Source organism: Pantoea sp. B65 (assembly GCF_047308185.1).
Lineage (GTDB): Bacteria > Pseudomonadota > Gammaproteobacteria > Enterobacterales > Enterobacteriaceae > Erwinia.
This window is the reverse complement of the sequence record NZ_JAHXPU010000015.1, coordinates 173,014-288,356: the sequence shown is the minus strand read 5'-3', so window position 1 is coordinate 288,356 and position 115,343 is coordinate 173,014. Positions and strand designations below refer to the sequence as shown.

Annotated in this window: 105 protein-coding genes, 1 pseudogene and 1 riboswitch (2 of these 107 only partly in view); of the genes and pseudogenes, 34 read left to right on the top strand and 72 right to left on the bottom strand. The window is 53.7% G+C overall.

Annotated features, from left to right (window positions below; translation table 11 throughout):
* The 32 genes from btsR to JWF83_RS04025 form a co-directional block, all read right to left on the bottom strand.
* A protein-coding gene (gene btsR / locus JWF83_RS04180; RefSeq protein WP_413648892.1) for a two-component system response regulator BtsR crosses the window boundary here: on the bottom strand, positions 1–432 show its 5' portion. 288 nt of this gene lie to the left of the window's left edge; the window shows 432 of its 720 coding nt (coding positions 1–432); its start codon is at positions 430–432; its stop codon lies off the left edge, out of view.
* Entirely contained in the window at positions 426–2,114 is a 1,689-nt protein-coding gene (locus JWF83_RS04175) for a LytS/YhcK type 5TM receptor domain-containing protein (protein WP_413648891.1), read from the bottom strand. Before JWF83_RS04175 ends, btsR begins: the two co-directional genes overlap by 7 nt.
* A 285-nt stretch (positions 2,115–2,399) precedes the next feature.
* Positions 2,400–3,995, bottom strand: coding sequence for a hypothetical protein (locus JWF83_RS04170; protein WP_413648889.1), 1,596 nt, complete (start codon positions 3,993–3,995; stop codon positions 2,400–2,402).
* A 322-nt stretch (positions 3,996–4,317) separates the two neighbouring features.
* The gene (locus JWF83_RS04165) at positions 4,318–5,847 is read right to left on the bottom strand and encodes a winged helix-turn-helix domain-containing protein (protein ID WP_413648887.1); all 1,530 of its coding nucleotides are present in this window, start codon (positions 5,845–5,847) and stop codon (positions 4,318–4,320) included.
* A gap of 290 nt (positions 5,848–6,137) precedes the next feature.
* Positions 6,138–6,641: a hypothetical protein gene (locus JWF83_RS04160; RefSeq protein ID WP_413648885.1), complete on the bottom strand. Its 504-nt coding sequence runs from the start codon at positions 6,639–6,641 to the stop codon at positions 6,138–6,140.
* Positions 6,635–6,826 carry a hypothetical protein gene (locus JWF83_RS04155; protein WP_413648883.1) on the bottom strand — a complete coding sequence of 64 codons (192 nt, stop codon included), beginning with the start codon at positions 6,824–6,826 and terminating at the stop codon, positions 6,635–6,637. Before JWF83_RS04155 ends, JWF83_RS04160 begins: the two co-directional genes overlap by 7 nt.
* A 28-nt stretch (positions 6,827–6,854) precedes the next feature.
* Positions 6,855–7,508 (bottom strand): hypothetical protein, encoded by a 654-nt coding sequence (locus tag JWF83_RS04150; RefSeq protein ID WP_413648881.1) that lies wholly within the window; start codon positions 7,506–7,508, stop codon positions 6,855–6,857.
* Positions 7,480–8,034 (bottom strand): hypothetical protein, encoded by a 555-nt coding sequence (locus JWF83_RS04145; protein WP_413648880.1) that lies wholly within the window; start codon positions 8,032–8,034, stop codon positions 7,480–7,482. Before JWF83_RS04145 ends, JWF83_RS04150 begins: the two co-directional genes overlap by 29 nt.
* A 9-nt stretch (positions 8,035–8,043) precedes the next feature.
* Positions 8,044–8,772, bottom strand: a complete 729-nt coding sequence (gene sctJ / locus JWF83_RS04140; RefSeq protein WP_413648879.1) for a type III secretion system inner membrane ring lipoprotein SctJ — start codon at positions 8,770–8,772, stop codon at positions 8,044–8,046.
* An 8-nt stretch (positions 8,773–8,780) separates the two neighbouring features.
* Positions 8,781–9,071: a type III secretion system inner rod subunit SctI gene (sctI, locus tag JWF83_RS04135; protein WP_413648877.1), complete on the bottom strand. Its 291-nt coding sequence runs from the start codon at positions 9,069–9,071 to the stop codon at positions 8,781–8,783.
* A 26-nt stretch (positions 9,072–9,097) separates the two neighbouring features.
* Positions 9,098–9,358, bottom strand: a complete 261-nt coding sequence (gene sctF, locus JWF83_RS04130; RefSeq protein ID WP_413648875.1) for a type III secretion system needle filament subunit SctF — start codon at positions 9,356–9,358, stop codon at positions 9,098–9,100.
* Positions 9,359–9,368: 10 nt separating this feature from the next.
* Entirely contained in the window at positions 9,369–10,559 is a 1,191-nt protein-coding gene (locus JWF83_RS04125; protein WP_413648874.1) for a PrgH/EprH family type III secretion apparatus protein, read from the bottom strand.
* Positions 10,560–10,811: 252 nt separating this feature from the next.
* Positions 10,812–11,090 (bottom strand): acyl carrier protein, encoded by a 279-nt coding sequence (locus JWF83_RS04120; protein ID WP_413648873.1) that lies wholly within the window; start codon positions 11,088–11,090, stop codon positions 10,812–10,814.
* Positions 11,091–11,105: 15 nt separating this feature from the next.
* Positions 11,106–12,173: an IpaD/SipD/SspD family type III secretion system needle tip protein gene (locus JWF83_RS04115; RefSeq protein ID WP_413648872.1), complete on the bottom strand. Its 1,068-nt coding sequence runs from the start codon at positions 12,171–12,173 to the stop codon at positions 11,106–11,108.
* A 46-nt stretch (positions 12,174–12,219) separates the two neighbouring features.
* Positions 12,220–13,518 carry a hypothetical protein gene (locus tag JWF83_RS04110; RefSeq protein ID WP_413648871.1) on the bottom strand — a complete coding sequence of 433 codons (1,299 nt, stop codon included), beginning with the start codon at positions 13,516–13,518 and terminating at the stop codon, positions 12,220–12,222.
* Positions 13,519–13,527: 9 nt separating this feature from the next.
* Complete coding sequence (sctE, locus tag JWF83_RS04105) at positions 13,528–15,417, bottom strand: type III secretion system translocon subunit SctE (protein ID WP_413648870.1); 1,890 nt, start codon at positions 15,415–15,417, stop codon at positions 13,528–13,530.
* Between the two features lie 20 nt (positions 15,418–15,437).
* Entirely contained in the window at positions 15,438–15,938 is a 501-nt protein-coding gene (gene sicA, locus JWF83_RS04100) for a type III secretion system translocator chaperone SicA (RefSeq protein WP_413648868.1), read from the bottom strand.
* Positions 15,939–16,004: 66 nt separating this feature from the next.
* Positions 16,005–17,123, bottom strand: a complete 1,119-nt coding sequence (locus tag JWF83_RS04095; protein ID WP_413648867.1) for an EscU/YscU/HrcU family type III secretion system export apparatus switch protein — start codon at positions 17,121–17,123, stop codon at positions 16,005–16,007.
* Between the two features lie 24 nt (positions 17,124–17,147).
* Complete coding sequence (gene sctT, locus JWF83_RS04090; protein WP_413648866.1) at positions 17,148–17,900, bottom strand: type III secretion system export apparatus subunit SctT; 753 nt, start codon at positions 17,898–17,900, stop codon at positions 17,148–17,150.
* A gap of 9 nt (positions 17,901–17,909) precedes the next feature.
* Complete coding sequence (locus JWF83_RS04085; RefSeq protein WP_413648865.1) at positions 17,910–18,167, bottom strand: EscS/YscS/HrcS family type III secretion system export apparatus protein; 258 nt, start codon at positions 18,165–18,167, stop codon at positions 17,910–17,912.
* Entirely contained in the window at positions 18,167–18,838 is a 672-nt protein-coding gene (locus JWF83_RS04080) for an EscR/YscR/HrcR family type III secretion system export apparatus protein (RefSeq protein ID WP_413648864.1), read from the bottom strand. The genes JWF83_RS04085 and JWF83_RS04080 overlap by 1 nt, the downstream gene beginning before the upstream one ends.
* Positions 18,828–19,772, bottom strand: a complete 945-nt coding sequence (locus tag JWF83_RS04075) for a FliM/FliN family flagellar motor switch protein (protein ID WP_413648863.1) — start codon at positions 19,770–19,772, stop codon at positions 18,828–18,830. Before JWF83_RS04075 ends, JWF83_RS04080 begins: the two co-directional genes overlap by 11 nt.
* A complete protein-coding gene (locus JWF83_RS04070) occupies positions 19,769–20,719 on the bottom strand; it encodes a hypothetical protein (RefSeq protein ID WP_413648862.1) in 951 nt (316 codons plus the stop codon). The genes JWF83_RS04075 and JWF83_RS04070 overlap by 4 nt, the downstream gene beginning before the upstream one ends.
* Positions 20,695–21,153: a hypothetical protein gene (locus JWF83_RS04065; protein WP_413648861.1), complete on the bottom strand. Its 459-nt coding sequence runs from the start codon at positions 21,151–21,153 to the stop codon at positions 20,695–20,697. Before JWF83_RS04065 ends, JWF83_RS04070 begins: the two co-directional genes overlap by 25 nt.
* Positions 21,143–22,423: a type III secretion system ATPase SctN gene (sctN, locus tag JWF83_RS04060; RefSeq protein ID WP_413648859.1), complete on the bottom strand. Its 1,281-nt coding sequence runs from the start codon at positions 22,421–22,423 to the stop codon at positions 21,143–21,145. The genes JWF83_RS04065 and sctN overlap by 11 nt, the downstream gene beginning before the upstream one ends.
* A complete protein-coding gene (spaK, locus tag JWF83_RS04055) occupies positions 22,423–22,821 on the bottom strand; it encodes an SPI-1 type III secretion system chaperone SpaK (protein ID WP_413648857.1) in 399 nt (132 codons plus the stop codon). Before spaK ends, sctN begins: the two co-directional genes overlap by 1 nt.
* A gap of 14 nt (positions 22,822–22,835) precedes the next feature.
* Complete coding sequence (locus JWF83_RS04050; protein ID WP_413648856.1) at positions 22,836–24,905, bottom strand: EscV/YscV/HrcV family type III secretion system export apparatus protein; 2,070 nt, start codon at positions 24,903–24,905, stop codon at positions 22,836–22,838.
* A 32-nt stretch (positions 24,906–24,937) separates the two neighbouring features.
* Complete coding sequence (sctW, locus tag JWF83_RS04045) at positions 24,938–26,089, bottom strand: type III secretion system gatekeeper subunit SctW (protein WP_413648855.1); 1,152 nt, start codon at positions 26,087–26,089, stop codon at positions 24,938–24,940.
* Positions 26,086–27,756: a type III secretion system outer membrane ring subunit SctC gene (gene sctC / locus JWF83_RS04040; RefSeq protein WP_413648853.1), complete on the bottom strand. Its 1,671-nt coding sequence runs from the start codon at positions 27,754–27,756 to the stop codon at positions 26,086–26,088. Before sctC ends, sctW begins: the two co-directional genes overlap by 4 nt.
* On the bottom strand, positions 27,753–28,523 hold the full coding sequence (locus JWF83_RS04035; RefSeq protein WP_413648852.1) for a helix-turn-helix domain-containing protein: 771 nt from the start codon (positions 28,521–28,523) through the stop codon (positions 27,753–27,755). Before JWF83_RS04035 ends, sctC begins: the two co-directional genes overlap by 4 nt.
* A gap of 402 nt (positions 28,524–28,925) precedes the next feature.
* On the bottom strand, positions 28,926–29,846 hold the full coding sequence (locus JWF83_RS04030; protein WP_413648850.1) for an alpha/beta hydrolase: 921 nt from the start codon (positions 29,844–29,846) through the stop codon (positions 28,926–28,928).
* Between the two features lie 316 nt (positions 29,847–30,162).
* On the bottom strand, positions 30,163–30,825 hold the full coding sequence (locus JWF83_RS04025) for an HAD-IA family hydrolase (protein WP_413648849.1): 663 nt from the start codon (positions 30,823–30,825) through the stop codon (positions 30,163–30,165).
* 349 nt (positions 30,826–31,174) lie between these two features.
* On the opposite strand from JWF83_RS04025, the gene ptsP reads away from it, so the two are divergent.
* From ptsP to JWF83_RS03990, 7 genes are all read left to right on the top strand, one after another.
* Positions 31,175–33,697 carry a phosphoenolpyruvate--protein phosphotransferase gene (ptsP, locus tag JWF83_RS04020; protein ID WP_413648847.1) on the top strand — a complete coding sequence of 841 codons (2,523 nt, stop codon included), beginning with the start codon at positions 31,175–31,177 and terminating at the stop codon, positions 33,695–33,697.
* 44 nt (positions 33,698–33,741) lie between these two features.
* Positions 33,742–34,797 carry a PTS fructose transporter subunit EIIC gene (locus JWF83_RS04015; protein WP_413648846.1) on the top strand — a complete coding sequence of 352 codons (1,056 nt, stop codon included), beginning with the start codon at positions 33,742–33,744 and terminating at the stop codon, positions 34,795–34,797.
* Between the two features lie 22 nt (positions 34,798–34,819).
* Positions 34,820–36,076 (top strand): class II D-tagatose-bisphosphate aldolase non-catalytic subunit, encoded by a 1,257-nt coding sequence (locus tag JWF83_RS04010; RefSeq protein WP_413648844.1) that lies wholly within the window; start codon positions 34,820–34,822, stop codon positions 36,074–36,076.
* A 55-nt stretch (positions 36,077–36,131) separates the two neighbouring features.
* Positions 36,132–36,449: a PTS fructose-like transporter subunit IIB gene (locus tag JWF83_RS04005; RefSeq protein WP_413648843.1), complete on the top strand. Its 318-nt coding sequence runs from the start codon at positions 36,132–36,134 to the stop codon at positions 36,447–36,449.
* 43 nt (positions 36,450–36,492) lie between these two features.
* Complete coding sequence (tal, locus tag JWF83_RS04000) at positions 36,493–37,437, top strand: transaldolase (RefSeq protein WP_413648842.1); 945 nt, start codon at positions 36,493–36,495, stop codon at positions 37,435–37,437.
* A gap of 87 nt (positions 37,438–37,524) precedes the next feature.
* Positions 37,525–38,373 carry a helix-turn-helix transcriptional regulator gene (locus JWF83_RS03995; RefSeq protein WP_413648841.1) on the top strand — a complete coding sequence of 283 codons (849 nt, stop codon included), beginning with the start codon at positions 37,525–37,527 and terminating at the stop codon, positions 38,371–38,373.
* A 27-nt stretch (positions 38,374–38,400) separates the two neighbouring features.
* Entirely contained in the window at positions 38,401–38,763 is a 363-nt protein-coding gene (locus JWF83_RS03990) for a PTS fructose transporter subunit IIB (protein WP_413648840.1), read from the top strand.
* Between the two features lie 27 nt (positions 38,764–38,790).
* Here JWF83_RS03990 and JWF83_RS03985 read toward each other — a convergent pair whose 3' ends face one another.
* From JWF83_RS03985 to JWF83_RS03935, 11 genes are all read right to left on the bottom strand, one after another.
* Positions 38,791–39,102 carry a helix-turn-helix domain-containing protein gene (locus JWF83_RS03985; RefSeq protein WP_413648838.1) on the bottom strand — a complete coding sequence of 104 codons (312 nt, stop codon included), beginning with the start codon at positions 39,100–39,102 and terminating at the stop codon, positions 38,791–38,793.
* Positions 39,103–39,162: 60 nt separating this feature from the next.
* Positions 39,163–39,711, bottom strand: a complete 549-nt coding sequence (locus JWF83_RS03980; protein ID WP_413648837.1) for a TetR/AcrR family transcriptional regulator — start codon at positions 39,709–39,711, stop codon at positions 39,163–39,165.
* A gap of 119 nt (positions 39,712–39,830) precedes the next feature.
* Positions 39,831–40,844 carry a substrate-binding domain-containing protein gene (locus tag JWF83_RS03975; RefSeq protein WP_413648835.1) on the bottom strand — a complete coding sequence of 338 codons (1,014 nt, stop codon included), beginning with the start codon at positions 40,842–40,844 and terminating at the stop codon, positions 39,831–39,833.
* A 30-nt stretch (positions 40,845–40,874) separates the two neighbouring features.
* Entirely contained in the window at positions 40,875–42,281 is a 1,407-nt protein-coding gene (locus tag JWF83_RS03970; protein ID WP_413648834.1) for a sucrose-6-phosphate hydrolase, read from the bottom strand.
* Positions 42,278–43,651: a sucrose-specific PTS transporter subunit IIBC gene (locus tag JWF83_RS03965; protein ID WP_413648832.1), complete on the bottom strand. Its 1,374-nt coding sequence runs from the start codon at positions 43,649–43,651 to the stop codon at positions 42,278–42,280. Before JWF83_RS03965 ends, JWF83_RS03970 begins: the two co-directional genes overlap by 4 nt.
* A 39-nt stretch (positions 43,652–43,690) precedes the next feature.
* Positions 43,691–45,244 carry a carbohydrate porin gene (locus JWF83_RS03960; RefSeq protein ID WP_413648831.1) on the bottom strand — a complete coding sequence of 518 codons (1,554 nt, stop codon included), beginning with the start codon at positions 45,242–45,244 and terminating at the stop codon, positions 43,691–43,693.
* A gap of 140 nt (positions 45,245–45,384) precedes the next feature.
* Positions 45,385–46,308, bottom strand: a complete 924-nt coding sequence (locus JWF83_RS03955; protein WP_413648829.1) for an aminoimidazole riboside kinase — start codon at positions 46,306–46,308, stop codon at positions 45,385–45,387.
* 590 nt (positions 46,309–46,898) lie between these two features.
* Positions 46,899–47,660: a MerR family transcriptional regulator gene (locus JWF83_RS03950; protein ID WP_413648827.1), complete on the bottom strand. Its 762-nt coding sequence runs from the start codon at positions 47,658–47,660 to the stop codon at positions 46,899–46,901.
* 249 nt (positions 47,661–47,909) lie between these two features.
* Entirely contained in the window at positions 47,910–48,182 is a 273-nt protein-coding gene (locus JWF83_RS03945) for a hypothetical protein (RefSeq protein ID WP_413648825.1), read from the bottom strand.
* A gap of 38 nt (positions 48,183–48,220) precedes the next feature.
* Positions 48,221–49,132, bottom strand: a complete 912-nt coding sequence (locus JWF83_RS03940) for an SDR family oxidoreductase (RefSeq protein WP_413648823.1) — start codon at positions 49,130–49,132, stop codon at positions 48,221–48,223.
* Positions 49,133–49,279: 147 nt separating this feature from the next.
* A complete protein-coding gene (locus tag JWF83_RS03935; RefSeq protein ID WP_413648822.1) occupies positions 49,280–49,786 on the bottom strand; it encodes a TIGR00645 family protein in 507 nt (168 codons plus the stop codon).
* 232 nt (positions 49,787–50,018) lie between these two features.
* Here JWF83_RS03935 and JWF83_RS03930 point away from each other — a divergent pair, with 232 nt between their 5' ends.
* Positions 50,019–51,374: a cation:proton antiporter gene (locus JWF83_RS03930; protein WP_413648821.1), complete on the top strand. Its 1,356-nt coding sequence runs from the start codon at positions 50,019–50,021 to the stop codon at positions 51,372–51,374.
* Positions 51,375–51,416: 42 nt separating this feature from the next.
* On the opposite strand, the gene JWF83_RS03925 is transcribed toward JWF83_RS03930, so the two are convergent.
* Complete coding sequence (locus tag JWF83_RS03925) at positions 51,417–52,247, bottom strand: alpha/beta fold hydrolase (protein ID WP_413648820.1); 831 nt, start codon at positions 52,245–52,247, stop codon at positions 51,417–51,419.
* Between the two features lie 224 nt (positions 52,248–52,471).
* Here JWF83_RS03925 and JWF83_RS03920 point away from each other — a divergent pair, with 224 nt between their 5' ends.
* The 4 genes from JWF83_RS03920 (at position 52,472) to JWF83_RS03905 (ending at position 56,792) form a co-directional block, all read left to right on the top strand.
* Positions 52,472–53,569, top strand: a complete 1,098-nt coding sequence (locus tag JWF83_RS03920) for an ABC transporter substrate-binding protein (RefSeq protein ID WP_413648819.1) — start codon at positions 52,472–52,474, stop codon at positions 53,567–53,569.
* A gap of 68 nt (positions 53,570–53,637) precedes the next feature.
* Positions 53,638–55,665, top strand: a complete 2,028-nt coding sequence (locus tag JWF83_RS03915) for a TonB-dependent siderophore receptor (protein ID WP_413649166.1) — start codon at positions 53,638–53,640, stop codon at positions 55,663–55,665.
* 127 nt (positions 55,666–55,792) lie between these two features.
* Entirely contained in the window at positions 55,793–55,990 is a 198-nt protein-coding gene (locus tag JWF83_RS03910) for a hypothetical protein (RefSeq protein ID WP_413648818.1), read from the top strand.
* 1 nt (position 55,991) lies between these two features.
* Positions 55,992–56,792 (top strand): hypothetical protein, encoded by an 801-nt coding sequence (locus JWF83_RS03905; protein ID WP_413648817.1) that lies wholly within the window; start codon positions 55,992–55,994, stop codon positions 56,790–56,792.
* On the opposite strand, the gene JWF83_RS03900 is transcribed toward JWF83_RS03905, so the two are convergent.
* Positions 56,767–57,948, bottom strand: coding sequence for an HD-GYP domain-containing protein (locus JWF83_RS03900; protein ID WP_413648816.1), 1,182 nt, complete (start codon positions 57,946–57,948; stop codon positions 56,767–56,769). The two genes, JWF83_RS03905 and JWF83_RS03900, sit on opposite strands and share 26 nt — an antisense overlap.
* Before the next feature lie 161 nt (positions 57,949–58,109).
* On the opposite strand from JWF83_RS03900, the gene JWF83_RS03895 reads away from it, so the two are divergent.
* Positions 58,110–59,234, top strand: a complete 1,125-nt coding sequence (locus JWF83_RS03895; RefSeq protein WP_413648815.1) for a GNAT family N-acetyltransferase — start codon at positions 58,110–58,112, stop codon at positions 59,232–59,234.
* Between the two features lie 21 nt (positions 59,235–59,255).
* Here JWF83_RS03895 and JWF83_RS03890 read toward each other — a convergent pair whose 3' ends face one another.
* The 3 genes from JWF83_RS03890 to JWF83_RS03880 form a co-directional block, all read right to left on the bottom strand.
* Positions 59,256–59,876 carry a hypothetical protein gene (locus JWF83_RS03890; protein WP_413648814.1) on the bottom strand — a complete coding sequence of 207 codons (621 nt, stop codon included), beginning with the start codon at positions 59,874–59,876 and terminating at the stop codon, positions 59,256–59,258.
* A 55-nt stretch (positions 59,877–59,931) separates the two neighbouring features.
* Positions 59,932–60,153 (bottom strand): hypothetical protein, encoded by a 222-nt coding sequence (locus JWF83_RS03885; RefSeq protein ID WP_413648813.1) that lies wholly within the window; start codon positions 60,151–60,153, stop codon positions 59,932–59,934.
* A 94-nt stretch (positions 60,154–60,247) separates the two neighbouring features.
* Entirely contained in the window at positions 60,248–62,080 is a 1,833-nt protein-coding gene (locus tag JWF83_RS03880; RefSeq protein ID WP_413649165.1) for an ABC transporter ATP-binding protein, read from the bottom strand.
* A gap of 213 nt (positions 62,081–62,293) precedes the next feature.
* Here JWF83_RS03880 and JWF83_RS03875 point away from each other — a divergent pair, with 213 nt between their 5' ends.
* Positions 62,294–62,899: an alpha/beta hydrolase gene (locus JWF83_RS03875; protein ID WP_413648811.1), complete on the top strand. Its 606-nt coding sequence runs from the start codon at positions 62,294–62,296 to the stop codon at positions 62,897–62,899.
* 32 nt (positions 62,900–62,931) lie between these two features.
* Here the strand turns inward: JWF83_RS03875 and crcB are convergent, their stop codons facing one another.
* The gene (gene crcB, locus JWF83_RS03870) at positions 62,932–63,306 is read right to left on the bottom strand and encodes a fluoride efflux transporter CrcB (protein ID WP_413648810.1); all 375 of its coding nucleotides are present in this window, start codon (positions 63,304–63,306) and stop codon (positions 62,932–62,934) included.
* 113 nt (positions 63,307–63,419) lie between these two features.
* A riboswitch (Fluoride riboswitch) is annotated at positions 63,420–63,496 on the bottom strand.
* An 81-nt stretch (positions 63,497–63,577) separates the two neighbouring features.
* Positions 63,578–64,129: a helix-turn-helix domain-containing protein gene (locus JWF83_RS03865; RefSeq protein ID WP_413648808.1), complete on the bottom strand. Its 552-nt coding sequence runs from the start codon at positions 64,127–64,129 to the stop codon at positions 63,578–63,580.
* Positions 64,130–64,196: 67 nt separating this feature from the next.
* On the opposite strand from JWF83_RS03865, the gene JWF83_RS03860 reads away from it, so the two are divergent.
* Entirely contained in the window at positions 64,197–64,724 is a 528-nt protein-coding gene (locus tag JWF83_RS03860; protein WP_413648807.1) for an N-acetyltransferase family protein, read from the top strand.
* Positions 64,725–64,777: 53 nt separating this feature from the next.
* On the opposite strand, the gene JWF83_RS03855 is transcribed toward JWF83_RS03860, so the two are convergent.
* Positions 64,778–65,800: a zinc-binding alcohol dehydrogenase family protein gene (locus tag JWF83_RS03855; RefSeq protein ID WP_413648806.1), complete on the bottom strand. Its 1,023-nt coding sequence runs from the start codon at positions 65,798–65,800 to the stop codon at positions 64,778–64,780.
* Between the two features lie 139 nt (positions 65,801–65,939).
* Here JWF83_RS03855 and JWF83_RS03850 point away from each other — a divergent pair, with 139 nt between their 5' ends.
* Both JWF83_RS03850 and JWF83_RS03845 read left to right on the top strand, forming a co-directional pair.
* Positions 65,940–66,842, top strand: a complete 903-nt coding sequence (locus JWF83_RS03850; RefSeq protein ID WP_413648805.1) for an FCD domain-containing protein — start codon at positions 65,940–65,942, stop codon at positions 66,840–66,842.
* A 264-nt stretch (positions 66,843–67,106) separates the two neighbouring features.
* Positions 67,107–68,465, top strand: a complete 1,359-nt coding sequence (locus JWF83_RS03845) for an MFS transporter (RefSeq protein WP_413648804.1) — start codon at positions 67,107–67,109, stop codon at positions 68,463–68,465.
* Between the two features lie 53 nt (positions 68,466–68,518).
* On the opposite strand, the gene JWF83_RS03840 is transcribed toward JWF83_RS03845, so the two are convergent.
* From JWF83_RS03840 to mntP, 3 genes are all read right to left on the bottom strand, one after another.
* Entirely contained in the window at positions 68,519–69,049 is a 531-nt protein-coding gene (locus JWF83_RS03840; protein ID WP_413648803.1) for a cysteine hydrolase family protein, read from the bottom strand.
* A 307-nt stretch (positions 69,050–69,356) separates the two neighbouring features.
* Complete coding sequence (gene azuC / locus JWF83_RS03835) at positions 69,357–69,434, bottom strand: stress response protein AzuC (protein WP_413649164.1); 78 nt, start codon at positions 69,432–69,434, stop codon at positions 69,357–69,359.
* Positions 69,435–69,686: 252 nt separating this feature from the next.
* Positions 69,687–70,259 (bottom strand): manganese efflux pump MntP, encoded by a 573-nt coding sequence (gene mntP, locus JWF83_RS03830; RefSeq protein ID WP_413648802.1) that lies wholly within the window; start codon positions 70,257–70,259, stop codon positions 69,687–69,689.
* 349 nt (positions 70,260–70,608) lie between these two features.
* Here mntP and JWF83_RS03825 point away from each other — a divergent pair, with 349 nt between their 5' ends.
* Positions 70,609–70,851 carry a DUF1158 domain-containing protein gene (locus JWF83_RS03825; RefSeq protein ID WP_413648801.1) on the top strand — a complete coding sequence of 81 codons (243 nt, stop codon included), beginning with the start codon at positions 70,609–70,611 and terminating at the stop codon, positions 70,849–70,851.
* On the opposite strand, the gene JWF83_RS03820 is transcribed toward JWF83_RS03825, so the two are convergent.
* The gene (locus JWF83_RS03820) at positions 70,841–72,295 is read right to left on the bottom strand and encodes a PLP-dependent aminotransferase family protein (RefSeq protein WP_413648800.1); all 1,455 of its coding nucleotides are present in this window, start codon (positions 72,293–72,295) and stop codon (positions 70,841–70,843) included. The two genes, JWF83_RS03825 and JWF83_RS03820, sit on opposite strands and share 11 nt — an antisense overlap.
* Before the next feature lie 82 nt (positions 72,296–72,377).
* On the opposite strand from JWF83_RS03820, the gene JWF83_RS03815 reads away from it, so the two are divergent.
* Positions 72,378–72,833 (top strand): carboxymuconolactone decarboxylase family protein, encoded by a 456-nt coding sequence (locus JWF83_RS03815; RefSeq protein WP_413648799.1) that lies wholly within the window; start codon positions 72,378–72,380, stop codon positions 72,831–72,833.
* 377 nt (positions 72,834–73,210) lie between these two features.
* Complete coding sequence (locus JWF83_RS03810) at positions 73,211–74,812, top strand: malate:quinone oxidoreductase (RefSeq protein WP_413648798.1); 1,602 nt, start codon at positions 73,211–73,213, stop codon at positions 74,810–74,812.
* A gap of 104 nt (positions 74,813–74,916) precedes the next feature.
* Here JWF83_RS03810 and JWF83_RS03805 read toward each other — a convergent pair whose 3' ends face one another.
* Together JWF83_RS03805 and JWF83_RS03800 are read right to left on the bottom strand one after the other, a co-directional pair.
* The gene (locus JWF83_RS03805) at positions 74,917–76,218 is read right to left on the bottom strand and encodes an SLC13 family permease (RefSeq protein WP_413648797.1); all 1,302 of its coding nucleotides are present in this window, start codon (positions 76,216–76,218) and stop codon (positions 74,917–74,919) included.
* Positions 76,219–76,322: 104 nt separating this feature from the next.
* A complete protein-coding gene (locus JWF83_RS03800) occupies positions 76,323–76,910 on the bottom strand; it encodes a LysE family translocator (protein WP_413648796.1) in 588 nt (195 codons plus the stop codon).
* A gap of 138 nt (positions 76,911–77,048) precedes the next feature.
* Between JWF83_RS03800 and JWF83_RS03795 the strand changes: the two are divergent.
* A pseudogene (locus tag JWF83_RS03795) lies at positions 77,049–78,527 on the top strand (PLP-dependent aminotransferase family protein).
* On the opposite strand, the gene JWF83_RS03790 reads toward JWF83_RS03795, so the two are convergent.
* Positions 78,494–79,117 (bottom strand): glutathione S-transferase family protein, encoded by a 624-nt coding sequence (locus tag JWF83_RS03790; protein WP_413648795.1) that lies wholly within the window; start codon positions 79,115–79,117, stop codon positions 78,494–78,496. The pseudogene JWF83_RS03795 and the gene JWF83_RS03790 sit on opposite strands and share 34 nt — an antisense overlap.
* A gap of 113 nt (positions 79,118–79,230) precedes the next feature.
* On the opposite strand from JWF83_RS03790, the gene JWF83_RS03785 reads away from it, so the two are divergent.
* Complete coding sequence (locus tag JWF83_RS03785; protein ID WP_413648794.1) at positions 79,231–80,082, top strand: PhzF family phenazine biosynthesis protein; 852 nt, start codon at positions 79,231–79,233, stop codon at positions 80,080–80,082.
* 165 nt (positions 80,083–80,247) lie between these two features.
* Here JWF83_RS03785 and JWF83_RS03780 read toward each other — a convergent pair whose 3' ends face one another.
* Complete coding sequence (locus JWF83_RS03780) at positions 80,248–81,006, bottom strand: SDR family NAD(P)-dependent oxidoreductase (RefSeq protein ID WP_413648793.1); 759 nt, start codon at positions 81,004–81,006, stop codon at positions 80,248–80,250.
* Positions 81,007–81,121: 115 nt separating this feature from the next.
* Here JWF83_RS03780 and JWF83_RS03775 point away from each other — a divergent pair, with 115 nt between their 5' ends.
* From JWF83_RS03775 to JWF83_RS03765, 3 genes are all read left to right on the top strand, one after another.
* The gene (locus tag JWF83_RS03775) at positions 81,122–82,021 is read left to right on the top strand and encodes a LysR family transcriptional regulator (RefSeq protein ID WP_413648792.1); all 900 of its coding nucleotides are present in this window, start codon (positions 81,122–81,124) and stop codon (positions 82,019–82,021) included.
* Between the two features lie 56 nt (positions 82,022–82,077).
* Positions 82,078–83,097 (top strand): inner membrane protein YhjD, encoded by a 1,020-nt coding sequence (yhjD, locus tag JWF83_RS03770; RefSeq protein ID WP_413648791.1) that lies wholly within the window; start codon positions 82,078–82,080, stop codon positions 83,095–83,097.
* A 328-nt stretch (positions 83,098–83,425) separates the two neighbouring features.
* Complete coding sequence (locus JWF83_RS03765; protein WP_413648789.1) at positions 83,426–84,748, top strand: MFS transporter; 1,323 nt, start codon at positions 83,426–83,428, stop codon at positions 84,746–84,748.
* Positions 84,749–84,871: 123 nt separating this feature from the next.
* Here the strand turns inward: JWF83_RS03765 and JWF83_RS03760 are convergent, their stop codons facing one another.
* Both JWF83_RS03760 and pdeH read right to left on the bottom strand, forming a co-directional pair.
* Positions 84,872–86,932, bottom strand: coding sequence for an AsmA family protein (locus tag JWF83_RS03760; protein ID WP_413648788.1), 2,061 nt, complete (start codon positions 86,930–86,932; stop codon positions 84,872–84,874).
* Positions 86,933–86,993: 61 nt separating this feature from the next.
* On the bottom strand, positions 86,994–87,767 hold the full coding sequence (pdeH, locus tag JWF83_RS03755; protein WP_413648787.1) for a cyclic-guanylate-specific phosphodiesterase: 774 nt from the start codon (positions 87,765–87,767) through the stop codon (positions 86,994–86,996).
* Positions 87,768–88,051: 284 nt separating this feature from the next.
* Between pdeH and JWF83_RS03750 the strand changes: the two genes are divergently transcribed.
* From JWF83_RS03750 to JWF83_RS03735, 4 genes are all read left to right on the top strand, one after another.
* Positions 88,052–88,984 carry a sugar kinase gene (locus tag JWF83_RS03750; RefSeq protein WP_413648786.1) on the top strand — a complete coding sequence of 311 codons (933 nt, stop codon included), beginning with the start codon at positions 88,052–88,054 and terminating at the stop codon, positions 88,982–88,984.
* 204 nt (positions 88,985–89,188) lie between these two features.
* On the top strand, positions 89,189–89,965 hold the full coding sequence (locus JWF83_RS03745) for an SDR family NAD(P)-dependent oxidoreductase (protein WP_413648785.1): 777 nt from the start codon (positions 89,189–89,191) through the stop codon (positions 89,963–89,965).
* 106 nt (positions 89,966–90,071) lie between these two features.
* The gene (locus JWF83_RS03740; protein ID WP_413648783.1) at positions 90,072–90,770 is read left to right on the top strand and encodes a FadR/GntR family transcriptional regulator; all 699 of its coding nucleotides are present in this window, start codon (positions 90,072–90,074) and stop codon (positions 90,768–90,770) included.
* A gap of 73 nt (positions 90,771–90,843) precedes the next feature.
* Positions 90,844–91,485, top strand: a complete 642-nt coding sequence (locus JWF83_RS03735; RefSeq protein ID WP_413648781.1) for a glutathione S-transferase family protein — start codon at positions 90,844–90,846, stop codon at positions 91,483–91,485.
* A 39-nt stretch (positions 91,486–91,524) separates the two neighbouring features.
* Here JWF83_RS03735 and JWF83_RS03730 read toward each other — a convergent pair whose 3' ends face one another.
* Complete coding sequence (locus tag JWF83_RS03730) at positions 91,525–91,830, bottom strand: hypothetical protein (RefSeq protein WP_413648780.1); 306 nt, start codon at positions 91,828–91,830, stop codon at positions 91,525–91,527.
* 144 nt (positions 91,831–91,974) lie between these two features.
* On the bottom strand, positions 91,975–93,270 hold the full coding sequence (locus JWF83_RS03725) for an alginate lyase family protein (RefSeq protein ID WP_413648779.1): 1,296 nt from the start codon (positions 93,268–93,270) through the stop codon (positions 91,975–91,977).
* A gap of 254 nt (positions 93,271–93,524) precedes the next feature.
* Between JWF83_RS03725 and JWF83_RS03720 the strand changes: the two genes are divergently transcribed.
* Together JWF83_RS03720 and JWF83_RS03715 are read left to right on the top strand one after the other, a co-directional pair.
* Positions 93,525–94,478, top strand: a complete 954-nt coding sequence (locus tag JWF83_RS03720; protein WP_413648777.1) for a sodium:solute symporter family transporter — start codon at positions 93,525–93,527, stop codon at positions 94,476–94,478.
* Between the two features lie 710 nt (positions 94,479–95,188).
* Entirely contained in the window at positions 95,189–96,067 is an 879-nt protein-coding gene (locus tag JWF83_RS03715) for an alpha/beta hydrolase (protein ID WP_413648776.1), read from the top strand.
* Between the two features lie 40 nt (positions 96,068–96,107).
* Here the strand turns inward: JWF83_RS03715 and JWF83_RS03710 are convergent, their stop codons facing one another.
* From JWF83_RS03710 to bcsR, 8 genes are all read right to left on the bottom strand, one after another.
* Positions 96,108–97,601 (bottom strand): M16 family metallopeptidase, encoded by a 1,494-nt coding sequence (locus tag JWF83_RS03710; RefSeq protein WP_413648775.1) that lies wholly within the window; start codon positions 97,599–97,601, stop codon positions 96,108–96,110.
* A gap of 379 nt (positions 97,602–97,980) precedes the next feature.
* Positions 97,981–99,255, bottom strand: a complete 1,275-nt coding sequence (locus tag JWF83_RS03705; protein ID WP_413648773.1) for a dicarboxylate/amino acid:cation symporter — start codon at positions 99,253–99,255, stop codon at positions 97,981–97,983.
* A 205-nt stretch (positions 99,256–99,460) separates the two neighbouring features.
* On the bottom strand, positions 99,461–101,470 hold the full coding sequence (hmsP, locus tag JWF83_RS03700; RefSeq protein ID WP_413648771.1) for a biofilm formation regulator HmsP: 2,010 nt from the start codon (positions 101,468–101,470) through the stop codon (positions 99,461–99,463).
* Between the two features lie 171 nt (positions 101,471–101,641).
* Positions 101,642–105,103: a cellulose synthase complex outer membrane protein BcsC gene (gene bcsC, locus JWF83_RS03695; RefSeq protein WP_413649163.1), complete on the bottom strand. Its 3,462-nt coding sequence runs from the start codon at positions 105,101–105,103 to the stop codon at positions 101,642–101,644.
* A gap of 32 nt (positions 105,104–105,135) precedes the next feature.
* Complete coding sequence (gene bcsB / locus JWF83_RS03690) at positions 105,136–107,424, bottom strand: cellulose biosynthesis cyclic di-GMP-binding regulatory protein BcsB (protein ID WP_413648769.1); 2,289 nt, start codon at positions 107,422–107,424, stop codon at positions 105,136–105,138.
* Between the two features lie 14 nt (positions 107,425–107,438).
* On the bottom strand, positions 107,439–110,042 hold the full coding sequence (gene bcsA, locus JWF83_RS03685) for a UDP-forming cellulose synthase catalytic subunit (RefSeq protein ID WP_413648767.1): 2,604 nt from the start codon (positions 110,040–110,042) through the stop codon (positions 107,439–107,441).
* A complete protein-coding gene (bcsQ, locus tag JWF83_RS03680) occupies positions 110,039–110,770 on the bottom strand; it encodes a cellulose biosynthesis protein BcsQ (protein ID WP_413648765.1) in 732 nt (243 codons plus the stop codon). The genes bcsA and bcsQ overlap by 4 nt, the downstream gene beginning before the upstream one ends.
* Complete coding sequence (gene bcsR / locus JWF83_RS03675; RefSeq protein WP_413648764.1) at positions 110,770–110,970, bottom strand: cellulose biosynthesis protein BcsR; 201 nt, start codon at positions 110,968–110,970, stop codon at positions 110,770–110,772. The genes bcsQ and bcsR overlap by 1 nt, the downstream gene beginning before the upstream one ends.
* A gap of 186 nt (positions 110,971–111,156) precedes the next feature.
* Between bcsR and bcsE the strand changes: the two genes are divergently transcribed.
* Genes bcsE through bcsG form a run of 3 tightly spaced genes read left to right on the top strand, consistent with a single transcriptional unit; the run spans position 111,157 to position 114,556 of the window.
* Complete coding sequence (gene bcsE, locus JWF83_RS03670; RefSeq protein WP_413648763.1) at positions 111,157–112,713, top strand: cellulose biosynthesis protein BcsE; 1,557 nt, start codon at positions 111,157–111,159, stop codon at positions 112,711–112,713.
* Positions 112,710–112,898 carry a cellulose biosynthesis protein BcsF gene (bcsF, locus tag JWF83_RS03665; protein WP_413648761.1) on the top strand — a complete coding sequence of 63 codons (189 nt, stop codon included), beginning with the start codon at positions 112,710–112,712 and terminating at the stop codon, positions 112,896–112,898. Before bcsE ends, bcsF begins: the two co-directional genes overlap by 4 nt.
* Positions 112,898–114,556: a cellulose biosynthesis protein BcsG gene (gene bcsG, locus JWF83_RS03660; protein ID WP_413648760.1), complete on the top strand. Its 1,659-nt coding sequence runs from the start codon at positions 112,898–112,900 to the stop codon at positions 114,554–114,556. Before bcsF ends, bcsG begins: the two co-directional genes overlap by 1 nt.
* 47 nt (positions 114,557–114,603) lie before the next feature.
* Here the strand turns inward: bcsG and JWF83_RS03655 are convergent, their stop codons facing one another.
* Positions 114,604–115,343, bottom strand: partial view of a glycosyl hydrolase family 8 gene (locus JWF83_RS03655; RefSeq protein ID WP_413648758.1) — the 3' portion only. 271 nt of this gene lie beyond the right edge of the window; the window shows 740 of its 1,011 coding nt (coding positions 272–1,011); the start codon falls outside the window, past its right edge; it ends in the stop codon at positions 114,604–114,606.

The window sequence follows — 115,343 nt, the reverse complement described above, 5'->3', positions numbered from 1 at the left end:
ACGGCTGTGCCCGGCACAGGGAATAAATCGTAGTGGCTGCTGACTTTCCGGCAGCAACGAAATATCCTGAGTGCGCCGCTGCTGGCGCAGCCGCGTCAGCGTTTTCCTGAAGCGATCCGGCGCAATCGGTTTCAGCAGATAGTCGAAAGCGTGCTCTTCAAACGCTTTTACCGCGTATTCATCAAAAGCGGTCAGAAAAACGATATAAGGGCGATGTTCGCTGTCGAGCATGCCCACCATCTCCAGCCCGCTAATCCGCGGCATCTGGATATCGAGAAACAGCACATCCGGCTGCAGTTTATGCACTGCGCCAATCGCCTCAATCGCATTGGCGCACTCGCCGACAATGGCAAAATCAGCTTCATCCTGTAACAGGATCCGCAGATTTTCCCGCGCCAGCGGTTCATCATCAACAAGCAAAACTCTTAACATAGCGGCTCCTCCAGCGGCAGACGCAAACTGATGCAGGTAAACCGATCCGCTTCGCAACTGACGCTAATACCGTAGCTGTCACCAAACTGCGCGCGTAAACGCTTGTCCACTAAACTCATCCCTAAACCGTTGCCTTTCGGCTGTGGCTGATACAGGCCGGCGTTATCTTCAATCGACAGTACCAGGTATTGCCCTTCGCGACGCGCCTGAATCAGAATTTCCCCCTTGCCGAGCAACTGGGAAGTTCCGTGTTTAATCGCATTTTCCACAATCGGTTGCAGACTGAAGGCAGGCAGTTGCTGATGGGCCAACTCGTCCGGGATCTGCAACCTGACATTCAGCAGATCCTGAAAGCGTGCCTTTTCAATCTGGAGGTAGGCATTAACATGTTCAATTTCATCGGCCAGCGTAACCACTTCCGAAGGCCGCTTGAGATTTTTACGAAAGAAAGTCGACAGGTACTGTACCAACAGCCCGGCCTGATCTTTATCACGGCGGATCACCGCCATCAGCGTATTAAGGGCATTAAACAGAAAGTGAGGATTCACCTGGGCATGCAGCAGCTTAATCTCCGATTGCGCCAGCAGCGCCTTCTGCCGCTCATACTTCCCGGCCAGAATCTGTGCTGACAGCAGCTGGGCAATCCCTTCGCCCAGCGTTCGATTAATCGAACTGAACAGGCGATTCTTCGCCTCATACAGTTTAATCGTGCCAATAACGCGCTGATTTTCGCCGCGCAGCGGGATCACCAGCGTTGAGCCAAGTTTGCAGTGAGGATGTATCGAACAACGATAGGGCACCTCATTCCCGTCAGCATAAACCACCTCACCGGTTTCAATCGCCCGGAAGGTATATGCCGATGAAATCACTTTGCCGGGCAGATGGTGATCATCGCCAATCCCGGTAAACGCCAGCAATTTTTCGCGATCGGTGATGGCAACCGCGCCGATCTCCAGCTCCTGGTAGAGAACCTGCGCCACTTTCAGGCTATTCTCTTCGTTAAACCCCTGGCGCAGGATACCTTCGGTAGAGGCCGCCACCTTCAGCGCGATGGCTGAAAAAGCGGAAGTATACTTCTCAAACATCGCGCGCTTATCCAGCAGAATGCGCATAAACATCGCCGCGCCGACGGTATTGGTCACCATCATCGGCGCGGCAATACTTTCTACCAGCTGCAACGCTTCCTGGAACGGACGGGCAATCAACAAAATGATCAGCATCTGCGTCAGTTCAGCGACAAAGGTGATTATTCCGGCAGTCAGCGGGCTGAAAATTTTATCGGTACGCCCGCGCCTGATCAGAATGCTGTGGATCAGGCCGCCAAGCAGCCCTTCAGTAATGGTGGAGATCATACAGCTGAGCGCCGTCATCCCCCCCAGAGAGTAGCGATGTAACCCGCCGGTCAGGCCAACCAGCCCGCCGACCAGCGGTCCGCCGAGTAAGCCACCGATCACAGCGCCGATCGCGCGCGTATTGGCAATCGAGTCCTCAATATGCAGACCGAAGTAGGTTCCCAGAATGCAAAAGATAGAGAAGGTGATGTAGCACAGCAATTTATGCGGCAGGCGTACCGTAACTTGCATTAGCGGGATAAACAGGCGGGTTTTACTCATCAGCCAGGCAATGACCAGGAATACACACATCTGCTGTAATAGCAGTAAAACCAGATTCAACTCGTACATAGCCAGATACCACAAATGCGGAAAACACGAAACATACGCTGAAAAGGGTCTGATTTGTTTGAATCGCGGCAGAAAAATAGCAAAGCGTGACCCGGATCGGATGATAGCCGTTCAATATGACCATGGCGGCGCGAGCATCCGCCGTAAAAACTCTGTCGCTCAGCCCGGCGATGACCGCCGGGGCGGCTCTCCTGATATCACATTATCAGACTTGCCACAACGCCCCGAGGTTGAAGGGTGTTCTTCGCCCTCAATATTCGTCCACTACGGCCGCAAAATAATGGCTCAGTGCAAGGTATCCCGCTCCGCAAGCAACTGCTCCGGAGATAATTGCATCGCTGCCAGAATGTCGCAGTGATTATGGCCGGCCGGCAGTGGGTAACTGATTAAGTCGAATTCAGCGGTGAATTCATCAATGCGGCTCGGGCAAATAATCACCACGTTTTTATCCACCGCAATTTTGCCGATATTGGCGAACTCCCCAAGTAACCCCTGATGATTAAAAATCCTGATCGGATTCTGGTTATCCCAGCCGTTGCCTTCATCATCAAGGATCACATAACACTGTTTCTGACAGGCAATTTTATGCGCGAGCACCTCGACAGGCATCGCATTGATGTCACTGGCATTTTCCACCCGCTCCGAGTCCGTGGTAGAGATATAGTCACTAAAATCAAAGTTATTATTGATGATATCCATTACCACATTCAGACTTTCAGAGTCATTTCTCAGCGAGACACTTAAAGAACTGACAATATCATCAACGATATTAAGTACTTGTTCCTGCTGCTGCGCAGTAATATCGCCATTATTTTTCTTTTCACGAAGTTCCTGACTGATAATATTGCGCGCCTTTAAGGCGTCATTCAGGAAAGCGGAAACCGTAGTATAGTAACGGCCAAACAGCCAGCGGGTGGCGGGCGGCAGGGTCACCTTTTGCGTCTGATAATCATAACTCAGCGCTTCCCCACGACGCAGATAAGCATTGGTTTGAATATTAACCCCGGGAAAACTGGGGTCGCCAAATTGATTCAAATCGGGATATAAAGTGCCATTATAATCCAGGTAGCCGAAGGAAAAGCCAAACCACAGGCTGCTCTCACGCTCACTGCCGCCAGGGAGTGCGCGTTCAATCAGACTGTCCATTACCGCTGGCGTAGCCAGCAGGCCGATAACCGGGCCGATAATACCGGCCTGATGATAAGCCTGATTCAGTAACAGTCCCTTAGCCGGCAATATCGTGCTCATATCCTGCAACGCGTGCTGCAGCGAACGCAGCAGGCTGCGGGTTTTATCGGTAATCCCCAATTCAATGGCCATGGTAAATTGCATATCAGACGAACCATAGGGGATATCCAGTTCAAGCCTTCCCAGTTGCTGACGGTTGTAGCTAAATCCGCCGCATGACCAGCTAAACTGCGCGCCAAACTGCTTTACCAGCAACCCATAACCGTTGATATAAGGGGAGCCGGTACGCACACCAATGCCAATTTCAGTATGAATCGGGTAAATTTCAATCCCGGCAGCAGACAGTACCAGGGTAGTGGTGAATTTAAAATCTGTACCGGTTAAGGGTAATTTGACCTGTGGTCCTATCTGTAATATCAGATGATTAGGGGCCCAGTATTGAATAAAATTCCTCACTGCCACCAACTTGTTGCCCAGCCGGCTACAGAAAGAGTCGGGTAATTCAGCGGCGACGGCAGGATCAAGGATTATCCGCAACTCCGGTACCGCGGAAGAAAAAGGCTGTAAACCGGCAGACGCATTCCTCGAACCGGAAACGCTACTGGCAATTTCGGTTTGGTCCTTACCGCTAATTTTACGTTCCATCCCGGCGGGGTAATCGCGCACTGCGCTCAAGGTTTCTATATATGGCATACATACTCCTATTGGTACTGTCAGCAGCTGCTGGCGGCCGGGATTTTAATTCCCCGACCAGCAAAGGCTGCAATTAAAAATCATTAAGTGCAAGAAAAAATAACGCATCAACCTCCTTATTAAATTATTAGTTAATATATAATTTATATATTATTTATAATATCAACTATCATATTTCGCTCAAAGATGAAGATATTCTGATGGGGCGGGAATATGGCGCAGCAAGCCCCGGCTAGTCGCTATCAACAAGGATAGCAAATAAACCGGGGTTGCGTGATACCGGGAAATCCGTCAGATATCGACGGCAAGATGACTGGCAGGTTTAGTCAAAAAGCGGCATCCAATAGACCGACTTTTTGGGTAACGATATTTGCGGCATATTTTGTAAACGTTTCAGTTTCTTTAGGGTCTCACCACCCTGCTGGCTGGTCACCGCTTCATAGCAGCAGCTGACAAAGGCACAGGTATCACGATAATGTTTCACTTCATGTAAACAGGCTGTGGCTTTATCCATTTTGCCGGTTCTGGCAAACAGAATAGCCAGTAAACAGTTAATGATAATGTCGCAGGAGCTGTCCCGTCCCTTCATTTCCGTGGCATAAGCAATCGCCGCCGCCGCATCGCCGACCAGCGTCAGGATCACCGCATGCAGGATCTTTGCCGCAAAGAAATCAGAATTAAGCGACAGAGCGACCCCGGTCATAATCTGCGCCTTTTCGTACTGCTGATTCTGCACCAGGTAGCAGGCGTAGTAGTAGTAGACTTCAGCGCTCAGCGGCGAGAGGATAATTGCCAGTTGAAAATCCGACTCTTTTTGTCTGGCATAAATATCGCGACACATCAGGGTCTTCATCGAGATAGCCAGCGCGTTGCAAGGTTCATCAATCAGCACTTTATCGGTGATCAGCGTGATAATTTCTTCCGCCTTCTCATATTTCATCAAGCCGAGGCTGGCCAGAGAAAAATAGCAACCGGCCAGATGGCATAGGGTGACCGAATCATAATTATCCAGCAGTAACGAGTGGGAATCGATGTTTTTATAGGATTCAAACAGAAAGAATGAGTAGTTATTATAGTTATTTTTAATCTGGCAAAGATTGTTGTTAGCAGAAACCAGCGCCTTAGCAAACTCTTTGGTTTCCCGATGGGATATTTTATGCAACAATAGCGATATAATATTATTAAATCTTACCAGATTAATCGAGTTATCAGCCGAAAGCACCACCGAGTCACGAAACACCACCGTCAGCAGCGTGCTGTCGATCAGCTCGACTTTAATCACCGTATCCAGCCCGGTTTTCAGTTCAATACCGGTCAGAAAATAGCGCACCCCCGTGGCTCTCAGGCTGTTAAAACTTTCCGTTAAATTATGACTATTCACAGTTAATACTGACGGCAGAAAACGAAAACCTTTTGCTTCAAAAATCGCACTGTGGTTGATAATAAAATCGAATATCATCATCGACAACGTTTTGTCTTGCATTACAAAAGGAAATATCGCAAGGGTATCTTTTTGCTCAGGTTTTTCCTCTGCTGTCAACCGCGCCACCCGGGTCACATTCATCACAAAAAGGTAGCCTTTGCCATATACAGTATTGATATAACGATATGAGGAACTCTCACCCAGCAGTTTACGCAACACATATATACAACGGGAGAGCGACTCGTCAGAAACTTCACCACCTTTCCACACTTCCCGGATGATATGATCTTTGGTAATCACTTCTCCCGCATGTTTAACCAATAGGAGCAATACCGCCATTTCCTTAGGTGGAACAGTAACAATCCTGTCTTTGTGATACAGGACTTGATCACCACAAAGGGTAAAGTCACTGAAACGATAATTTTCCATGTCAATTTATCCATTTACTGTTAAACAAATATTTCTAACAAATGCTATCAACTGCCATTTCGTCTCTCGACCTGAGCATGGCAGGATAATCAGATGTGTGACTATAAAAAAGATAACATAACGGGATCAATTAAAATGTGAAATCCTACAATAATTATCGATTTATAAGCGCCTTACCAAGGGTATTTCAAAATAGTATTAACGGAGAGTAAAAAGAAGTAATTTTATGGAAAGTTAAGTACGCGACTGAGTAAAATCTCCCTGCTCTGCGCGCATTATTATGGCTAATTTTAGAACACCCTTTGATTTTCACAATGCAGATAACCGTTCTTCGCCTCGTCCCAAAGCATTTTCGCGCGTTTATTACTTTCCGGCAGCGTAATCATGGCACAGAGCCCGGCTAAGCGTTTTTCATCACGCAAAACAATATTAAGTTCATCCCAGAAATGGCGCTTCTCTTTGTCGCTGAGTCTGGCCAGCTGCTTGCGCAACTCGGCCTGATGCCGCTCTTTACTAACTGAGCCGGGGCTGGTCAGATAATCATGCCAGGTTTGTACGCCGGCAATCGCATAATGCGAAGATGCCTGACTGAATTGCTGGTTTTTAATACAGCTCACCATATATTCATAATGCCTCTCGGCGGTTATCGAGCCAACGGATGCCGGAGAGATATCAGCACAACCGACCAATGGCTCTCCTGCCGCCGTGGGGTGTTCTGTCAGCGTACATCCTGCCAGCAACAGGAGTGACAGCAGGCAACAGGTGACAAAACCGGCTGGATTAGCGGTTACCACTCGATTTTGCTCTCATCTGGCCAGCCGCCTTCTGACAGCATAATCTCCAGCCGCCAGCTATTAATCATCCCTTCCAGCATAATCTCCATGTTACTTTTGTCCGCAGGCTTTTCATCCTCCCCGCCATCCTCCTCTTCCTCTGGCAGAAAAAGCGACTGCAAATAATTAACCGGTAAAATATCCATGCGTTCTTCTCCTGAACAGAATGTATGATTAAAAAAGGGCGCGTAGCTTCTCAAGTGATTCACTACTTATTTTCCGGATTCGCTGTTCGATATCTTCATTATTATCAACCAGACGACGCACTAATCCGGCGGTAAACTCGTCGGCATTAAACTCCATCAGTTGATCGCCAAACTTTACCTGGTAAAAATCATATTGATGAAACACGATTTGTGGTTCAGTGAGCAGCCAGCTACGCAGTTTGCTGCAAAGTTGCGCCGCAAGATGTTTCTGATGCTGAGGCAATGAAATAATCAGATTATCGCCGCTATTCACGCTATTTATTTTAACCCACTCAATAACCAGATTTAAAAACAGCGTATTGTCGCGCAACGTGGCCTGCATTGCCGCTTCGATTTCATGCTGTAAAACTGCCTGCAACCTTGCATGCTCTCTGGCGACATCTTTGAAATGACCCGCAATATGTTCAATACAATAGATGAGCCCCATTTCAAAACCATCATGAAAGGCGTTGTCTTTAATCTCCTCACTTTCACGCCAGGCATCACTGATTATTTTTCGCGCCCGATATCTGGCTTCCTCATCAAGGTTATTGACTCTTTTTTTCGCCGCCAGATAATCGCGGGTCAATAACGTATCTTCAATTGCATTCAGTTCAAACCGTGGTCGGGTATTTTCTTGCATGCTGAATCGCCATCAGAAATAACATCGAGTCAAAATCGCGGACCATGCCGCGACAAGACGCGTCCATCTGTTGCGGGAACAACAACCGGATGCGTTTCACTACCCCATCGGGTAAGGATGAGAACAGCGGGCAGAGCTCTGCCCAGGCCAGTTGCCACAGTAGCGGCGTATCAATGGCCTCACTGTCACAGAACAGTGGCGGAACGATCTCAATCCGCATAAAGCTACGCGCCCTGGCGCACAGTAACAGTCGCGCTTCACTTTGCCGCAGCTGCTGTCGATAGCGCTGACAGGCCATATACCATACTGCCTCGCGCAGCATATACCAGTGGTCGATAATCATCGGCGTTGAACCGCAATCGGTCACCAGCGTGGCAGCGTCATCAAGGGAAAATTGCCGCACCACAATTTTATTAATAATCCCGCGCGCGATACCCGTAGTACAGCTCGCCGGCGCCTGCGCCCAGGAGGAGTGAATCCATGAAATAGGATCGGCGACAATTCTTTCCACATCAGTTAAATACACGGCTGAACTCTACATTTTCTTTTTCAGGTTGATCTTATTTATCCATCGTCGTTTATCGGCCAGACCCAGCAGGGTGATAACCAGCAAGATGAGGGCAATAATCACCCACAACATGTTGTATTTATTGCCATATTGCTTTACCTGGGTCGGCGGCAGTTGCCAGACTTCTGGCGCTGGCGTCATCACCACGGAAATATTGTCATAATCGACATTAGCAAAGCTGTTTTTTACCAGTCGCGTAGCATCGGCAATTAAATTACCCGACGAGATATTTGCCGTATCGTAGCGCAGCAATACCGCCACATGCATCGGCCTACCCTTTTTCTCCGCATCGGTATTACTGATATCATAGCTGACATGTACCCGTGATGAGACTACGCCGCTGATCTGATTCAGTGTCTGCTCAAGACGTTGCTCAATGGCGGAATAAATCCTTGCCGCCTCAGCGCGGGGCGAAGAGATCAGCGCATCAGCCGGAAACATCTCGGCAATTTCAATCCGCGGTTTGGACGGCAGATTATACACCGTGATCAGATCAACCGCCGCTGAGAAATCACTGATACCGACATACACGCTGTAACCCGATTTCGCTACGCTTCTTTTACTGGCGTCAATATTGTGCTTCTGTAGCAGTGCGACAACTTCATTGGCCTGGTTCTGATCAAGACCATTCAGTAATGCCTCATCTTTACAACCGCTAATAAACAACACCATTGTCAGTAAAATACCCTTTATCATTCTCATTATTAAGCACGTATTAAGGTATCAACCGCAGTCACCGCCTTTCTGGTCAGCGTTGAATAAAGTGAAAGTTTTATATTATATTCAGAGGCTTTCAACTGATATTGATAAATAGTTTCTATATCAGTGGCATTAACCGGATCGCTGACGCTTTTCAGCACCGCAACTTTATCTTTATATTCTGCTGCGACATGATGGGTATAAGCCTGACGGATCAGACCCTCCAGCGAATTAATACCCATATCATTGTCAGCAGATGCGCTACTGGCGCTATTTTCCAGAGAAACAGGCAGCATTATTCACTCCATATGCTCATCACGATTTATCTGAAGTTAGCAATAATGGCGGTGGCGACATCTTTGTAACTTTTCACCACGCTGGATTGCGTTTGTCGATAGACCTGATAATCCGACGAAAGCGACTGATACTTAGCCAGCAGGGTGGGATCAGATGAGTTATCTTTTAACTCATCCAGCGCCGTCTTCAACTCCTGATTTAATGTAACCACTCTCTCATTAAATCCATTGGACAGATTGGTCAGGAAACCGTCCCAGAAATCCTGCTCATTTTCAATAAAAGCCATACCTGCTCCTTTAGCCCGTAGCGGGGAAATGCCATTGATCGGCGGTTATTTTGATATAGCTATCGGTACCATAGCGCCAGGATTTCCCCTTCAACCGGTTATCTTCTAGTCTGATATCAAACTGAATATAGTTCCCTTTCCATTTACTGCGGAAATCAGTCACGAATGCTTTCAGTGCATTCAACTCACTGTCATTTAGCGTGCTGTTAACCGAAAAAGTCACGCTGTCGCTATTATTTCTGCGGTCAAAATGCGGCACAATACTTACCAGCCCCTGCTCAGCATTATCAGCAATACTGCCATCGCTGAGATAACTAAAACTGAAGCCGCTGGCCCAGCTAAACAGCGACAGCAGTTTTGCTGAAACCTGATCCAGCTGCTGCTGATTAATCATTTTCGCCCGTTCGAGACTGAGAATAATTTCTGGCCTGCCCGGCACGTCAAAGCGCACACCATGAAATTTTACCTGCGGCCAGCGCGCCGTGATTTCGCGGGCAATATTCTCTTCTGCGCTTCGGGCTGAGAGTACGGTGTACTGATTGGCGATATTATTTTTAATCAGCGATTGCCACGCCCATGCGTTGCTAATCGGTTCGCGCGCCAGCACATAGACGCTGGCATCGCGTCCGACAAAGGTCTGAAACGCCTGCGGTTTCCCCCCCAGCGTCAGCGACAGCTGATTCAGTTGCCGCTGATCCTGCTGCCCCAGCAGATAATAGCCCGTCACGCCAGCCGCTAACAGCAGCAGCAGGCTCAGCATCTTTACTGTCCAGCCACGGGAGCGCGGCTCCGCTCGCGCGGCTGCCGGCATCGGGATAGCCTCCTCGCCTGGCGCCGCAGGCATCTCTGCCGATGCCTCCTGCCACTCACTTCCTTCGGGCCGCAAGACAAAACTGACGCCGTCGGCCTCGACCGTCTGATGAAAATTGATCGTTCTGCTATCGGTCTGGCCGTCATGGTTTATTACCAATAACGGCAGCGGCATCGCTGCGTTATACACGATGTCGAAGCAGGTGGTAATATTGTCGTCCAGCACATAAATGGTGGCCGGGTCGTGCGACTGCAACTGAGCGGATGCCAGGGCAGAACGATCGGCGACCACAAACGAGGCTCTTTCTTCACGAATAACATATTCGCACCCTGCCAACCGGGTATTTATGAAACGTACGACGTAATGGCGTTCCATATCCTCAGTACTCATTGCTATCATCCGTTGATTACAACCCGCCCTGCAAATTATGACCTCAAGCTACCATGGTAAAATCATGGATACTTGACAGAATACTGATGAATTTCAATCTAATTTTTCGTCGCGAATTTTCTTGCTGCCAGTGCAGAACCGGGGATAGCGGGGAATAATGAGAGGGAAATACCGCTGATAAAACCGGCACCGGATCGACCTCGCTTTCTCCGGTGCCGGAAAGTAGCGCCAGCTGTCAACCGGCGACGGAATTTAATTCGCCGCCAGTTTGCTGGCAACCAGACGATAAACATCAGCGAGTTGATAAATATCATTCATCTCACTGTCGGCAATACCAATATTAAAGGCGGCCTCAAGTTCATACACAATTTCAGTCAGGATTAGCGAATCAATATAGAGATCGACCACCAGCCAGCATGAATCGTCGATTGTGGCGCTATCCCGCGCACAGCAGCGGGCGACTATCTGTTTGATCTGCGCGCTGAGCGCCACTGGATCCCGAAGTACTACGCCATCACAGGCTTCTGCCATACCTCTCACTCCTTATCAACGCAGATATTCCTTCTGCACTTCAGCTTCCTGTTGAATAAAACGTGTGAGAATCTCCACCCGCTGGTTAAAGGAGGAGTTGGCGTAGCTCAGTTTCTGTGTCAGCGTCTGCAAGGCATTATTCAGGAAATCGGCCTGGGTGTTAAAACCCACTTCCCAGGCATTGTATTCCGTCAACGCCATTTCCACGAGGCCCGGCCACTTAAAACCATCAAAGTTTTCGATCATACTCTCCAGAGGCTTGAGATCGATCTGCACCCAGTATCCCCCGCTACCATCAGACTTCAGGCTATCTGCCGATAACCCCATTATTTTTATCCAGTCTTCAGCGGTTTTTTTGTCGGTGACGCCATAATTCCCTCCGGCATCCGGCGGTGGGAAGAGCTGTCCATCAGTGCCACTAAAATCGGTCAACAGATTTTGCAGTTTTTCGCGGAAAGACTCGTACGTGAATTTGATCTGACCCTCTTTTGAACCGGCAGAAATATGCGCCGCAAGGGTGGCTTTAACCGCAATAAACGCTTTATAGAAAGCACTCATCTTGTCAAATGCCTGCATAAACACATTCAGGTAGCCCTGCTTCATTGCTTCAATAGTTTCCCAATGTATTTGCTCAAGATCTTTTTCGCTCGTCGCTTGCGGATCGGCATTAAGCAGGCGTACAGCCAGTTCGGCGAAATAATATTCCAGCTCGCTGGCTTCATCCGCCAGTGAGTCTGCAATCGCACCGGCGGCGGCATCCTGCGCCGCTTTGCATAACACCTCATACTCCACTACCGTGACGGTGATCTGCGGAACCCCGGCCACCGGGATCGCTTTACACGCCAGCTGTTCCGTCGGCACCGGCAGGCAATAGCGATTATCGCTGGCCAGTCGCCGGGAATAGCCGTCGCTAACGCGCTGGAAGGTTTTGATTATCTGATCGTTACGGTCGGGCGCAGGATCCGCTTTGCGCTTATCTGGCACGACGCAGCTTTCTTCCGCCCGGGCCTTTTCCTCAGGCGGCAGGGCGGGCGTATCTGACCAGAATGACTCATCTGTCCGGGTACGGGTGAATATTTCCATGATCCTCTCCCTATTATGCTTAGCAACCCTCTGTCCGTAAGGGCCGCTATATTTTAGTATTGGCAATAATCGTTGCAGCGGTCTTCAACTGGGCATTCTGTAATTCCTGCTGCGTTTTAAGCATCAGTTCCATTATCTGAACGGTTCTGCGTCCGAGCTCGATATTGGCATCAGCGGATTTAGCGGATATCTGCGAAAGTTTTTCGTCAATATGTCCCGCACTTCGGTGTTTCATCGCTTCGCTCTGCCCGCCGGCATTCGCCAGTGAACTGCTGGTATGGCCTATCTGCGTCATCAGCGCCACTTGCGCCTGGGTTTTGGTCTGCAAATGACGCAGTTGATCCTGTTTATGCGCATTAGACTGCTGTTCGGCGCTGATCTCATCGTTGCGCAGGTCCAGCTTAGTATTCTCTTCTTTTAGCTGTTCGAGCTTTCCGGCACGGTCGGCATCAGCTTTATCAATGACTTTTAGCTCGTGCTGTTTTTTATCGAAGTCGGCGTTATTGGCGCTTAATTTATCCTTCACCGCGTCATGTTTTTGCTGCAGCCGATAGGTATCATTATCCAGCGCCCGCTGTAATTTCAGCTGTTGCTGTATTTGCGCCTTATCGCTCTCCAGCTTTAGTCCATCCTGGCGCAGTTCCTGCATCTGCTGATTAAGCTCGTTACGTTGTGCGCCGTTGGTTGTCTGCTCTTTGTACAGGGCGTTGGTCTGTTTATTGTTATCCACTATCTGCTGCTTATTCGCCAGTCGCTCAGCGTTCAGTTGCTGGTTACTGTCAGCTAATTTCGCCTCCTGCTTCATATTCTGACCGGTGGTTTTCAGCGACTTAGCGGCTGCGGCGCCAGCGATGGTAATACCCGCCACGCCACCGGCAATGGCCGCGGTGAACCCGGCCCGACCCTCCTGAATCATATTTTCGGCGCTACGCTGGGCCATCTTAAAAGAAAGCTTCACCTTCTCTCCCTGCCATTCACTTTCCGCCGCCATCTGCAAGCGCAGCGCCAGCAGTACCTGGTCAAGAACCGCCATCATCGCCATCATCCAGCTATTGGCAAAGTCCGGTTGTTTATCCTCGCTCTCCTTGCGTTGAACGCCGGGAGCATTAGCCCGATCGCTGATAGCGGCAAACAGATCGTCAGTATCCTTAAGCCCGGCAGGCAACGGTGTCCGTAACGCAGGCTGATTATGATTGAGCGCTACGCTACGGATAGCGGTGATAATCGCCTCATGCGACCGTTGCGGGTCCGGAGGATTAACCACAGCAGAAGAGGTTAGGGCGGCAATATCGTTATCCGTATAAAACTGCGGTAAAACGCCAGTGTTAGTAATTGAATCCATCATCTCTGCTCCTTAGATTTTTTGCCGTCTGCTGATGCGCATATTCGTTTCGTAGGTGGATTGCAGCATTTCACTGAGCATCAGGCTCTTTTCATTCAGATCGTCATTATCTTTCTTCATCCTCTCCAGCATTTGCTGCAATTCTTTGCTCAGATGCTCCATTACCTTTGAATTAACCTGCACTGCCGCCAGCGCCTCCAGCGCCTGCTCATCCGCTTTTGCCACAATCACGCCACCGGCTCCCTGTGCGGTGCTATTGGTAAAGGTGACGATATCGTTTGCCATCCGGAGGAAACTCTCAGCCTGCCCCTGGGTGAGATGGAATTTTTTAAGCGCGCTGGATGAAAAATCATCCAGCGCCTTAGTGAATTGGTTATTAAAGTTTTTGGCAGAAGCGCCCATTTTTTTCAGGATATCAGGGGTATTTTTGGCGGCCGCTTTCATGGTGCCCTGCACATTTTTTACCACTGCCTGCGCCATTGTCTTGCCAAATTTGTCATACACCACCTTAGCGGCGCTTTTCAGCACGTAGGCGGCGGCAACAATCACCGCTACGGTCGCCGCCGCCGCCGTGGCGGTATGAATGCTGTCCATCATATTGGCGCCGGTCGCCTTATCGATGGCATTCAGCAGCAGGCCGAGTGGCGTTTTATCAAAAATCTCACAGACCACTTTACTGATGGCGTTCATTAGCGGCATAAAAATATGCTCCATCAGCGGGGCAAACATCCTTTCCGATAGCGAAACGCCAAATACCGCCTCGCTGACGGTATCGACCAGCAACATACCAATACCGATCACCATCAGCGCCGCACCGGCGCCGCCAAATATCACACTCAGGGCACCGATGGCAGTCAGCACGCCGCCAAGAATTTTAGACACCAGCCCGCAGGTTTTACTGGCCTTTTCCGCCTTACTGTTCTGCTCATTGGCTTCGTCGATTTTCTTTTTGATGCTCTCCTGCGTCGCCTCCATACGCGCTCTATTCAGCGCCTGATCGTTTTTCAGCTTGCTCAGATTACTTTCACTGATCACTACCATTAATTGCGTCATCGCCAGCGAGATGCGCTCCGCCGCCGACAGGTTCTCCTTCTCCGCCGTAGTCACTATGCTGCGGTTCATCACCAGCTGACCGGCAGCATTAATACTGATATTGGTCACCTGTTTAATCAGATCGCTATGCTGATTGAGTAACGCCTGCGACTGGTCCAGTAGCGTTAACACTTCTGCTTCCGCCGTTGCCACCGCGCCAGAAGCGCTGCTAACGGCATTTTTCGCCGCCGCGATTTTTTCGCTCAGCGCCATATGGCGCGGATCGTCCGCCGTGACCCCCTCCTGCTCCAGCGCCGCCAGTTCGCTCTGCAAGGCGGCCAGCTGTTGCTTTGTCGCCTCCAGCAGGTTTTTCTTCTCCTCCAGCCCGGCGGTTGCCCCTTCCAGCTCGTTTAGCGCCGCCTGCAACTGCGCGATCACTTTTTCCATCGCCTCGTTCAGTTCGGATGCCTCTTTCATCCGCGCGTTGGCGCTGGACACCAGCACCGTCAACACATTGGCCAGTTTGTTCTGCCCTTCCTCAGCGGTCAGTTGGTTAAATTGCCCAAGGCGTAATAAAATCTGGCCATCTTTATTTAGCGTGGTGCCCTCACGGGCCTTACGCAGCGCCGGGGCGCCATCGCTATCATTATCCTCACTATCGCTAATCGCCTGAGTGGTCAGCTCCGCATGCAGCGCCTCTCTGGCCTGTTCAGCAACCGATCGTGCTTTGTCAGGTGAAACCAGGCTATTACCGATAAAACGATTAGCGATTTTCCTTGCCAGCGCCCGGTCGGCATTGCCATTCTCTGGCGGCATATTAAACGTCAGCTCAGCCATTGCCGGCCGGCCGATATTGCTGATATAACCCATTCTCTGACCTCCTGAAGATATTAAGCTGAACTCTTGTCTTTACTTAAATCAGCCCGATTTTTCTTAATCGTTTCAAAATACACCCGTGCTTTTCTTACCAGTTCCTGATCCGGACACTTTTTCATCACCAGTTCAAAAAGCTGTAGCGCCTTAATTACATCCCCCATTAGCAGCTGGCATTGGCCACTGTAAAATATCGGACTGTAATCTTCTTTTGCCAGGATATACGCCAGTGAATAGAGATCGCAGGCTTTCTGGTATTTTTTCTTTAGCTGATTTACCGCGCCAAGACCAATAAAGTAGTCGGGATTATTTAAATCATACATACAGAGCAGACTAAAATAGTGCTCAGCTTCGTCAAGACGCCCCTGGTAATAAAAATGGTGAGCATGGGCATAAATATCTTCCATGGTATCATCGGGAATGCCCTGCAAATCCTTTAGCATGACACCTTGCTGAACATACTCCAGCAGCATGGAACACATTTCAGCTTCATGGATTGTCTCGTTTTCCTGAGTCATATCTCTTCCTTAGTTTAACCATCCATGATGAATGGTATTATTGAAGCAAAGTTGCCGTTTTTTTACTCACAAAGAACGCTCATCACTATCAGATTTATTAGCTGATGGTTTCTCTTCAGCAACGTCTGTCAGGTTATTTTCGCTTTTCTCCGGCGTCCATTTCCTTTCCACCTGTTCCAGCCAGACAAGAATATCCATCACCTCGGTAAACATTTCGAGGCTGACAAATGAGTATTTTTTGTGGGTACGATAAATCTCACGCGCCAGACGCACATTTTCTACCACGGGTACTCCGACCTGCTCGGCATAGCGACGCACCGCCAGAGCACGCTGATCTTTTTCCAGTAGCGAGATAAATGGGATTGGCGCAATTTCCATATTAAGATAGATACCCACCGCAATATGTTTCGGGTTGGCGATCACCACATTAGATTTTTTGATATCTTTTTTGGTTTCTTCCGACAACAGTTCCTGATGCAGCGATTTACGTTTTTTCTTAATTTCCGGATTGCCGTTAATCTCTTTGGTTTCCCTCTCAACCTCTTTTTTATCCATCTTCAGTTCTTTGATATACAACAGATATTCCGCCACGCAATCAATCAGAATAATAATCAGAATACAGGCGATAAATATCACCAGCAGGGAATGCAGCAATTGCCCCCATACCCGGAATAGCGTGGCCGGTTCGGCATACACCAGACTGATAATCAGCCCGCGATTTTCCTGCCAGAAAATAAAGGTGGCGCAGACAAAACACCCCAAATACAGCAGCGCTTTAATAAAATCTTTCAGATTGCGCAGATTAAAGATTTTTTTGAAACCCTTTACCGGATTCACCGCCGAAAAGTTAAGCTTAAAGATCTTTGTCGCCAGCCGCATACCGGTCTGCAGGATGCCGGGCAGGAATGCGGCGGCAATACAGAGTGCCGCTACCGGCAGCAATATTTGCAGACCAAACCAGACACATTGCAAAATATAGCCATGCAGTGTGAAGTGATACTGACGCGCCACCACCGCCTGCAGAATGTCGGAAAACGCCCGCAGCGAGGTAAAATTCAGCACCACCTCAATACCGACCAATGTCAGACAGGTAGTAATCAGATCCTTACCCTTAAAGGTCTGCCCCTTTTTGGCCGCATCGCGTTTCTTTTTGTCGGTGGGCTTTTCTGTTTTGCTGGTTGACATGGAGTTTGCCGCCTGACGCCTGAGTCAGTGAAGTGGGAAGAACATCGTTTCCAGCCTGAGCACCTCAGAAGGCAACACCGGGGAAAAGTAGAGCAGCAACACCATAAAACCGATTAATGTTTTTAGTGATAATGCCAGTGAGAAAGCATTCATTTGCGGTGTATAACGCGCCAGCAGGCCAAGAAAGAACTCGCTGATCAGAAAGATGGTCAGCACCGGCGCAGAAAGGCGCAGCGCATGTTTCATCAGCTCGCCGATATAGCTCACTATCGGCCCGGTTCCCGGCAGCGTGGCCGAGAGCGGCGGCCAGAGCTGGTAGCTCTGTCTCAGCACCTGGAGCAGCTGGAGCATCCCGCCCGCTTCGAGGATAATCGCCACCGCCAGCAGATTGAACAGGTTCGCCAGCTCCGAGGTGTCGATACCGCTCAGCGGGTTTAAGGTACTACTGAGGGTGGCGCCGCGCTGGTTATCAATCAGGCTGCCCATCGCATGCAGGACCCAGAACGGCAGGCAGAGAAAAATGGCAATCACCAGCCCGATCAGCACCTCCTTGATCATCAGCGCGCTAAATTCCATTATCTCCAGTTGCCAGACCAGCACGCCGGGGGCATGCCATAATGACGCCCCCAGCAAAAAGGCCAGCGGAAACTTAAACAGCCCGGTAAGGATCGACTGGCTCAGATAGGGCAGCAGGATAAACAGCGGCAACAGTCGCGCCGACCCCAGCATCACCATAAACAGCCAGTTATTCAGCTCAAAATAGAGGTCGGTTTGCATATTTTGCCATTACCTTTTAAGCGCGAAATAGATCACTTCCTTGCCGTACGCCAGTAATGTTTCGCCATACCAACCGGAGAGTAAAAATAAACAAATACATACGCCGAGCAGCTTAATGCCAAACGGCAGGGTCTGTTCCTGTAGCTGGGTCACCGTCTGAAATAGCCCGACCAGTAAACCAATAATGGTCGCCACTACGACCGGTATCGCCGAGAGGATCAATACCAGCCAGATCGCTTTATTACCGGCCAGAACCACTTCATTCATCAGTACACCGTCCCCGCGCCGCTGATATCAAGATACTGTTCCAGCAGTCCTTTTGAAATCAGCGTCCATCCATCCATTACCACAAACAGCAGCAGTTTAATCGGAACCGAGATGGTTACCGGGCTCATCATCATCATGCCGAGGCACAGCAAAATACTGGAAATCAGCAGATCGATAACCACAAAGGGTAAATAGATATAAAAACCAATTTTAAACGCGTCTTTTATTTCCGTTAATGCATAGGCCGGTAGCAGAGCAAACAGCGAAGGAGGGGGTGTCTCTTCCTCATCCGGCAGTTCCCCGTCGCGCGCGCGCTGTGCCTGCTCAAAAAAGCGCGCTAACTCCGGATCGCTATATTTCTGCAGATAGCGTTTGTAGTCGGCAAAACCACTATCAATCCAGGCTTCGATGGTTTCAGCGCTGCTTAAATCGATCGGCTGGTGCTTAAAATGGTTATATCCCTCCTTCATCACCGGCATCATGACAAACATCGACAGCACAAAGGCCACGCCATTAAGGGTGATATTCGATGGAATTTGCTGTAAACCAATCGCATTTCTCACCATAACAAAGACGATAGAGAATTTGATATAGCTGGTGCCGCAGGCAATCAGAAACGGAGCCAGTGACGCAAGGCTCAGCAGCGCAATCAGCGAGATATCATTCTCCATACTGCGCCTCATAACATAGCGTCTGGATCTCCACCCCCAGCCGCTCGTCGGCCATTACCAGCTCGCCTTTCGCCAGTAATGCCCCATTGGCACAGATAATAATGCTATTTTCACCGCCGTCTCCGGCGGCAAGCACATCGCCAATATGCAGTTCCGACAATTCATCCAGCGTCAGGGTTATTTGATTAATAATAAAGGTCAGCTGTAGCGGGATATTATTAATACCAATGCGTCGCTGTTCTGCCGCTTCCTGATGGTGCAACGGCGGGTAAGCGTCCTGTTCATCCTCATCGTCATAGATATCTTCCAGCATAAAATAGTCTTCCTGTTGTCTGTATTTTGCCAGGGTCCTGGCGCCAGTCTGTACCGACTCCGTAAGCTGATTAATCAGCAGCACATCGCCGACCGCCAGTTTCTTCACATAACGCAGACTCAACTGGCTATTACCGAGCACAAAGTCCAGCCGGAGGGGAAGATCACCATGCAGCAGCGAGGGCTGGAGCTGGCACAGATGACGACGGTAGTGCTCTGCCACCCGCAGTAACCAGCCATCGCCATAGCTGGTGCTGACCACCGGCATCAGGCGCCGATATTCATCAGCTGAGACCGCCAGGGTAGAGATGGACAGCGCTTCTGTCGCTTGCCCCGGCAGGTTGAAGCTCAGTTCCGCGCCACTGTAGTGAAACAGATCGCGGATTTCCTCCGGCGCCACCAGATCGGCACGTAGCCCGCTCTTTTCCGGCAGGCTGTGACCAAACCAGGCGCGCAGATCGACCAGCAGTTCACTCCCGGCTGCGCTGGTCGCCCGCGCCAGAACCGCGCCGGGCGGCGGCGTGCTCATCGGCACCGTCTGGCCCAGTGACTGCCAGTAACGACAGGCTAACTGCAACGCCGAACGGGTTGCATCGTAGTGCCGGAGCGACAGCGCTTTCATTCTTCATCCTCGCCGTTCGCCGGCGGCTGTTTATCGCGCCGCTGTTGCTGCTGGTCACTGGCGCGCTCTTCCGCGAGGATAGCGCCCATGATCGGCGCATTATTGATCATCGCTTCCTGCAAACGGCGGCTTACCAGCGGGTCTGATGGGTTCATCATTACCGTGAGCTGCTGGTTGCCATCACGCACCGCCGTCAGTTGGACCCGGTGTTCGCTGCCCCATGAGGTAAAGGCGTAGCTAATCCTGTTCTGTCCATTGCCATCCGTCACCGGCTTCGTCACTGGCTGCGCCTGCGCCGGTATGATCTGTCGCACCCGCTGCCGATCTGCTGAGGGCGGCGGAAACTCACGGTTGAGCGATGGATGGCCGTCTCTTGCCGGCAACGGTGTCGGAATCGGCGTGCCCCGGTGATCCTCTGGCCGCGGCTTCTCTACCTTTAGCGCTACCGATAATTCGTCGCCCGCCGGTGTTGCGGCGCTTAACTCAGCTGCACTGACGGCGGGCGCCGGCGGGCGCTCGCCAGCCACCGGTTGCTGGCTGACCAGCGGCGGCGGCGGCGGCAGCTGGCTGATCAGCGGCGGCAGCGGCGGCGCGCTGGTCACTGCTGACGCACTGCGTGGTTGATCCACCGGCAGCACTGACGCCGATGGCGGCGGCGGCGGCTGATGCAGGCTGGGTGCTGGCGTACGCCCTGACACCGGTATCACGGCAGAAAAGGTGGGGGTGTTGTCCGCTTCACTGCGGCTGTGCGGCAGACTCAGCGCCAGCGGCAATGGTTCCGGCAGCGGAACGGGTAACGGCGGGCACCAGCCAGTCGGCAACAGCGGGTCTGGCTGTTGCCGACTGGCTTTTTCCAGTTGCTTATCCAGCTCGCCCGCTGCGGCGTCTTCGGTGTCAGCCAGCGGCAGCAGCGGCTCTGCCGTCACTGCGGTAATGATATTTGCCAATTTCGCAGCTCCTCTGTCTCCGCCTCATGTCGCCGCTGTCGGCCGTGCTCCTGCTGCTGCCGGCAGCGGCGCAGATGGTCGGTCATTTTGTCCGCTTTGCGCTGCAGCCTGTTGCGCTCGCTTTTCAGGACATCCCGTTGCTGTGTCAGTTGCTCAAGCTGCTGACGCTTATCGGCCAGCATCAGATCAATTTCTGCCAGCCTGCGCTGTAACGAACCCTGATGCGCCTTGTTCTCCAGAATCGCTTCGAGACTGGTTTCACCGGCCATCACCAGCGATACCAGATGCTGCTGCAACAGCAGTCGCTGTTGCTGTGCGCCAGCGATCTCCGCCTCGGTGGTATTGACGCTGATCTGCACTTTTTGCCGCGCGCGCTCTTTGCCGGTCACCCGCTGCTCAAGACGACGAATCACCATATTGATGTTACTGAACAAGTTGTTGCATCCTTATCAGCGTGTCGTTGAGGGGCTGTTTGCCGTCCAGCGGCTGGCACAGAAAACGGCGGATCTCAGCGATGGCATTGAAAGCGCTATCATGCTCATGATTGATCCCCGGCTGGTATTCACCGAAATCAATCAACACCTGCAACTCTTCAATTCTGGCCATCATCTCGCGCATACTGCCGGCGATCGCCTGATGCTGCTCGCTGGTGACCCGCTGACCCACGCGGCTGATACTGCGCAGCACATCTATCGCCGGATAGTGATTTTTGCCGGCCAGTTTGCGGCTCAACAGGATATGACCGTCGATAATCGAACGTACCTCTTCGGCCACCGGATCGGACTCTTCTTCATTTTCCAGCAAGATAGTGAAAAACGCCGTAATACTCCCCTGCCGGGTACGGCCAGGCCTTTCCAGCAACGCGGGCAGTTTCTCAAATACCGAGGCCGGGTAACCGCGTCGCGCCGGCGGCTCTCCGGCGGCCAGCGCCACATCACGCAGCGCACGGGCATACCGCGTAATCGAATCGAGAAAAAGCAGGACGTTGCTGCCGCGATCGCGAAAATATTCGGCGATGGTCATTGCCGCCGCCGCGGCATTCACCCGATCCAGCGCCGGATAATCCGATGTGGCATACACCAGCACACAGCGCGATTTACGCTCCATGCCCCGCAATGCTTCAACAAATTCGGTCACTTCGCGACCACGTTCGCCAATCAGCGCGATCACAAAAATATCGCCATCGGCATTATTAATCAGCATCTGCATCAGGGTGGTTTTACCGCATCCTGCGGCGGCAAAAATCCCCATACGCTGACCGATACCACAGGTGAGCAGACCGTCGATTGCCCGAATGCCGGTGGTTAACAAATCGCTGATGCCGCGCCGTTGATGGTAGGCCGGGGGGGCGGCATATACCGGACGGCACTCGACCTGAGTCGTGTCGCCTGGCGGCGCGAGGCGTTCGATCACCGTGCCGGAAGGGGTTACCACCGTACCGGCAAGGTGATCTGATACCTCAATCATCAGGCTGTTCCCCGTCGGGCTGATCACCATATCGCGCGCCAGTCCTTCGGCAGAACCAATCAGGCTCAGTAGCGTTGAGTCCCGCTCGAAGCCCAGTACCTGCGCCCTGGCAACGATGGTTCTGTCGCTGTCGCTGCGCAGCACATGACACACTTCACCAATCCTGACGCCAGACAGTCTGGCTTCCAGTATCGGCCCGGTGACCCGCAACGGGTGCGCCTGATAGCGGACCAGCATCAGCGCAATACCTCACAATATTTGCGCAGACTCAGATAAAAAGTTTCCAGCGCGTCACCAAACATCGCTTCATTCAGACAGCCCTCCTCGAGGACACACTTCAGTACTGTCGCATTCTCTTCCCTGGCAATTTGTAACTGCCCGGTGACGGAATACTTGGCTGGCTCCAGCAGCAGCGCCAGCACCTTGTCCGCAACCTGTGACAGAACGTGGCTGTTGTAATCACAAAGCTGTGACCACAGCACCACCTGCTTATCGACCACGCTGACTAAAATTCCGGGCAGGCCGTCAAAATCCAACAGAATAGTGGAGTGGCCATCAAAATTGTTAAGCAGCGAGGCGTCGCATCCGCCAGCACGAAGTGATTCACGTACCAGGGTGGCAATATCAATATCCATCTGAAGGTCCCTTATTATTGAATTGATTTGATGACATCGATTGAAATGCCTTCTGAAATTTCACCAAAAGAAAGCACCTCAAGATTTTTGAATTTATTTTCCAGAAAACGCTTCACAAAGCGCCGAATATCGACGGACGCCAGGATGACGTAATCTTTCTGTGACATCAGAATTTCGCTAAGTCCGAGGGTAAAAGTGTCCATCAATTTTTCGGAAACTGCCGGTTCCAGATTAAGAAAGGTTCCGCTGGAAGTGCTGCGGATCCCCTGACGCAAGGTCTCTTCCATTTCGACGGAAATTAATACCGCCTTCAGGGAATTACCGACGGCAAATTTATGACTGATATAGCGGCACAGCGCGGTGCGCACATGCTCTACCAGCGTAATGACATCTTTTTCGCGCGGCGCCCAGACCGCAAGAGACTCCATAATCAGTTTGGTATTACGCACCGAGATTTTTTCCCCGAGCAGCCGCTGCATCACCTCGGAGGCGCGCTGTACCGTGGTGTGGCGCATCACTTCTTTAATCAGATCGGGATAATCCTTCTCCAGTTTATCGATATGCGCTTTGGTCTCCTGCACGCCAAAATACTCGCTGACATTGCGCACCAGCGTATTGGCAACGCAGTAGTAAAGCTCGTCAACCGGCGTACGGGTGTGGAAACCCAGCTCGCTTAGCATCGGACGCTGTTCCGCCTCCGCCCAGACCGCGCCTGCGGTGCTGATCAGCGGGATCCCCAGTTGGGCCAGCTCATCGTTAACATTCACCACGGTCACCTGCCCGAACAGAATGTCGAACTCCTCAGCCTGAATTTCATTAATCAGCAGCGCCACTTTGTCCGGTTGTTGATTTTCTGCTGCACGGATAACCAACGCCGGCAGATGAATGCCGTAATCGACAAAAAACTGGCTACGAAAACGCCCGGCAGCGTCAAGCTGATTGAGGTAGTCACAGGCGGCAGGGCTGGCGCGGACAATCAACGGGATCGTCAGCGGGGTAACCTCGTCAAGGTCGTCAATCAGCCCCAGTTGGGTGGCGGCATCCGCTGGCGGTGAGGCATCCCCCTTTGCCGTCTGCGCGCCCTGCTTCTGGCCGGCGGTTTTGTTGCCGCGATCTTTTTCCCGTGCCTCACGCCATTTAAGGAAAAACAGGCCGCCAGGGATCAACGCCAGCAACATAAAGATCAACAGCGGGAAGCCGGGCAGAAAACCGATCGCCAGCGCAATAATGGCGGCAATCGCCAGCACAAATGGGTTGTTCACCAGCTGCGACATCATGGTGATCCCCATATTGTCGCCCTCACCACCGACCCGGGTGACAATAAAGCCGGCGCTGATGGCAATCAGCAGCGAGGGAATTTGCGCTACCAGCCCGTCGCCAATGGTCAGCATGGTATAGGTGGAAAGCGCCGTCGACATATCCATGCCATGCTGATTGACGCCAACGCTAATGCCGCCGATAAAGTTGACGAAAATCACCAGAATGCCGGCGATGGCATCGCCTTTAATAAACTTCATGGCGCCATCGAAAGAGCCATATAACTGGCTCTCTTTCTCCAGAATGCTGCGGCGCCGCGTCGCCTCCGCGGCGTCAATTGAGTTCGCGCGCAGATCGGCATCAATACTCATCTGCTTGCCGGGCATACCATCGAGAGAGAAGCGCGCCGCCACTTCCGCCACGCGCTCCGCCCCTTTGGTAATCACCATAAACTGCACAATGGTGACAATGGCGAAAATCACAAACCCCACCACCAGATTGTCGCCGATAACAAACAGGCCAAAGGTGGCAATAATTTCACCGGCATCGGCATCATTCAGGATCAACCGGCTGGTGCTGATCGATAGCGCCAGACGAAATAAGGTGGTGATCAGCAATACCGCCGGAAATGATGAAAAACTGAGAATACGGTCAATATAAAATGAAGAAAGGAAAACCAGCGCCGAGATAACAATATTAAGTCCAATCAGAAAATCGATCAGATAAGTAGGTAACGGAATAACCAGCATGGCGATAATAACAATCACCAATAGCAGAATAAATAGCTCCGGGTGTTTCCTCAACTGGAGGATAAAATCATTCACCATCTCAGATACCTGGCCTCTCCGAAAAATAAAACTTAATAACCGCGGCTCTGCGCCAGCTCCTGGTTATAGCCATGACCAATTAATGCGACAAAATGCTGATGCAATATCTCCTGCTGCTCGCTGTCATCATAAATCTGCGCAGGAAAGCCGGTAATAAACCGATAAATTTTCTGCAGAAAGCGCACCCGGATGCTGGTTGGCTGATGCGTCAGTACGCCACCCGCCAGCTGTTCCAGTTGCTGATACAGCAACCCGCCATCTTTCAGCAACGGTAAAATAAACAGCAGCCACTGGTCTTCGCTAATCGGGAACTGAGCAATAAACTTGTCATCCCTGGCACATTTAATAAATAACCGATCGCTGGAGCGAATAATTTTTATTTGTGTCAGTCGTCCGAGCAGATTGCCAAATTCCATATCAGTGCATCCCGGATCGCTGGCATTCATATCGGCCAGTAGCGCGCTTTCCATAAAATTAATCATCATATGACGGCGATTGCCGCCAAACATCAGCACCCAGTGCAGATATATTTCGCGCTCAGTTTCATCACTTTCAATAAAATTCCGATAACTCTCTCTGACTATCACCGGTGAAAGATTGAGTTGCTTACCAAATAAACGCGCTTTCAGCGCGACATTAATGCCTGACTTCAGTCGCTTTGGGTCAGCGCTCTGCTCAAGGCTGGCTAACGCCTGTTCCAGCAGTTCCCGTTCAATTTCGGCGATATTGCGCTGTTTCAGCATCTGTCGTAGCGCCACCACCCGATCGCTTTCATCCGGAAATAGCGTTCTCAACTCCTGCAACAACAGCGCCGGCTGGTTTACCGCGGATACCCGGATAATCCGCCATAAGCAGTCGAGCTTTGCGCCAGCATCCTCATCCAGCAGCTCGTATAACTCCGCCGCCGCATAAAAATCACTGCGTTTTTCTACTTCGCGCCGGTTACGCACCAGCGAAACATACGCCGACAGTTCATCCACCGAGTTGAGGAATTTCTCCGTGGTCATCAGCAGCCCATCATCGTCAGCGCTCCGCCCTGCGGTGGCCGTAGTGGTATTGCCCAACGGCTTACGCAGACTGTCATTCAGCTCGCTCTTTTTCCCCGTCGTCCGCCCTTTATCCTGCGCAGGGGTACCAGTGACGGCTGGCGGCAACAGGTTCAGGGAGGAGATCGCGTCACTCACCGCTGCGCATCCAGGAAATTGTTCATCCAGTCAAATAGCTGATCCTCTACCGGTTTGTTGCGCAGATCGCTAATCAGCCGGTTGCCGTCGCGGCTGTTATGGCTATCAATTTCTTTGGGCTGGATAAGAAATACCCGCACCATATTCGCGCTGCGGCTCTGACGATAGCCGAACAGCCGTCCGATAAACGGAATATTGCTCAGACCAGGAATACTCTGGCGCAGATTGCTGTTTTCATCACGCGTATAGCCGCCAATCAACAGGCTTTTTCCTTTCGGCACGCGCGCGACGGTGCTGATAGTGGTGCGTCCGACCTCCGGTAAACTGTTCTCATTGCTTCCTTCCCGCCGGTATTCGTTACCATCCTCGACGCTGAGCATCATCTCAATCTCCTCGGCATCGGTAAAACGCGGCAGGACACTGAGCGAGGTGCCGTAAGTCACATGTTCCAGGCTGGTCGCACGCTCGCCGATCAGTCGGGTGTAAAAAGTGCGGCTATTGTCGAAAATCGCCGGCACATTCTCCTGAGTCAGCAGCATCGGACGCGAGACAATATTGGCGCGATTCTGTTGCGACAATGCCATCACCGCCGCCATAAAACTGGCGCCATCGACGGTACTGGAGATGCCGCTATTCAGCGCCACGCCAAACTGCCCGGTGAGATTAAAAGAGCCGCGCCAGGAAACGCCGAGCTGCTCCAGTTCATCTTTCTGCAGATCAACAATCCATACCGACATCTCAATATGGCGTTTTGGCACATCCAGCATACTGACCAGCCGTTTGATATTGTTCAGCTGCTCCGGCTCTCCTTTAACCAGCAGGCTGTTATTATCCGGATTGGCAATCACCAGAATGTCGCTGGACGCCGATAGCGCCGTGCGCGAACGGGAACCCGCACGGCTTGCCGGCAGCGGGGCGTTTAGCGCGCCCTCAGCCCCGGCGGCGTCCTCTTCACCCTCGCTTTCTTCCTGCTGTTGCGCGATCAACGGCTCATAGGGCAGCGTGCTGCCGGCGGACGCGGTCAGAGAGCGGATAACCGACGCCACACCAGGAATGGTAATAACTTCATCGCGATAACGGTACTTACGGTCTTCGACAAAACTGTTATATAGCGGAATGGTAATCAGACTACTGGTATCGTTCTCCCGCACCGCCAGCTGGTCCAGATAGTTCGCGGTCTTTAATACCAGATCGAAATAGACCGGTGGCGCGGAGAGATAAAACGCCTGACTTCCCGCCTCGGTGCGCAGCGGATAGCGATCGTCGTACAGCGCGGAAGAGACGAGGAACTTTTTTACCTCCGCCACCGTGCTATTTTTAAGTCTGACAACACCGTTTTTTAATTCACTGGCGTCAAAAATATAGAGCGTATTGCCATCGTGATACCACACCAACCCCATATTACTGGTGATATTCTCCAGTAAACGTTGCGGGGCGGAGAAATCAAACGTACCGCTAATTTTCTTTTTCGCCGCCTGATTACTAACGATCACCGGGGTTTTCATCCGGGCGGACAGCGCATCAAAAAATTGTTTAACACTGTCTTTTGCCGCGATATAACCCTGAGCCTCCTCCCCGGAGGCTGGCGTCAGTGGCATCGTTGCCGCCAGCGGGCAATAACACAAAGAAACGCTGATCAACAGCCGGAACAGAGCGCTGCGTATCATTTAAGTAACTCGCAGTTGATCATCTTCTTTAAATCCCGCGGTGGAATGCCAAAGCGGTTTTTAACATCGCCGGAAAAATGTGATAGCGATGCGTAGCCATGCTTCATGGCAATAGCGGTCAGATTTTGTTCATCGCCCATAATATCGAGAATCGCGCGGATTAAACGCCAGTCACACATTTCAACTTTGGCGGTATTCCCCAGCGCCGACTTACTTAAGCGGCGAAAATGTGACACCGACAGACCATAGCGGCCGCCAATTTCCCGCAGGGATTTATACTCATCAGAGTGAGTCAGTAAATAATTAACGATCCAGTAGCACTCATTATCGCGGATCAACTGGACTATATTGTCCATGCCCGGGCATTTTTTAACGCTCTGACCAATCAGCCAGTACTCAAACTTTTTTCTCGCCAGCTGCGCCGGACGCCGACACGGACTGAAGCCAAACAACGTTTCGCGTTTTTTGGTTTTCCCCGCCACCCGACTACCGGCATCAATAAAAGCCTGTAATTTGGCCATGGCGATAACCCTGACTTCGACGCCGCTGAGGCTGCCGGCATTAATCACCATCTTTTTACTTTTCACGGCAAACATTCCTGCTTCGCCGGGTTTTAAATTAAAGCTGACATCCCCACTTTGCTGATTAATAATTATTTCACAACCCTGTTCTTCTCCGGCTTCAAACCAGAATAAACGCGTAGTGGCAGCAGGCAGTTCATCACCTGCTGAATACTTTACCGGAGACAGAAAATCGTCCGCACACATCGCATTCAAGTCCTTTTAATCTGACGTCCGCTGAAAATATTGTTCACAACCCGCCAGCTTATTGGCGATGCTGCTAAGCACCAGTTTTATTCCACATAGTGAATTATGTCGGGTTAGCACCGGCCAAGCCTGATGGATATTTGATTAAATATAATTTGGCGCTGCCGCAGCCAACGGCGGCCAGACAGGAATCAATCCTCAGGTCACCCGGAGTGACAGTGTAGTCGCAGGCAGGGAGGTTTATTTATAGAAAACGACCAGCCGCACGCGCACGCCAGCCAGATAAGGCGTCAGCCGAAAAGTAATATGAGGTGGGGGTGGGCGACGCAGGAAGAAAAGATTTACCGCCGCTGGCGACGGTTATCGCCCTGTTTTGGTGCAATAAGCCCGCTGAGCGCGCGATTAAACCGCGATATAAGGATCGTGCCGCCGCTGATGTTCCAGCCAGATGGCATAGGCTTCATCCCATAGCGCCGCTGGCGAACCCGCCCGGCCAAGACCAAAGCCGTGGCCGCCCTGAGTAATGGTGACCAGCTCAACCGGCACACCGGCACGGCGGCAGGTCTCTTTCATAATCATGGTATTATGCGGACTTGCCGTGTGATCGTCCTCCGCATGGGCCATAAACAGCGGCGGAAAGGATTTAGTCACATAATTTTGCACTGACCAGTTCGCTTCGGCTGCCGCAGTGGCGTTATGGCCGACCAGTTCCAGATGCGTGACGGTCTGATTATATGGCGCTTGCAGCGTGATCACCGGATAAATCAGCCCGACGCTATCGACGGACGGCACAATATAATCGAGCTCATCCTGCGGCGGATAAGAAGCAAAGTCTGGCCGGGCGGCGGCCATGCCCAGCAGATGGCCGCCGGCAGAAAAGCCGAGTAAATGCACCTGTTTTTCCATGGCCCGCACCAGACGAATGGCGCGCTGCGCATCCTGTAACGCTACCATTTTACCGTCATGCCAGCCTTCGCCGGGCAGCCGATAACTCAGCACATAGGCGGTAAAGCCATGCTGGTTCAGCCAGCGCGCTACCGGCCAGGCCTCACGGGCCATGCCAATCCAGCGATAGCCGCCGCCGGCAGCGATCAGCACCGCCGCGCCATTGGGGTTTTCTGGTTTAAAGCGCTGAATCGTCGGGCTGACAATATTAAACCATGAACCATTAGTGGTAATACGCATATCGCCGGATGGACCACCGCCGCCCGGTGGATCGTCCGGCCATAGTGGAATAAGATCTTCTCTGGCAAAAATTTTTCCGGTGCTTATAGACAGCAAAGTGGCGCCGGTAGCCAACAAAAACCGACGACGACTAATCATGTTGCATTTCCATCATTCTCTGTAGCGATTACACCATCGAGCCAAAGGCCCCCGGCCCTAACTCGGGCAGGAGCAAAGTTATTGTAAGGTGCAAAGAAAGTGCCAGAATTGATTCCGGCCCCCATCTGACGTTATCGCTGTCTTTACAGAGTTTCGCGCCGGGTACACTTCTGTAAATGGCATAGCCATTCCGGTGTATTGCGGCGGAAAAAGTGAAAGGATTAACGTCCGCTATATATCAACATATTTTCGCAATTTTCTATAGACCAAAGCAGAAATAGTTATGTTAATAATAAGTGAACAATTTAAGGCATTTTTAATTTTTCGCTGACCCATTAAGATAAAAGTTATTCTCGCTTATCGCCGGCCAGATATTGCGATAGTTATCCAGTGTCAGAATACAATCGACATGATGCTCGACTGATTTTGTTGTACGTAACTCAATCACCTGGCAGGATGCGCTTTGCGCGGCAGTTAATCCGGCCAGCGAGTCTTCAAAAGCGATACAGGCGGCGGCGGCCACCCCCAGTGCTTCGGCCGCGAGGAGAAAAGGCTGCGGATGCGGCTTACCTGTCAGCACATTTTCGCTGGTGATCAATATCGGTGGCGCGGGCAACTTTGCCGCCCGAATACGCGCCGTGGCCACTTTACGCGAACCCGAGGTGACTACCGCCCAGGGTATTGCCAGCGACTGCACCTGCTGCAGAAATTCACCGGCGCCATCCACGGCAGCGATCCCCTGCGCGCTTCTCGCCTCATACGCTTCAAGACGCAGAAACTCCTGTTCAATTTCTCCGGCGCTTGCCTGCGGCATAAAGTGACGAAAGGTGGCGATTGCCGGTTTACCGTGCAGAAAAGCGATCACTTCACTGGCATTCAGCCCTCTGGCCTGCGCCCACTGCTGCCATGACTGCTCCACGCGATCCAGCGAATCCACCAGAGTGCCATCCAGATCAAATAGCAATGCCGAAAATTGCATGTCACCTCTCCTGAATTTAGCGGAAGGCCCATATTACGTCAGGCGGCAAACGAAGATAGGGTAATTAGGTGACATGAATAGAAAAATTATATCCTTTTAATGATAATTATCAGGTTGTGATCTTAGTCACATGTTGCGCTTATTAAATAAACAGTTAATTTATCGTTATTTTTCATAATGATAAATAATAACAGAGCAGAATTTCAAATGAGACGCCGATCACACAAATAAAGACAAGCCATTTTTTTACAGTTAAGGCCACAATTTTTCTGTATTCGTAATGCCGGCAACGCGCAACGATAAATATCATCAGAAAATAATTGTGATTGTCAGGCAATCGGGAGTCGGCATGTCGGAGTACATAAAATACTGTTGCGACCTCAAAGAGGGCATCCATGCAAGGCCAGCAAGCCATATCGAGCGCTTAAGCAATACTTTTATTGCTGAGGTTCACTGGACCAATCAGCGCACCGGAATCAGCGGCGATGGCAAAAGCGCCCTGTCACTGGTGAGCACCGATACCCTGACCGGCGATGCGTGTCTGATCACTATCAGCGGTGAAGATGAGATCGACGCATCCTTTAAACTGGAAGACTTACTGGCGAAACTGCCCGGACTGGAGGGAGATCAACCAGAAGCGGTCGAAAACGAGGCCAGGGTTTGCCTGCCGCGGACGTTGCAGGAGACCACACCGCACTTTTTTCAGGGCACCCGTATCAGTGGCGGCGTTGCCCGGGGTAAAGCACAATTTACCCGCGCTTTCAGTTTCGCCACCTTACGTGAACATCTGGCGGCGGCGCATCTGCCGACATCGGCGGGATTAAATCGCTTTCTGAATGGCCTGGAACAATTAAAAACCGCCAAACAACAGAGTCTGGCGACCGCCAAAGGCGTGGAGCACGATATTCTCAGCGCCCATCTTTCGATTATCAACGATGCGACCTTTCACCACCGGGTAAAAGAGTTGATTAGCGCCGGGACCGACTGTTCGCTGGCGATTGTCAATGCCGCCGAAGCGTTTTGCCTGACGCTGGAAAATTCCGCCAGCAACTATATTCGCGAACGGGCGCTGGATGTAAAAGATATTGCGCTACAGCTGGTTACGGCGATTTATGGCGAACAAGCCGTACCGCAGGATCCCTGCAGCCTCAGCGAAAATACTATTTTATTTGCTGACTCTCTGACCCCGAGTAAATTTATCGCGCTGAATAAACATTATCTCAAGGGCCTGGTGCTAACCAATACCGGGAAAACCTCTCATACCGCTATACTCGCCCGCTCCCTCGGCATCCCGGCGCTGACGGATATCGACTTCAGCCTGCTGGCCGACGCTGAACAGCAGCCGGTCATTATTGATGGCGATCTCGGGATCATTATTATTCAGGCCAGTGAGCGGGTCAGACGTTATTACCAGCTGGAAAGCCAGCTCAATGAAGGTATTGCGCAGCAAATGCTGGCGGAATCCGCCGCCTGCGCCGTAACGCAGGATGGCCATCGGGTTGACGTCGCCGCCAATATCGCCAGCTATCTGGAAGCCTCCGTGGCCTTCAGAACCGGCGCTGAAGGGATCGGACTCTATCGCAGCGAAATGGCGTATATGGATCGCGCCACGCCGCCAGACGAAGATGAACTGATGTATAGCTATATTGAAGTCATCAAGCTGGCGCAAGGCAAACCGGTTATTTTCCGCACCATTGATATCGGCGGCGATAAACCGGTTGAATATCTGAATATTGCGCCGGAAGAAAATCCTTTTCTCGGTTACCGGGCAATTCGTATTTATCCGCAATTTATCGATATTTTCACCTGTCAACTGCGCGCCATTTTACGGGCATCAGGCTTTGGTCAGGCAAAAATCATGATTCCGATGATCGCCAATGCCGCAGAGATAAAATGGTGTATCACGATTATTGACCAGCTAAAGCAACAGCTGGCGGCTGACGGTATCGCTTTTAACCCTGAGATTGAAGTCGGCATTATGCTGGAGGTGCCATCGGTTATTTTCAGCATCAGAGAAATCGCGCGCCATGTGGATTTTTTCAGCGTCGGCAGCAATGACTTAACCCAGTACTTTTTCGCCGCCGATCGTGGCAATAGCCGGGTAGAACACCTCTACGACAGCTATCACCCGGCGTTTCTGCGCGCGCTGCAGTTTGCAGTGAGTGAAATTCATGCCTGTGGCAAATGGGTAGGGTTATGCGGTGAGTTAGGCGCCGCCACCGATATCCTGCCGGCATTGATCGGTATCGGCTTTGATGAGCTGTCAATGAGCGCCAGCGCTATTCCGCAGGTGAAAAGCCGTATCAAAAAATTATCGCTCCCCGACTGCCGGCAACTGGCCGCCGCAGTGTGCCAGTGCCCGGACAGTGCCGCAGTGCGCGAACAACTCCGGCAGTTTAGTCAGTCGCTGGCGCAGGCGAAGCCGATTATCGCGCTGGATTGTATCGAGCCCGATCTGCATGCGCAGGATCGTAACGAGGTAATTAAGCGCCTGACCGATAATCTGTTTATCCGGCAAAGAAGCGAAAACCGCAGCCAGCTGGCGGATGATATCTGGTCGCGTGAAGATGCCTTTGCCACTTCCGTCGGTTTTGGTTTTGCCATTCCTCATACCAAATCGGCACATATTATTAATTCCACCATTAGCATTGCGCGCCTGAGTGAGCCAGTGCTGTGGGGTGAGCATCCGGTGAGCATTGTTTTTATGCTGACAATTAATCAGCAGGGCAATGAAAACCAGCATATGAAATATTTCTCGCTACTCGCCAGAAAAATAATGGATGAACAATTCAGACATGAAATAGCATCCGCCGTCAGTCGTGAGGATATCTATTCCGTGGTGATGAGAAATCTCGCAATGGATGTTGTATGAGAGATCAATAATTAAAACATTAATACCCTACTCCGAGGTTTAATATGTTAAGTCTACTCAGAAATACCAAACGTCATTTTATGACCGGCGTGTCCTATATGATCCCGTTTGTGGTCGCAGGTGGTGTACTACTGGCCCTTGCGGTGATGTTTAGCGGCAAGGCAGCAGTGCCGGATCATGGCTTTCTGAAAGCGATGTCAGAGATTGGCATCGCCGGATTAACCCTGTTTATCCCGATCCTGGCGGGCTTTATCGCCTATTCGATGGTGGAAAAACCCGGCATCGCGCCGGGCGCCATCGGCGGCTTTCTGGCGAACTCGATGGGCGCCGGCTTTCTTGGCGGGATGCTGGCGGGGATCATCGCCGGACTGGTAGTGTATTTGCTACTGCAAATTATCAGTAAATTAAAAGTGCCGGACTTTCTGCGTCTGGTGCTGCCGATCTTTATTATTCCGCTGCTCGGCACCCTGATCACCGGACTGGCGATGTATTACGTGGTGGGTAACCCGGTCGCCTGGATCATGAAAGCGCTCAGCGTCTGGCTGGCGGGTATGCAAGGCTCCTCCTTTATCGTGCTGGGGATTATTCTCGGCTGCATGATCACCTTTGATATGGGCGGTCCGGTGAATAAAACCGCCTTCTTCTTTGCCGTGGCGCTGATTAATACCAACCCTCAGTTAATGGCGGCGGTCGCGGCGCCGGTATGTATTCCACCGCTGGGTATGGCGCTGGCAACCTTCTTATTTAAAGGCATCTTTACCCCGGAAGAGCGGGAAAGTGGCAAACCCGCGTTAATTATGGGTTGCATCGGCATCAGTGAAGGGGCCATTCCGTTCGCCGCCGCCGACCCGATTCGGGTTATTCCCGCCAATATGCTGGGGGGCGCGGTAGGTTCAACCTTATCACTCTATTTCGGCGCCACCAACGCCGCACCATGGGGAGGTTTTATTGTACTGCCGGTGATTGGTAATCCACTGGGTTATTTTATCGCCGTACTGGCCGGTACGGTGACCACCGCAGTCGCGGTAAAAGTACTGAAAACCGTGATTAAAGCTAAAGAGAAACCTGAGTCTGAAGAACTGAATATTTCGTTTGATTAACTGACATCTATCAGGAGTTGATATGAAGAATACGATGAAGCAGTACGTTGACTATATTGTTAACCACGGTAAATCCACCATGCTGGGAATTGGCCCGATGTCACCGGCACTGATTCAGGCCTGTTTTGAATTAGGCAAGGAACAGGATCTGCCACTGATGTTTATCGCCAGCCGTAATCAGGTGGATGCCGACGAGTTTGGTGCGGGTTATGTCAATAACTGGGACCAGTTCCGCTTCGCCGCCGATCTGAAAGCCATGGCGCAACGTGTTGGTTTTGAAGGCGACTATTTCCTTTGCCGCGATCATGGTGGTCCATGGCAGCGTGATAAAGAACGTAAGGACCATATCCCGGAAGAGCAGGCGATGGCGCTGGCCCAGCGCTCTTATATCGTCGATATGGATGCCGGTTTTGATTTATTGCATATCGACCCGACCAAAGATCCCTATGTGGTGGGTAAAGCCATCGAGATTGAAGTGGTGTTAAAGCGAACCGTTGATTTAATCGCCTTCTGCGAAGATTATCGCCAGAAAAATAATCTTAAGCAGTTCTATTACGAAGTCGGTACCGAAGAAACCAATGGCGGCCTGACGTCGATCGAAGCCTATGAAGCTTTTATTGTTGAGCTGAATCAGCGTCTGGACCGCGCTGGTCTGCCGCGCCCGCTGTTTATTGTCGGCCAGACCGGTACGCTGACGCGTCTGACGAAAAACGTCGGCCATTTCGATGATGTGCAGGCAGCCAGCCTGTCACGCATCAGCAGCCAGTATGGCGTCGGCCTGAAAGAGCATAATGGCGACTATCTGCCTGATGATATCCTGCTGAAGCATCCGGGTCTGGGTATTACCGCCATGAATGTCGCCCCGGCCTATGGCACCTGGGAAACCAGAGCCTATCTGAAACTGCATGAAGTGGAAAAGGACCTGGCGAAAAAGAATCTGATCCCTTCCTCCTCCGATTTGAAAGTCGTCCTGACCAAAGAGTGTGTGCTCAGCCATAAATGGGAAAAATGGATCACTGACGAACATAAAAATAAATCGGATGAACAGATATTCGCCGAACCCGAACTATTAAAAGAGATCCTCGAATTATCTGGCCATTACAACTACGAAAAACCCGATGTGGTAGTTGAAATGAAAAAGATGTTTGCCAACCTGGAAAAATTCGGCATTCAACCGCAACGTTATGTGCTGAATAAGATTAAAGATGGCATTCAGAATGAAGCCGAATGTTTTAATATGCCGGGATTAACCAGCAGAGTGGCGCAGTTAAATCATTAATCACAGGTAAATAAGCGCAGCACAATCTTATTTAAATCCTATCTGGAGTATTAATATGACTATTCTGGTTGCGGTCACCGCCTGCCCGACAGGCGTCGCACATACCTATATGGCTGCGGAAGCGATGCTGAATGCAGCGAAAAAGTTAGGCTGGGAAATTAAAGTTGAAACTCAGGGCGCATCCGGGGTGGAAAACCCGTTAACGCAGAATGATATTTCGCAGGCCGATATGGTGATACTGACCAACGATGTGGCGATTAAAGGTGAAGAGCGGTTTGCCAAAAAACGTATTGTCCGGGTTGGTTCCAGTGTTGCGGTTCGTCACTCTGACAAACTGATGAGTAAGATTGCGGATAACCTTGCCGGTAAATAAGAAGCGTGGAGGAGTTTCTCCTCCCCCTTTTTTGAGAGAGAAGATGAATACTTTAGACGCGTTAAAACAGTACAGCACTATTGTCGCCGACAGCGGCGATCTGGACACGATTAGCGAATTTAAACCGCAGGATGCCACCACTAACCCGTCACTGATTTATAAAGCCGCGCAGCTACCGCAATATCAGCCGGTTATTCGCGCAGCGATTGACGCCGCGCGACACGCCTCTGGCGCAGTGCATATCTCTGAGGCTGCGGATCATCTGGCGGTGCGCATTGGCGCGATGATTGTGCATAACATCCCGGGGAAAATTTCTACCGAGGTCGACGCGCGTTTATCTTATGATTGTGAACAGAGCATTATTAAGGCGCGCCGGCTGATCGAGTTATATCAGCAGGTTGGAGTGGATAAAAGCCGGGTGCTGATTAAATTAGCCGCCACCTGGCAGGGGATCAAAGCCGCCGAAGCGCTACAACAACAGGGAATTAACTGTAATTTGACCCTGCTGTTCTCCTTTGCTCAGGCCAGAGCTTGCGCCGACGCCGGTGTTTACCTGATCTCACCTTTTGTCGGGCGCATTTATGACTGGTACAAGGCCAGCCAGCCGCAGACGGAATTCACTGCCGACAACGATCCTGGCGTCGTATCGGTAAAGAAAATCTGGCAGTTTTACAAGATGCACGGCTATAACACCGTGGTAATGGGCGCCAGTTTCCGCAGCACAGAGCAGGTTATGGCGCTGGCTGGTTGCGATCGTCTGACCGTTGCGCCAGCGCTGCTGGAGAAATTAAACGCCTCTGATGCGGCGCTGGTACGGCAGCTGGATTACCGCGGCGAGCCGCAGGCAAAACCGGCGCCGCTAAGCGAAGCCGAATTTCTCTGGCTGCATCATCAGGATGCCATGGCGGTAGATAAACTGGCGGAAGGGATTCGTCTGTTCGCGGTTGACCAAAATAAACTGGAAGCACTACTGGCAGAATATCAATAAGTAGCAGGCAAACTATGACCGGGTATTGAGATTTGTCGCTACCGCTCTGCTAACATTCGCCGTTATGGTCATTAATTTGAAAATGATATGAGTGCGTTTATTCAGTCAATTCTTAGCGAATACAATGCAATTAATAGTAACGCCAGTAGCGTATTAATTGCCAATGGCAAAGCCGAACCACCGGTCATGGCGTATCGTGTTCACTTACCGCGCCTTGAACTGACGGTGAAAGGGGTGATGACGATGCTGGTGGCGAATGGCAATGAGAGGGTGACCAAAATTGTTCAGCCGGTCGGGACAATGGTGTATGTTCCGGCGAATGGCTGGAACCTGCCGGAGTGGTCTTCGCCGGTAATCACCTTATCGCTGCTGTTTTCCAGCCAGGATATTGGTTTTAGCGTGATTAACTGGGATGGGCACGAGTTTAAAGAAGTGGAAAAATTTACCCTCAGTGCAACCAACTCCAATATCAGAGAAGCGCTACTGCAATTAACCGAGAGTCTGGCATGGAGTATCAATGACGCCACCGCCACCTTTTCTCACCTGGTGATGGCGTTAATTAATAATGTGCTGGAAACGCTGGCCAACAGTGCGGCGCCGGATATTAAAGAATTTTCATTAATTAATGAGATAAAAAAACATATCGAAAACAACTTTACCCGAACGGTGACCCGCAGTGCGGTGGCGGAGGTATTCAACATTACGCCCAGTTACCTCTCCAGGCTGTTTAAGAAGTCCTCCGATTTGCGTTTTAATGAGTATCTGACGCTGATACGCATTAAAAAGGCAAGGACGATGTTAATTAATACCAATTTGAAAATTAAAGAGATTTCAGATAAATGTGGCTTTCCCGACAGTAATTACTTCTGTAAGGTTTTCAAGGACGTAAATGACTGTACGCCTCTTGAGTATCGCAGAGTCAACCGGACAGTTTGATTTTTACCAGTGATTGACGGAGTGGATATGAGTACGCTTCACGCAACGACTAAGCTGAATATTGTTGCCGTTACCGCCTGTGTTACCGGTGTTGCGCACACCTATATGGCAGCGGAGCGGTTAGAAAAGCTGGCGAAGGAGTACTCTTTTAACGTCAAGATCGAGACTCAGGGCGTACTGGGGATCAAAGGCAAACTCACCAGCGCCGATGTCGAAAAGGCCGATGTGGTGATTATCGCCTCGGATATTAATATCAATGAACCGGACAGATTCACCCATTGTCGCCTGATTAACGTCAAAATCAGCGCCCTGTTGTTACATCCGGAAACCGTGATCTCATCGATTAAGAAAATCGCCCGCTTTCCACGCAATACGGTCATTGATATGTAATACCCTGCCGGCTACTGGCTGGTCATATTATATATGATGATTTTCCCGATACTGGCCAGGCGTGACGCCAAACTGGCGTTTAAACGCCTTATGAAAGGTCTCATGGGACGGAAAGCCATGTGATAAAGCCACCGCCAGAATCGGACCAGGCTGGCTGCACAACATATTGGCGGCGGCCAGTAGCCGTTTTTGCCGACAGTAAGCGGCAAGCGGCTGGCCGGTAGTTTCCCGGAAAATACGCTGTACATGCCATTTCGAATAGCCTGACTTTTCCACAAAGTCATCAATCTTCAGGCGGTTGTCGATATTGGCGTCAATCCAGACAATTAAGTCAGACACGATATTATCCCTGAACATTATGCACCCCGGTGATTAAAGTATCTGTTAAACCCGGGGCGGTCAGGCACCCAGAGTCATGGAGAGGAGCTGCTGCTCGGTATGGCAAAACTTTTTTTGGCGATGAACTAATGAGGCCAGCCAGACGCCATCAGCCGCCAGCCGGATAACTTCCAGATGCGGATCGCTGTCGGTTGCCTGATGTTTTTGCAGGCGATTTGCCAGCCAGTTATCCCATTTCACCGTCAGATCGATATCGGTTAGCATGGTAAAACTGATGGCCGCCCAGCCGTTCTCTTTTTGATTATCAAGAAACGCCAGCTTCACGTAACCACGGGTAAAACAGCCGTAGGGCAGCGGATCACCGGCGATAAGCTGATCCAGATCTTCATCCAGCCGTTGCAGCATGTCATCGAATAATCCTTCGATCAGCGCCTGTTTACTGGGGAAATGATGGAAAAATCCCCCTTTGGTGACGCCTGCCGCCTGCGCCACCGCGCTAACGGTGACGGCATTGACCCCCTGTTCTGTCGCCAGACGCGCCGCGCTTTGCAGCAACTGCTGCCGCACTTGCTCTGGTTGCCTCTTCCGTGCCTGCGGTTTATCACTCATCAGTACGCCATTATCGCCGAAAAATCAGTCCGTATACTACGTACCTACCGGTCGGTATGTAAAATTAGAATAACTTATACGGCACAATCGGATAAAACCAGCCTGCTGCGGCTGCGCCCTCAGTTTGGTCTGGCGCGCAGGCGGAGAGAGGCCGGTAACCAGCGCTGTAAGCTGGTCGCAGGGCGCTCTTTAATCAGGTCGGTCACCATCTCAAAACAGTTCCACGCCAGCAGTCGCTCATCCTGCGCCACGGTATCAATCGGCACGCACAGCGAATCATACAGATAGTGATCGTCAAAACTACATAGCCGGATATCACTGTCCAGCAAACCATGCTGGCTCAGATAGCGCAGCACGCCCTCCTGCAAACCACAGGCGGCGCAAAACAGCGCTTTCGGCACCCGTCCCAGACGCGAATAGAGTTCAGCGAACAGCTCATAGCCGGAACTGGAGTGATAATGGCCGTAGATAATCCATTCCGGTTTCAGGGCGACGCCGGCACGTTGTAGCCCGCGCTGATAGCCTTCCAGCCGGTCGCGGGTCGGGGAGATTCGCGGTTGCCCGCCAAAGAAATAGAGTTCGTCATACCCTGCCCGCGCCACGTGCTCAATCAGCCGGGCGGTGGGTTCAATCGCATCGGTGATCACCAGCGGTAGCGTCGATTCACCGAGATGGCGGTCAAATAAAATCACCGGCAGCTGCTGGTTTATTTTCTGGTATTCGCCGTCACTCAGCATGCTGGAAGCGACAATCAGTCCGTCAACCTGACGCTGAATCAGGTTGTTGACCGCCAGAATCTCCTGGCTGGCATTTTCATCCGTACAGGCGATCAGCAGCTGTAAGCCATCATCACGACAGAGCTTTTCCAGCTCATGTGAGAACAGTGCAAAACCGTGGTTGGTCATCTCCGGCACCACCAGACCAATAGTATTGCTGCGCGAGGAGTTAAGCGCACGCGCATGGATACTGGGCTGGTAGTGCTCCTGTTTCGCCACTTCCATCACCCGCAAACGGGTGCTTTCCGCCACCCGCAGCTCTTTGCCTCGCCCGTTAAGTACCAGACTGGCGGTGGATTTCGAGACGCCAGCCAGTCGGGCAATATCATTGATCGTGACGCGTTTGCTTTTATTCACAGTTGGCTTAGGGATGGTTGCTCAGTGACGCTATTCTATCACGCATCTTTTCAACCTCCAGTGATGCAACGTTAGCGCGCCATTGCCTTGCAGGCAGAGCTGAGGCCGCGCGCCAGGGAAATAGCGCGATGACATCACCGCTTCACCCTGATTGATAAAAATTTCGACGCTGGAGCGGTCGCACAAAATCTGCAATGTTGTCACCTTACCCGACCAGAAGCGCTGTTCTGCGGCGCCGGTGCGGCGATTGGTGCGTGTCAGAATCAGCCCCTGAGCATCGCAGTTCAGCTGCAGGATGCCGCCAAAGCTGGCGCTAAAATCACCGTCCACCTGCAACGCTAATTCAACACTGCCGATGTCGATCTTCGGCAGCGAATCCGCAACCCCGGTAAACAGGCGCGGCTCACTGCGCAGTTGCTGTAGCTCGCGTGCCGGTCGCTGAAACAGTTTCCCCTGTTGCCAGCTCAGCTCACGCGGGCAGGTCATGGTATGGATCCATCCCTGCGCCACTGTCGGCTGACAGAACTCATCCTGGTCCGGTACGCCCATCCAGCCGATCAGCAGACGACGGCCGTCGTCGCTGGCAGTGGTTTGCGGCGCGTAAAATTCAAAACCATGGTCCAGTTCATGAAACTCGCCATGCTGATAGCTGCCGCTGGCGTAATCCAGTTCGCCGCTAAAATAGCCGCTCTGGAAGGTATTCAGATAACGCTGTGCTTCCGCCGCCAGCCCCTGCGGGCAAACCACCAGAATATCCCGCCCGGCGAGGCGGAACAGATCCGGGCATTCCCACATATAACCGAATGGCCCCAGTCCACCGAGTCCGCTGCCGGCCATTTCCCCTTTCAGTATCCAGTTTTTCAGGTCGGCTGATTGCAGCAGCAGCACTTTACCTTGCAGACTAAGGTCCTGCGCCCCCAGCACCATCCACCACTGATCCTGATGGCGCCACACTTTCGGATCGCGCACATGTCCGGTATAACCGGCCGGTAACGGCAACACCGGTCCCTGTTTATCGAACTCACCCTGCTCATTCAGTGTCGCCAGACATTGCCAGGCGGTGCGGCCGCGATCAAATTTCACATTGCCGGTGTAGATTAGGGTCAGCACCCCATCATTATCTACTGCCGAGCCGGAATAGCAGCCATGGCTTTCATACTCTTCCGCTGGCGCCAGCGCCAGCGGTTCATGCTGCCAGTTTACCAGGTCGGCTGAACTCCAGTGTCCCCAGTATTTGGCGCCGTGGGCGCAGGCCAGCGGATTCCACTGATAACAGAGGTGGTAGCGCTGCTTAAACTGGATAAAGCCGTTCGGGTCGTTCATTAAACCGACCGGCGGCGCCAGATGCCATAGCGGACGATGCTCATCCGCTGCCGCGCGCTGTTGCCCGACCATCACCGCGCGCAGGGTCTGCTTTAGCAGATGTTGTTCACTCATGACTTCGCCTCAATTTTGTATTTCAGGAGCAGCGAAACGGTAAACGCCACAGTAAACGCAATTACCATGCCGATCAGGTAATTAAGCATAGAGCTGGCCTGCACAATCGCCAGCCCTGGCAGAGCGGTCAGACCCACGGCGGTCATATTGACATTCATCGTCACCACCCAGGCGCCTCCCAGGGCTCCGCCAGCCAGACCGGCGATAAAGGGCTTAATAAAGCGCAGATTAACCCCGAAAATAGCGGCTTCGGTAATACCCAGCATCGCTGAGAATGCCGAAGGCAGCACGATACTGCGGATTTTGACATCGCGGGTTTTAAACCATACCGCCAGACAGGCGCCGCCCTGAGCAACATTAGCCATTGACCAGATCGGCAACAGGAAGTTAACCCCAATCGAGGGGTTACCCAACAGCCCGGCTTCGATAGCATGAAAGCTGTGGTGAATACCGGTAATCACGATCACCGAGTAGAGGCCGCCAAACACCCCGCCCGCCAGCCAGCCGGCATGAGCAATTAACGTACTCAGAACAAAAGAGATGCCGTCACCCAGCATCCGCCCCGCCGGACCGATCACCAGCAGCGCCACAAAACCGGAGATAATCACCGTCAGAAAGGGTGTCAGAATGATATCCAGCGCGTCCGGCACAATACGCCGCAGACGCTTTTCAATCAGGCTCATAAACCACACCGCCAGCAGTACCGGAAACACGGTACCCTGATAGCCGATCATCGCCACTTCCAGCCCAAAGAAATTCATGGTGTGGAAGCCGCTGGCGACCCCCCAGGCATTGGTCAGCGCCGGATGGGTCAGGATACCGCCCAGCGTGGCGCCAAGAAAAGGATTGCCGCCAAACTCACGCGCGGCGGTAAAGCCAATCAGGATCGGCAGGATAATAAACGCCGCCGAACTGCACATATCCAGCATAATAAACAGCGCGCTATCGGCATTGACCCAGCCATAGGTTTTCACCATCCCCAGCAGGCCCATCAGCAGGCCGGACGCCACAATGGCCGGGATAATCGGCACAAAGATATTCGACAGCAGACGCGCGATACGCTGGAATGGATTAAGCTTTCTGGCGGCCATATCGGCCGCTTCATTTTTGCTGGACTCGTTAATTCCCGCCGCCGAAATAAAAGCGGCATGCACTTTATTGACGATGCCGCTGCCAAAAATCACCTGCATTTGTCCGGCGTTACGAAAGCACCCTTTGACGCCATCCAGTGCTTCTATCGCCTCTTTCTGCACCAGCGCATCATCCACCAGCACCAGACGTAAACGCGTGGCGCAGTGTGCCGCCGTCGCGATATTCTCTTTACCACCGAGCAATGGGATCAGCTGTGCGGCTACCTTGTTAAAATCCATATATCCCCCGTTTGTTTACTGCGCTTTTCTGAAGTTCGATTAGAACCAGGTTTCCATTTGAACGCCGAAGTTCCACTCGCCGCCGGCACTAAATCCACTGCTGCCAAAGGCATCATCACTGGCGTAGTTGTCCAGCGATTTATCCCAGTCCATCCAGCTGGCGAAAAAGCGAATCTCCGGGCGGGTAAAGAAGTCGCCGATATCAGCCACCTTGAAGGTTGGCGCAAAGGTTAATTTGTAGTAACCGCCGCTGACTGCCTGGCGATCTTTGTAACCCTGCGGCGCAAGGTCCATGTACTGATAGCTGCCCTCATAAGCCAGCGCGAAGTTTGGCGTAATCTCCTGAATCAGGCGGGCGTTAAGGGTAATCCAGCGATAGTCGTCGCCTTTTATGTAGCGATCCTGACTTTGCTGCGCCAGCAATGCCGGTGCAAAACTCCAGCGGGCATTAAGCGGGGTGACGCCATAGCTGGCCAGACGCCAGGTGCTGGCATCCTGCGTCAGATTGCCGTCAGAGCCGATGCTTTTCACTTCCGCGCCGAGACCATGACCATACAGCAGCGCTGTTTTCGTCAGGCCGTCACGCAGACCGTAGAAACTATCGTTATGCAGCGCCAGCATGCCATGCATCCCGCTATCGCCGGCATGGTCACTACGCAGCGCCTGGTTGACACGCTGATCGTTATCCCTGGCGCGCAAACCGCTCAGCATAAACTGGAACGGACCCATGAAGTTGTTGCTGGAGACGATATAGCTCTGGATGCTGTTATTAATGGTTTCGATATCGCCAAAGTTACGTCCGTAAAGCGAGAAGTTACTTTTCAGGCTGTCATTCCACTGCACGTCATAGATACCGCCGCCGGTACCAGCGAGAAACAGCACGTCGGAGTCCAGCCAGTGGATATCAAAGTTATCGCGATCGAAGCGTTTACCGGCCCATAACGTGCTGTTTTTAAATGCGCCGTTAAAGGTCGGCAGGCTTCCCAGCTCGACAAAGGCCTGGCGCACATTAAGCGAGCTGGTATCGCCGGTCCAGTCGTTGTAACTCTCCTGACCATCGGCCAGCATCACTTTAAAACGGGTGGTGGCGCCGCTTTCCAGCTTCTGTTTGTGCTCCAGATTGAGTTCGACATAGGTATTGTTTTCATTACCCAGTCGCCCGACGGCACCGCCGGTTTCACCGGCAGGCGTCAGATAAGGGCCACTTTGGGTGGCCGAAGCCGCATCATTCATAATCAGGCCGGAACGGGCATAACCATGAAATTCAAAACCTTGCGCCACACTGCTTTTGCTTTCCATCGCCGCCGTACGCGCAAGCACCTGCTGAGTCTCCTGTCGGTTCTGCTGTGCCTGCTGGCTCAGCACGCTGACGGTTTGCTGACTTTCCTGCGCCTGTTGTTTCAGGGTCGCCACATTTTGCTCGGCGGCGCTGGCACGCTGCTCGGCGGCGGCGGTACGTTTTTCCGCCATCTGCAGGCGTTTTTCCATCGCCGCCAGCCGTGCTTCAAGACTGGTTAAACTGGTTTCTGCGTAAGAGGTATTGGCCATCAGAATTAAGCCGATAGCGAGTGCCAGATGTTTTTTTCTTATCATTGTTTAAGCCGCTCCTGGAATAAATGCCGGATTTGCTAAACCGGTTCGACAAGGAGGTTATTTTAATCAGTGAAAAGAAGGCAATGAGATTTGCTAACCCGATTCACTAATTGTGACCGGGTTAGCACTTTCGCCGCCGATCACCCGTGCGGCAGCAGATCTTTCGCGTATGGCAGCGCCGTCATCGCCCCTTTGGCGGTAGTGGCCAACGCGCCGCAGCGTTGCGCCTGGGCAATGGCGGCCGATAGATCGTCGACAGCCAGCGGATCCGGCTGTTGCGCCAGCGCGGCCAGCAGTCCGGCAACAAAGGCATCACCGGCACCGGTGGTATCCACCACCTGAACCTGTGGCGCAGAGAAATGCTGTAACTGCTGGTTACGCCACAGAGTGACACCCGCTTTACCCTGCGTGACCAGCAGCAGTGACGGCTGATAGCGGGCGCAGAATGCGCGCATCGCCGGCTCCAGCGGCTGCTGGTCGCTTAGCCACGCCAGCTCTTCCAGCGACAGTTTGACGATATCCGCCAGATGGAATGCCGTATCGAGCAGTTCGCGCATCAGCGCTTTATCCGGCCAGAGGTCGTCACGCAAATTGGGATCAAAGCTGACCCAGCCACCCGCCTGTTTTAGCGCGCGCATCGCGCTGAAAGCGCTACTGCGCGAGGGTTCGGCGCTTAAAGCGATTGAACAGAGATGCAATCCCTCTCCGGCCTGAAATGGCGGCAGGTGCTCCGGCTGCAGGAACAGATCGGCGCCCGGACGCACCATAAAGGTAAAGTGTCGTTCACCACAGGCATCCAGACTGACCAGCACTGTTGAGGTGCGCTGCCCGGCGAGCTGGCGCAAATAGCGGGTTTCAACGCCTTCGGCATGCAGGACTTCACGCATAAAATCACCGAACGCATCTTCACCGACGCAACCAATAAAGGCGCTCTTTCCTGCCAGGCGTGCGATGCCGACCGCCACATTGGCAGGCGCCCCGCCCGGGCACTGGAGCAAACGCCGGTTTTCCTCAGGCAGCAGATCGACTACCGCATCGCCAAGTACCCAGACTTTTTTTGTCATCGTTAACTCACTTTCCACTGATTTTGGACAAAAAGCTAAACCGTTTTAGCTTGAGTTGTCCATAATTTTCAGCGCTATCTTTGATCGGGGAAAGGGAAACCGGGAGGAAAACCTGCGCTGCGGCCTTCAGGCAGTAAAGGCCGCAGCAGAGCAACTCAGGCGTACATAATAAAACTCGACGGCGGATAGTTGAGTTCCGGAAGATTTTGCGCAACCACAATCACCAGGCCACGCAAAATCCATTTTGTATAACGCAGCACACGCATAAATCCATCCTGTTTGATTATTTTCTGACAGCGAATATCAGCTGAAACCAAAGCTGTTACCTGGCGTTTTCAGGGAAAGTGCTTACACCCCGGTAGTGAGCTGAAAACGTAGCCTCACTACCAGCAATAAAAAAATCCGCTCCGGACAGGGAGGCGGATCGAAAAAGAGAAGAAATATCATCAAGAAGGAATAATCTTCAGCTGGCAGACCACTGGCTTACCAAATGAAGGTGGATTAAATTTAGTCGCAAAATAACCATATGCCAGTCTCAGAATGCAATTTCAGATTTTTTTCCCCCAACCCGGCGCAGCAGGGGATGACCATCAGCCGCCAGAGGCAGCAAGACGCCGGGCGCCAGGGCCGGCAAGAAATACGTAAAACCCGCTGGCAAGCCAGCCGTCATACAGGCGTTGCTGACTGACCGTTAACGCACGCTCGCTCCAGATCATAATATGTTCCGCTGCCACCCGACTGAGATCGGGCTCGGCCAGCGCCCCACTCATCACTTCAACGCGAAAGCCATCGCCTGCGTAGCGTATCGCTTCCAGCCACAGTTCCAGCGGATCCTGCAGGTCAAATGACATCATCAGCAGGGTGGCTGCCGGTCGTTTGCGTACGCTGCTTAACAGAAAAGTGGCGTATTCGGTTAGTGCGGTATCCAGTAAGACTCTGGACATATCCAGATGGGGCTGTTTACCAACATTCAGCCACCGTCGTAGCGGACGAATCACCTCATCAACAAATATCGCCGGAGGGATTTCACGCCCGTAACGCCAGATCAGCGAACGTAATTTTTGTGGTCTGAAAGATTCGCAATGCACCAGCAATTGCTGCTGACAGTGGCTCCAGTTGGCGCTCGGGCGCATCACTTCGCCATTGAACAGCGCCAGCATATCGCTCAGCGCCACCCCCTGGTGTAGCCACTCAACAATGGCGGCGATCCGCGCAATATGGCTGTGGTCAAAAAAGCGCTGCCCACTGTGATCGCGGTGCGGCTTTAACAATCCATATCGTTGCCAGCTGCGAATGTTGGCCGGGGTTACGCCGCACTGGTCGGCAAGCACATCAATAGTGAAATGAGGCATGAGCAATCCTGAACATGCGGCAATGCGCCAGTAGCTAAGGGGAAGTATAAACAATCTGGCCGTAACCGGTTTACTGCGGTCAGCGGCAGACCAGGACATGGCTATTCTGCCTGCAAACCGCGTCCGGATGCCGTGGCAGCGTACGCATAATTGATAATTTACCTGCGGGTTCACCCTGTTGCGCGATGCAGAAAACGGCACGCTGGCCAGCTTAACCAGCGTGCCGTACCGGTCACAACTTGATGGGTGTTAGCGATCGTCATCGTTTCCGGCATCGCTCCAGCGTGCATAATCAGCAGGCAAGGTGGAGCCGGTGACCGACGCTCTGATATAGCCGAGCACTTTGCGGGCATTCCAGTACAGCAGAACCCGCCGGTCGTCAGACTCGGTTTCTCCCAGTTGCTGTAGTTTCGCCATTACGGCATTTTTGCTCAGTATTTGTCGCTCATCAGTAAGCAAAATGGTCGCTTCACCAATTACGTGCTGAATGTTGCGTAAATCAGTCTCTGTTTCCCAGGGCAAATTAATTCCTCCGCAAAAGTGGATCTCGTCAGCTGTGGTTACAAGGTGCCGGTACCGCCATCGGAGCACCACACCTGGCCCGAGGTATAACTACTTTCCGCGGAAGCCAGCGTCACATACAGTGGTGCAATCTCCGCAGGCTGACCGGGCCGGCCAAGCGGTGCTGTTGCGCCAAACTCTTTCACTTTCTCCTGCGGCTGCCCGCCGCTCGACTGCAGTGGTGTCCAGTAAGGCCCCGGCGCGACAGCATTGACGCGGATGCCTTCTTTACCCAGTTGCTGAGCCAGCGACTTGGTAAAGGTCACGATACAGGCTTTAGTCTGGGCATAGTCGAGCAGAATTTCGCTCGGTTTAAATGCCTGCACCGAAGTGGTATTAATGATCGACGCCCCACGCGGCAGATACTCCAGCGCCGCTTTGGTGATCCAGAACAGCGCATAGACATTGGTTTTAAACGTGGCGTCAAATGACGCGGTAGTGAGATCGCGGATCGACTCGGCATACTGCTGACGTCCGGCGTTATTCACCAGAATATCAAGGCCGCCGAGCTGTTCCGCAGCCTGATGTACCAGCTGGCTACAGAAGTTCTCGGCAGTAATATCGCCGGGAATGGCCACCGCTTTGCGTCCTGCCGCACGGATCAGGGCAATCACTTCAGCCGCATCGGACTCTTCTTCCGGCAGGTAGTTAATTGCCACATCTGCGCCCTCGCGTGCATAGGCAATCGCCACCGCACGGCCAATGCCGGAATCGCCGCCGGTGATTAGCGCTTTTCTGCCCGCCAGGCGGCCTGAACCACGATAGCTGTTTTCACCGTGATCCGGCTGCGGGATCATCTTACTGGCAAGACCGGGCGCCGGCTGCGGCTGCTCCGGAAACGGGGGAACGGGATACTCTACGGTCAGTGGTGAATGGGATACATTCGGGAATGATGGATTATGGTCGCTCATCCTGGTCTCCTTTATCATTTCAGTGCCGTGCTATTAAGCGTAGCAGATGTGATCCAGGGTAGAATCTGATCGGGGGCCGGACGCATTACCGGGCGGCATTGATGCCGCCTGGATGAAAACAGAATCAGCGATGGCAGGCGTTACCGCTTACAGCGATTTCTCCGCACCTTTTTTTGACATATTTTCCAGATACCCCATCACAAATGCTGACAGCACAAAGGCCAGGTGGATAATCACGTACCACATCAGCTTATTGTCGGCGATGTTTTTGGCATCCATAAACACCCGCAGTAAATGAATCGACGAGATAGCGACAATCGATGCCGCGACTTTATTTTTCAGCGAGCTGGAGTCCATTTTGCCCAGCCAGCTTAACTTCTCTTTGTTTTCAGCAATATCCAGCTTTGAGACAAAGTTTTCATAGCCTGACAGCATCACCATCACCAGTAAGCCCCCCACCAGCGTCATATCGATTAATGACAGCAGCACCAGTACCAGATCATTCTCGGCAATGCTCAGCACCTGGGGCAACAGATGGAGGACTTCCTGAAAAAACTTGATTGCCAGTGCCAGCAAGCCAAGAGATAAGCCGATATACACCGGCGCCAGCAGCCAGCGTGAGGCGTAGATAAGATTTTCTGCAAAACGTTCCATAGCATCCACTTCAGAGTTAACCAGCCGACAGTATAACTGATGGTTTCTGCCCTTTTTCAAGGCGAATAGCGTGTCAGAAGCGGAAATTTACCTCCCTTTACCTGCGAAACTGACAATCTCGCGTCCGTAAGCGGCTTTCCGCCACCTTTGTCCGGCAATACCTCACACCCGCGCAGCAATATGCCAGGCTTACAGTAATCGTTTCATTGGCTATGCTGCAGGGGGCTTGTGTATGGATTTTCTCGGCTGGACCGCGGCAATTGGCGCTCTGCTACTGCTAATGTCTTTAGCCTCCGGCTGGATCCATCGGGGCCCGGTGACCTCTTTTGGCTTGTATCTGGCAGCCGGGATTATTTGCGGCCCCTGGGTGCTGAATCTGCTGACAATCGATATCGTCAGACACGCTACCGTGGCTTCGCATATTACCGAAATTGCTATGGCGGCTTCGCTGTTTATTACCGGTCTTAAACTACGGTTGCCGCTGAAGGCGCCAGACTGGCGCATTGGTCTGCGGCTGGCGTTCCCGGCGATGTTACTGACGGTGGCGGGCGTCGCGGTCGCCGCACATTTTCTGGCGCATCTCTCCTGGCCACTGGCGCTGGCTTTTGGCGCGATTGTCGCGCCTACCGATCCGGTACTGGCCAGCCTGATTTCGGTCAATGATGCCCGCGACGATGACTCACTGCGCGTGGCGCTGTCCAGTGAAGCAGGGATGAACGATGGCTCTGCACTGCCGTTACTGATGCTGGCGGCGATGCTGATAGTGGGCGAACAACCGCTGTCACTGGCGATGTTCAGCCACTGGGCAGCGCTGGATGTGCTCTGGGCGCTGACCGGTGGCCTCACCATTGGTTTCGTTCTTGGTCGTCTGATCGGCGTGCTGGCGACCCATTTGCGCAGCGCCAATCAGGATATTGCCCCTAACGACTTCCTCGCGCTGGCGCTCATTGCGCTGAGTTATGCCGCGGCTCAGGCGCTGGATGCCTCCGGGTTCCTCGCGACTTTTGCCGCCGGCGTCGGGTTGCGCCGCGCCGAACTGCGGGTCACGACCCGTAACCCGCCGGAAAACCAGCCGGATGACGATCGCCTGCCGCCGGCGGAAAGTCTGGTCAATATTCATCAGCGCCATCTGCATACCGGCCCCGGTCTGACCAAATCAGTCGGTCTGGTGGTGGGGGATGCCTTATCTTTCGGCGATACCATTGAGCGTTTACTGGCGGCCGCCATGGTGCTGATGCTGGGAGCCACGCTGGCGCTGCACTGGAATTTAAGCGGCTTACTGCTGGCGGCGATACTGTTTCTGTTCATTCGCCCGGCATCGGTATATCTGGCGACCATCGGCACCAGCATCCCGCTGGAGCGGCGGATATTAATCGGCTGGTTGGGGATCCGCGGTATTGGCAGTATTAACTATATTGCTTTCGCGACACTGCACGGGCTAACGGGGGCAGAAGCTCATCGCATGATCGATATGGCTTTCACGCTGGTAGTCGCCAGTATCGTGGTGCACGGCATTACCGTTACGCCGCTGGAAAACCGGCGTCAGAGCCGCAAGCAGGCGGCGGCGGAACAACATAAGCCACAATAGACCGCCACCGATCATCCCTGCCCGGTGGCCGCTATTGCCAGATCAGGAGCGAATAAACGCCAGCAGATCGGCATTGATCTGATCTTTATGCGTGGTGCAGATACCGTGCGATCCGCCCGGATAGACTTTCAGCTGTCCGTCGGGCAACATGGCGGCGGCGGCCTTGCCGCAGGTGGCAAAAGGAACAATCTGATCATCGTCACCGTGGATCACCAGCGTCGGGATGGTCATTTTCTTTAAATCTTCCCGCAGGTCGGTTTCCGAAAAAGCTTTAACACAGTCATAAAGCGCTTTCAGCGAACCCTGCATTCCCTGCAGCCAGAAACTGTCACGTACCCCTTCAGACACTACGGCGCCGGGGCGGTTATAGCCATAGAACGCCAGCGTAAGCTGTTTAAAAAAAGCCGAGCGATCGTCCTTCACCCCGGCACGAATAGCGTCAAACACGTCCGGCGGCACGCCTTCAGGATTGAATTCGGTTTTTACCATGATCGGGGTGATCGCGCTGATCAACACGGCTTTCGCCACGCGCGTTGTGCCGTGTCGCCCGATATAGCGCGCCACCTCACCACCGCCGGTTGAATGGCCGACATGCACCGCATCGTGCAGATCGAGTGCCGAGGTTAGCGCGGCCATATCATCAGCATATTGATCGAGGTTATGCCCTTCCCATGGCTGTGAAGATCGCCCATGTCCACGACGATCGAGGCCGATGGTCCGATAGCCGTTTGCGGCGAGGAAAAACATCTGATCTTCAAAGGCATCGGAGGAGAGCGGCCAGCCGTGACTAAATACCACCGGCTGTCCGTTACCCCAGTCTTTGTAATAAAGTTCCGTGCCGTCATCAAGGATAAGTCTTTGTTCCGCATGCATAGCCACTCCTTAACATCATCAGGTTGATAAACAGTTTGCCTAAAAAATAAACAACCGAACACCTGAATCAGCGTAGTCAATAACCGTGCGTTGTTAGCAAAAAAACCGCTACGGAAAGTCTTAATTCACTCTCGTTCACAACCGGCCAGAGTGTGAAGCCGCATAATCATTGAGACCATGAGTGATTTTTATTATCATTCTCTTTTCCTTTAGTGATAACCGCCATGCGTGTTTTGCTTTTTCTCTTGCTGATAGTCAGTAATGGCGTTCTCGCCAGACAGATCACCGATATTAATGGTCAACAGGTTGAAATCCCTGATAATCCGCAGCGTATTGTGCTGGGTGAAAGCCGCATGCTGTACACCCTGGCCCTGCTGGAGCCGGGCTATCCGGCGGCACGTATCGTCGGCTGGCCCGCTGATATGGCCAAATACGATGCGCAAACCTGGTCGCTGTATCAGAAAAAATTCCCGCAGATTAATCAAATTACCCAGCTGGGTTCGGGCAGTCTGCGCGAGATGAATGCCGAGAGCGTGCTGAAACTGTCACCCGACCTGGTGATCCTGCCGCGGCTGGCGAAAACCGGTAGTGAAGAGGTCAGTTTCAGACAACTGATGCAGCAGGCAGGCATCCCGGTGGTCACCGTCGATCTGCGCGTCGATCTGCTGCAAAACACCGTCCCCAGTATTCAGATATTAGGCGAGGTGCTAAATCAGCAGCAGCGCGCACGCAATTTTATTGCTTTTTATCAGCAACATATGGACCGTATCCGCCAGCGTATCGACGCCTGGCAGGGGCCAAAAACCCGGGTGATGCTGCATCTGCATTTAGGCCGTCGCGATACCTGCTGCACCACCGTAGTCAATGGCAATCTCGGTCAGCTACTGGCGTTTGCCGGTGGCGACAATATTGCCGCTCCGCTGGTGAAAGGGGTATTTGGCGAGTTAAATCAGGAAGCAGTGCTGGCCGCTAACCCGCAGGTCTATATCGCTACCGGAATGGCGGGTCCCGCCGCAAAGGCGAAAACCTTGCAGCTTGGCCCACAGGTGAGCGCGCAGCAGGCGCAACAAAGTTTTCAGCAAATCATGCAGGCGCAGCCGATTCTCAGCCAGCTGACGGCGGTAAAACAGGGGCGCGCCTGGGATCTGTGGCACAACTTCTACCTCAGCCCCTATCACGTGGTTGCAACCGAGTTTTTCGCCAAAGCCCTCTATCCACAACTGTTTGCCGACATTGATCCGCAACAAACCATGCAACAACTTTACCAGCAGTTTTTACCGCTGGATTTCTCAGGGACCTTCTGGAGTCAGTTACCACAATGAAAAAAATTACCGGCTGCCTGCTCGGCAGCCTACTGTTGCCCGTGATCGGCCAGGCTGAAGAGTCAACCATGGTGGTCAGTCAGAGTAGCAGCGATCAAAGCACGCAGGATTATCAGCCGCATACCAGCACCACCGCCACACGCACCCCCGCTAAAATTATCGATACGCCGCAAAATATCACCGTGGTGCCGCACCAGGTACTGGAAGATCAGGGCGCCGATAATTTCGATCAGGCGCTGTATTACGTTAGCGGTATCACCCAGTCCAACACCCTTGGCGGCACCCAGGATGCGGTGATTAAACGAGGCTTTGGCGACAACCGCGACGGCTCAATTTTGCGCGATGGTATCCGCTCAATTCAGGCGCGCAACTTTACGCCAACCAGTGAGCACGTTGAAGTGCTGAAAGGTCCCTCTTCGATGCTGTATGGCATGAATGAACCCGGTGGGCTGGTCAATATCATCAGTAAAAAGCCGCAGCTGACGCCCCATGCCCATCTGGAAGGACGCACCAGCAGTTTTGGCGGCGGCGGCGGGCAGCTGGATGTTACCGGCCCGCTCGGCACTTCCGGATTCGCCGGACGCCTGATTGTTGACCATGATGAAACCGATTACTGGCGTAACTTTGGCCGTACCCGCCAGACGGTGATCGCCCCTTCACTGATGTGGTATGGCGAGACCACCACCGTGCGCATGGCGTGGGAACATATGGAGTACCTGACGCCTTTCGATCGCGGTACGATTATCGACCCCAATACCGGCAAGCCGGTTAATACGCCACGCGAGCGCCGTTTCGATGAGCGCTATAACGCCACCCGCGGCGATCAGGATACCCTGACCTTCCAGATTGATCAGGAGCTCAGCGACGACTGGACTTCACATCTCACTTACGCCTTTAACCGTAACCGCTACAGCGATAATCAGGCGCGCGCCACCGCGTTCGATGCCGATACCGGCCTCTTAACGCGCCAGGCGGATGCCACTGCCGATGCACAAAGCCGCTCGCAGATGGTTCAGCTGACGTTGAATGGCGATATCAACTGGGGCAGCATTAATCATCAGCTGCTGTCCGGTTTTGACTACGAAGCGGATCGCACCTTTCGGGGCGATATGATCCGTGGCAGCAAAACTATCGACAGCAGCTTTAATATCTATGATCCCATCTATGACCAGATGCCCTCTTCCAGCGCCGTCAGCGCCAAAGACAGCGATCAGCGGGAAAATATCGACAGCCGCGGCCTGTTTATACAAGATGCCATGCGTCTCAATGAGCACTGGCTGTTGATTGGCGGCTTACGCTACGACAGTTTTGCTGTGATGTCCGGTAAAGGGCGTCCGTTTGTGACCAATACCGAGAGTTCTGACAGCCGCCTGGTGCCACGTGCCGGCGTGGTTTACAACCTCAACAGCTGGTCCAGTCTGTACGCCAGCTATACCGAATCATTTAAGCCTAATACCTCGATTGCAACCCAGATTGATGCGCTGCCGCCGGAAGTGGGCAAAGCGTATGAGGTGGGGGCCAAAATCGATTTACCGGCAGGTGTTACCGGTACCCTGGCGCTGTTTGATATCAACAAACGCAATGTGATGGTCAGCGAGCTGGTTGATGGCGAGAGCGTTACGCGCACCGCCGGTAAAGTGCGCTCGCAGGGGATTGAACTGGATATGGCCGGTAAGCTTAGCGAGTCACTGAGCCTGATCGGTAGCTACGCCTATACCGACGCACGCGTCACGTCCGATCCGGATAACAACGGAAACCGTCTGACCAACGTCGCGCGCCATACCGCAGCACTGTTTCTGACCCGGGATTTCGGCCACACCGGCTTACTGGCCACTGACGATCTGCGTGCCGGTATTGGCGCGCGCTATGTCGGTAGTCGCCCGGGCGATGCGGCAAACAGCTTTACGCTGAGTGACTACACCGTCGCCGATGCCTTTGTTGGCTGGACTACGCCGATTAATAGCTATCAGGTGAAGTGGCAGCTGAACGTGAAGAACTTGTTTGATAAAACCTACTACCCCTCCAGCGGCGGCAATCTGCGCGTAGCGATCGGCGACCCGCGTGAAGTGGTGCTGAAGGCCAGCATCGACTTCTGATCACCTTACTCCCGCCCGGCCAGTTGGCGTACTGCCCGGGCAATCCCCACCGCAAATGCAGAATCTTCTCCCTGCCGGGATGGTGTACAACTTCTACACTTAAGGCAAATTAAGGAGAAATGCTTATATGTTCCGCTTGATCAGTTCCCTGTTTTCCAGCCCGGAAAAACTGCTGCAGGTCCTCAGCCGTAGCGATATCGAAGAGTCCATCGCCGATGGTGAACGCATTATTATTGATGAAGATGGTAACGCAACGGTCAATATCCTCAGTGATGAGGTGCAACGTGATTTTGACCATCACGTTAACGCGCTAAAGAGGGCATAGCATGGGAACGGCGATATTTATGGTACTGATGGTATGCGGTTACTGGTATACCAGCCGCGACCTGTCAACCCGCTTCAAAATCAAACGCACCTTCGGCTGGGATGTCTACTTTCTGGTGGCGTTATATGGCTGTATTTTCGTTCTGCAGGGGGTGATCGCCACCGGTCTGATCTGGCTGGTGCTACTGATGGTTTCTGCCAGCTTAAACGCCTTGCCGCAGCTAGCCGGTGCGGAACACCATCATTACCAGATTGAATTTATGAACTGGAGTTTCCTCGGCATTCAGGCGCCGGTGGTGGTGATGCTGACATTTGCCGTGATGTTCTGTCTGTACCGTTCAAACTGGGCGGGTAGCGCCCGGCTGAGCAGCAGTGGCAGACAAAAACTGTATAAACGTCTGACCCGCGCTAACGGTGTCGAAGGCTTACTCTATCAGTGTATGGAAGAGGGTGAGCTGGCATGGATTACCCTGAAATCGCGACGTATTTATATCGGTATGATTCAGACTGCCTCGTTTGATAATACCTCCGCTAACAACGTGGTACTGATCCCGATGCTGAGTGGCTACCGCAACGGTAAGTCGTTCGAACTGTGTGTCGAGCATAACTACAGTGCCTGGTACGCCGATCAAGGGATCACGCTGAATTCACAACCGAAATCAGCAATGGCTTTTCGTAAAGTGATCCTGCTCGATCAGATCGAGAGTTTGTCGCTGTTCGATCCGGCCAGCGCCATGGCGCTAAAACTACACCAGCCAGAGGTACAAACGCCGCCAGCTACTCCGTCATCCATACCTCACTGAAATTAATGTGTTGCCATTGCGCGATATCTTCCGGTGAGACGATACTGTCGCAGCTGAAACCGTCGGCGAGATCGATGGTTTCCACCGGAATAGCGCGCGCGCTAATCAGTGACCAGAATACCTTAACCTTCGGACGCAGCAGCGATTTTTCACCCGGCTCCACCACCATTGCCACACGACCGGAGACCAGACGTACCAGCGTGCCAACCGGGTAGATGCCCACCGATTTAACGAAAGCGTAGAAAAACGTCTGATCAAAATGGCCGTTCCAGTTCGCCATACGGTGCATCGCCTCTGACGGATTCCAGCCATCACGATAGGCACGGTTGGAGGTCACCGCGTCGTACACATCGCAAACCGCCGCCATACGGGCAAAGCTGCTGATCTTCTCGCCCTTCAGACCGTGCGGATAGCCGGAACCGTCGAATTTTTCATGGTGATGCAGCGCAATATCGATCAGTTCATCGCCGGCGCCGGCATTAAACAGCATTTCGGCGCCAGTGATCGGATGTTTCCTCATCTGCTCAAACTCGGCTTCCGTCAGTTTTCCCGGCTTATTGAGGATATCCAGCGGTACGGTAGCTTTGCCTAAGTCATGCAGCAGCCCACCCATCCCGGCCAGCCGTACCTGCTGGTCATCCAGCTGCAGCCGTCGCCCCAGCCCGATCATCAGCGCGCAGACCGCCACCGAATGCAGATAGGTATAGTCATCATGATTCTTCAGACGTGCCACACTGATCAGCGCCGAAGGGTGGCGATCGATCGAACCGGTAATTTCCTCCACCAACGACATCGTGCCGTTAACGTCAATAATCTGGCCTAAGCGCGCTTCGCCGAACATATCCTTGACTTGCGAGGTGCCCTGCTGACAAATATACTTCGCCTGCGCCAGCTCATTGAGAAATGAGCCCGGCAGCGGCGCAGGTGCTATTGACCGGTTTTCGCTACCCATCACGATTTCAGCCGGTTTCGGCATCACACTTTTTTCCAGATCGATCCACACTTGCTCGATACCGCATTCAGAAATAGCGGCGATCTGGCGTGGATCGGTCAGCAACAGCCGATTGCAAATCAAAGGATGCTTTATCCAGAACACGCCCAGCTTATGGATATACATCCCCAGCTGCAGCTCTTGTGTAGGGATAAGTTTGATCACGCTCCTTCTCCTTAGCATCCTCATTAATCTTATGAGCTTACTATCGGCGCATGAGCAAAGTTTCTTCAGTAGATAACCGCGTTAATTCATGTAAAGATCACAACGGATCGCTTCTGTTAACTTGCATTACACTCGATTGTCATCACCAACGGAGTCTGTTGATGTCTGTTACCCGCCTGTCATCGTTATCAGCATTACCCGCCGCCCAGTGGGATGCGCTATTGGTGGATGATAATCCCTTTCTGCGTCACGCCTTTCTCGCCACGCTGGAACAGAGTGGAAGCCTCGGTCCGCACAGCGGCTGGCAGCCGGAACATCTGCTCTGGCACCATCAGGGGCAACTGCGGGCGGCAATCCCCGGCTACCGTAAAAGCCACTCACGCGGTGAATATGTTTTCGATCACGCCTGGGCCGACGCCTGCCATCGTGCCGGCATCGCTTACTACCCGAAATGGCTGGCGGCAGTTCCTTTCAGCCCGGTGAGCGGCGCCCGCTTGTTAGGGGATAGCGATGCCGTCGCGCAGCTACTGGCACAATTACCGGACTTTTTGCAGCAGCAGGAATTGTCGGGCGCGCATATCAACTTTACTGACGCGCAGGCGAACAGCCTGCTGGCAACGCAGCCTGGCTGGCTGGCACGCCATGGTTGTCAGTATCACTGGCATAATCGCGGCTATCGCGATTTTCAGGACTTCCTCGATACGCTGATGTCGCGCAAACGCAAGCAGCTGCGCAAAGAGCGCGAGCAGGTAGCGGCGTCCGGCATTGAATTTAGCTGGCTGGAAGGCGCGCAGGTGACGGAAAGCCAGTGGGATTTTATCTATACCTGCTATGCCAATACTTATGCCGTACGCGGACAGCGCCCCTATCTGACGCGGGCGTTTTTCAGCCTGCTGGCGGAACGGATGCCGGAAAATATTCGGGTGGTGCTGGCTCTGTTGCGCGGACAGCCGGTGGCGATGGCCTTTAGCCTGGTCAGCGGCAGCACCTTTTACGGCCGCTATTGGGGCGCAGTGGCCGAGTTTGATCGCCTGCATTTCGAAACCTGCTTTTACCAGGGGATGGATTACGCCATTGCCGCCGGATTAAAACGTTTTGACGCCGGCGCCCAGGGAGAGCATAAGCTGATTCGCGGTTTTGAGCCGATGCTGACCTGGTCCTGGCACTACCTGCGACATGCTGGCTTACGCGCGGCGGTCGCTGATTTTCTCGATCAGGAGCGCGCCGGCGTCAGCGCCTGGATGGATGAGGCACGCGATGCGCTACCGTATCGTAAAGGAGATTAGTCGAGGCCAACAAAGCCACCGTTAATTGGGCATAGCATCAGGCTTAACGATAGCCGGGAAACCCGGCTTTTGCGGAATAAGTGTCCCGACAATACCTTTTAACGCCTCGCGAGCTAAATCACGCACATCTGGCTTAAACAGGGAGAGTGTCCCAACGATCAACAAGGTTGAGAAAGCTGTGGCTAACAGGCTGGAAAGGCCGCCGCCAATCCATCTTGCAACCCGGATAAGTAAGTTTTTGAACCAGTGCCGTTTTATCAGATGGTCGCTGTAATTCGCCGCCCGTTCACCCCACTTTAACCAGAGTTCAGCTAATTCTTTCTGATGCTGTTGCTGATGGCTGGCAAGGAGCTGATCACAGCTGAGAGTGGCGCGCTCGCTGACGCTAACAATAAGCTGGTCAACGATGCTTTTGGCTTTAGTACGATACCCATTAAGCTGCCGTTCAGAATGCACAATGGCATCGTGGAAACGCGCAAGTTCAGTAGTTATTTGCTCTTCTGTCATGCGGCGTACGATACGGCACTGCTTAGCGTGGTCATCTTTGTCGGCTTTGTAAATCGCGTAAGCAACCAACTGCTCCGGATCATTAGGATCATTTACCAGCTCCATGAAGACCCATTTTTTTGGTAGCGGCTCCATATTTCACCAAAAAGTTAAAACGCCCGGAGGTAAGGGGCGTAAACAGTTAAAATTATCAGGCTTTCCGTACTTTGATAAAGGCTTCTCTCAGATATTCTCTGCCCTGAGCGAGCAGAGTTTCATAGGCAGCCAGCTGCTGATCTGTGCCGGCAGGACTAAAATCACGGATGCGTTTATCAGTGACAATTTTTTTCGCCGCAACACTCGCAATGGCATATTTAGCGATACTACGAATATCATCTGGAGTTAGTGCTGGCATACGATATTTGGTCATCATTCGTCCTCCATGTCTGGAGGTGATTTTACCACCACAGAGACAAATTGCATTAATTTCGTACAGCCGATACTCTATTTACCCGGGGTAACTACCCTCAATCGAGGCCAACAAAGCCACCGGTTTGATGCTGCCATAAACGCGCATACAGGCCGTTTTTCGCCAGTAGTTCGCGATGGCTGCCCATTTCAACAATTTCACCTTTCTCCAGTACCACCAGGCGATCCATCTGCGCAATCGTCGACAGGCGGTGCGCAATGGCGATGACGGTTTTACCCTGCATCAGGGTTTCCAGGCTCTCCTGAATCGCCGCCTCCACTTCCGAATCCAGCGCCGAGGTAGCCTCATCCATCACCAGGATCGGCGCATCCTTTAACAGCACGCGGGCGATGGCGATACGCTGACGCTGGCCACCGGAGAGCTTAACGCCGCGCTCACCAACGTGCGCATCCAGCCCGGTCCGCCCCTGGGGATCGGAGAGCTGTGGAATAAATTCGTCTGCGCGCGCCCGATGGATCGCCGTCAGCAGCGCTTCTTCGCTGGCGTCAGGATTACCATACAATAAGTTATCGCGAATCGAGCGATGCAACAGCGAAGTATCCTGGGTAATCATGCCGATCTGCGCCCGCAGGCTGTGCTGACTGATCCGGGCGATATCCTGGCCGTCAATCAGTATGCGACCGGCGTTAATGTCATACAGGCGCATCAGCAGGTTAACCAGCGTCGATTTACCGGCGCCGGAGGGACCAATCAGCCCAATCTTCTCGCCAGGTTTAATCTGCAGATCAAAACCGTTAATCACCTGGCGGCTGCCGCCGTAATCGAAGCGTAGCTGGTCAAAATGAATGGCGCCGCTATCAACCCGCAGCGCCTCAGCATCCGGCTCATCGGCGACGCTAATCGGCTGCGAAATGGTTTTCAGGCCATCCTGTACCATACCGATATTCTCAAAAATGCCGTTGACCACCCACATAATCCAGCCGGACATATTCACAATACGGATCACCAGCCCGGTTGCCAGCGCAATCGCCCCTACGCTAATCAGCGACTGCGTCCACAGCCATAGCGCCATACCGCTGGTGGCAACAATCAACAGACCATTCAGCGTTGAGATGGTCACATCCATACTGGTCGCCATGCGCGTTGCCAGCTGCATTTTTTCCGTCTGCTCCTGGATTGCTTCGCGCGCATAGCGCTGTTCGAGATCGGTATGTGCAAACAGTTTCAGGGTTGTAATATTGGTATAGCCATCCACAATGCAGCCCATCAGTTTGGATCGCGCATCGGACGACGCCACCGAGCGTGCTTTAATGCGTGGCACAAAGTAGCGCATGGCCGCGATATAGCCACAGATCCAGATAATCAATGGCACCATTAAGCGCCAGTCGGCTTGCGCGAATAGCACCAGAGAGGTCACGGCATAAATCAGCACGTGCCACAGCGCATCCACCGTCTGCACCGCGGAATCACGCAGCGCATTACCGGTTTGCATAATGCGTTGCGCAATACGCCCGGCAAAATCATTCTGGAAAAAATTCAGGCTCTGGCGCAGAACATAGTTATGATTTTGCCAGCGGATCATGCTGGTCATTCCGGGGTTAATGCTCTGATTTACCAGCAGGTCGTGCAGGCCAATAAAGACCGGGCGCAGGATCAGCGCGACAAACGCCATCCACAACAACGTTGGCCAGTGATCGCTAAACAGGGTGGCGGGTGAAGAGCTGTTTGCCAGATCGATAATACGACTCAGATAGCTAAATAGCGCCACCTCTATCAGTGAAGCGACCAGCCCGACGGCCAGCAACGCGGCAAAGCTGCGCCACACCTGACGCAGATAATAATAATAGAAAGCCCACACCTGATCTGGCGGCGCCTCGCTGGGAGCATCCTGGAAAATATTGATCAATCTTTCGAAGCGGCGGAACAGCATATACAGACTCACTTTCAACGCATTACGAATCATTCAGCTTAGTCCCATTCCGCTGCCGCTTCAGCTTTAGTGCCGAATAACCGCACAAAAATCGCCATTACCGGCGGTGCTGGCGACCGCCGACAGCACGTTCAACGATCAGACTGGCTTTTCATCCGTCGGCGCAAGGCATATGCTTTTAAACCTGAATAAATCAGTTAGCCGGAAATAAAAATGGCAAAAAGTTTAGTCATCCTGCTGCATGGCGTTGGCAGTAATGGCGACGATTTAGCGGGCCTGGGAAGTCACTGGTCGCCCGTATTACCCGGCGTCGCCTTTGCGTCGCCAGATGCTCCTGATCACTTTGAACACGGGGCGGGTTATCAGTGGTTTAGCCTCAAGGGTATTACCGAAGAGAACCGTCCGGCGCGCGTGGCCGACGCGCGCGAAGCCTTCGACCAGTTGCTGGGCGGCATTCTCGATGCCCATCAGATGAGTGGTCAGTTGGATCGCGTAGTGCTGGTTGGTTTTTCGCAGGGATCAATTATGGCGCTGGACGCGCTGGTTTCCGGTCGCTGGCCGGTGGCGGGAGTGGTGGCGTTTTCCGGGCGCCTGGCTTCGCCGCAGCCTTTTACGCCTGCGACGCAGACGCCGGTGTTACTGATTCACGGCCATGATGATGCGGTGATCCCGTGGGTGGAAAGTGAAGCGGCCGCGCTGCGTTTAATCGCCGCAGGTGTCCAGGTGAAGACGCAATTTGAACCCGCCACCGGACACACTATTTCCGGTCAGGGCGCGCGTACCGCTGCTACCTTTATTGCTCACTGCCTGCAAAAATAGCGAAAATTCATCAGGCGGGATAAATCCCGCCCCTATAACCAACTCACCAGCGCAAAACCGGCAAACGTCATCAACAGCGAGCCGATCACATGAGTCATTACGCTGAACATTGCCCACAGATAGTTACCGTTTTGCAGCAGGACGACAATTTCCGCAGAAAAAGTGGAGAAGGTTGTCAGGCCACCACATAAGCCCGTCACGATCAGCAGCCGCCACATCGGGTCAAGATGCGGATTTTTCAGCAAATACGCCAGCGCTACGCCGATAATAAAACCACCGGCCAGATTCACCATCAAGGTTCCGGGTGGCAAATTAGGAAATAATGAATTGAAACGTAAGGAAATCATCCAGCGAAGCGCACAACCTACCGCACCACCAATCATCACTGCGAGCATTGATTTAACCATAAGAAAACACCCTTAAAATTTCACTATTGCTTGTTGCTCAGGGAAGTTGGAGTGCAGGAAACAATACAGGATGCTGACTTCCTGACATACGCCACACTCCCCCGAAGAGGATAAGTATGCCAGGCGTCATCAGCCGCTTAGGGAACCAGCAGGCGGTTGGATAAGGTGGAACGCCATCACCTTGCGCAGAAAATAATATCTCTTTGCGGCTATGCAGACAATCCAAACGGCTAAAGTTGTCCCGAACCGGCGGGATACGGTCGGGTCAGGTTTACTTACTGGTCATCACCAGCAGATAGCGGCAGGGCTGCTCACCACGCTGACTCAGCGCCAGCGGCTGATCGACGTCAAAATCGAGGCAATCACCCGCTGCCAGCAGATAACGAAGCTCGCCATACTCTATCGCCAGCTCACCGCTAATTAGCCACAGCCGCTGCCGGTAAGCATGGTGTGACCAGCGCGGATATTCGACGCGGCAGTCGACCGGCAGTACGATCTCCACCATTTCAAAGCCGGTGAGCGCGTCGCGTTCAGTGATTTGTCGACGCAGGTAATGCAATTCAGGATCCTGCCAGCAAAGCTGGTCAGCCAGCCGCCGTAGTGGCTGCGGCTGACGCTGTTCCAGCAATAAATCGGTCAGCGACACGCCGAGACCGGCGGCCAGCCGCCCTAATACCGTGGCGCTCGGGCTACTCTCCTGGCGCTCGATTTTCGAAATCATCGCCTTACTGACGCCAGCCTGAGTAGCCAGCGCATCCAGACTGAGTCCCTGTTGCCGGCGCAACCGTTGCAGATTAGCGGCGATAATTTCATCAATTGACATCGGTATCCTTCGGGTGTTTTATATAGTGGAATTAATTCCACTATATTTGACAAGAAAGGGAAAGGCAATGGCGAACAGAATCATTCACTGCGATGAACAGCGGCATGCAGCCGCCATACTGGAAATTTTCAACCATGCGATCCTGACCTCAACCGCCTTATATGATTATCAGCCACGGCCGCTGGAATCGATGAGCAACTGGTTTGCCGGCAAACGGGCCAGCCAGTTTCCGGTGGTGGGGATTGAGGATGACAACGGCACCCTGCTTGGTTTTGCCAGCTACGGGACGTTTCGCGCCTGGCCCGCTTATAAGTACAGCGTCGAACATTCGATTTATATCCATCAGCAGCATCGCGGCAAAGGCCTGGGGCAGCAGTTGCTGACCGAGATTATCCACCAGGCAGAGCAACAGCAGAAACATGTACTGATTGCCGGCATTGATACTGACAACAGCATCAGCATTGCCCTGCATGAGAAAAATGGCTTTGTCCGCAGCGGTACCCTGACGCAGGTGGCATGGAAATTTGACCGCTGGCTGGATCTGGGGTTCTGGCAACGCACCCTGCAAACCCCGATACAACCGCAGGCAGACTAAGCCAGCGGCGTCGGCACAGGCGACCGGGACGGTTATCGCCTGTGCGATCGGCTTCAGAAGTGAATCACCCCTTTGATGAGCTGCCGGTTATTGATCACCTGCGCTTCGAACTCGTCTGCCAGGCGGGCAAACGCAAAATGCTGATTCAGCATCATATCAGCGGCGATTTTGCCGCTGGCCATCAGTTGTCTCACCGTGGCGAAATCTTCAGCGGTGGCATTGCGACTCCCCATCATGGTGGTCTCTTTTTTATGAAATTCCGCGTCCGAAAACTGCAAATCCCCTTTAAACAGGCCAACAAAGACGATGGTGCCGCCATGGCGGATCAGACTGACGGTACTGTTCATCGCCTGCGGATTACCGCTGGCATCAATCACTTTTGCCGCCAGCATACCGGAACAGTGCTGACGCAGCGCCGGCAAGAAATTGCTGTCCGCCGGGTTCAGCACCGGTAACCCCAGCGCGGCAACCACATGCTGACGACGAAATTCGCTGGTATCGGCGACAATCACGCTGGCGCCAGCCGCTCTGGCGATCGCTGCCACGCCCAGCCCAATCGGCCCCGCCCCGACCACCAGCAGATGTTCATCGGGCTGCAATGCTGCACGGCGTACCGCATGAGCGCTAATGGCAAACGGCTCAATCAGCGCCGCCGCCTCCGGTGCTAAATCATCCACGACCAGCAAATTACTGGCCGGTACGCTAAGGTATTCACAGAAACCGCCATCCTGATGCACACCGATTACGGAGATATTTTCACAGCAGTTGCTCTTGCCGCTGCGGCAGGCTGCACACTGCAGACAGGAGACATACGGGATTAATACGGTGCGCTGACCAGCATGCAGAGAGCGCACCTCACTGCCCAGCGCGACGATTTCACCACATAATTCATGCCCTAATACCCGTGGATAGCTGAAGAAGGGCTGATTGCCGGCCCAGGCATGGATATCCGTGCCACAAATGCCTGCGGCGATGATTTTTATCACCGCCTCACCGGCGGCCGGGGTCGGCTGCGGACGCGATTGATAGACCATGTTTCGCGGCTCCAGGCAGATCAGACTGTTCATCATGTTCATGGTGGTTCTCCTGTTGGTTTACGCGCTGTTATGGCGTAAAACCGGTGTCTGAACATTTCAGCAACACAGAATTGTGATAAATCGCTGATTTTTTGGTCTCCATAGGGTTTTTAATGCAGTTAAAAAACCGGGAGGCAAGATGAGCAGATCGCTGGAACTTCGTCAGAATGTGGTTAATCAGATGATCGACGCCCTGATTCAGGGTCATATCAGCTCGCCACTGCCGCCGCAGGCCGCGCTGGCCGAAATGTTTAATATCAGTCGTACCACGGTACGGAATACCCTGGCTCATTTTGAGCAGCGCGGGGTGCTACAAAAGGTGGAGCAGTGCTATCTGATTGTCCGTCCGCCGGTAGCGGATGATGGTTTTAGTGATATTTACCAGCCAGTTGCCAGCCAGACCGCGCTGTTTGAGCAGGCGTTTTTCCAGATGATTAACCAGCGGCAGCTGAAACCCGGCGATATTTTTTCCGAGCTGAAGCTGGCGCAGTCAGTTCGCGTCAGTCCGGTCGTGGTGCGCGAGTTTTTACTGCGCTTTTGCCACTATAACCTGATAGAACAGGTACGGCGCGGTCACTGGCATATGAAGAAATTCGATCAGGATTACGCGGAGAAGCTGTTTGAATTACGCAAAATGCTGGAAACCCACGCGCTTAACCGTTTTATCAATCTGCCGACTGAGGACCACCGCTGGATACAGCTGCGGGATCTGCTCGATCGCCATCGCCAGATGCGCGATAGCATCGCCAGCAGCTACCGCATGTTTGCCCAGCTGGATAAAGAGATGCATTCGCTGATCCTGTCAGCAGCCAACAATCCATTTTTTAATCAGTCACTTGAGATTATTTCCGTGATCTTCCATTCCCATTATCAGTGGGATGAGAGTGATTTAAAATCACGTAATATCATTGCGCTGGAAGAGCATATGGCAATTCTCACCGCCCTGCTGAGCCGTAATGATGTGGATGCGCATTGCGAACTGCACCGTCATCTCACCACGGCAAAACAATCAATGATCCGCTCAATTAAGCAGTACAGCTGACAGGTTGTGGAGCACAGCAAGGCAAAACGGGCAGTAAATCGCGATTAAGTACCGATAAAAAACCGCAAATCATAAGCTGCCGCACGGAAATGAAACAACTTTTTAACACCCCCCAATAATGCCCTCTAGTCTGCTTATCAGCCTTACCGCACGGTCCTGATCTACCCGATATCAGAACCGTTGTGATACCCGACTGGTGAGTGGCTGTCTGGCCATCTCGCCGCTGCCAAAATAATAATTATCCGCCGATCCCGGGAGTGTGTAATGGAAAATAGTCGTAGCGTAACCGGCAATGAGACCAGTCACAGCAAGGGGGCGGATCCCCTTGACTTTGTGCCCGCTCGTGGCGTGCTTTTGCGCTCGCCACGCATCAAAAAAATCCAGACCACTGCGATGATTTTATTATTCCTCGCAGCGATTATTAACTACCTCGACCGTAGCTCGCTCTCGGTGGCCAATATGACCATTCGTGGCGAGCTGGGGCTGAGCGCCACCGAAATCGGTTTTCTGCTTTCCGCCTTTTCGCTGGCGTATGGCATCGCCCAGTTACCCTGTGGCGCGCTGCTGGATCGCAAAGGGCCGCGCATTATGCTGGGACTTGGCATGTTTGTCTGGTCACTGTTTCAGGCGATGTCCGGGCTGGTGCACAGTTTTACCCAGTTTATTCTGGTGCGCATCGGGCTGGGTATCGGCGAAGCGCCGATGAACCCCTGTGGCGTCAAAGTGATCAACGACTGGTTTAATATTAAAGATCGCGGCCTGCCTATGGGGATCTTTAACGCCGCCTCCACCATTGGTCTGGCAATCAGCCCGCCAATCCTCGCGGCCATGATGCTACTGATGGGCTGGCGCGGTATGTTTGTCACCATCGGTATCCTTGGCATGTTCCTCGCCATTGGCTGGTACATGCTGTATCGCAACCGTGATAACAGCACCCTGAGCGCCGATGAGATTAACTATCTGGAAGCCGGTAGCGTTCGCGCCGGCAGAGCGCCGCTGAGTTTCCGCGAATGGCGCAGCCTGTTCAGAAACCGCACCATGTGGGGCATGATGATTGGCTTTAGCGGTATTAATTATACCGCCTGGCTCTATCTCGCCTGGTTACCGGGCTATCTGCAAACCACCTATAACCTTGATTTAAAAAGTACCGGCATGTTATCCGCCATTCCTTTCCTGTTTGGCGCCGCCGGTATGCTGTTAAATGGCTTTGTGGTCGATGCGCTGGTACGGCGCGGAATGGAGCCGCTGAAAACGCGTAAAATCTGCATTGTCAGCGGTATGCTGCTATCCGCCGCTTTTACCGCCGTCGTGGTGCGCGCCGACAGCACCGGCAGTGCGGTGGTGTTAATTGGTATGGCGCTGTTCTGCATCCATTTCGCCGGAACATCATGCTGGGGATTGATCCATGTTGCGGTTAACGCACGGATGACCGCTTCCGTCGGCAGTATCCAGAACTTTGCCAGCTTTATCTTTGCCTCGTTCGCGCCGGTAGTCACCGGCTGGATCCTCGACACCACGCACTCATTTAGTCTGGCCCTGACCATCTGCGCCTGCGTCACGGTACTGGGCGCCATGTCCTACCTGTTTGTGGTACGCGATCCCATTGCCGACAGGCGGCTATAACCAGCACCCGCAGCTGGCGGCACGCAGGCCGCCAGCTGCGGCGATCGGCGCGGTCAGAAGGTGATTTCAGCGGTTTTCAGCAGGGTGACAAACGGGCCGGAAAGCAGTTTGTTGTGATGGGCAATAATTTGTTCAGTGCTCAGCACGCCATTAGCGAAAGTGGTATGCGCATCGCTGGCCAGCACCATCTCAATCCCAAGATCACGGCCGGCGCGGCAGGTGGTATCCACGCAGTAATCGCTTTGCATCCCGGCCACCACCAGTTGCGTAATACCTTTCTCCTGCAACAGGCTCAGTAACGACGTCTGGAAAAAGCAGCTGGGACGGGTTTTAGTCAGGTAGAAATCATGCGCTTCGCGCTGCAGTTCAGCGGCGATCTGCCACATCTCACCGCCATGCGCCAGAGGCGTACCCTCAGGCCCGGTATGCTGAACAAAGATAACCGGCCGCTGTTGTCTGCGGGCGTCGGCGATCAGCTGATTGATATTGGCCAGCACGGTTTCAATGGCAAACGGCGCCTGTGCGCCATGGACCAGTCCATTTTGCATATCAATAACCAGCAGGGCGGCAGCATTTTGACTCATGATATTCTCCGGTTAAACCGTTCGGACGGAGAATTCTGACCCCGTCAGATGCGGCGGGACGATGGGATGTTTGCTATCTGTTCTGCATGCAAACACGCCACAGCCCGCCAGATACGGTTGTGGTGCGATGTGTGGTGAGGAAGTGCAGAGAAATTAGCATCTCTAAATCATTGCCTGGAAAAGAGAATATAGCAACGACTGAAAATCAGAGAGGAATGGCGTGAAGCGAGTGGAGTTTGATAACCATCGGTCGATCCCTAACCGCGGTTATCGAGGGTTCTTTGCTGCGCTGCGGTTAACTGAAAAATCAGTTTAATGCACCCGGCGGTACGTGTTTAAAAGTTTCAACGTAGGCGCGGAATACATATTTAAAAAACTTCTTCATAACACTGTCCGGTTCAAATTTTGTTGAATAACGCAAAAAATTATACAATCCGGACGTTTTTCATGCAAATTTATTTGATGCAGATCACATTAATTGATCAAATTATGCAAAGCATAACTTAAACCAAATCTAAACGAAGAAGGTTTTTTGGCGAAAATAACGCGAATTAACAATAGAGAGGCTTGATTTGTCCGGTGATTTTGACTCAGGGAGGCCGTTACGCCCCCCATGATGCAGACTGTGCCGCGATTATCAGGATAATAACCCTAAATGCCCGACCAGAATGCTGCCGCCGATACCAATCAGCACCACCCCACCGACAACTTCAGCCCATTTACCCATCACCGGCCCGATAAACCGACCGAGCAGAATCCCGGAAGCCGCCATAATGGTGGTCGCGGCGCCAATAGTCAGTGCCGTTAAGACAATATTGACCTGCAGAAAGGCCAGGCCGACCCCTACCGCCATCGCATCCAGGCTGGTGGCGACTGCCGTGGTAGCCAGCAACAGGAAACCGTGGCGCTGCGGCTGTTGATGCTCTTCCTCAGGCGCGCGGCGTAAGCCTTCTACAATCATGCGGGCGCCGAGCACAAACAACAGCGTAAAAGCGACCCAGTGGTCCCATGACATAATAAACTGGCTGGCAGCCAGCCCGATGGCCCAGCCAATTAATGGCGTCAGCGCTTCAATAGTGCCAAAAATCAGCCCGGTACGAATCGCTTCTTTCAGCGTCGGGCGATGCAGAGCGGCGCCTTTACCGACCGCGGCGGCAAAAGCATCCATCGACATGGCAAAAGCGAGAATCAGTGTTGCATATAGGTTCATTATTTTTATACCAACGGGAGCATGACGAATAAAACGTCGGGTTTCGTCAAAAAATGCACCACATGTTCAAAAGAGAGCGCATGCTACCACGCCGCCGCCAGGATAAAAAGACAATAAAATCATGGATTTGAGTATAGCCACGGCTATACATTTTAACGCAGGCTAACTTGATGGCGCTGAAATCAGCACCCTTACGCTGCCGCTTTCAGCGCGGGATATGATATTTCAATACCTTATCGTCACTTGCTGCACGCAGCTCCGCCGCCGTTAAACGGCAAAAGCGGCCAGATTGAATCTGACGGCATATTGTCTGACAATACCGGCTAACTTTCTTAATAAGCCTGAATGCATGAAAAGCCCCTTTGAAACCTTCCTGATGCCGATGGGCATTCTGATGCTCGGCTTTCTTTCCGCCCTGCTGCTTCCTGCCCCGTGGTTTGGCGTGCAACTAACCAAAACGCTGATGGTCAGTTTTCATCTGCAGGATATTGGACAACTCTATACGCTGGTATTTTGCCTGTGGTTTCTGCTATTGGGCGCCATTGAATACTTTGTTATCCGCTTTATTTACCGGCGTTATTTTAAAATTTGACCGCTAACGACAGCGATATGCCATGCGCATCGACCAGCTGACGCAACTTCTGCACACCGGGGAGAAAACCCTCGCGCGGCATATTGGTCGCCCCTAATACCAGACCATACTGGCGCAATTCATCGCGCTGATACCAGGCGGATAACGGCGAGGGTGCCATTCCCCACGCCAGCGCTTCACGCGCAATGGCGCGATCGGCACTTCCCGGCGGCAGCATGATCACCACCGCCAGCGCACCGCGGCGCAGTTCAGGAAAGCTGGGGGTCAGCGCCTCGATCATTTTTTCCAGCCGATCGGCGTAGATTCGCTTCATGCGCCGTAAATGGCGTAAAAAGTGACCTTCACGCAAAAACTCCGCCACCGCGTTATGCAGAACAAAGGACGAGGCGGGAGCCACCACCGCCGCAATATCAGCAAAACGCGCGGCCAGCGCCGGTGGCACGACCACAAACCCCAGACGCAACGAAGGGCTGAGCGTTTTGCTAAAGGTACCGATATGCATCACCCGTCCGGCAGTATCGAGCGATGCCAGCGCCGGCGCGGCGCGGCTGCCCAGTTGCAACTCACCTAAATAATCATCATCTACAATCCAGCGATTATTTTCCTCTGCCCACGCCAGCAGTTCACTGCGGCGTACCGGCGACAGCGTCATCCCCAGCGGCGCCTGCTGTCCAGCCGTCACCAGGGCAAAACTGGCCTGTGGAGCACGTGCAATACCCTCGCTGACCAGAATTCCCTGTTCATCCACGCTGATCGGCACCGGTTCAATCCCAACCAGAGCGAGAGCTTTGCACGCCAGCAGATAGCCGGGTTCTTCAATCCATGCCTGGCTGGCATGGAAGTTCATTGCCAGGCAAATCAGCCCTAAGGCGCCGGCATAACCATTGGTGATAATAATTTGTTCCGCCTGACAATTCACGCCACGCGCCATCGCCAGCCAGGCCACCAGTTCCTGACGTAACGCCAGGCTCCCCCGTGGATCCGGGTAGCTCATCGGACGGCCGCTCATGGTGCGTGCATGCCGCTGCAAAATGCGCGACCAGACATTCACCGGAAAGGCATCTTCGGCCGGAACCCCCATCTGGAACGTCAGCGGCGGCGCGTCAAAGTCATAGGCAATATCGGATAATGGCATCGTCACCGCGGAGGGGGTGGCCTTCGCTGGCGTCGCCGGGGGATAACGGGTAACAAAAGTCCCGGCGGCGCCTTTCGCCACCAGCAACTGGCTGTCGGCCAGCATATCGTAGGCCGCACGTACGGTGCCGCGCGCCACGCCAAGTTGTACCGCCAGATCGCGGCAGGAAGGCATCCTCGCGCCCGCTTTCAGACGTCCTTCGCGGATCGCCTGAGTAATTTCACTGCGGATCTGCTCGCTTAACCCGGCTCGCGCCTCGCGGTTCAGCGTAAGGTTAAATGGACCACTATTTTTATCAATTCCTGGCACTTTTGCTATTCCATCAGAGGGAAGAGAATATTCATTAACGCCACAAGGCTATCTCAACATTCATTATGGCAGGAGAAAGAGAATGAGCGAACGTATTGATTTTTCGAAGGTTGCACCCGCAGGCATGAAGGCCCTCGGGACGGTTTACAGCTATGTCTCACAGAGCGGCCTGGCACACCAGCTGATTGAATTGGTGTTTCTGCGCGTTTCACAAATCAACGGCTGCGCCTACTGCATCGATATGCACACCCGGGCACTCCAGGAGGCAGGCCTTGGCTGGGAAAAAATTGTGCTGACTCAGGTATGGCATGAGTCAGGCAATCTGTTTACCAGCGAGGAAAAAGCCGCACTGGCATGGGCGGAGAACCTGACGCTGATCGCCGAAAAAGGCGCGCCGGACACCTTGTTTGACCGCGTGGCCAGCCATTTCAGCGAGAAAGAGATCACCGATCTGACGATTGCTATCGGGCTGATGAATAGCTACAACCGCCTGGCAATCAGTTCACGTAAGCTGCCGGACAGCGCGCCACGCGATTAAGCTGCCCGCAATTGGCAGGAAAAGGGGCGCCTGAGGCAGCGATTTCACCCCTGAATTAAAAAGATTGCTTATTTCTGCATGCCCCCTGTTAATTTTGTTAATGATCGGCCGATTATAGTTGTCGGCCTGATCGCTTCAGCCCACAATAAAGCCCCCTGACTTTTTAATCCTTAAACAAAATGTTCAAATTATCCGCAGAAATGTTATATTTGCGGTATTATGCATAACATTTAGTTAACCAAAAAAGTCAAAAAAAGTTGCTCTTTGATCGGTACCCTTTTTATTGATATGGCAATAGATCAACCGCTCAATCAGAAGCAGGAGCTATTCCACTTAAAAAAAAACGTTGAGATATCAACAGTCGGAGATGTGGCATTATGCGCAAACCAGCAGTTGCAGCAGAGGAAAAGTGCGTCGACGTATTACTTATCGGCGGGGGTGTGATGAGTGCCACCCTGGGTACCTACCTGCAGGAACTGGAACCGGATTGGTCCATTGAGATGGTCGAACGTCTTGATAGCATCACACAAGAGAGTTCGAACGGCTGGAATAACGCAGGTACCGGCCACGCAGCTCTGGCTGAGATGAACTACACCCCGGAAACCGCCGGGGGGTCCATTGATATCTCAAAAGCGATCGAGATTAACGAATCCTTTCAGGTTTCACGCCAATTCTGGTCATATCAGGTACAAAGAGGCGTGCTGCAGAATCCGCGCAGCTTTATCACCAGCACCCCGCATATGAGCTTTGTCTGGGGTGATGACAATGTTGAATACCTGCGCAAACGCTTTGAAGCGCTGCAAAAAAGCTCGCTGTTTCGCGGTATGGAGTACTCCGAAGATCGCCAGCAGATTGCACAGTGGGTGCCCCTGGTGATGGAAGGTCGCGAGCCGGGCGAGAGAGTGGCCGCAACCCGAATTCTAATGGGTACCGATATTAACTTTGGCGAGCTCACCCGTCAGTTAGTGGTTTCACTGTGCAAAAGCGACAAATTCACTTTGCAGACCAGCCATGAAGTGCGCGATATCCGCCGCCAGCAGGATGGTAGCTGGTGTGTTACCGTTGCCAGCCTGAAAAATGGCGGGGCAAAGCGGGTGATTAAGGCGAAATATATCTTTATTGGCGCCGGCGGCGCCGCGCTGCCGCTGCTGCAAAAATCCGGTATCCCTGAAGCGAAAAACTATGCCGGCTTCCCGGTTGGCGGTGAATTCCTCGTCACCGAAAATCCGGAAATCGTTAAACGCCACCAGGCAAAAGTGTACGGTAAAGCGTCCGTTGGCGCACCGCCAATGTCCGTTCCTCACCTCGATTGCCGGGTGCTGGATGGCAAGCAGGTGCTGCTGTTTGGGCCGTTCGCCACCTTCTCCACCCGCTACCTGAAAAACGGTTCACTGTGGGATATGTTCGGTTCCATCACCACCTCTAACCTGATGCCAATGGTGCATGTCGGCCTGGATAATTTTGATCTGGTGAAATATCTGATCGGCCAGGTGATCCAGTCTGGTGACGATCGCCACGCTGCACTGCAGGAATACTTCCCGGAAGCGAAGAAAGAAGACTGGAATTTAGTGGTCGCGGGTCAGCGTGTACAAATCATTGAGAAAGATGCCGGCAAAGGCGGCGTACTGCGCCTGGGTACCGAAGTGGTCACCTCGCAGGATGGCACCATCTCCGCACTGCTCGGCGCGTCACCTGGCGCATCAACCGCAGCGCCGATTATGCTGGACCTGATGAAGAAAGTGTTTCACGACAAAATCACAACGCCACAGTGGCAGGCGAAGCTGAAGGAGATCATCCCTTCATACGGTCAGAAGCTGAATGGCAATGTGGCAGCGACAGAAAAAGTGCTGGGTAATACCAGTCGTATTCTGCAGCTGGATTACACGCCGATGCCTTCCGCCGCCAACGACGATGCCAGTGCTAACCGCACCAGCAAAGTGGCTGCGGTCGCAAAAAGCGTAACCGCAGCCGCTAAGTAATTCTGCGCCATCAGGGGCGGTGGCTAACTAAAACGGGTCGCATAATATGCGACCCGTCGCGGGTATAGACCAACATGCTCACCAGACCGCAGCCAGCAGGCCCACTATAAATATCCCAGCACCTTAAACCACAGATAATCCAGCGGCAGCAGCACCAGCGCACTGATCAGCGCCACCAGCAGACAGAGCTTTAATCCGTCACGCGCCGGCACATTGCCTAAGCCCATCGCCACCACAATCGGCGATGCCTGATAGGGCAGTAGCGGCGTGGCATAGGCAAACACCTGCATCATCACCACCGTCAGCAGAGAGAAGCCCGATGCTTCAGCAAAACTCTGCGCCATCGGCGTAAACATTGCCGGCACGCCATTGGCCGTCACCACAAAATTTAGCGCGGTGGTCACCGCATTCAGCGACAGGAAACTGAGGAACGGGCTATCTTCATGCAGCGGCGTGATCGCCAGCAGCGCGCTGGCAATGGTATTGCCAAGATTTGATTCCACCACCACCGCGGTCACGCCGAGGATCGCCGCTACATACAGACAGGTACGGAAATTGACGCCGTTGCCAAAGGCCTCGCCGGAGAGAAACCCGACCCGTGGCAACAGGCAGAAGCAGGCAGCAGTCAGCCCGACCCACGCCGGAGAGATACCGTGCAGACTATCCGTCATCCACAGCATTAGCGTCAGCAACAGCAGCGCAATCAGTCGTAGCTCTTCGCCACTCAGCGGCGGCATGACTGGCTGCCGGGTGATGCGCGAAGGTGTCGCCGGAAACAGTTTGCAGATACACAGGGTCAGCAGCGCGCCCTTTAGCAGCCCCACCACCGGGGTATGCAGAAACATCCACGGCATATAGCCAGGGTGCAGACCAAAGGAGTTTTCCGCCGCGCCGGCCAACACCAGATTAGGGACATTGGCCGGCAGAATACTGGCGGATAGCTGGAAGGTGCCAAAACCCACCGCCAGCGCCAGACCAATCCAGCCACGACTCCCCTCATGTAAACCGGCCTGTTTCGCCAGCGCGCCGACGATCGGCATCAGCAGCGCAATGCGCCCCATATTCGACGGCATCACAAACGCCAGCAGATAGCTGATCAGAATCACGCCGCCCACCATCCGTGGCCAGGTGGTGGTTAACGGTAGCGCCAGACTGCGCGCCAGCCGATCGGCCAGCCCGACTTTACGGATCGCCAGCCCGAGGACAAAACCACTTAATACCAGCCAGAAAGCGGATGAGGAAAATCCACTGAATACCGTTGCCGCCGGCGCGATATGCAACAGCATCGCGGCAGCAAAAAACAGTAGCGCGGTAATAAATTCAGGCAGCAGCGCTGTGGCCCACAGCAGGATGGTAATGGCAACGACAGACGCCGTTAGCCATATTTCAGGCGAGAAAGTGGTCAAGACCGTTGGCTCCTTGCATTATCTTGCGGCGTTTGCCGGCAAACCAGAAACGGCTGCACGGCGGTCCCCCAGGCCAGGGGCACCGCAGATAATAATGTCTGTCATTAGCGCATCTGTACAGCTTCAATAAACATCCACAGGGTGGTTACCAGCAGGGAAATCGCCATCACGCCATTAAACAGTTTTAACTTCCAGCTAACCTGCAGATGATGGCGCAGACGATCGCCCATTACCGCCCAGATCAGGATACATGGCAGGTTCATCACCATAAAGCCAAGCATTACCGCCAGTACACCGCTGCTGGCGCTGTATAACAGCGCTACATTGGTCGCCATCAGCCAGGCTTTCGGGTTCACCGCCTGAAACAGTGCGCCACCCAGCAGCGTCATGGGGCGCGCATTCTCACGCATTTCCGGCGCCGAGGAACGAAACAGTTTCCATGACAACCAGAGCAGATAGCCACAGCCGAGGATGGTCAGCGGCAGGCGCACCTGGCTCATCCAGTGCAGCAGCACCTCCAGCAACACCCCTGCCAGCACGGTTTGCAGCGCGCAGCCGACTAAAATGCCAAATACCATCGGCAGGGTGCGACGCAGGCCGAAATTCACCCCGGAGGTAGCCAGCAACAGGTTATTAGGGCCGGGGGTAATCGACATCACGGTGACATAGCTGAAGAATGAAGGATCGAGCATGGTGCATACCTGCAAAGTTGTTAACAGAGCACCAGTGTAAGAAATGCATAGCAATGGTAACAGACACACAAAACGACTATTGTATTGAGTACAATCTGATGATTAATTAAATTGTACCTATCACATCAGGAGGCAACTGTGTCCATTATCGAACCGCAGGAAACCACGCTTTACCATCAGCTGGCCGAAACCTTTGCGGCGGCAATTCATCATGGCACCTGGCCTCCTGGCAGCCGCCTGCCGGCGATTCGCCGCGTCGCCGGTTCCCATCAGGTGAGCGTGAATACCGTGCTTAATGCCTGGCGAATTCTGGAAGATCGCGGCCTGATCGAAGCGCGCCCCCAGTCTGGCTACTATGTGCGTGGGGTACTGCCGTCGCTCACCAAAACCACGCAATATCGCGCGCAGGTCTCCTCACCAGGCAGTGAAAAACTTGATCTGATCAACACGGTATTTGCCGCGCAAAACCACCCGGACTACATCAATATTTCCCTCGCCTGCCCACAGAATAGTGATTTCTATCCGGCGGCCAAACTCAGCCGGATTATCGCTTCGCTGTTGCGCCGTCAGCCGGGGATGATTGGTCGCTATGCTTTGCCGCCAGGCAGCCCGCGTCTGCGCCGTGAAGTCGCCAGACGGGCGATGGATTCCGGTATGGCGCTGGTCGCGGATGATATCACCCTGACTCACGGCTGTATGGAAGCGCTGCAGCTGGCGCTGCGCGCGGTAACTAAAGCCGGTGACTGCGTCGGCCTGGAAACGCCAACGTATTTTTACCTGTTTCCGCTGCTGGCCAGCCTCGGGCTGAAATCCATCGAGATCCCCACCCATCCACAGCGCGGGCTGTCGCTGGATGCGCTGGAAATGCTGTTAAGCGAAAAGCGCATTAATGCACTGATTGCCATGCCCAACGTGCAGAACCCGCTCGGTTGCAGCATGGCGCTGGAAGATAAAAAGCGGCTCGCTCAACTGGTTACTCACTATCAGGTTCCGCTGATCGAGGATGGGTTGTACGGTGAGTTACAGTTTAACTGGCCGCTGGCGCCGGCAGTGAAGGTTGGGTGATTTACTGCTCCAGCTTTACCAAAACACTGGCGCCAGATTTTCGCGTTGGCTGGATTGCGGCGGGTCGCTTCAATACGCAGATTGCCCATTTGAAAGCGGTATCGTCGATGTCGGAGTCGGTACTGCTGTCAGAAACCCTCGGCCATTTTCTCGAATCCGGCGGCTACGATCATCATCTGCGCACCCTGCGCCGACGCTATACCCGACAGATGGATGAGGCGCGCGGACTGATTGCCCGCCATTTCCCCCAGGGAACCCGCGCCACCTTGCCGCAGGGCGGCTTTGTGTTTTGGGTCGAGCTGCCGGGAAATGTTGACAGCGTGCAGCTGTTTCACCGTCTGTTGCAGGAGAATATTTGCGTCACGCCAGGGGCGCTGTATACCCTGAGCGAACGCTGTAACCACGCGCTACGCCTCTCCTGCTGTTACCCGTTTGATGAACGCTACACTTATGCGCTGAAACGCACGGGCGCGCTGGCCTGCGAGATGAGCGGCCTGCCACCCGGTATCAGTTAAACTTCACGGCGTACCGTTGCGTCCCCAGGTGGCGTAACCGTTACGCTCGGTCAGGCGCTCATAATAAGCGCGCACCGCCGGCAGGTTGGGATGATCCAGCGGCGTTTCATACCAGCGATTAACGGACAGCCCAATAGGAATGTCCGCCAGCGAAAAGTTTTTCCCGGCCACATAGCGCCCGGTTTTTTCCAGCTGTTTATTCAGAATCCCCATGGTATGCGCCCAGCCTTTGCAGGCGGCGGCAAGCAGCCGCGGATCCTGATGCGCCGGGGAGTTGCGTACCAGCGACATAAACGCGTAGCGCCAGGAGCTGTTCAGTTCAGTGGATTGCCAGTCGATCCATTGATCAACCGGCGCCCGCGCCCGTGGATTCTCCGGGTAGAGCCATTCACCGCCATAGGCATTCGCCAGATAGCGAATAATGGCATTGGACTCCCACATCACAAAATCCCCTTCCTGAATCACCGGAATCATTCCATTCGGGTTGAGGGCTAAAAATTCCGCCTGACCGGGTGATTTAAAGCCCTCGCCCCAGTCTTCGCGACGAAAAGCGATATCCAGTTCATCACAGACCCACAGCACTTTTCTGACATTAATCGATGATGCTCTACCCAGAATTTTCAGCATAATTCGGCCACTTTCTCTTCCGCTACAGAGTGTTATTCATAACCTCATTGGTTGACGAAGGCAATCTATTCGCAGTAGTAATACTGCACCTTCGCCATTATCACGAGACGCCAATGACACAATTAATCCCCTTTAAACAGGTCGACGTTTTTACCAGTTCCCCTTTTAATGGTAATCCGCTGGCGGTTATTTTGCAGGCTGATGGGTTAAGCGACGAGCAGATGGCAGCCATCGCCCGCTGGACCAACCTGTCAGAAACCACCTTTGTCCTGCCGGCAACCGTCGCCGGTGCGGACTATCGTGTCCGTATTTTCACTCCGGATACCGAATTTCCTTTTGCCGGGCACCCGACGCTGGGCACCGCCCATGCCTTACTGGAAGCCGGCATTAAACTGAACAGCGCTGGCAAAATCGTCCAGCAGTGCGGTATTGGTCTGGTGACGGTGAATATTGCGGCCGATGGCAGCCTGGCCTTTGCCGCCCCCGAAGCCACCCTGACGCCCTACAGCGACGCGCTGCTGAGTACCGCGTTAAATAGTGATGCTTTCGATCCGCAACAGCCGGTGGTGGTGGCCGATATGGGGATTCGCTGGCTGCTGGTGCCGATGCTTTCCGCCGGGGCGGTACTGGCGATTAAACCGAATGTGATCGATCTTGAACGGTTACAGAAACACGCCAGGGTGGATGGGGTGATGCCATTTGGCCCGCTGAGTGGTTGCGATGAGCAACTGGAAGTACGGGGTTTATTAATCGAGCAGGGGTCGCTAACGGAAGATCCGGTTACCGGCAGCGCCAACGCCTGCGTAGCGCGTTATAGGCAGTCACTGGGGAAAACCACAGATTACCGCGTGCGCCAGGGTAGCGCCATCCAGCGAAATGGGCGTTTACAGGTCAGTTTCCGGCCCGATGGTATCTGGATTGGCGGCCAGACGGTGACGGTTATCGACGGTACGATGCGGGTGTAATACGGACGGCATAAATGCCGTCATCACGGCCGGTGCAAATTATTGGCACGGGCGGCATAAATGCCGTCATCACCGCCGGTGCAAATTATTGGCACGGGCGGCATAAATGCCGCCCCTACACGGGAATACCTGAACTCCCGTCACATTGATACCGCTTTGGCCGGCTTAGAGAAACATGCCGCCTGATACTTCAATGCGTTGCGCGTTAATCCAGCCACTTTCGTCGCTCAGGATCAGCGCTATCGCATCACCAATATCATCCGGCAAACCGACGCGCCCCAGAGCGGTTTGCGAGGCGACAAACGCATTCAGCTGGGCATTATCCCGCACGCTACCACCACCAAAATCGGTCTCAATCGCGCCGGGCGCAATAATATTTACCGCAATGCCGCGAGCGCCCAGCTCTTTCGCCTGATAGCGCGTCAGCACTTCCATCGCGCCCTTCATCGCCGCATAGGCGCTGTAACCCGGCAGGCTAAAACGCGCCAGTCCGCTGGAAACATTCAGAATGCGCCCGCCATTCACCAGTAGCGGCAACAGTTTTTGCGTCAGGAAGAACGGACCTTTGAAATGGATATTAACCAGTTGATCAAATTGCTCTTCGCTGGTCTCTTCAAACGAAGCGTGGATCCCAATACCCGCATTGTTTAATAAATAATCAAAACTTTCTCGCTGCCAGTGCGTTCTCAGCTGATTTTTCACCTCAGCAACAAACGCAGCAAAACTGCTGCTGTCCGCCACATCAAGCGGAAGCGCCACGGCACGGGCTCCGAGCGCTTCAATCTCCTGCACTACCGCCTGTGCTTCCTGCTGCTGCGTGCGATAAGTCAAAATGATATCACTGTTGTTTTTTGCCAGTTTTAGTGCCGCATTTTTCCCTAAACCGCGGCTGCCACCGGTGATTAATGCAATTTTACGCGTCATTTTCTGCTCCTCAGGGATCGGTTAGGACGAAAATAAGGATATTCCTCTCGTTTTGATCTATAAACGCTGGTAACTACGTTTCATTGTTTCAATGTGAACAACAATCGGTGAACAAATGGATAAAATTCACGCAATGCAGGTTTTTGTCAGGGTAGCTGAAATGCAGAGTTTTACCCGGGCGGCGGAAAACCTTGGTCTGCCGAAAGGCAGTGTTTCACGCCAGTTGCAGGCGCTGGAAAACCAGATGGGCGCGCGCTTACTGCATCGCACCACCAGACGCGTACAGCTGACGCAGGATGGCATGATCTACTACGAGCGCTGCCGCGACCTGCTGGCAACGCTGGAGGAGATGGATTCACTGTTTCAGAACGATCCGGCCACCCTGAGCGGCCGGCTGCGCGTTGATATGCCGGTCAGCATGGCGTGTAATTTTGTCATTCCGCGCCTGCCGGCATTCTTACAACAGTATCCGGGGATTGAGCTGGAACTCAGCAGCAGCGACCGGCTGGTTGACGTTATACGCGAAGGCTTTGATTGTGTGGTGCGCATCGGCACCCTAAAAGATTCCGGGCTGATTGCCCGCCCGATCGGCCATCTGCCGATGATTAATTGCGCCAGCCCCGACTATCTGGCGCGTTTCGGCACGCCACAGACGCTGGACGATTTATCGCAGCATGCGATGGTGCATTACAACCTGCAACTGGGCAGCCCGGCGGAAGGGTTTGAATTCTTTGATGGTCAGCGTTGTCATACGATTCAGACCGGCGGCGTGGTGACGGTAAACAGCACGGAAACCTATCGCGCCGCCTGTATCGCCGGGCTGGGAATTATTCAGGTGCCGCGTGTGGGGATGCAGGAGTCGCTGAAAGCAAAAACCCTGGTGGAAATCTTACCGACCTTTCGCGCCCGGCCGATGCCGGTTTCACTGATCTATCCCCACCGCCGCAACCTGGCGCGCCGGGTTCAGGTGTTTATGGAGTGGCTGACGCAGACAATGAAACGCTACGCCGGGTGATAGCCAGACTATAATTATCAATCACACAGGCGATGGATAAAGGATAAGCGCGTTTAATGACGGATAAGCACAACCCACAGCAGCAACCCAACGAGGTGGCAACAAGCAAGCCACCGATCGCGATTAAAACCGGCAATAAAACCGTCGATCATTCGATTACCCGTCTGTCGCAGTTGATCGGCTGGTTTCAGACCATCCCCGCCGTGGCGCACTTTATTCGCGCGGGCGAACGCTTTAATGACCGGCTGGGCAGCCAGTTTGGCGCCGCCATTACCTACTTCTCGTTTCTTTCGCTCATCCCAATTTTAATGGTCTCTTTCGCCGCCGTGGGTTTTATCCTCGCGTCGCATCCCGATCTGTTAACCGAATTGATCAATAAGATCGTGAGCAGCATCAGCGATCCCACGCTGGCAAACACGCTGAAAAATACTGTCAATACTGCGATCCAGCAGCGCACCACCGTCGGGCTGACCGGGTTACTGATCGCACTCTATTCCGGCATTAGCTGGATGGGAAATCTGCGTGAGGCGATTCGCGCCCAGTCGCGTGACGTCTGGGAACGCAATCCGACGGACAAAGAGAAGATCTACTTTAAATATACCCGCGACTTTATCTCTCTGACCGGTTTAGTGCTGGCGCTGATTATCACCTTGTCGCTGACTTCCGTCGCCGGCGCCGCGCAGGCGGCAATTGTCAGCGCGCTGGGCCTGGACCATATTGAATGGCTGCGCCCGGCGATGACGATTATCGCACTGTCGATTTCGATTTTAGCCAACTACCTGCTGTTTTTATGGATTTTCTGGATCCTGCCACGCCATAAGCCGCGTAAAAAAGCGCTGTTTCGCGGTACGTTACTGGCGGCGATTGGTTTTGAAATCATTAAATTCATCATGACCCTGACCCTGCCGAAACTGGCCTCCTCACCCTCGGGGGCGGCTTTCGGTTCGGTACTGGGCCTGATGGCTTTTTTCTACTTCTTTGCGCGACTGACGCTGTTTTGTGCTGCCTGGATTGCCACGGCGCAATATAAAGACGATGAGAAAATGCCGGAACCCGGCAGGCATGCTCATCACTGAATGGCCCGGTGTGTGTCGCCGACGCCCGGGGCGACACGCAATCAGCTTGATTAACCCCCTTAAAACCAGTTAAAAATTTCGCCTTTCGCATAAATATTGCGCAACACTCAGCATTTATCGCTGACAGCTAACTTTTATTCAGCCTTTTTTTAGTGATTCCCGCTGAAAAATCGGCTGATTGCCTTGGCATTCGCCAGCAAACATCTTATGACAAAAATTATCCACTTTTACCGCCGCCGAAGCCGGCAGAACGCGGCTTTTCACCATTGAATGCCGCTTTTTCTATGCGTAAGATTCCTTTTCTCGTTTTATTAATAAGAATTAATCAATGCAAGCCACCATCGCAACAACTCTCGACGCCGAGCAAGACGCCACGCCAGTAAATTCACGCGGAAAAGTGGTGGTCGCTTCGCTAGTCGGCACTGCTATCGAATTTTTCGATTTTTATATTTATGCCACTGCTGCGGTTATCGTCTTTCCGCATATTTTCTTCCCACAGGGTGATGCCACCGTCGCCACGCTACAGTCGCTGGCAACCTTTGCTATCGCCTTTGTCGCACGTCCGATTGGTTCTGCCCTGTTTGGCCACTTCGGTGACCGCGTGGGTCGTAAAGTCACGCTGGTCGCCTCATTACTGACCATGGGGGTTTCCACCGTAGTAATTGGTCTGCTGCCGGGCTATGAAACTATCGGCGTATTTGCGCCAATGCTACTGGCACTGGCTCGTTTTGGTCAGGGCCTCGGCCTTGGCGGCGAATGGGGCGGCGCGGCGCTGCTGGCAACCGAAAATGCCCCGGCGAAGAAGCGCGCCCTGTACGGCTCTTTCCCGCAGCTGGGGGCGCCGATCGGGTTCTTCTTTGCTAACGGCACCTTCCTGTTGCTGTCGTGGCTACTGAACGATCAGCAGTTTATGGAATGGGGCTGGCGCGTGCCGTTTATCCTCTCGGCGGTGCTGGTATTGATCGGCCTGTATGTGCGTGTTTCCCTGCATGAATCACCGGTGTTCGCCAAAGTACAGAAAGCCAAAGCGCAGGTTAAAGTGCCGATCGGCACGCTGTTCAGCAAACATATGACCGCCACCATTCTTGGCACCTTTATTATGCTGGCAACCTATACGCTGTTCTATATTATGACTGTTTACTCAATGAGTTACGGTACCGCCGCCCAGCCAGTCGGCCTGGGTTACTCGCGTAATAGCTTCCTGTGGATGCTGATGGTGGCAGTGATCGGTTTTGGCATTATGGTACCGATTGCCGGCATGCTGGCAGACCGTTTTGGCCGCCGTAAAACGATGATTACCATTACGCTGCTGATTATCGTTTTCGCCCTGCTGTTCCCGCTGATGCTGGGCTCTGGTCAGCAGTGGCTGGTAATGGCTTTCCTGGTGCTCGGGCTGAGCATTATGGGGCTGACCTTTGGTCCGATGGGCGCGCTGCTGCCGGAACTGTTCCCGACCGAAGTGCGTTATACCGGCGCCTCATTCTCCTACAATATGTCGTCGATTCTCGGCGCCTCGGTGGCGCCGTATATCGCCACCTGGCTGACCGCCCATTATGGTCTGTTCGCGGTAGGCTTATATCTGGCGGCGATGGCCAGCCTGACCCTGCTGGCGCTGATTGCCATCAAAGAGACACGCCATCACACGTTATAACGCGTGAATAGGGTAGCAGCACGTTGAAAAGCCGGACATTGTTCCGGCTTTTTTTATGCGCCTGATGGCGGTAGTTGACGTCGCTTCTGCCGCGATAAAATGCTGGCAGAACGGCCATGCGGGTTACTTTTTCGATTTCATCTGCTGCAGCACTTTGCTGCACTGATTTTCATCGTTATCGCTGGGAGAAACCAACGCCAGTAGCGCAGCGGCCGGCGCGGCTACCACACCCAGCGCAACGGCAGCAGCGCCACGGGCAATCAGCGGCCCGGCTTTCACCCCCGCATCCGGATTTTTAAAGGTTCCGCGCACATAGAGCGGTGAACGCAAGGTAATAATCCGGATCCCCTTACTTTCCGGATCGATGGATAAATCGAGCCGTTCATTGGCGAAATTGCTGGTGCCGGAGATATTGATAATGGCGTTTTCGGTATCAAATACAAACAGACGCGTCGAAACCAGGCCATTACGCAAATTCAGATCGGCGGCGGCGCAGTTGATGCGCACTTCATCATCGCCGAACAGTTTACCCACCACGTAGTTACCGACGTTAAGTCCGACAATTTCCATCAGGTTGCGGCTGATCAGCCCGTCGTTCATCAGCAGCTTTAGCTCGCCATTGCTGGTCGCCAGTAAATCCGCCACCGAATTACCGGTGCCGCTTAAAGTGGCATCGCCATTCAGCTGGCCTAAGCTGCTCTGCATCGCCGCCACACCGTTAAATAGCTGGCGTAATCTCAGTTTACGCGCATGAATATCAGCCTGTCCGCGCAGCGGCGTTTTGTCGCCCTCCAGATGAACCACAGCATTGATGGTGCCGCCGGCCATAGCAAAACGCAGCGGATCTAAACGTAAATCGCCATTATTTAATACGACATGAGAAACGAGATCGCTAATCGGCAGTGAGTTACTGTGCTCAATGCGTTTGCCGCTGAATTTCACATCGGCATCCATCTGGCGCCAGCTTTTACTGTCAAATTTATCATGCGGTAATACCCGGTCCGCAGGCTGGCTGGCGGCATCGCCACGCTTCGCTCTCGCCTGTTCAGTACGGGCGCTGCCGTTAGCGGAATTCACCCCAATCAGCGGTCCGAGGTCAGCCATACGCAGCTGCTCTGACTCCAGCGTCCCTTCCAGCTTTGCCCGTGGTTTGCTTTGGCTGTAGGTCACCGAGCCATGAATATCGCTGTCGCCAATGTGACCGTTAAAGTTCTGATAATGGAATAGCGCGCCGCCCGGCTGGCGAAAGCGCGCCGTCAGATGACCATCGGTTTCGTACGGCGGGGTATCGGGCAGCAGCACGCCGGTTAAGCCATACAAATTGGCCAGCGTATCACCGGAAAAACGCAGGCGCAGGTCAAGACCGCCGAGGTTCAGCGGATCCTGCAGGACGCCGGCAAGGCGCACCCGGGTGGAGCCGTTACGCACATCAGCCTGAATCGGGAAGGGTGTGGTAGTGCTTCGCAACGACAGCATACCGCCAATTTTGCCATCGCCATTAAGTTGCTCATTATTGTAGGTACCACTGGCTTGCCAGCCAAAGACAAAATCTGCCGCCTGTGGTTGCTTATCGTCGCCACCCGCCAGTTGAGCAAAAGGTACCGGTTTACCAAGCGGATCCACCACGACCTGCACATCGGCTTTATTGATGGCGTCGCGATAGCTGATGCGCCCCTGATCAAACACAATATTATCGAGGCGAAATGACCAGGCTGAAGGTGGTTGCTCTGCCGGCGGGTTATCACTGTCCGCCAGATTAAACGTCCAGTTATTTTTGCCGTCGGCAGTCTGCACCAGTCTGGCGACCGGCTGCTGTAATTTAATCCACGGGATATAAAGTTGCTTCACCAGCAACGGCAGCGGCGCCAGCGTGGCATCAACCCGTTGCAAATGCATCATACTGACTTCAGGAATTTCCGGCGGGTTGCCGAGCATAATATCTTCGGCATGCACATGCGGCCATGGAACCCAGCTGCGCCAGCCGGGTTCCTCGCGATTACGCTCCCAGCTGACGCCCAGGTCGCCACGAATGGCGAAAGGACGATTTAATTCGGTCGAGACTTTCTGGTTGATAGTTGGTTTCAGACGGTTCCAGTCAAAGAAGGCGATCACCACGACGGCGACCACAACCAGCAACAAAAAAACCCCGACGATCCAGCTAACTATCTTTCCCGTACGCGACATCTCCAACTCCTTGCTAATCCCATGTCTCTATTAAAGATAGTCGAGACCATGGAGATCAGCATCAGGCAAGCTGGAGCGGCAGATCGGTTAACTGTTCAAAAGGCACCGGTCGTGAGAAATAATAGCCCTGTGCAGCAAAAGCCGGAGAGCCCTGTACCTGCGCCCACTCCTCTTCGGTTTCCACCCCCTCGACAATAACGCCTTTACAGTAACGATTAATCAAGGCCAGCAGCATCGCGAACAGGTTACGTCCCTCTTCGGTTTTACGCAGCAGAATAAACAACTCACGCGCCAGCTTGATATAGTCATACTTTAATTCCGTCAGGGCAGAGAAGTTCGCCATCCCTGAACCAAAATCATCCAGCCATAAGGGACCCAGCTCAGGCATCTGCGCCAGAATGGCTTCCTGCGGTAAGATATAGTGCTCAACCAGTTCGAAACGTACCCAGGGTACCCGGGCGATTAATCTCCGAATGCGGGTGTTATGTTGCAGCGCTAACAGCGAAGGGCCGTCAATATTGATGGAAGCGATCAACCCGCCATCAACAAATTTGCCTTCCCATTGGATCAGGAGCTCAAGCTGTTCCTGGACGATATTTAACCGCTGTGAAGTATCAAGCGCGGCAAAGTAGTCTTCTGGCGATAACCTTTGACCCGGCGCGGCAGGGTGAAAAACCGCGGTGAGTAACTCAATTGCCATCAAGCGACCAGATAGCTCATAGATCGGCTGAAAAGTATATAATCGCTGGCACTGTCTCCAGTCCCGGCGCTCTTCCTGATGTTTTGGTACAACAATTGAGGAAGGAAGCCGATGACCGATATTTTTCAGCATCATGGTTTACATCCTGGTTATTGGGGTCTGCCTTCAAGTGGCATCCTGTAGAGCAAGTATCGGCACCGGCTGCGATAACTTTATCGATGGCAAATCCCATTAACACCCTCCAACATATCAGCGACTTATGCTATTGATCGCCAAAATAGTCAGCAATATCGCACGCTATTAAGCAATTTAATCAATGACCTTTATGCTTAATAAAAATTAAAACACTGTTTTAAGTCATTGACTGATGTCAGCGGCAAAGCGAGACTAAAGGCCGAATTTCCTCGAGGCTGAGAACCATGACGCATAAAAAAATTGCCGTGATTGGCGAATGCATGATTGAGCTATCGCAAAAGGGCGCAGATTTGAGCCGCGGCTTTGGCGGCGATACCCTGAATACCGCCATTTACCTGGCTCGTCAGCTGCCAACAGAGTCATTAAGCGTGGAGTATGTGACCGCGCTGGGAACGGATACTTTTAGTAATGAGATGGTCGCCGCCTGGCAACAGGAACAGGTGAAGACCACGCTGGTCCAGCGGATGGAGAACAAGCTCCCGGGTCTGTACTTTATCGAAACGGATGCGCAGGGCGAACGCACCTTCTGGTACTGGCGCAATGAAGCTGCCGCCCGTTACTGGCTGGAAAGTGAACGCGCTGATGAAATTTGCCAGCAACTGGCGCAGTTTGATTACCTCTATCTGAGCGGTATCAGTCTGGCGATATTAAGTGCCGCCAGCCGGGAAAAATTACTGTCGTTGCTGGCGGCCTGTCGCAGTAACGGCGGCAAAGTGATTTTTGATAACAACTATCGACCACGCCTGTGGCAAAGCCGCGAAGAAGCCCGGCAGGCTTATGCCGCCATGCTGGCCTGCACCGATATCGCCTTCCTGACGCTGGATGACGAGACGCTGTTGTGGGGCGAGGCCAGTGTTGACGAGGTGGTCAGTCGCACACGCGCTGCCGGGGTGGAAGAGATTGTGATTAAACGTGGCGCAGAATCCTGCCTGGTGGCCTGCGGCGATGCCGCGTTAATCGACGTTGCGGCGGTAAAACTGCCAAAAGAGAAAATTGTCGATACCACCGCCGCAGGCGATTCATTCAGCGCTGGCTACCTTGCCGTGCGTCTGGTCGGCGGCAGCGCCGCCGAAGCTGCTGCCCGTGGTCACCTGACAGCCAGCACGGTTATTCAATACCGTGGCGCGGTGATCCCGAAAAGCGCAATGCCACAATAAACGGCTGCCCACATCCCCCCGCAAACAGAAGCAAGGTCGGCCCCCGGCCTTGCTTCCGCATTTCGCACCACCTCTGGTAATACAATTACCACCATTTCTGTGACTGAAGGCAATAAACAGGCCTGCAATTGTTTGATCATCGCCTTTTACCGGCTAGTATTTGTATTACTATATATCCAGAAACCTGGTAATAAGGAAAACGTGATGTTCTCTGATCTGAAAAACAAACGTGTACTGATCACCGGTTCGACAGCGGGCGTCGGCCTGGCGGCCGCCAAAGCATTTGCCCGCCAGGGCGCCAAAGTCGGCTTAAATGGCTCACGTTCGGCGGCTGCCATGAGTACCACCCTGGATGGGCTGCGGGCAGAGGGTTTTGATGTCGACTATTTTCAGGCTGACCTGACGCAGTCTGCGGCCTGCCGGCAACTGGTTGAGGCCTTTGTCGCCCGCTTCGGCGGTATTGATGTGCTGGTCAATAATGCCGGTGGTTTAGGCGGGCGTAACGGGCTGGAAAGCATTGATGACGATTTTTACGACCATGTCATGAATTTAAATGCACGTTCGGCGCTAATGACCACTAAATTTGCCATTCCCTGGTTACGTATTGCCGCGCAACAGAGCGGCGTCACCAGCGCAGTGATCAGTACCGGTTCCATTGCCGCACGTGAAGGCGGCGGCCCCGGCGCCGGTATCTACGCGGCATCGAAAGCCTGGCTGCACGATATTCATCGTAATTGGGTGAAAGAGTTTACCCGCGACCATATCCGTTTCAATATAGTCTCGCCGGGCACCATTGATACCGCTTTCCATGAAGATAAACCGCAGGAAGTGCGCGAACGCATTGCCAGTACCATCGCTATGGGTCGCTTTGGTCGCAGCGAGGAAGTCGCCCCCAGCTTTCTGTTTCTCGCATCGCACGCCTGCAGCGGTTATATCACCGGCCAGATTATCGATGTTAACGGCGGCCAGCTGGCGCCCTGAGGCAAATTCTGCAAGGGAGCGCCAAAGAAACCTTAGCTGGCGTAGGCGTTCCCAACCCGATGTTGTATCATCGGCCCATGTAAAACCTCAGGTATGACAAAAGCGTATGCAGTTTGAAATGATTGCCAATGCCCAGCGCGGACTGGACCTGCTGATTGCCAGCGACATTGCGCGCAAGATCATGACTGGCACCCTCAACGCCGGTGATATTTTGCCCAGCGAAGTGGAATTATGTGGCCGATTTGGCGTCAGCCGCACCGCGCTGCGCGAAGCATTAAAACTGCTGTCCTCGAAAGGCCTGCTGGAATCACGTCCCAAAATCGGCACCAGAGTGCGCGATCGCTCTCACTGGAATATCCTTGATGTTCAGTTACTTGAATGGATGACCGGCATGGAAGCCACCGAGGAGATGTATCATCAGTTTCTCGATTTCCGCCGGGTGATTGAGCCGCACGCCACCAGTCTGGCCGCAGTTAATGCCACCAGGGAGCAGCGCATTGAGCTGTCGCGGATTTATCACGAAATGTGCGAAGTCGACGCCGGTTCTTTTGATGCCGCAACCTGGGTTAATATCGATACCCAATTCCACCGGATGATTTTTCTCTCTTCGGGAAACTGCTTCTATATTCCTTTTGGCAATGTGCTGACGACGGTATTTAAGTGGTTTATCAGCTACTCCTCCAAAGAGGGCGGCACCTGCATGAGCGACCATCGTAAAATCTATGAAGCGATAATGATGGGTGATGCGCCGGCAGCACGGCAGGCATCGCTGAATCTGATGGAATCCAGTAAGCATCGCCTGTAACAGATAGCGCGAGAGGCATTAATGTCTCCGCGGCGAAACCGCGATCTCTCATGGCAATCAGGAGTACGACGCAATGCTAAAAGTATGGGGCAGAAAAACCTCTTCTAATGTTCAGGCGCTGATGTGGTGCATCGGTGAACTGGAACTCCCTTTCGAACGCTACGATATTGGCCATAAATATGGCGGCAACCATACCGCTGAATTTCTGGCGATGAATCCCAACGGTCTGGTGCCGGTGTTAAAGGACAATGACCACCCGGCGCTGTTTGAGACCGGCGCTATCCTGCGCTATTTGTCTAACCAGTATGCGCAAGGGCCATTCTGGCCGACAGATATTGTGCAGCGTAGTGAAGTGGATATGTGGGCTGAGTGGGCGAAGATCAGCGTTTCCCTCAGCTTTACCGCCCCGATCTTCTGGCAGGTAGTGCGCACAGCAGAGAAAGATCGCAATCCGCAGACGATTGCCGCGGCAGTACAACGTCTGACGAACTTGTTGCAGATCGCCGAAGCGCGCCTGGCGCAGCATGAGTTTTTAGTCGGTAATACCCTGACGCTGGCGGATATCACCTTCGGCTCCCTGCTGTATCGCTATTATGATATTGCCATTGATCGCGCAGAGTTACCGGCGCTGCAGCGCTATTATCAGCGCCTGACGCAGCGTCCGGCATACCGCGAGCATGTCATGATCTCTTATGAAGAGCTGCGGGCGGTTTAATTTAGCGTCGCTGTGCGCGGCGACCTGCCGGTCGCCGCTTCACTCATCCGGCGGTTGCCAGCGCACCGCAAATGTTTCAGCCTTCACTACCACCGTCATCACTCGCCCATCAACGAAGTGAACACTAACTTCGGAGTGGTCAGGCTGATGCTTTTCCACCCTGACCTGCCGCACCTGGCCACGCGCATCAAGTGAAGTTTCGCTCGCTTCATCAAAGTAACCATGGGTTTCAATCGCACAGGCGAACAGCACATTGTTTCCCTGCGTACGCCAGATCCATGCCGGTTCGCTGCGCAGATTAAAGTGCGGGTCGCTGGCGCCGCTGCGGGCCACCTGCTTCACCATGTCCGGGGATCTCCAGCGGCTATTCCAGCCAGCGATTAAGCTGCGCCATCTGCTGAGCCAGGCTCCGCCCTAAAAGTGAGTTAGTGCCCACCTCCTTTTTAAAACAGTCAATATCGGCCTGTTCAAGTAGTCATGCCTGCCAGCTCATCCGTGGTTCTCCTGTTGTTGCCAGTGCGGTTGCGACAGCAGCCAGGTTTCTCGCTGTGCCTGAATCACCGCGCCACGCCCGACCTCCTGCGGGTCGCCCTCCGCCTGTTCGCCGCGGCTAAAATCCGCCTGCTGTATCTGGCGCTGATAGCGCGTGTCGTGCAGGCGGTTGTCGGCCAGCGATAACAACGGAATTAAACGTTCGCTAACGCGATCAAGGGATTTGTATGGCCAGGGACGCGCATCGCTGGTATAGGGCGCCATAAAGTCCAGCGCACGCAGAATGCCCGCCTGCTGTGCATTCTGGTAATGCCATAAATCTCCCGCATCCGCCTTCTCTGCCAGTTCTGCCAGCGCGGTCAGCGCCTGCAAATTAAAGTAGCTGTAGTGAAATGAGCGGGTACGCGCCAGCTCCTGCGGCTGCGATCCATCGGCGGCGATCTGATAGCGCAGTTTACTTTCCGCCAGCGCCACCATCTGCTTAATCAGCGCCGGTTGTTGCAGATACCAGGCAATCCCCGCCACCTGTACCGCATACCAGTTGCCGTGATTATTTTTGGCCTGCGCCTCTTTTTTCGCCAGTTTGCTGGTTTGTAACCAGTGCAGATAATCACTCATCCACTGCTGCATCGCCTGCTGATCGCTGGCTTTCCAGCCTGGCGCCTGGCGCAATATAATCAGAGAATCAACAATCCGCGTGGCGAAGTAGCGCCCGTCCAGCACCCCGGAAGCGCGTCCGGCGGCCACACCCGGCACGCCCTGAGCAAAATTAAGGTTCGGATTCATACGTGTTTGCGGCGCAATAAACCAGCTGCGCAGCTGCGCAATGGCTTTGTCGGCGTAGCGCTGATCGGCGGAGAAATACCAGGCCAGCGTCAGTGCCTGCACATCGGCGGTGAAAGCCGCCAGCCGCAGACCATCCGATTGCTGATTTTTACTGGCCGGATTGACTTCGCCATCACGGCGCACCCACGGCAGGCCGTCAGTTTTGCTGTCGTCAGGCCACCAGTAGGCGCTGAGACTAAGATAGTCATGCTTCGAGCCGCTCGCTGGCGTCATGGATTTGTCGGTCACACTCATCAGCGGATGCTGCAGGGCGGCATCCGCCTGGCGCTGCAATGCCTGCCAGGCAGCAGTGGTCTGCTCTGGCGCATGATGCTGCGCTAACTGTTGTTTTACCGCCGCGATCTGCTGATCCACCAGCAAAGCCAGCGCATCAGCGCGCGCCGACAGACTCACGCCCGGTATCAGCAATAGTGAACAGAGTAAGCCGGTGATCATCCTGTTTCTCATTACTCTTCTCCCGATAACTTTCGTTTCTGGGCCTGCGCCTCATATCATTAGTAATACAAATAAAATATTTCACAGGCAAATCTGCCATAGCATTTTCAGAAATGCCACGCAGCAAACGCAGTAAATCTGGTGTTATTGAAGCTGGTCACAAATTACACCGATTATTTTTTACTCTGGCAATACTTTTACAAATTATCTGCAAACAAAATCTGGTCATACAAAAATATAACTGCCCCCTACAAGAGAAGAACGCTATGGATCTCAATACCATCGTGATGATCGGCTACTTCATTCTGATGATCATCATAAGCTATGCATTTAATGTGTTTGGTTACCTGATGGCATGGTACTGGTTTGCCACCCGCTTTCGTCAAATGCGCGTGGATACGCCCCCCCAGGCGATAAACTATCGTTTCGGCCGCGCCAATGAGCAGTTTTTCACCTGGATGTTGATCCCTCTCAGCATCCTTAGTGCCGGCGTCTGGCTGAACAGCCTGGCGGTATTTGCCAGTGCGGTATTCCGCTATGACGTGACGCTGACATTATGGATCAGCGGTATTGTCGTGCTGCTGATTTCCCTGCTTAGCGGCGCCGGGGGGGTCGCCAGTGACTTGGTGCAGGCACTGGTAGTGGCGCTGATTTCGGTGGTCTGTGCCGTGGTGGCGCTGATTAAAGTCGGCGGCCCGGTTAATCTGGTCAGCCAATTCCCTTCCGGCTTTATCACCGGTCCGGGCGTTGGGCCACACTATGTTTCGTTGTTGTTCGTCTGTTTTATCTTCTTTTTTATCAAGCAGGTGCAAAGCATTAATAATATGCAGGATTGCTATCGCTTTTTAACCGCGAAAGACAGTCTGAATGCCAGAAAAGCGGCGTTGTTTGCCCTGCTGCTGCTGTTCGGTACGCTGATCTGGTTTATTCCGCCGTGGGCGGTGGCAATACTCTACCCTGATGCCGCCAGCGCGCACCCGGAGTTGGGTAAAAACGCCACCGATGCCGTCTACCTGGTATTTGCTGAGCGCGCAATGCCGGCAGGTACCGTCGGTTTGCTCATGGCTGGCCTGATGCTATTGATACTGGTGCCGAATCCCCTGTGGGGACGCCTGCTATTCCTCGCCTGCCCCCTGAGCATTCTGCTATTTGGCTGGCTACTGTATCGCAGCGCCAGTAAAAAAAACCTGCTGGCGGCGCTGGCAGACCCACACCGTTAATTCTGTTAATCATTAACCGCTGGCAGGAGAGAGGCTCTCTCCTGCTTGATCATCAGCTTTGCGTTAACAACAGGAAATAACGTTAAATACGTCAATTTAAACCGACGATAATAATGAAAATTCCATCTAAAGCGACATGCTTAAGGATGGAAGCTATTGTTCATTCCGGGCATCACATTAGATTTAACAGATAAATACGCTGTTACTGGCGCGGAGAATAAACGCCGGAAAACACCGTTGCCGCAATTTAATAATATTTTTGCTTTTGGCGTGAAAAAAATTTAAATCACCGGCTAAATACCCGCTAAAACCGCCACGACCACAGCGAGTCACGCACCGCCGCGGACGGGGGAAAACCCAGTGTTTTCGCGGCCTGAGGCGCTACAGACTGTCGGAGGAAATATGCCAGACAGCGGTAATCACCGACTAATGGCGAACATATTAACCATGATAATGTCTGAAAAAAAATAACCTATCAGCGGCGGTAATTTGAGAATTATTATCTGCATCCGCGGCGTAATAAAACCGGCGTTAATAATACCAATCCATTTTAGGGCATAATCCGAAATTGCTGCCAACCGTCGGCAAAAACTGGACGAATTATATCAAACCAGGCAATGCTTCACTCAGCAGCAACAACGCTCAACGATAAACAGCGTTGCGTTTGGCGCTTGCCGGTACTTTCTAAATAAAATTCTTCAGGACCGCCTATGAAAACCGAAATATTTAACATCTGGCCATCTGGTGATGCGCCAGGTGCCAGTGATTCCCGCGTACAGCCGCAGATTATTGATTTGGCTAATATGTTTGAGCCTCACGATCGTGCGGCGTCAGGCGTTCGCTGTCCGGAAATTGCGTTATGGCATCCTGAAGTATCCAACGGCATTACCCTGCTGGTGGCCCCCGGTGGTGGTTATCAGCGCATTATGATCGACAAAGAAGGCAGCGCGCTGGCGATTTTTTTCACTTCCATGGGTTATACGCTGGCGGTCATGACCTATCGTCTGCCGGGAGATGGTCACCACGAAGGCGCTGATGCGCCGCTGGCCGATGCACAACGGGCGATACGCGTGCTGCGTGAACGTGCTCAACAGGGATTAAACGGCAAACGTATTGTGATGATGGGCTTTTCCGCCGGTGGCCATGTTGCCGCCAGCGTCGGCACCCGATTTGGCGAAAAAATCTATCCGACGCAGGATGCCGCCGATAGCCGCTCGCCGCGACCGGATGCGCTGGTGCTGGTTTATCCGGTGATCAGTATGCGTGACGGCCTGGCCCATGCAGGCTCACGTAAGCAGTTACTCGGCGCGCATCCCGATCCGGGCAGCATTGAAGACTATTCGCTGGAAACGCGGGTGAAAGGCGATACGCCGCAAACCTTGCTGATCCATGCAGTCGATGACCCGGCGGTATCGGTGAATAACAGCATGGCATTTTTTAGCGCCCTGCGTCAGCGCGAAGTGCCGGTTGAACTGCACTTTTATGAAAAGGGCGGGCACGGTTTTGGCATCCGCGGCGTCGCCGACTTGCCGCTGGCCAGCTGGCCGATGCTGGTCACCGAATGGCTGCGCGCACGCATCTGGCTGTAAGGGCTTATCGTTGCGGGCGGACGCTGCCGCCCGCAACAGATTAAGACCGTGGCGCCGGAATATCAGACACTTCAGGTTTAGTTTCGTCAGCCTGCACCGGGGTCGTTACCACAGGTGGCGCCATAATACGCTGCCAGCTCTCATGCAATGCTTTCACATTGGTTTCAGCTTCACCCGGCGGCTGCATCAGTACCATCGTCAGCTCCTGCGTCAGCTGCTGGCGCAGCTCCTGGTTGAGCATCGGCAGCGTTAAACCGGATAAAAACGCCTGACGCAGTTTCTGATACTGCTCAGGCGCAATATCCACTACCGCATTCTGCTGTGAACGCAGACGCTGACTCATCAGCACATCGGTATTGGTACGCGCATAGGTGGCAAACAGCTTATTCAGCTCAGAAGTTTTCTGCGCCATCAGCGCGTCAAACTCCTCCTGCGGCAAACCATTATCCCGAATATTCGCCAGCTCACGCGCAATCAGGTTCATATTGGTCTGTAGCGTGGCATTGGCTGAATCCATATTGATGCCGCATTGCGCACGCTGATACAGCACGCGGCAGTCAAAGCCGACCTGCACCCCCTGCGCTTTACTGTCGCTCAGCGCGCGCTGTACATGCCAGAACAGCGCTTCACGCGCTAAATCGCTCTGCCAGTAGAGCGACAGGTTCTGTGAATCGCGAATCGGTTGCCATGGGGAGTCCCACACCAGCGAGAGACGATCCTGGCTGATATTATTATTCACCAGATTCACCGGCTGATGCGGTAGTGGCGAGAGCGTCGGCATTGGCGCCGGCGTCTGACGTTTCCCTTGCAGCGCGGCAAAGGTTTTATTGATCTGCTCAGACAAACCGCGGCTGTCGACGTTACCGACCACAAACAGCGTCATCGCATCCGGGGTATACCACTGCTTGTAAAAGCTGTTCAGCTGTTTGATATCGATCGGCGCTTTGGCCGGTGCTGCCGGATCATGGCCTAACATCAGCGAGCCTTTCAGACGGTAGCGCCACCAGACGTCCTGCGGATTGCCCGGATAAGTCGCGATAGGGTCATCGGCGTTAATCGCCGCATTAACCACCTGATCGTTAATGGTCATTTTACCGGCCGTCGCAGCCAGCCAGCTCAGCGCTTCTTTCACCACTTCCGGACGGTTATTGGGCAGGCTGAGACTATAAAGGGTGAAGTCATAAGAGATAAGTGCAGGAGGAAGCGGGCGGCTGGGATCGATACCTTGCTGCCACAGGGCGCGCTGCTGCATGGTATCCAGCGCGGTATTATGCACCAGCGCCAGACGTGGCAATAAATGGCTGAATCCGACCTGCTGGGCATTCTCCACCAGCGATCCGGTATTCACCATTAAACGAATTTCAACTCTGTCGCTGGGGCGCTGCGGCGTGGTGAGCACCTGCCAGGTTAAGCCGTTATCTAATTTTCCCTGCTGCCAGGCAGGATCGGGTTGTAGTGTTTCAGCCTGCACCGTACTACTGACTGCTGCCAGTAACACCCCACCAACCAAAAGACGTATTATGGTGCCCTGCATGTGAACCCCTACTCAATCACAAACCAATTATTTTCACTGGCGCTCCGCGGCTTGCCGTTATCATTCCTTTGAATCACAAAGGGAAGCTGCTGCATTTAAGAGAACAGCTTCTTAGACCACACAAAGGCGGAGATGTCGCGCAACGAAGTGAAATATCATGAAAAAAATGCTCTACCCTGAATCATTCGCGCTGCAGAAAGGCCGCAAGTTTCGCCCTAAGCAGCAACTATAAATGGCTCGCCTGCGCAGCCAACGCTGCCTGCAGCCTGAAGTATGACGGGTATAATTGGGGATTATTATGCAAATACCCGCAGTAAGGGCAAGCTACTGCGGGCATTTGAGGGACTTTTTAGATGAATTAGTCGCTAAGTGCGCTATTTCAGGCCATTTTTTGCTGTTTCCCGCTGGATGACAGCGTCGCCTTCATCTGTTTTTCGTCCAGCTGCCCGACCCATTTTGAGACAAATACCGTCGCCACACCGTTACCGATCAGGTTGGTTAGCGCGCGCGCTTCAGACATAAAGCGGTCGATACCGAGAATCAACGCCAGGCCCGCCACCGGCAGATGACCTACCGCCGAGAGTGTCGCCGCCAGGACGATAAATCCACTGCCGGTAACCCCTGCCGCGCCTTTTGACGATAACAGCAGCACCACCAGTAAAGTGATCTGATGGATAATATCCATCTGGCTGTTTGTGGCCTGCGCGATAAATACCGCCGCCATGGTCAGATAGATGGAGGTGCCATCCAGGTTAAACGAGTAGCCCGTCGGGATCACCAGGCCGACAACCGACTTCTTACAGCCCAGCCGCTCCATCTTTTCAAGCATGCGCGGCAACGCCGATTCTGAAGATGAGGTGCCGAGGACGATCAGTAACTCTTCTTTAATGTAGCCGATAAACTTGAAGATATTAAAGCCGACATAGCGCGCGATCAGCCCCAGAATCACCACCACAAACAGCACACAGGTAATATAGAAGCAGACAATCAACTGGCCAAGCTGCACCAGCGAGCCGACGCCATATTTACCGATGGTAAACGCCATCGCCCCGAAGGCGCCAATCGGCGCCAGGCGCATAATCATATTGATAATGCCGAAGATCACCCGGGAGAAGCTTTCGATCACGTTAAAAATCACTGTGCCTTTATCACCAAGGCGATGCAGGGCAAAACCAAACAGGATGGCAAACAGCAGCACCTGCAGAATATTGCCGCTGGCGAAGGCGCCGATCACGCTGGCTGGAATAATATCCAGCAGGAAAGCGACCACCCCTTGCTGCTCCGCCTGCTGGGCGTAGACCGCCACCGCTTTGGCATCGAGCGTCGCCGGGTCGACATTCATGCCGGCGCCCGGCTGGATAATATTCACCACCAGCAAACCAATAATCAGCGCGATGGTACTGACGATTTCAAAATAGAGCAGCGCCACGGCGCCAGTGCGCCCGACCGCCTTCATACTTTCCATACCCGCGATACCGGTCACCACAGTACAAAAAATAACCGGTGCGATAATCATTTTTATCAATTTAACAAATGCATCACCCAAAGGTTTCATCTGCGCGCCCAGCTCCGGATAGAAGTGGCCAAGCAGGATACCAATAGCAATAGCAGTTAATACTTGAAAATAAAGGCTTTTGAACAGAGAGATTTTCATAAAATCGATTCCGTTAACGGCATGGCATGCGATTTACACCGCTATCATTTGAGTGGAACAACAGCGCGGAAAATAACATTGGGTTAACAGGATTGATATATCACGCTTCACGTTGCGGAAAGCATATTCAAATTAATATGAACTGAAGCGCTTCAGTGGGGGGTTTTGTAACTTTTGATACAGCAAAGCCGCCGCCGCTCAGCCGTTACACATCGCTTTCCACCCGCGCCAGCCAGCTCTCAAAAGCCGCCAGCGGCAATGCCTCGGCGTAAAAGTAACCCTGACCAATATGGATGCCGCGCGCCAGTAGCCAGTCGCGCTGCTCCGGCGTTTCCACGCCTTCTGCCACCACGTCGATAGCGATAATCTCCGCAATCGCCGCGACGATTTTCACCATCGTATCGTCACTGGGCAGCGCCGAAACAAAGCTGCGATCCATCTTCAGTTTACTGATGGGTAACGATTTAAACTGATGTAAAAAGTTAAGGTTGGAATACCCCATACCAAAATCGTCCAGCGCCACCGAAATCCCCACGCGCTGGAGTTCGCTCAGCAAGACAATTGCCAGCTCCGGATCGCTGACCTGAGCGGTTTCGGTAATTTCCAGCACCAGACTGCCGGGCAGGATACGGTGACGAGCCAGTAAATCCTGTAAATGCGCCACCACGCCGGAATCGCGCAACTGCACCGCCGAAATATTGACGCTTAGCGGCAGATTGATCCCACGTTGCTGCCAGCTGGCCAGTACGCGGCAGGACTCTTCAAACACCCAGCGGCCAAGGTCGCCGATTACGCCCAGTTCTTCCGCCCCGATAATAAAGCCTTCCGGCAGAATATAGCTGCCGTCCGGCTGCCGCATCCGTAGCAGCGCTTCCGCGCCGACCAGTTTGCCGCTGCGCATATCGACTTGCGGCTGCAGGAACAGGGAGAACTGATCTTTCTCCAGCCCTTGCAGAATATCATGCTCCTGGGTCAGGCGTTTCTGCGCCCGTTCGGTGAGCAGCGGATCAAAGAACAGGATCTGGTTTTTCCCCTGATGACGTGCCGACATCATTGCCGAGGTGGCGCGCCCCAGCAGCTCGACCGCTTGCAGCGTATTGGCATCACGCTGCGCCATGCCAATACTGACCCCTGGCCGTAAGCGCATATGCTGCAACGCCACCGGCTGCGTCAGGCGTGCCATCACAGTACGCGCCAGCCGAATCGCGCGGAACGGGCTGTTGGCGCGCTTGACCAGCAGGGCAAAGTCACTGCCGGTCAGCTGCGCCAGCACGGTGCGATCATCCAGGCAACTGCGAATTTTTTCCACCAGCATCAGAATTAAAGCATCGCGTTGCTCATCGCTCAGTACGCCGGTCGCTTCCTGCAGCGTCTCAATCCGCAGCACCATAATGGTAAAATTGCCGATAGTGCCCGCTGATTTCAGATGTTGCTCCAATAACGCCAGGAACAACGCCTTATTCGGTAAGTCGGTCAGCGCCACATGGGTCGTCAGGCGGCTCATCTCATCATGAACCGACTCCAGCACCTGCTGATTACGGTTATAACTGCGAATCAGCATGCCAAACTCATCATCCCGATGCCGCGCCGGCAGCGCCAGTTTATGCGTCAGAATATCCTGCGGCGGTAGCTCCTGCAGCTCGCGGGCGATACTGCGCAGCGGATGAACCATCAGCCGGTTAATACACCAGCTAATCACCACCGACAGGGTCAGCGCCAGCAGCAGATAGGTGGTCATCATAGTGGCGAGCGTACTGAGGATAAACTGATATACGCGCCAGGAGTCCGCCTGTAACACCAGATAAGCCAGCGGCTTCGGCGCGGCGGTACGCTCCATAGCGTACAGTGGCAGGGTAATTTTTACCGGTAGTTTAAACAGCCTGGCGATAAGCTTCGGCACCGGCCTTTCCACCGCAAAATCGGTATGTAACGCCTGAAAGGCGTTGGGTAATACCACATCGGCGCGCGTCAGAATGCCGGCTGGCTTTAGGGTATTAAGAATGCGTTCCGCCTCCGGGATATCAGCGCGCAGCACCGCTTCCGACAGAGGCTGGCGAACAGTATGCGCAATATTTTCCATTTGCTGGGCGTAGTCAGTCCTGCGCTGCTGCACAAAATGGAAAAGCTGGATAACGATAAAGATACAGATGGTAATAACCGCAACCGCTGAAACCGTCGCCATCTGCTTAATCGTAAGTGAACGACTAACGCGCAAAGCTATTCTCCAGGCTCCCTCTGGGGGAATAAGAAGGCAAAAACTGTCCAGAGTATATCTCATGCCCCCGGTTTTTTTATCCACCAGAATGCAAGGGGTATTGGTGTTTAAGGGTTTTCCGAACTAAAAACGTTATTAAGCGGCTATATATCGACTTTTTCCGGCGCAAAACTATTTAAATTCGGCATAGGGCGTTAGCGGTTGCGCTGGCCAATCCAGATCCCCTTCCCAGCCCGCCATTGAGTAACGCAGATACATCAGCCCATGACTGGGGGTGTAATCCTTCGCCTGCTGAATATCGATGGCCGCCCCCAGTGTCCAGTGCGCCGTTAGCCGCCGTTCAATCACCGCCTGCAATGTATACCCCAACCCGCCGCCAGAGCTGTTATCGGAGAACGGATGGTCGCGGGTAGCGAAACCGGGGTCGACCGGATAACGCGCCTCGCCGCTGCTGCGCGAGTACGACCAGGAGGGGGAAGCAGAAAAATCACAGGACCAGTGCTCCGTGCGCTGACGCCAGCTAAGCGGTAGCGCCAGCGAGAAATAGCGTTGCGGACTGTAATATCCCCCCTGGCCAAACGAATAGTCGCTGAGGTCTTTCTGGTAGTGCCATAACATGCTGCTGACGCCGACGGTCATGCGCTGGCGATCGCTATTGACCAGCTTATAATAGTAGCCGCCCATCAGACGCTCACGCGTATTGTCTGCAACATGGTTACCGCTGAGCTGATGCGCACTCAGATCGCCCCAGAGACCATCAGCGCCGCCCCGATCGTAACTGAGGCCAATGCTGCCTCCGGTCGCCACCACCCCGCCCCAGCTGCGACCCCCTTCGCTGCTGGGGTCTTGCGCACCGGCAAAGGCGAGCAGTGAACTGGAGATCGGCCGACGCGATGCGGTTAATGACAGACCCAGATCGCGAATATCGTGGTTCCAGCTGACGCCCCCCACCCAGTTGTGCAGCAGAAAACCGAGCGGCGTAGTGCCGACATCCGCAGACCAGCGCTGATTACGCCAGCCAATCGCCGGGGAGACACCGGCGGCGCGCTGCTGCAAATCGCGGCTACAGCCGTTGGTATTATTATCCGCACAGGTGCCAAACACCTTGCGGTGGCCGCCATTGTCACTGTTAAAACTGCCGGCCGACATCGCCACGCGATCGAGGCGCAGAAAACCTTTTCCATCGGCCACTGGCGTTTCGGCTTCCAGCATCGTGGTCCATATGCTGAGGTTGGAAATGCCGCCGGTACCTTTATTACGCGAGTAATCCTGCTGCAGCGTCAGCGTAGTCTCCTGCTGACGCCACAGATCGGCAGCATCGCTGCGTAACCCGCGCTTTAGCCAGTCATCCTGTTCATCGCTACGCATCAGTCGGGTAAAGTTCAGGTTATCCTGCGGCAACTCGTGGCTTATACCGCTAGCCACCATCGCCTGGCGATAGTCAGCGAGCGCCAGCTGTGGCTGCTGCCGGGCTTCCAGTCGCGCCGCGTCGCGATATACCAGCGCGCTGGCTGGCGAAGGTATCTGTTGCGCAGCCTGGTTTTTCAGTCGCTTATACAGGTCGCGGGCGCGATCGGTATCACCCAGCGCTTGCCAGGCACTGGCAACCCGGCGACCACGATTGATACTTTGCTTTACCGTCTGTGGCGGCAGAGCCTGCAGAGCGCTGCGCGCCTCATCAGGACGTTGTAATGCCACCAGCGCTTCAATACGTCCCAGCGCCGCATCGTCATCCTGTGGTGAGCGCGCCAGCAGCCGTTGATAACGCTGCAGCGCCTGGCGGGCATCGCCGCGCGCCAGCGCCCAGTCAGCGAGGGTGCTTTCCCATACTGCCGGCAAGGGTTGCTGCTGCAGTAACGCCACCGCCGCCGTTTCATTACCACCATCGCGTAAACGATTGGCGCGCGCCAGAATTTTTTCCTGCTGCAAACGGCTGGCCAGCTCACGCATTCCCCGATCCCACTGTGACTCGGGCAGGGTATTCAGCCGGGCTAACGCCTGGTCACGGCGATCGCCGGAGGAGAGATAAAGGCCGTAAGCATAAACCTGGGCGCGATCTGCGGGACGTTGTTGCGCCATCGCCGCCATTAACCGGTCCGCCTGTTGTGGCAAACCCGCCTGACGCAGTGCGCCAGCCAGCCGGTAGTTTAGCCAGACATCATCAGGCGCAGCATGTTGCGCCTGATAGTATTTATCTGCCGCCGCCTGCCAGCGTCCCTGTTGCGCCAGCGCATCGCCCTCTGCGCGCCGTACCTCACTGCGCAAACTGTTCAACAGGCTGCCAAGCGCCCGTTGCTGCGCAGGTGATGATAATCGCTGAATAAAATCCACTGCTTTTTGCGCTGACTGCTGCTGATAAAGATGACTCAGCCGCCGGGCGGCGTTGCTGTTGGTCGGATCGAGACGCAAGGCGCGCAAAAAAAACTGTTCGGCAGCGGCGTTATTTTTCCGCGCCAGCGCCACATCGCCTAAGCCAAGCAGGGCATAAACCTCACTGCGGTCCAGTGCCTGCGCCTGCTGATAATAGCGTTGCGCAGCGCTAACATCGGCGCGCGCCAGCGCTTTATCGCCATTATCGATCGCCAGCCAGTAGCTGTCGGAGCGCAGTAAGCTGCGCCATTTACCGATACTGGTACTCTGCTGACCCGCCTGTATCGCGCGGGTAAAATAGCCTGTCGCTGCGGCCCGCTGATTAGCCCGTGACAGCGCCTGTCCCATGGCGCCGAGCAGTTCGGCGTCATTCGGCGTCGCCGTTAGCGCCGCGCGCAATGCCGGGATCGCGGCGGCACCGGCGCCATTCGACACCTGTGCCAGCCCGGACATCCGCTGACGAAATAGCGGGTCGGCCAGCAGTTTTTGCTGACGTTCCAGCTCCTGCTGCCCCTTACGCCGGGCCTCACCTGAGGTAAAAGTATCGAGGTAGGTTTGCAGTTGCGCCACGCTGGTCGCAGACACCGGCTGCGCGACGATGCGCGTCAGCCACAGACTGGCTGCCTGCTCACGTCCCGCCGGATTTTGCGCCACCGCTTTCAACTGGCTGAAAGCCTGACTGTCATTATTCCTTTGCAGCTGCAGAGCGGCAATCTGTAGGCGTACGCCAGGATGACCGGGGTATTGCTGCTCCAGTGCCTGTAACCGGGCTAACGCCAGACTCTGCTGGCCATCAATGCGCGCCACCAGCCGCCAGTACTCCAGCGCAATATCCACATCAGGGAAAATGCCATTAAACTGTTTATCGTAAGCGCTTCTGGCTGCCGCCAGCCGTCCTGAAGTCGCCAGCAGTCTTGCCTGTTGTAGCTGCTGGCGGCCTTCCGGCGAGGCCAGCAACAGCGCGGCGGCGGCCTGGCGTGTGGCGGCCGCCCCCGGCGCGATGCGCTTCAGCCGCGCCATTAAGCGTTGCGCCTTCTCCTGCTCACCCTGATGCAGCGCCAGCCGCAGCTGCGCCGCTACTAACTCGGGATTATCGGGGTCGATTTTTTCCAGCCGGTAGAGCGACTGGGTCACCAAATCGTATTTATTCGTCGCTTCGCCAATCCGGATTTGCTGCAGCAGCCAGACCTGCGGCGCCACCTCAACGGCAGAGGCACTCCGCGCCGTCAGCGGCATCAGCAGACAGGCGCTGGCGGGCAGCATCACTGCCCGCCAGCGCCGGGTTTTGTTGATCACTAATCGCTATCCTCGTCACTGAGACGACGACGGCTTACCAGCCTCATCACCCGCCAGATCAACAGAGCAAACAGAATCACTACCACTACCGCAAACAGCGCCAGCCAGACCGGATGTGTCGCCAGCGCATTCCATAGCCGCTCCCACCATGGCAGATAACCGACCTGATAGCTGTCGCCGACACGCAGGCTGTTGACGCCAGATTCGCGCACCATCGCCACGGAGCCGAAGATGGCGGCCCGTTTTCCTGAATCCAGCAGCGCGTTATTTAACAACTCCCAGCCGCGCGGGCTGTCGGCCAGTAATGCCACCACACTACGCTGATCGTTAAATGGCGACTGAAAACCGACGATCGCCGCCATCGGGCCGCGGGAATCAATCACCGTCTGGCTTTCCGCCTGGCGATCGCTATCTGAAGCGTTGACATTATCCAGTGCTGACTGGCGGTTGGGTTTATTCACCCAGCTTTTCGCCGCATCCACCAGTAGATTGATCTTGCTGTCCTGGCGCAGGCTCTGGGGAATAGTGCCGATCAGCAACAGATCGGCGTCGCGATTCTGTGCTGTACCGCCGTCGTCGCTTATCTGTACCTTCAGCGCCGGATAACCGGTTTGCGCCCCGATATTACCGAGCGCGTTAAGCAGGGCGCTGACCTGTTCCGTTGTCGGCTGCGACTTAACCAGCACCAGGGTTTGCGCCAGATCGGCATTACGGCTGAACGGAAAGCCAGCGCTGGCAAAGGCGCCCAGCGAAGGCATGGCCATAAAGTGACGGTAACCGGAGAAATCCACCGTTGAATCACTATCGATCACAATATGATTGCCAATCGGCGTGACGGTTTCGCAGCGACCATCGCTGGTACCGCCAATAATGGTGGTGGCGTAATCAAAATCAAAACGCATCTGGTTCACCACCCCAGGACGCAGCGCGGGGATCCTCAACTGATTATTGCTCTCCTGTCGCCCCTGAATCAGCGGAATATGCAGTAATTGCTTACCCGAGTCCTGTTTCATCGACAGCGGATAATCCTGCATAAACTGTTCGTTCAGATGGATAGCCAGTCGGGAGCCGTCGTTTTGCAGTGGTGAGGTATAGCGATAGCGAATATCCATATCAATACCGCGCGCGCGGATCAGGAACAGGTCCGGCGGCAGATTGATATTAAGGTTAACCGACGCAGGTTGCAGGCCACTGGACTGGAACTGGTCCTCATACTGCTGCAATTCGCGGAAAGTGGTCGGGCGATCGGTGCGTACCCAACGCGGCGCGTCATACGGCTGACGCGGCGCCAGTGATTTAACGCTATCGATAGTGGATAGCTGACCGCGCAACAGCACATCCCCCTGCGCAATCCCCTGCACGGCAGTGATCAGATCCTGATCGTTACGTCCCAGCACCAGCAACAGCTTCTGATACGGATGGTCCGGACGACTGATGATGGCGACGCCAGGTTTTTGCACTGGCGGATAGTCTTGCAAAAAATCCGGCCGCCGGTCGTTGGTGGCAAATACGACCGCATGCTGCTGTGGCGGCAGCTGGTTATACAGCACCGGAAATGCCTGGCCATGCCAGCCAGCCTGGACGCCAAACCAGGATGCCAGTATCGCTGCAGCCTGCTGCTGCGCCAGGTCTGGCTGTGCGGCAAACACCATCGGCAGCGACAGCGGGCGATTATCGCGACTGTCAAAAAAGGGTTCCGGGAAATGTGACAGGTCATCTTTCACTGGCAATTTCTGCATAGTCAGATCGAGCGAGCTGTCTTTACCGATATCCAGCCAGATCGCGCTATAGGCCGGATTTTCGCAGACGTTGGTGTAATGCCCCACCAGTTCCATTCGGATACGGTTAAAATCGCCGATAAAACGGGGGTCGATACTTATCTGCGCCTGATTGCTTTTCCCCAGTTGATCCGCCGTGACCGTCACCAGACCGACCAGTTCATCATTGAGGTAAATTTTCAGATGCGACATCACCGGCAATAGCGATGGCGAAGGACGGTAATGCAGATTCAGCAGCGCTTTGGTGACCACTTCATCACTGCGCACGCCAAACTCAATTTGTCCCTGCGGGCGGGTGCCGCGTAGTTCAAAGCTGCCGGGCGCAGGCGCGACCTGCAGAAACGGCAACACCTCTTCCCGTACCGGCGCCAGAGGCGCGGTCGCTATCACCGCCGGCGTGGCGGCATCATGGCTTACAGCCTGCAGCGACGGGGCAGGCTGTGGCGCGGCCCAGGACAGCGGCATTACACCGAGCAACAGTGCACTACACCAGCTTATTTTTCTTGTCATCTTGTTATCATCAATTAGTGAGTTTTTACCGTGGCAACCCGCGGGGCTCTGGGGAAAAAGGAAGCGATCCAAACCATCAGGCCGGTTAATAGCCCGAACAGGCGACGCAGACCCGATGGCCCATACTCCGCCAGACGGAGATAGCCTTTGAACCCCAGCAGCATAATGTCGGCCAGGCTATGCATCGGCTTATCTTGCGGGAAATCGTCCAGCCATAACGCCCAGGTATCCGCGCGGGCGAAAGTACACTGAATAAAGTCGATATGCTGTCTGGTGCTGAGCGCCTGCAGACTAAGACCGGCGCGCCGGCCAAACACCCGTTGCACATTGCAGGGGAAACTAAACTCCTGCTGGCCGCGTTTAAGTAGCAGGAATATCTGCTCTTCCGCGTGCAGCAGCCCTTCCTCCTGCAGTTCCAGCCCTACGCTGGCATCGGAATAATCACGCAGGGTGCAGGGCAGCATATGGCCACTCGCGCGCATAATTGCCGCCGGCATCGCCATATCCACCCGGTGAGATTCGCGTATCTGCCGTGCTTCGACCGATACCGCCACCGCCCCTCCCAGAATAATCAGGTTGTAGAGCACCCAAACCATGCTGACCAGCACCGTTAATACTTCTGTTTCTGGCCCGCTATACAGACGCCAGAAAGCAGCAAGCAGACCGGCCAGATTCAGCAGCACCAGCAACATATAGGGCCGGGTGATCACCCAGTCGAGATGGCGCTCCTCAACCAGGCCGCCTTTCCCGGTGACGTTAAATTTACCTTTATGCGGGTTAAACAGCGCGACCGTGGTCGGACGCGCGATATACCAGGCCAGTACCGTTTCATAGATATCGCTCCAGAACGAGTGGCGCCAGCGCCCCTGGATGCGCGAGTTAGTCAGGCTGGTATGGGCCATATGCGGCAGCACGTAAATGGCGATCGCCAGCGCGGGCGCAAAGATGATAAAGGCGTGGCACAGCAGAAAGGCCAGCGGCGCCAGTAAAAAAATCAGCCGCGGGATGCCGGAGAGAAAATGCAGCATGGCATTGGCATAACAGAGACGCTGTACCAGTTTCAGCCCCTTACCCAGCAACGGATTATCCAGGCGAAAAATCTGCGCCATGCCGCGCGCCCAGCGGATACGCTGGCCGATATGCGCTGATAAGCTCTCGGTAGCCAGTCCGGCGGCTTGCGGAATACGGATATACGCCGAGGTGTAGCCCTGGCGATGCATGCGCAGCGAGGTATGGGCGTCTTCGGTAACGGTTCCCGTGGCGATACCACCGACAGCATCCAGCGCACTGCGACGGATCACCGCGCAGGAGCCACAGAAGAAGGTCGCATCCCAGACATCATTGCCATCCTGCACCAGGCCATAAAATAACGAGCCTTCATTTGGCGTGCGGCGAAAACGCCCGAGATTACGTTCAAAAGGGTCGGGGGAGAAAAAGTGATGCGGCGTCTGCACCATCCCCAGCCGGGATTGTTTAATAAACCAGCCCATGGTGATTTGCAGGAACGAGCGGGTGGGCACATGGTCACAGTCAAAAATCGCCACATATTCGCTGCGACAGGCGGATTGCAGGGCATGGTTAATATTACCCGCTTTGGCGTGCTGATGGCGCTCGCGCGCAATGTAATGAATACCGACACTGGCGGCAAACTCACCAAATGCCGGACGATTACCGTCATCCAGCAGGTAAATCGTCATTTTGTCGTGCGGCCAGTCGATACCCAGTGCGGCGTAAATCGTCGGTTTCACCACGCTCAGCGCTTCGTTAAAGGTGGGCACCAGCAGATCAATGGTCGGCCAGCGGGTGATATCGGCGGGCATCTTTACCGGCTGGCGATTCAGCGGCCACAGCGTCTGAAAATAACCGAGGACCAGCACCACCCATGAGAAGGTTTCGGCGGCAATCAGCATCAGGCCGAAGGTCAGGCTCAGCGGGTCATCCCAGTTAAGCGTAGCGGTGTAGCGCCACCATAAATAGCGGCAGGAGACCGTCAGCGATAACACAATCAGCATGGTGGTTGATAAACGCCCGGGCACTCGTCGTACTACCATCGCCACCGCCCACAGCAACAGCACAAAAATAAACTGGGTAAAGAGATCAAACGGTTGCGTAATACACAGTAGCGCCAGCAGGGTGGCAACCGTGGCGCAGAGGCCGTACAGCAGTTTTCGCCACCGTGGGTCCATCTCATCCAGCCGTGCTTCCGAGCGTCCGGGTAATTTTTGCTGCTGCGCACGTTTTGGCAGCGCGCCAAGCCACAGATTAAAACGCTTACGCCCGCGAGCCAGCGCACGGAAAAGATTAAAGCGCCGCGGCCGGCGGTGTGCCGCATGATACAAGGGCAGAAATAGCAGTAGCCACAGGCTCTGGATCAGATAGCGCAGCGCATCTGCAGGGCGTGGATGCCCGGCAGAAATATGGGGGTACAGCGCCGGACGCTGGCGCATAACGTTCTGCCACCCGGGATTTTCCAGGCGCAGTAATGACCAGCCGAGTATGACCCACAGACAGTGTAGCGTTGCGGCAAATCTGCCGGCACCACAGCGGCGATAGCCGCGATAACGCTGGCTCAACGCCTGTGACACCGCAGGAACCAGCAACCAGCGCAGCGGATTCATCGACGTGACCCGGAAAGGTTGATTAGCAACCAGCTGGCCAGCGTGGTCACTTCTTCCACCGCCAGGCTGCCGGGACGATACTCGCCCACCGGCTGCTTAACCAGCAGAGCCTCAGCCACTGCCTCATCCTGATGAATATTCACCGGAATAAGCTTGCTTAACGTTGTCAGCCACAGCTGCTGCAAATCCTGTTGCGACTGGCTGTTGGCATTAAATTTATTGAGTAAGAAGCGTGTATCATTGCTGAAGCGGCGCTGATGCAAACGCAACTGACAATTGGCATCGGCGGTTATCAGACAGAGAATATGGTCGGCCTGCGCCAGAATCTGGCGCGACCAGCGGTTCTCTTCGGCCGGGACATCCAGCAGCAGCCAGCGATAATGGCTTTTCAGTTCCGCCAGATGCGCCAGCCACGCTGACAGATAGTCGCCGGCATGCTGCTGCGACCCCTGTCGCTCCTGCTGACTCAGGCTGCCAAATGGCACTATATCAAGGCCCGGCAGATAGCGCAGAGCGCTTTGCCGCCACTCCCCATGGTCCAGCGCCGCACGCATCCAGCCGCGCGACATGCCGAATGGCACATTAAAATGCGCGGCCAGCTGATTACTGGCGGAGAAATCCATTGCCAGCACGCTTTCCCCTAACTGATTAAACGCCCAGGCCAGCGCAGCCGTAAGCGAGGTGGTTCCGCTACCGCCGCGCAGTCCCTGAAGTGCGATTACCGGCATTAATTCCCTTTCTCCTGCCGCTCAGCAGCTAATTCATCCAGCAATGGCCAGCGCGCAAGGATATTGTCCAGACGCTCATCGCGGGCAATATCGACATAGTAATTTGCGTTAAATGAGAATGTTTTGCCCAATGCATTAATATCGTCAGACTGACCACTAACGTTCACTGTGGTGAGAATATTTTTATTTTTTGTCATCATCTTTCGCCGTGGGAAACTCCCTGCTGCCGAACAGGCTAATATATCGCGAAGCCTGACACACAGAAAAAATGTCCGGGTTATTTTACTTGTAATCAATAATTTAAAAACTACAATTAGTCTTAAAATGACTGTCGATGCGAAAATAAAACAGTTCTGATTTTTTTACTTTGCGAAAAGAAAAATAAAATGACGCTTTCGTTTACTCTTGGCATTGAGCAACTGCAGGGTGAATTAACAAAAATGCAACCTGCGGGTTGCTACTGGATAACCGCCGATCGTCAGTCAGATGCACGCATACTGGCGCGGCAGGTTATTGACGCGCAAAAAAGTTTGACCCTGATCAGCACGGCAGAAGCGCCGCGGATGTTATTAACACCGGCCCCGGCGGGTGATACGGCCAGCGTTGCCATGTATTCCCTGCCGGCAGATCGAAAGGCGTTGCGCAATCTGCCGGAAGATTTATCGCGGGTATTATCGGTCAGACCGCAACTAATTTTACTTTATACCGCATATGCCGAATGGCAAAACTTAAATTCTGCTGAACTGTCAATCTGGCTGAAGAACATCACCCGATTAGCGGTCGCGAAACAAGTCGCATTATTAATTATCTCTTCCGGCGCCGGCATTAATAACCTGCGTGGTCAGTTGCAACCCTTTTTTCGTCGTCTGAATGGTGTGGCGCATCTTGAATGGCAGCAGGATTGCCGCGATTATCGCATTCACTGGTGGAGTAATGGCAGGCAAATTTTGGCCGATCGCGTTATTCGTCTGGGTATTCATCAGGAGAGGTTAACCTTTTTAAATGATGCGGAACCCGGTACGCCATTAACCTTAAACGATGAGCACCATTTTATTGCCGTAAGAGATGTTTTAGAGGGCGCCCCGCCTTTATCGCGCCAGTGGCAGCTTTTTGATAATAATGCCGCCGTCTATTCCCGCGCGCGGCAGGCCAGTTCTGCCACGATTATTTTTAGCCTGAGCAATAATCAGCAAATTGCTATGCTGGCGGAAAGTATCCATGACCTGCGCCGCACGCGCGGCAGCGCACTGAAAATTGTGGTGCGCGAACTGGAAACCAGTATGCGCTACAGTGATGAGCGGCTGCTGCTGGCGTGCGGCGTCAATAGCATCGTTCCCTTCAGTAGTAATCTGTCGTACTTTCTCACCGCTCTCGAAGGCCTGCAGGGACAGAGCTATAACCGCCATGTTCCGGCCGACTTGCCGCAACTGGTGGCCGCAATGCAGCCGCTGGATGAGAAGGGATTTTTCCCGCCTGAACGCTTTTGCGCCACGGTAAAACGGCTGATGCAAAACGCTCAACTACCGGAAAATGGTAAAGGGTTGTTAGTGGCGCTACGACCGGTGGCGGAATTGCGACCGGATCAGGCGCTGGTTTTGTGTAAGATGCGGCGCTATGGCGATCTGGTGACCTTAGTCGACGATCGCCTCTATCTGTTTCTTTTCTCCTGTCGTTTTAACGACTTCGATACCGCGCTCAAGTACATTTTCCCTCTGCCTTATCATGAAATATTCGCTAACCATCTGATTTTGTACGAGGATCTGCAAATAGTTTCGGAGCTCAGGCAGATTAGGGCGCAGATCCCCAGCGCCTGGCGCAAGCCGGCGGCAGACACTGAGACGGCAGAAGTAGCACCGCCACAGCAGCAGCGTCCTGTGCTACGTCGCGTGCCGGAAGCCATCACTCTTGGCGCCAGCCCCCACCACCAGGCGCGTAGCCGATGAGTGCTATCGATGGAGTACAGATCCTGATTCTGCTGCTGTTAATCTTACTGCTTTTAAAACCGTTTTATACTCGCTGGCTGCCAGCAACCTGGCACGGTATTCTCCATCGTTTTATGCCGCCGCGTTCGCTGAAATATGAAGGTACGTGGCGGAAGAAATCAGCCAACAGGGATGATAAGAAGTAATGACTGACGCTAAGCGCGTACCCGCTTCCAGCGGTGCTCTCCCGCCCTTCTGGCGCGGGCTGGGCGGCTGGAATTTCTACTTTCTGCTGAAATTTGCCCTGCTGTGGTTTGGCTACCTGAACTTTCATGCTTTCAGTAATCTGGTGTTTCTTGCCTGGCTGCTGATGCCAATCCCGGCGTTGCGCTGGCACCGCATCCGCCACTGGCTATCACTACCGGTTGGCTTTGGTCTGTTCTGGCATGACACCTGGCTGCCAGGTTTTGCCAGCCTGATGAGTCAGGGGGATCAGCTTAGCGGTTTTTCTGCCGCCTATTTGTTGGATCTGGTTAACCGTTTTATTAACTGGCAAATGGTCGGCGCAGCCTTTGTGCTGTTGGTGATCTGGCTGTTTATTGCTCAGTGGATCCGCATGACAGTGATCGTCTCGCTGCTGCTGCTGTGGATTAATCTGGTTAATATTGCCGGGCCATCGCTGCCACTGCTGCCGGTTAAAGCGGTAACCTCCGAGGTGGTGCGTGAAAATCCGCCAGCGGCCAACAACGAAACACCGGACGCTGAACCGTTGGATCAGTCGGCACCGCCTACCAGCGCAAACCTGACGGCGTACCTTAACCGTTTCTATAATCAGGAAAAACAGCGAGTTACCCAATTCCCCGCCGACCTGGCGCCGGGAGCGGCGCCCTTTGATATCCTGGTGATCAATATCTGTTCACTCGCCTGGGCGGATGTCGATGCGGTGCAGTTGCGCAATCATCCGTTGTGGCAGCATTTTGATATCGTGCTGAATAACTATAACTCGGCCACCGCCTACAGCGGCCCGGCGGGTATCCGCCTGCTGCGAGCCAGTTGCGGACAGAGCTCGCATCACGATCTCTATCAGCCCACCAATAACCAGTGCTACCTGTTCGATAATCTGGCGAAGCTGGGCTTTAAACCGCAGCTGATGCTGGACCACAGCGGCGAATTTGGCGGCTTCCTGCAGGAGCTGCGCGACGCCGGTGATATGCAGGCTCCTCTGATGTCACAGAGCGGGATTGCACCGGCGCTGACCTCATTCGATGGATCGCCGGTATTTAATGATGCGCAATTAATGCAGCGCTGGCTGGACGATCGGCAGAAAAGCAGCGATACACGCAGCGCCACTTACTACAATCTGATCCCGCTGCATGACGGCACGCGTGAACTGGGTAGCAGCAAAACCGCCGCTTACCAGCCGCGGGCGCGGCAACTGTTTGATCAGCTGGATGCCTTTATGACGCAGCTGGATAAATCCGGTCGTCGCGTGATGGTGATCGTGGTGCCGGAACATGGCGCGGCGGTAGCAGGCGATAAGATGCAGATGTCTGGTCTGCGCGATATTCCCAGCCCGTCGATTACCCATGTGCCGGTCGGCATTAAGTTTGCCGGGATGAAAGCGCCACATCAGGGCGCGTTACAGATCGATACGCCTGCCAGTTTGCTGGCGCTTTCCGGGCTGATTGCGCGGGTGGTGGATGGTCAGGTGTTTACCAGCGCTAACGTCAATATCGCGCAATTAAGCGCGAATCTGCCGTCGACACCGGTGGTATCGGAAAATGATAATGCGGTGGTGATGCTGTATCAGGGCAGACCCTGGATACGTTTAAACGGTGGCGACTGGGTGGCTTATCCGCAATAGAGGGAGTATCGGCAACATCAAGGGAGCCATTTATGGCTCCCCGACGGTTAAGGAATTTGATGCTGCCAGGCCATCCATACCAGTAAACGCAGGCTGGCGGAGTAATAATCCTCTTTTGCATCCAGCGTATCACTCAGCATGCTGGTATCACCCATGGTCAGATCGCGCACCGCCAGTACACCACCGGCCATATGGTAAGGCGCCGCTTCATTGCTGCTGACGTTGATCCATGCTGGCGTTTGCAGACGGGAATAGTTAGTCCAGAAACGCTGGAACGGCGCCAGACGCAGGCTCTGTGCGTCATACCACCAGATATAGAGCGGAATACGGATGGCGTCGTAGCTAAAGCGCGGCGGCCAGGCAATCGCCGGCGCCATACTGCCGTCGGCATTCAATGCCACCCAGTCCAGCGGCAACGCGGAAGAGCCAAAACTCATTTCACTCAGCAGGCTGAAACCATCATTGATCAGCTGATTCCATATCTGCAGGTGGCTGCGGCGGGCAAAGTCACGCCAGGCAGGAAACAGAAAATAGGAAGGGTTAATAATCACATAGCTGTTTTTATTAAACCCCTGCGCCGCTGGCAGCATCAGAGTATGACCGGCAAAGCTGGTCACATTGTGCGACACAATCGCGCGCTGGATTTTGTCGGACTGCTGTAAGTAATCCGCCTCCTGCCACTTCTCGCCGGCAAGCTGCAGCGCCCAGGCAATCAGCACATCGCCATCAGAGGCGTTGTTTTTATCCACCACCGGATCGGAGGCCGCCGGATTGTAGCGCCAGTAAA

Excerpts from the sequence above, each read along its gene's own strand:
- sicA (WP_413648868.1), bottom strand. The coding sequence starts at position 15,938 with ATGACTCAGGAAAACGAGACAATCCATGAAGCTGAAATGTGTTCCATG.
- sctF (WP_413648875.1), bottom strand. The coding sequence starts at position 9,358 with ATGGCTTTTATTGAAAATGAGCAGGATTTCTGGGACGGTTTCCTGACC.
- JWF83_RS04170 (WP_413648889.1), bottom strand. The coding sequence starts at position 3,995 with ATGCCATATATAGAAACCTTGAGCGCAGTGCGCGATTACCCCGCCGGG.
- JWF83_RS03750 (WP_413648786.1), top strand. The coding sequence starts at position 88,052 with ATGACGCATAAAAAAATTGCCGTGATTGGCGAATGCATGATTGAGCTA.
- JWF83_RS03725 (WP_413648779.1), bottom strand. The coding sequence starts at position 93,270 with ATGAGAAACAGGATGATCACCGGCTTACTCTGTTCACTATTGCTGATA.
- JWF83_RS04150 (WP_413648881.1), bottom strand. The coding sequence starts at position 7,508 with ATGCAAGAAAATACCCGACCACGGTTTGAACTGAATGCAATTGAAGAT.
- JWF83_RS03845 (WP_413648804.1), top strand. The coding sequence starts at position 67,107 with ATGGAAAATAGTCGTAGCGTAACCGGCAATGAGACCAGTCACAGCAAG.
- JWF83_RS03815 (WP_413648799.1), top strand. The coding sequence starts at position 72,378 with ATGAGCGAACGTATTGATTTTTCGAAGGTTGCACCCGCAGGCATGAAG.
- JWF83_RS03970 (WP_413648834.1), bottom strand. The coding sequence starts at position 42,281 with ATGAGTGAACAACATCTGCTAAAGCAGACCCTGCGCGCGGTGATGGTC.
- JWF83_RS03735 (WP_413648781.1), top strand. The coding sequence starts at position 90,844 with ATGCTAAAAGTATGGGGCAGAAAAACCTCTTCTAATGTTCAGGCGCTG.
- JWF83_RS04005 (WP_413648843.1), top strand. The coding sequence starts at position 36,132 with ATGACTATTCTGGTTGCGGTCACCGCCTGCCCGACAGGCGTCGCACAT.
- JWF83_RS04035 (WP_413648852.1), bottom strand. The coding sequence starts at position 28,523 with ATGTGTGCGGACGATTTTCTGTCTCCGGTAAAGTATTCAGCAGGTGAT.
- mntP (WP_413648802.1), bottom strand. The coding sequence starts at position 70,259 with ATGAACCTATATGCAACACTGATTCTCGCTTTTGCCATGTCGATGGAT.
- JWF83_RS04155 (WP_413648883.1), bottom strand. The coding sequence starts at position 6,826 with ATGGATATTTTACCGGTTAATTATTTGCAGTCGCTTTTTCTGCCAGAG.
- sctE (WP_413648870.1), bottom strand. The coding sequence starts at position 15,417 with ATGGGTTATATCAGCAATATCGGCCGGCCGGCAATGGCTGAGCTGACG.
- JWF83_RS03740 (WP_413648783.1), top strand. The coding sequence starts at position 90,072 with ATGCAGTTTGAAATGATTGCCAATGCCCAGCGCGGACTGGACCTGCTG.
- JWF83_RS03790 (WP_413648795.1), bottom strand. The coding sequence starts at position 79,117 with ATGCTGAAAATTCTGGGTAGAGCATCATCGATTAATGTCAGAAAAGTG.
- JWF83_RS03765 (WP_413648789.1), top strand. The coding sequence starts at position 83,426 with ATGCAAGCCACCATCGCAACAACTCTCGACGCCGAGCAAGACGCCACG.
- bcsG (WP_413648760.1), top strand. The coding sequence starts at position 112,898 with ATGACTGACGCTAAGCGCGTACCCGCTTCCAGCGGTGCTCTCCCGCCC.
- JWF83_RS03990 (WP_413648840.1), top strand. The coding sequence starts at position 38,401 with ATGAGTACGCTTCACGCAACGACTAAGCTGAATATTGTTGCCGTTACC.
- JWF83_RS03915 (WP_413649166.1), top strand. The coding sequence starts at position 53,638 with ATGGTGGTCAGTCAGAGTAGCAGCGATCAAAGCACGCAGGATTATCAG.
- JWF83_RS03865 (WP_413648808.1), bottom strand. The coding sequence starts at position 64,129 with ATGTCAATTGATGAAATTATCGCCGCTAATCTGCAACGGTTGCGCCGG.
- JWF83_RS03840 (WP_413648803.1), bottom strand. The coding sequence starts at position 69,049 with ATGAGTCAAAATGCTGCCGCCCTGCTGGTTATTGATATGCAAAATGGA.
- JWF83_RS03745 (WP_413648785.1), top strand. The coding sequence starts at position 89,189 with ATGTTCTCTGATCTGAAAAACAAACGTGTACTGATCACCGGTTCGACA.
- JWF83_RS03935 (WP_413648822.1), bottom strand. The coding sequence starts at position 49,786 with ATGGAACGTTTTGCAGAAAATCTTATCTACGCCTCACGCTGGCTGCTG.
- JWF83_RS03810 (WP_413648798.1), top strand. The coding sequence starts at position 73,211 with ATGCGCAAACCAGCAGTTGCAGCAGAGGAAAAGTGCGTCGACGTATTA.
- JWF83_RS03705 (WP_413648773.1), bottom strand. The coding sequence starts at position 99,255 with ATGAAAATCTCTCTGTTCAAAAGCCTTTATTTTCAAGTATTAACTGCT.
- JWF83_RS03905 (WP_413648817.1), top strand. The coding sequence starts at position 55,992 with ATGGGAACGGCGATATTTATGGTACTGATGGTATGCGGTTACTGGTAT.
- JWF83_RS04080 (WP_413648864.1), bottom strand. The coding sequence starts at position 18,838 with ATGGAGAATGATATCTCGCTGATTGCGCTGCTGAGCCTTGCGTCACTG.
- JWF83_RS04120 (WP_413648873.1), bottom strand. The coding sequence starts at position 11,090 with ATGGCAGAAGCCTGTGATGGCGTAGTACTTCGGGATCCAGTGGCGCTC.
- bcsA (WP_413648767.1), bottom strand. The coding sequence starts at position 110,042 with ATGAATCCGCTGCGCTGGTTGCTGGTTCCTGCGGTGTCACAGGCGTTG.
- JWF83_RS03890 (WP_413648814.1), bottom strand. The coding sequence starts at position 59,876 with ATGGAGCCGCTACCAAAAAAATGGGTCTTCATGGAGCTGGTAAATGAT.
- JWF83_RS03910 (WP_413648818.1), top strand. The coding sequence starts at position 55,793 with ATGTTCCGCTTGATCAGTTCCCTGTTTTCCAGCCCGGAAAAACTGCTG.
- JWF83_RS03800 (WP_413648796.1), bottom strand. The coding sequence starts at position 76,910 with ATGCTCGATCCTTCATTCTTCAGCTATGTCACCGTGATGTCGATTACC.
- JWF83_RS03930 (WP_413648821.1), top strand. The coding sequence starts at position 50,019 with ATGGATTTTCTCGGCTGGACCGCGGCAATTGGCGCTCTGCTACTGCTA.
- JWF83_RS03860 (WP_413648807.1), top strand. The coding sequence starts at position 64,197 with ATGGCGAACAGAATCATTCACTGCGATGAACAGCGGCATGCAGCCGCC.
- JWF83_RS04025 (WP_413648849.1), bottom strand. The coding sequence starts at position 30,825 with ATGCAATTTTCGGCATTGCTATTTGATCTGGATGGCACTCTGGTGGAT.
- JWF83_RS03760 (WP_413648788.1), bottom strand. The coding sequence starts at position 86,932 with ATGTCGCGTACGGGAAAGATAGTTAGCTGGATCGTCGGGGTTTTTTTG.
- JWF83_RS03785 (WP_413648794.1), top strand. The coding sequence starts at position 79,231 with ATGACACAATTAATCCCCTTTAAACAGGTCGACGTTTTTACCAGTTCC.
- JWF83_RS03925 (WP_413648820.1), bottom strand. The coding sequence starts at position 52,247 with ATGCATGCGGAACAAAGACTTATCCTTGATGACGGCACGGAACTTTAT.
- sctN (WP_413648859.1), bottom strand. The coding sequence starts at position 22,423 with ATGCTGGTCCGCTATCAGGCGCACCCGTTGCGGGTCACCGGGCCGATA.
- JWF83_RS03730 (WP_413648780.1), bottom strand. The coding sequence starts at position 91,830 with ATGGTGAAGCAGGTGGCCCGCAGCGGCGCCAGCGACCCGCACTTTAAT.
- JWF83_RS04015 (WP_413648846.1), top strand. The coding sequence starts at position 33,742 with ATGTTAAGTCTACTCAGAAATACCAAACGTCATTTTATGACCGGCGTG.
- JWF83_RS03980 (WP_413648837.1), bottom strand. The coding sequence starts at position 39,711 with ATGAGTGATAAACCGCAGGCACGGAAGAGGCAACCAGAGCAAGTGCGG.
- JWF83_RS03875 (WP_413648811.1), top strand. The coding sequence starts at position 62,294 with ATGGCAAAAAGTTTAGTCATCCTGCTGCATGGCGTTGGCAGTAATGGC.
- JWF83_RS03940 (WP_413648823.1), bottom strand. The coding sequence starts at position 49,132 with ATGAGCGACCATAATCCATCATTCCCGAATGTATCCCATTCACCACTG.
- JWF83_RS03955 (WP_413648829.1), bottom strand. The coding sequence starts at position 46,308 with ATGACAAAAAAAGTCTGGGTACTTGGCGATGCGGTAGTCGATCTGCTG.
- sctC (WP_413648853.1), bottom strand. The coding sequence starts at position 27,756 with ATGATACGCAGCGCTCTGTTCCGGCTGTTGATCAGCGTTTCTTTGTGT.
- JWF83_RS03715 (WP_413648776.1), top strand. The coding sequence starts at position 95,189 with ATGAAAACCGAAATATTTAACATCTGGCCATCTGGTGATGCGCCAGGT.
- sctI (WP_413648877.1), bottom strand. The coding sequence starts at position 9,071 with ATGCTGCCTGTTTCTCTGGAAAATAGCGCCAGTAGCGCATCTGCTGAC.
- JWF83_RS03880 (WP_413649165.1), bottom strand. The coding sequence starts at position 62,080 with ATGCTGTTCCGCCGCTTCGAAAGATTGATCAATATTTTCCAGGATGCT.
- JWF83_RS03775 (WP_413648792.1), top strand. The coding sequence starts at position 81,122 with ATGGATAAAATTCACGCAATGCAGGTTTTTGTCAGGGTAGCTGAAATG.
- JWF83_RS04085 (WP_413648865.1), bottom strand. The coding sequence starts at position 18,167 with ATGAATGAAGTGGTTCTGGCCGGTAATAAAGCGATCTGGCTGGTATTG.
- JWF83_RS03720 (WP_413648777.1), top strand. The coding sequence starts at position 93,525 with ATGGATCTCAATACCATCGTGATGATCGGCTACTTCATTCTGATGATC.
- JWF83_RS04175 (WP_413648891.1), bottom strand. The coding sequence starts at position 2,114 with ATGTACGAGTTGAATCTGGTTTTACTGCTATTACAGCAGATGTGTGTA.
- JWF83_RS04110 (WP_413648871.1), bottom strand. The coding sequence starts at position 13,518 with ATGATGGATTCAATTACTAACACTGGCGTTTTACCGCAGTTTTATACG.
- sctT (WP_413648866.1), bottom strand. The coding sequence starts at position 17,900 with ATGCAAACCGACCTCTATTTTGAGCTGAATAACTGGCTGTTTATGGTG.
- JWF83_RS03825 (WP_413648801.1), top strand. The coding sequence starts at position 70,609 with ATGAAAAGCCCCTTTGAAACCTTCCTGATGCCGATGGGCATTCTGATG.
- ptsP (WP_413648847.1), top strand. The coding sequence starts at position 31,175 with ATGTCGGAGTACATAAAATACTGTTGCGACCTCAAAGAGGGCATCCAT.
- JWF83_RS04075 (WP_413648863.1), bottom strand. The coding sequence starts at position 19,772 with ATGAAAGCGCTGTCGCTCCGGCACTACGATGCAACCCGTTCGGCGTTG.
- sctJ (WP_413648879.1), bottom strand. The coding sequence starts at position 8,772 with ATGATAAAGGGTATTTTACTGACAATGGTGTTGTTTATTAGCGGTTGT.
- bcsC (WP_413649163.1), bottom strand. The coding sequence starts at position 105,103 with ATGCTGCCCGCCAGCGCCTGTCTGCTGATGCCGCTGACGGCGCGGAGT.
- JWF83_RS03920 (WP_413648819.1), top strand. The coding sequence starts at position 52,472 with ATGCGTGTTTTGCTTTTTCTCTTGCTGATAGTCAGTAATGGCGTTCTC.
- crcB (WP_413648810.1), bottom strand. The coding sequence starts at position 63,306 with ATGGTTAAATCAATGCTCGCAGTGATGATTGGTGGTGCGGTAGGTTGT.
- bcsF (WP_413648761.1), top strand. The coding sequence starts at position 112,710 with ATGAGTGCTATCGATGGAGTACAGATCCTGATTCTGCTGCTGTTAATC.
- bcsB (WP_413648769.1), bottom strand. The coding sequence starts at position 107,424 with ATGACAAGAAAAATAAGCTGGTGTAGTGCACTGTTGCTCGGTGTAATG.
- yhjD (WP_413648791.1), top strand. The coding sequence starts at position 82,078 with ATGACGGATAAGCACAACCCACAGCAGCAACCCAACGAGGTGGCAACA.
- JWF83_RS03965 (WP_413648832.1), bottom strand. The coding sequence starts at position 43,651 with ATGGATTTTAACAAGGTAGCCGCACAGCTGATCCCATTGCTCGGTGGT.
- spaK (WP_413648857.1), bottom strand. The coding sequence starts at position 22,821 with ATGGATATTGATATTGCCACCCTGGTACGTGAATCACTTCGTGCTGGC.
- JWF83_RS03950 (WP_413648827.1), bottom strand. The coding sequence starts at position 47,660 with ATGCCTCATTTCACTATTGATGTGCTTGCCGACCAGTGCGGCGTAACC.
- JWF83_RS04030 (WP_413648850.1), bottom strand. The coding sequence starts at position 29,846 with ATGATTAGTCGTCGTCGGTTTTTGTTGGCTACCGGCGCCACTTTGCTG.
- azuC (WP_413649164.1), bottom strand. The coding sequence starts at position 69,434 with ATGAAGAAGTTTTTTAAATATGTATTCCGCGCCTACGTTGAAACTTTT.
- bcsE (WP_413648763.1), top strand. The coding sequence starts at position 111,157 with ATGACGCTTTCGTTTACTCTTGGCATTGAGCAACTGCAGGGTGAATTA.
- JWF83_RS03960 (WP_413648831.1), bottom strand. The coding sequence starts at position 45,244 with ATGATAAGAAAAAAACATCTGGCACTCGCTATCGGCTTAATTCTGATG.
- JWF83_RS04125 (WP_413648874.1), bottom strand. The coding sequence starts at position 10,559 with ATGAGTACTGAGGATATGGAACGCCATTACGTCGTACGTTTCATAAAT.
- JWF83_RS04050 (WP_413648856.1), bottom strand. The coding sequence starts at position 24,905 with ATGGTGAATGATTTTATCCTCCAGTTGAGGAAACACCCGGAGCTATTT.
- JWF83_RS04095 (WP_413648867.1), bottom strand. The coding sequence starts at position 17,123 with ATGTCAACCAGCAAAACAGAAAAGCCCACCGACAAAAAGAAACGCGAT.
- JWF83_RS03780 (WP_413648793.1), bottom strand. The coding sequence starts at position 81,006 with ATGACGCGTAAAATTGCATTAATCACCGGTGGCAGCCGCGGTTTAGGG.
- JWF83_RS03710 (WP_413648775.1), bottom strand. The coding sequence starts at position 97,601 with ATGCAGGGCACCATAATACGTCTTTTGGTTGGTGGGGTGTTACTGGCA.
- JWF83_RS03895 (WP_413648815.1), top strand. The coding sequence starts at position 58,110 with ATGTCTGTTACCCGCCTGTCATCGTTATCAGCATTACCCGCCGCCCAG.
- bcsR (WP_413648764.1), bottom strand. The coding sequence starts at position 110,970 with ATGATGACAAAAAATAAAAATATTCTCACCACAGTGAACGTTAGTGGT.
- pdeH (WP_413648787.1), bottom strand. The coding sequence starts at position 87,767 with ATGATGCTGAAAAATATCGGTCATCGGCTTCCTTCCTCAATTGTTGTA.
- JWF83_RS03850 (WP_413648805.1), top strand. The coding sequence starts at position 65,940 with ATGAGCAGATCGCTGGAACTTCGTCAGAATGTGGTTAATCAGATGATC.
- JWF83_RS03855 (WP_413648806.1), bottom strand. The coding sequence starts at position 65,800 with ATGAACATGATGAACAGTCTGATCTGCCTGGAGCCGCGAAACATGGTC.
- JWF83_RS04115 (WP_413648872.1), bottom strand. The coding sequence starts at position 12,173 with ATGGAAATATTCACCCGTACCCGGACAGATGAGTCATTCTGGTCAGAT.
- JWF83_RS03995 (WP_413648841.1), top strand. The coding sequence starts at position 37,525 with ATGAGTGCGTTTATTCAGTCAATTCTTAGCGAATACAATGCAATTAAT.
- tal (WP_413648842.1), top strand. The coding sequence starts at position 36,493 with ATGAATACTTTAGACGCGTTAAAACAGTACAGCACTATTGTCGCCGAC.
- JWF83_RS04010 (WP_413648844.1), top strand. The coding sequence starts at position 34,820 with ATGAAGAATACGATGAAGCAGTACGTTGACTATATTGTTAACCACGGT.
- bcsQ (WP_413648765.1), bottom strand. The coding sequence starts at position 110,770 with ATGCCGGTAATCGCACTTCAGGGACTGCGCGGCGGTAGCGGAACCACC.
- JWF83_RS04165 (WP_413648887.1), bottom strand. The coding sequence starts at position 5,847 with ATGGAAAATTATCGTTTCAGTGACTTTACCCTTTGTGGTGATCAAGTC.
- JWF83_RS03885 (WP_413648813.1), bottom strand. The coding sequence starts at position 60,153 with ATGATGACCAAATATCGTATGCCAGCACTAACTCCAGATGATATTCGT.